Annotated in this window: 70 protein-coding genes and 1 rRNA gene (1 of these 71 cut by a window edge); 38 read left to right on the top strand and 33 right to left on the bottom strand. The window is 61.2% G+C overall.

Annotated elements, in window-relative coordinates:
• The first annotated feature begins 9 nt into the window (after window positions 1–9).
• The 3 genes from rrf (at window position 10) to L6D74_RS24500 (ending at window position 3597) form a co-directional block, all read left to right on the top strand.
• Window positions 10–125: ribosomal RNA gene (rrf, locus tag L6D74_RS24510) — 5S ribosomal RNA — on the top strand.
• Between the two features lie 213 nt (window positions 126–338).
• Window positions 339–1883: a methyltransferase regulatory domain-containing protein gene (locus L6D74_RS24505; protein ID WP_163974769.1), complete on the top strand. Its 1545-nt coding sequence runs from the start codon at window positions 339–341 to the stop codon at window positions 1881–1883.
• Window positions 1884–2064: 181 nt separating this feature from the next.
• Window positions 2065–3597, top strand: a complete 1533-nt coding sequence (locus tag L6D74_RS24500; RefSeq protein WP_236190808.1) for a sensor domain-containing diguanylate cyclase — start codon at window positions 2065–2067, stop codon at window positions 3595–3597.
• Here L6D74_RS24500 and L6D74_RS24495 read toward each other — a convergent pair.
• Both L6D74_RS24495 and L6D74_RS24490 read right to left on the bottom strand, forming a co-directional pair.
• Window positions 3576–4700, bottom strand: coding sequence for an alkene reductase (locus L6D74_RS24495; protein ID WP_236190806.1), 1125 nt, complete (start codon window positions 4698–4700; stop codon window positions 3576–3578). The genes L6D74_RS24500 and L6D74_RS24495 overlap by 22 nt on opposite strands.
• A 117-nt stretch (window positions 4701–4817) precedes the next feature.
• Window positions 4818–5495: a type 1 glutamine amidotransferase domain-containing protein gene (locus tag L6D74_RS24490; RefSeq protein WP_236190805.1), complete on the bottom strand. Its 678-nt coding sequence runs from the start codon at window positions 5493–5495 to the stop codon at window positions 4818–4820.
• Window positions 5496–5703: 208 nt separating this feature from the next.
• Here L6D74_RS24490 and L6D74_RS24485 point away from each other — a divergent pair, with 208 nt between their 5' ends.
• Window positions 5704–6288 (top strand): TetR/AcrR family transcriptional regulator, encoded by a 585-nt coding sequence (locus L6D74_RS24485; protein WP_064595586.1) that lies wholly within the window; start codon window positions 5704–5706, stop codon window positions 6286–6288.
• 144 nt (window positions 6289–6432) lie between these two features.
• Window positions 6433–8559 carry a TonB-dependent siderophore receptor gene (locus tag L6D74_RS24480; protein ID WP_236190803.1) on the top strand — a complete coding sequence of 709 codons (2127 nt, stop codon included), beginning with the start codon at window positions 6433–6435 and terminating at the stop codon, window positions 8557–8559.
• Window positions 8560–8611: 52 nt separating this feature from the next.
• Here L6D74_RS24480 and L6D74_RS24475 read toward each other — a convergent pair whose 3' ends face one another.
• The 4 genes from L6D74_RS24475 to L6D74_RS24460 all read right to left on the bottom strand — a co-directional run bounded on the left by L6D74_RS24475 (window position 8612) and on the right by L6D74_RS24460 (window position 12546).
• The gene (locus tag L6D74_RS24475; protein ID WP_236190801.1) at window positions 8612–9568 is read right to left on the bottom strand and encodes a 2-hydroxyacid dehydrogenase; all 957 of its coding nucleotides are present in this window, start codon (window positions 9566–9568) and stop codon (window positions 8612–8614) included.
• 32 nt (window positions 9569–9600) lie between these two features.
• Window positions 9601–10365 (bottom strand): SDR family oxidoreductase, encoded by a 765-nt coding sequence (locus L6D74_RS24470; protein WP_236190800.1) that lies wholly within the window; start codon window positions 10363–10365, stop codon window positions 9601–9603.
• A 39-nt stretch (window positions 10366–10404) separates the two neighbouring features.
• The gene (locus L6D74_RS24465; protein WP_039771001.1) at window positions 10405–11097 is read right to left on the bottom strand and encodes a fumarylacetoacetate hydrolase family protein; all 693 of its coding nucleotides are present in this window, start codon (window positions 11095–11097) and stop codon (window positions 10405–10407) included.
• Between the two features lie 99 nt (window positions 11098–11196).
• Window positions 11197–12546: an MFS transporter gene (locus L6D74_RS24460; RefSeq protein WP_064595597.1), complete on the bottom strand. Its 1350-nt coding sequence runs from the start codon at window positions 12544–12546 to the stop codon at window positions 11197–11199.
• Window positions 12547–13132: 586 nt separating this feature from the next.
• Between L6D74_RS24460 and L6D74_RS24455 the strand changes: the two genes are divergently transcribed.
• Window positions 13133–14065 carry a helix-turn-helix transcriptional regulator gene (locus tag L6D74_RS24455; protein ID WP_085649175.1) on the top strand — a complete coding sequence of 311 codons (933 nt, stop codon included), beginning with the start codon at window positions 13133–13135 and terminating at the stop codon, window positions 14063–14065.
• Between the two features lie 4 nt (window positions 14066–14069).
• Here the strand turns inward: L6D74_RS24455 and L6D74_RS24450 are convergent, their stop codons facing one another.
• Both L6D74_RS24450 and L6D74_RS24445 read right to left on the bottom strand, forming a co-directional pair.
• A complete protein-coding gene (locus tag L6D74_RS24450; RefSeq protein WP_236190799.1) occupies window positions 14070–15008 on the bottom strand; it encodes an AraC family transcriptional regulator in 939 nt (312 codons plus the stop codon).
• A 21-nt stretch (window positions 15009–15029) separates the two neighbouring features.
• Window positions 15030–15863, bottom strand: coding sequence for an oxidoreductase (locus L6D74_RS24445; RefSeq protein ID WP_236190798.1), 834 nt, complete (start codon window positions 15861–15863; stop codon window positions 15030–15032).
• Window positions 15864–16069: 206 nt separating this feature from the next.
• Here L6D74_RS24445 and L6D74_RS24440 point away from each other — a divergent pair, with 206 nt between their 5' ends.
• Window positions 16070–17038, top strand: coding sequence for an alpha/beta hydrolase (locus tag L6D74_RS24440; protein WP_236190797.1), 969 nt, complete (start codon window positions 16070–16072; stop codon window positions 17036–17038).
• 11 nt (window positions 17039–17049) lie between these two features.
• Here L6D74_RS24440 and L6D74_RS24435 read toward each other — a convergent pair whose 3' ends face one another.
• The gene (locus tag L6D74_RS24435; protein WP_064595608.1) at window positions 17050–17928 is read right to left on the bottom strand and encodes a LysR family transcriptional regulator; all 879 of its coding nucleotides are present in this window, start codon (window positions 17926–17928) and stop codon (window positions 17050–17052) included.
• A gap of 104 nt (window positions 17929–18032) precedes the next feature.
• On the opposite strand from L6D74_RS24435, the gene L6D74_RS24430 reads away from it, so the two are divergent.
• From L6D74_RS24430 to L6D74_RS24415, 4 genes are all read left to right on the top strand, one after another.
• Complete coding sequence (locus L6D74_RS24430) at window positions 18033–18458, top strand: VOC family protein (protein ID WP_011333668.1); 426 nt, start codon at window positions 18033–18035, stop codon at window positions 18456–18458.
• Window positions 18459–18571: 113 nt separating this feature from the next.
• Entirely contained in the window at window positions 18572–19831 is a 1260-nt protein-coding gene (locus L6D74_RS24425) for a cation:dicarboxylate symporter family transporter (RefSeq protein ID WP_236190796.1), read from the top strand.
• Window positions 19832–19940: 109 nt separating this feature from the next.
• On the top strand, window positions 19941–21044 hold the full coding sequence (locus L6D74_RS24420) for an alkene reductase (RefSeq protein WP_085649170.1): 1104 nt from the start codon (window positions 19941–19943) through the stop codon (window positions 21042–21044).
• A 73-nt stretch (window positions 21045–21117) separates the two neighbouring features.
• Window positions 21118–21498 (top strand): nuclear transport factor 2 family protein, encoded by a 381-nt coding sequence (locus L6D74_RS24415; protein WP_039771019.1) that lies wholly within the window; start codon window positions 21118–21120, stop codon window positions 21496–21498.
• A 40-nt stretch (window positions 21499–21538) separates the two neighbouring features.
• Here L6D74_RS24415 and L6D74_RS24410 read toward each other — a convergent pair whose 3' ends face one another.
• Window positions 21539–23398, bottom strand: a complete 1860-nt coding sequence (locus L6D74_RS24410; protein ID WP_085610205.1) for an ABC transporter ATP-binding protein — start codon at window positions 23396–23398, stop codon at window positions 21539–21541.
• 163 nt (window positions 23399–23561) lie between these two features.
• On the opposite strand from L6D74_RS24410, the gene hchA reads away from it, so the two are divergent.
• From hchA to L6D74_RS24395, 3 genes are all read left to right on the top strand, one after another.
• Window positions 23562–24440, top strand: coding sequence for a glyoxalase III HchA (gene hchA / locus L6D74_RS24405; RefSeq protein ID WP_236190795.1), 879 nt, complete (start codon window positions 23562–23564; stop codon window positions 24438–24440).
• The gene (locus L6D74_RS24400; RefSeq protein WP_236190794.1) at window positions 24437–25156 is read left to right on the top strand and encodes a PA1136 family autoinducer-binding transcriptional regulator; all 720 of its coding nucleotides are present in this window, start codon (window positions 24437–24439) and stop codon (window positions 25154–25156) included. Before hchA ends, L6D74_RS24400 begins: the two co-directional genes overlap by 4 nt.
• Window positions 25157–25276: 120 nt before the next feature.
• Window positions 25277–28159: an ATP-binding protein gene (locus L6D74_RS24395; RefSeq protein ID WP_236190793.1), complete on the top strand. Its 2883-nt coding sequence runs from the start codon at window positions 25277–25279 to the stop codon at window positions 28157–28159.
• On the opposite strand, the gene L6D74_RS24390 is transcribed toward L6D74_RS24395, so the two are convergent.
• The 3 genes from L6D74_RS24390 to L6D74_RS24380 all read right to left on the bottom strand — a co-directional run bounded on the left by L6D74_RS24390 (window position 28146) and on the right by L6D74_RS24380 (window position 31171).
• Window positions 28146–28760 (bottom strand): response regulator transcription factor, encoded by a 615-nt coding sequence (locus tag L6D74_RS24390; RefSeq protein WP_236190791.1) that lies wholly within the window; start codon window positions 28758–28760, stop codon window positions 28146–28148. The genes L6D74_RS24395 and L6D74_RS24390 overlap by 14 nt on opposite strands.
• A gap of 78 nt (window positions 28761–28838) precedes the next feature.
• Complete coding sequence (locus L6D74_RS24385; RefSeq protein WP_039771030.1) at window positions 28839–29210, bottom strand: response regulator; 372 nt, start codon at window positions 29208–29210, stop codon at window positions 28839–28841.
• Window positions 29210–31171: a PAS domain-containing sensor histidine kinase gene (locus L6D74_RS24380; protein ID WP_235375911.1), complete on the bottom strand. Its 1962-nt coding sequence runs from the start codon at window positions 31169–31171 to the stop codon at window positions 29210–29212. The genes L6D74_RS24385 and L6D74_RS24380 overlap by 1 nt, the downstream gene beginning before the upstream one ends.
• Window positions 31172–31509: 338 nt before the next feature.
• Between L6D74_RS24380 and L6D74_RS24375 the strand changes: the two genes are divergently transcribed.
• Complete coding sequence (locus L6D74_RS24375; protein WP_064595626.1) at window positions 31510–32475, top strand: quinone oxidoreductase family protein; 966 nt, start codon at window positions 31510–31512, stop codon at window positions 32473–32475.
• On the opposite strand, the gene L6D74_RS24370 is transcribed toward L6D74_RS24375, so the two are convergent.
• The gene (locus L6D74_RS24370; RefSeq protein ID WP_236190789.1) at window positions 32462–33691 is read right to left on the bottom strand and encodes an MFS transporter; all 1230 of its coding nucleotides are present in this window, start codon (window positions 33689–33691) and stop codon (window positions 32462–32464) included. The two genes, L6D74_RS24375 and L6D74_RS24370, sit on opposite strands and share 14 nt — an antisense overlap.
• A 216-nt stretch (window positions 33692–33907) precedes the next feature.
• Here L6D74_RS24370 and L6D74_RS24365 point away from each other — a divergent pair, with 216 nt between their 5' ends.
• The 4 genes from L6D74_RS24365 to L6D74_RS24350 all read left to right on the top strand — a co-directional run bounded on the left by L6D74_RS24365 (window position 33908) and on the right by L6D74_RS24350 (window position 37719).
• Complete coding sequence (locus tag L6D74_RS24365) at window positions 33908–35254, top strand: epoxide hydrolase family protein (RefSeq protein ID WP_236190788.1); 1347 nt, start codon at window positions 33908–33910, stop codon at window positions 35252–35254.
• Window positions 35255–35340: 86 nt separating this feature from the next.
• Window positions 35341–36384, top strand: a complete 1044-nt coding sequence (locus tag L6D74_RS24360; protein WP_236190786.1) for an alpha/beta fold hydrolase — start codon at window positions 35341–35343, stop codon at window positions 36382–36384.
• 24 nt (window positions 36385–36408) lie between these two features.
• The gene (locus L6D74_RS24355) at window positions 36409–36918 is read left to right on the top strand and encodes a cytochrome P460 family protein (RefSeq protein WP_236190785.1); all 510 of its coding nucleotides are present in this window, start codon (window positions 36409–36411) and stop codon (window positions 36916–36918) included.
• Window positions 36919–36942: 24 nt separating this feature from the next.
• Window positions 36943–37719 (top strand): alpha/beta fold hydrolase, encoded by a 777-nt coding sequence (locus L6D74_RS24350; RefSeq protein ID WP_236190784.1) that lies wholly within the window; start codon window positions 36943–36945, stop codon window positions 37717–37719.
• 46 nt (window positions 37720–37765) lie between these two features.
• Here L6D74_RS24350 and L6D74_RS24345 read toward each other — a convergent pair whose 3' ends face one another.
• Window positions 37766–38980, bottom strand: a complete 1215-nt coding sequence (locus L6D74_RS24345) for an MFS transporter (RefSeq protein ID WP_236190783.1) — start codon at window positions 38978–38980, stop codon at window positions 37766–37768.
• Between the two features lie 134 nt (window positions 38981–39114).
• Between L6D74_RS24345 and L6D74_RS24340 the strand changes: the two genes are divergently transcribed.
• From L6D74_RS24340 to L6D74_RS24330, 3 genes are all read left to right on the top strand, one after another.
• The gene (locus L6D74_RS24340) at window positions 39115–39930 is read left to right on the top strand and encodes an AraC family transcriptional regulator (protein ID WP_236190782.1); all 816 of its coding nucleotides are present in this window, start codon (window positions 39115–39117) and stop codon (window positions 39928–39930) included.
• A 135-nt stretch (window positions 39931–40065) separates the two neighbouring features.
• Window positions 40066–40815 carry a creatininase family protein gene (locus tag L6D74_RS24335; RefSeq protein WP_236190781.1) on the top strand — a complete coding sequence of 250 codons (750 nt, stop codon included), beginning with the start codon at window positions 40066–40068 and terminating at the stop codon, window positions 40813–40815.
• Between the two features lie 65 nt (window positions 40816–40880).
• Window positions 40881–42299: an aldehyde dehydrogenase family protein gene (locus L6D74_RS24330; RefSeq protein ID WP_236190780.1), complete on the top strand. Its 1419-nt coding sequence runs from the start codon at window positions 40881–40883 to the stop codon at window positions 42297–42299.
• A gap of 66 nt (window positions 42300–42365) precedes the next feature.
• On the opposite strand, the gene L6D74_RS24325 is transcribed toward L6D74_RS24330, so the two are convergent.
• From L6D74_RS24325 to L6D74_RS24315, 3 genes are all read right to left on the bottom strand, one after another.
• Window positions 42366–43799: a catalase gene (locus tag L6D74_RS24325; RefSeq protein ID WP_236190779.1), complete on the bottom strand. Its 1434-nt coding sequence runs from the start codon at window positions 43797–43799 to the stop codon at window positions 42366–42368.
• Between the two features lie 136 nt (window positions 43800–43935).
• Window positions 43936–44352 carry an organic hydroperoxide resistance protein gene (locus tag L6D74_RS24320; RefSeq protein ID WP_085610216.1) on the bottom strand — a complete coding sequence of 139 codons (417 nt, stop codon included), beginning with the start codon at window positions 44350–44352 and terminating at the stop codon, window positions 43936–43938.
• 40 nt (window positions 44353–44392) lie between these two features.
• Window positions 44393–44797: a hypothetical protein gene (locus L6D74_RS24315; protein WP_064595653.1), complete on the bottom strand. Its 405-nt coding sequence runs from the start codon at window positions 44795–44797 to the stop codon at window positions 44393–44395.
• An 812-nt stretch (window positions 44798–45609) separates the two neighbouring features.
• Here L6D74_RS24315 and L6D74_RS24310 point away from each other — a divergent pair.
• From L6D74_RS24310 to L6D74_RS24285, 6 genes are read left to right on the top strand one after another with little or no spacing between them, the layout of a single operon-like run.
• The gene (locus L6D74_RS24310; RefSeq protein WP_236190778.1) at window positions 45610–54618 is read left to right on the top strand and encodes a non-ribosomal peptide synthetase; all 9009 of its coding nucleotides are present in this window, start codon (window positions 45610–45612) and stop codon (window positions 54616–54618) included.
• The gene (locus L6D74_RS24305; RefSeq protein WP_236190776.1) at window positions 54615–58727 is read left to right on the top strand and encodes a non-ribosomal peptide synthetase; all 4113 of its coding nucleotides are present in this window, start codon (window positions 54615–54617) and stop codon (window positions 58725–58727) included. Before L6D74_RS24310 ends, L6D74_RS24305 begins: the two co-directional genes overlap by 4 nt.
• Complete coding sequence (locus tag L6D74_RS24300; protein WP_236190774.1) at window positions 58724–67810, top strand: hybrid non-ribosomal peptide synthetase/type I polyketide synthase; 9087 nt, start codon at window positions 58724–58726, stop codon at window positions 67808–67810. Before L6D74_RS24305 ends, L6D74_RS24300 begins: the two co-directional genes overlap by 4 nt.
• Entirely contained in the window at window positions 67807–68496 is a 690-nt protein-coding gene (locus L6D74_RS24295; RefSeq protein ID WP_236190772.1) for a hypothetical protein, read from the top strand. The genes L6D74_RS24300 and L6D74_RS24295 overlap by 4 nt, the downstream gene beginning before the upstream one ends.
• Complete coding sequence (locus L6D74_RS24290; RefSeq protein WP_085649153.1) at window positions 68489–68695, top strand: MbtH family protein; 207 nt, start codon at window positions 68489–68491, stop codon at window positions 68693–68695. Before L6D74_RS24295 ends, L6D74_RS24290 begins: the two co-directional genes overlap by 8 nt.
• Before the next feature lie 15 nt (window positions 68696–68710).
• Window positions 68711–69580 carry a TauD/TfdA dioxygenase family protein gene (locus L6D74_RS24285; protein ID WP_039771066.1) on the top strand — a complete coding sequence of 290 codons (870 nt, stop codon included), beginning with the start codon at window positions 68711–68713 and terminating at the stop codon, window positions 69578–69580.
• A 43-nt stretch (window positions 69581–69623) separates the two neighbouring features.
• Here the strand turns inward: L6D74_RS24285 and L6D74_RS24280 are convergent, their stop codons facing one another.
• The 5 genes from L6D74_RS24280 to L6D74_RS24260 all read right to left on the bottom strand — a co-directional run bounded on the left by L6D74_RS24280 (window position 69624) and on the right by L6D74_RS24260 (window position 73241).
• Window positions 69624–70313 (bottom strand): hypothetical protein, encoded by a 690-nt coding sequence (locus tag L6D74_RS24280; protein WP_236190770.1) that lies wholly within the window; start codon window positions 70311–70313, stop codon window positions 69624–69626.
• A complete protein-coding gene (locus L6D74_RS24275) occupies window positions 70282–71322 on the bottom strand; it encodes a GSCFA domain-containing protein (protein WP_236190768.1) in 1041 nt (346 codons plus the stop codon). The genes L6D74_RS24280 and L6D74_RS24275 overlap by 32 nt, the downstream gene beginning before the upstream one ends.
• A 37-nt stretch (window positions 71323–71359) precedes the next feature.
• Complete coding sequence (locus tag L6D74_RS24270; RefSeq protein WP_039771072.1) at window positions 71360–71875, bottom strand: GNAT family N-acetyltransferase; 516 nt, start codon at window positions 71873–71875, stop codon at window positions 71360–71362.
• 166 nt (window positions 71876–72041) lie between these two features.
• On the bottom strand, window positions 72042–72455 hold the full coding sequence (locus L6D74_RS24265) for a cupin domain-containing protein (RefSeq protein WP_236190766.1): 414 nt from the start codon (window positions 72453–72455) through the stop codon (window positions 72042–72044).
• A gap of 30 nt (window positions 72456–72485) precedes the next feature.
• A complete protein-coding gene (locus L6D74_RS24260; protein WP_085649148.1) occupies window positions 72486–73241 on the bottom strand; it encodes an SDR family oxidoreductase in 756 nt (251 codons plus the stop codon).
• Between the two features lie 251 nt (window positions 73242–73492).
• On the opposite strand from L6D74_RS24260, the gene L6D74_RS24255 reads away from it, so the two are divergent.
• A complete protein-coding gene (locus tag L6D74_RS24255; protein WP_236190764.1) occupies window positions 73493–75061 on the top strand; it encodes a winged helix-turn-helix domain-containing tetratricopeptide repeat protein in 1569 nt (522 codons plus the stop codon).
• A 16-nt stretch (window positions 75062–75077) separates the two neighbouring features.
• Here L6D74_RS24255 and L6D74_RS24250 read toward each other — a convergent pair whose 3' ends face one another.
• From L6D74_RS24250 to L6D74_RS24235, 4 genes are all read right to left on the bottom strand, one after another.
• Entirely contained in the window at window positions 75078–75554 is a 477-nt protein-coding gene (locus L6D74_RS24250; RefSeq protein ID WP_236190762.1) for a phage infection protein, read from the bottom strand.
• A gap of 82 nt (window positions 75555–75636) precedes the next feature.
• Entirely contained in the window at window positions 75637–75891 is a 255-nt protein-coding gene (locus L6D74_RS24245) for a hypothetical protein (RefSeq protein WP_039771078.1), read from the bottom strand.
• Window positions 75892–76116: 225 nt separating this feature from the next.
• Entirely contained in the window at window positions 76117–76755 is a 639-nt protein-coding gene (locus L6D74_RS24240; protein WP_074690961.1) for a response regulator transcription factor, read from the bottom strand.
• A 153-nt stretch (window positions 76756–76908) separates the two neighbouring features.
• Window positions 76909–78876, bottom strand: a complete 1968-nt coding sequence (locus tag L6D74_RS24235) for an alkyl/aryl-sulfatase (RefSeq protein WP_236190761.1) — start codon at window positions 78874–78876, stop codon at window positions 76909–76911.
• A gap of 105 nt (window positions 78877–78981) precedes the next feature.
• On the opposite strand from L6D74_RS24235, the gene L6D74_RS24230 reads away from it, so the two are divergent.
• From L6D74_RS24230 to L6D74_RS24205, 6 genes are all read left to right on the top strand, one after another.
• Entirely contained in the window at window positions 78982–79905 is a 924-nt protein-coding gene (locus tag L6D74_RS24230) for a LysR family transcriptional regulator (protein WP_236190760.1), read from the top strand.
• Window positions 79906–80184: 279 nt separating this feature from the next.
• On the top strand, window positions 80185–81345 hold the full coding sequence (gene solA / locus L6D74_RS24225) for an N-methyl-L-tryptophan oxidase (RefSeq protein WP_236190759.1): 1161 nt from the start codon (window positions 80185–80187) through the stop codon (window positions 81343–81345).
• Between the two features lie 86 nt (window positions 81346–81431).
• A complete protein-coding gene (locus L6D74_RS24220; RefSeq protein WP_236190758.1) occupies window positions 81432–82265 on the top strand; it encodes a suppressor of fused domain protein in 834 nt (277 codons plus the stop codon).
• Window positions 82249–82716, top strand: coding sequence for a DUF6228 family protein (locus tag L6D74_RS24215; protein WP_236190757.1), 468 nt, complete (start codon window positions 82249–82251; stop codon window positions 82714–82716). Before L6D74_RS24220 ends, L6D74_RS24215 begins: the two co-directional genes overlap by 17 nt.
• 33 nt (window positions 82717–82749) lie before the next feature.
• The gene (locus L6D74_RS24210; RefSeq protein WP_236190756.1) at window positions 82750–83157 is read left to right on the top strand and encodes a hypothetical protein; all 408 of its coding nucleotides are present in this window, start codon (window positions 82750–82752) and stop codon (window positions 83155–83157) included.
• Between the two features lie 15 nt (window positions 83158–83172).
• Complete coding sequence (locus tag L6D74_RS24205) at window positions 83173–83697, top strand: hypothetical protein (protein ID WP_236190755.1); 525 nt, start codon at window positions 83173–83175, stop codon at window positions 83695–83697.
• A 443-nt stretch (window positions 83698–84140) separates the two neighbouring features.
• Here L6D74_RS24205 and L6D74_RS24200 read toward each other — a convergent pair whose 3' ends face one another.
• From L6D74_RS24200 to L6D74_RS24185, 4 genes are all read right to left on the bottom strand, one after another.
• Window positions 84141–86171 (bottom strand): hypothetical protein, encoded by a 2031-nt coding sequence (locus L6D74_RS24200; protein ID WP_236190753.1) that lies wholly within the window; start codon window positions 86169–86171, stop codon window positions 84141–84143.
• A 127-nt stretch (window positions 86172–86298) separates the two neighbouring features.
• Window positions 86299–86859: a GNAT family acetyltransferase gene (locus L6D74_RS24195; RefSeq protein WP_309295713.1), complete on the bottom strand. Its 561-nt coding sequence runs from the start codon at window positions 86857–86859 to the stop codon at window positions 86299–86301.
• Between the two features lie 160 nt (window positions 86860–87019).
• Window positions 87020–87382 (bottom strand): DUF6124 family protein, encoded by a 363-nt coding sequence (locus L6D74_RS24190; RefSeq protein ID WP_074690741.1) that lies wholly within the window; start codon window positions 87380–87382, stop codon window positions 87020–87022.
• Window positions 87383–87913: 531 nt separating this feature from the next.
• Window positions 87914–88924 carry a zinc-dependent alcohol dehydrogenase family protein gene (locus L6D74_RS24185; RefSeq protein WP_236190750.1) on the bottom strand — a complete coding sequence of 337 codons (1011 nt, stop codon included), beginning with the start codon at window positions 88922–88924 and terminating at the stop codon, window positions 87914–87916.
• Between the two features lie 170 nt (window positions 88925–89094).
• Here L6D74_RS24185 and L6D74_RS24180 point away from each other — a divergent pair, with 170 nt between their 5' ends.
• Window positions 89095–90009 (top strand): LysR family transcriptional regulator, encoded by a 915-nt coding sequence (locus tag L6D74_RS24180; protein ID WP_236190749.1) that lies wholly within the window; start codon window positions 89095–89097, stop codon window positions 90007–90009.
• A gap of 60 nt (window positions 90010–90069) precedes the next feature.
• The gene (locus L6D74_RS24175; RefSeq protein ID WP_236190747.1) at window positions 90070–91284 is read left to right on the top strand and encodes an aldose 1-epimerase family protein; all 1215 of its coding nucleotides are present in this window, start codon (window positions 90070–90072) and stop codon (window positions 91282–91284) included.
• A gap of 13 nt (window positions 91285–91297) precedes the next feature.
• Here the strand turns inward: L6D74_RS24175 and alaE are convergent, their stop codons facing one another.
• Window positions 91298–91759 (bottom strand): L-alanine exporter AlaE, encoded by a 462-nt coding sequence (gene alaE, locus L6D74_RS24170; protein WP_064595710.1) that lies wholly within the window; start codon window positions 91757–91759, stop codon window positions 91298–91300.
• 20 nt (window positions 91760–91779) lie between these two features.
• The gene (locus L6D74_RS24165; RefSeq protein WP_236190745.1) at window positions 91780–92703 is read right to left on the bottom strand and encodes a LysR family transcriptional regulator; all 924 of its coding nucleotides are present in this window, start codon (window positions 92701–92703) and stop codon (window positions 91780–91782) included.
• 178 nt (window positions 92704–92881) lie between these two features.
• Here L6D74_RS24165 and L6D74_RS24160 point away from each other — a divergent pair, with 178 nt between their 5' ends.
• Window positions 92882–93363 carry the 5' portion of a hydrolase gene (locus L6D74_RS24160; RefSeq protein ID WP_236190744.1) on the top strand. Its footprint extends 166 nt past the window's final position, so only the first 482 of its 648 coding nucleotides appear in the window; its start codon is at window positions 92882–92884; its stop codon lies off the right edge, out of view.

The following is a 93363-nucleotide window of genomic DNA, read 5'->3' as shown; positions in this document are numbered from 1 at the left end:
CCCGAATTTCTTGACGACCATAGAGCGTTGGAACCACCTGATCCCATCCCGAACTCAGAAGTGAAACGATGCATCGCCGATGGTAGTGTGGGGTTTCCCCATGTGAGAGTAGGTCATCGTCAAGATTTAATTCCGAAACCCCAATTGCGAAAGCAGTTGGGGTTTTGTTTTGCCCGCAGGAAAAGGCTCGGCCATTTCTCGATTTAGATTCTTGAGGAAGCGATGCTGCAGGCGTTTATCCAGGAGGCGTTTGCCTGATCACTTTCCTCTTGTGATACGCCATGGCTACCCCGTATAAGAGCGACTTTCACTTCCGATATAAGAAAAAGGATGCACGCATGAGCAATGCCTGGAACGAGGGATATTTCACGGACGAAGGCTATACCTACAGTTATAGCCGGGAAATCAATCCGGTTTTCCAGCGTTATTGTCTGCTGTTGCGCGGTTTCGCCACGCTGGAGAGTAGCGACGGCTACCACTGTGAGCTGGGTTTTGGTCAGGGTGTTTCGATCAACATCCATGCGGCGGGTAATCCGGGCTCTTATGTTGGCACCGACTTTCACCCAGGTCAGGCGTCCCATGCCATTGCTCTGGCCAGCGACTGGGGCAGCGATGCGCGACTGTATGACGACAGCTTCGAGCAGTTGCTGGCCCGTCATGATTTGCCTCAGTTCGACAGTATCAGCCTGCATGGCATCTGGACTTGGGTCAGCCGCGATAACCACAAGTTGATCGTCGAATTCGCCCGTCGTCATCTCAAGCCTGGTGGCCTGCTGTACGTCAGCTACAACTGCTTCCCGGGCTGGTCGCCCCAGGCACCCTTGCGCCAACTGTTCAGCCTGCACGACCGTTTCGCCAGCCAGGCCTCTGCACGTCCTGATCAACGTATCGACGCTGCGCTGCAGTTTTCCGAAGCGCTGCTGGCTGCAAATCCTAAATATGCCAACTCGGCGCCAGGGTTGGACGCCAAGCTCCAGAGCATCAAAGGCCAGGATCGCCAGTACGTCGCCCATGAGTACTTCAACCGCGATTGGAACTGCATGTATTTCACCGACGTGGTGGATGCCCTGGCGCCCGCCAAACTCGACTACGCCACGACAGCCGTGCCGCTGGACTCCGTCGATCCGCTCAACCTGACCGCCGAAGGCATGGACTTTCTGGAAGGCATTGAGCACCCGGTCATGCGTGAGCAGGCGCGCGACTATTTTGTGAACCAGAGTTTCCGCCGGGACCTTTATGTGCGCGGCGCCAACAGACTATCTGCTACCGAGCACCGCGAGCGTATGCTCAGCACGCGCTTCGTCCTGTTGCAGGCAGCCGACAGCGTGCCGGCCAACGTCACCGGTCCGGCAGGCGCAGCGACGCTGCAGGCAGAGATTTATGGCCCGGTACTCGCAGCACTGGCGGATGACGCCTATGTGCCGAAGACCTTGCGGCATTTGCTGGATCTTTTGCCCTCGCTGGCCTATGGCGATGTGGAACAGGCTCTCAACGTGTTGATCGGCATGGGGGCCGTGGCGCCGTGTCAAAGCGAAGCAGCCGAAAAACTGGTGCAGGCCCGCTGCAATACCCTCAACCTGCAGCTGTGCAAGCGTTCGTTGTATGGCCACAAGATTCAGACCCTGGCGAGTCCGGTGACCGGAGGTGGGGTGACGGTCAGTCGCTTCCAGCAGTTGTTCCTGATATCGATCAAGCAGGGCAAAAAGCACCCGGCTGAATGGGCGCAGTTGGCATGGGGCATCATCGGCGGCCAGGGCGAAGGTCTCCTCAAGGACGGCAAGGCCCTGACCACCGCGGAAGAAAACCTTGCCGAATTGACCGCGCAGGCTCAAGCGTTTGCCGAGAGTACGCTGGTGATTCTCAAGGCTTTGAAAATCGTCTAGTCGAGACGAGGGACGGCAAGACACCCTCGCGTTGCCTGCCGTCGTCCGGGGCATTTCGGATTCTTGCGCAAAACCAGAGCGACAGCACCGCGGCTGACGTGCTGACAAGGACGCGCGGTCGATGTAATGCCCCGATCAAATAATAGCGGTGACGGAAACCGGACTTTCCATAGGTACTGAAGTGAAGCGTGATACTCACCTTGTAATGCTCTTGCTGTTGGTAATCGGCTGTTCCCTGGCATCGCTGACCATCTGGAAGATACTGGGCTCTCGGGATCAAGCACTGGATGAAGTCAATGTCCACGGGTTGAACCTGACGCAGGCACTTGCGACGTATTCCGAAGGCATTGTCCGGCAGAGCTCGCTGCTTCTGCTCGGACTCGTCGAACGTCTGGAAACCGAAGGCAGTGGCCCAGCGCAAATCGAACGACTCAAGACTTTGATCAACCGGCAGCGACCGCTGATGCCGCAGCTCAGTGGCATCACTATCTACGACAACAAAGGCCACTGGTTGATGTCATCCAACCGGCCGATTCCTGTCGGTGCCAACAGCAGTGATCGTGCCTACTTCATTCATCACCGTGACGATCCATCTCGCGAACCCTTCATCGGCCCGCCCATCCGCAGTCGTTCGAATCAGGAGTGGGTGATTACCATCAGCAGGCGTTTCAATGACGATCGCGGAGAGTTTGCCGGTGTGGTGTCGGTCACCCTGGGGGTGGAAAACTTTCTGCGTCTGTTCGGCCAGCTCGATATAGGGCAGGAGGGCGCCATTGGCTTGTCCTACACCGATGGCACGCTGCTGGTCCGTTACCCTTTCCGTGAACAGGACATGGGGCGCAACTTCTCCAATTCGCCGATCTATGCGAAGTACCTGGTGGACAAATCGGTTGGCACTGCATCCTTCACGTCCAGTCTCGACGGCGTGGAACGGCTCTATGCCTTTCGCAAGAGTGAAACGCTGCCGCTGATCACTACGGTTGCACTCGGTAAGCGCGAAGCCCTGGCGGCGTGGCGATTTGAAGCGCTGTTGTCGATCGGTGTGGTTACCACATTGCTGGGTCTCACCGGTGTTATCGGCTGGTTTTTGATTCTGGATATTCGTCGCCGGACGCAGGTGGAAGGTGAGTTGCGCGATACTCAACAACAGCTGCTCGGCACGAACCGGCAACTTGAGCTGTTGGCAATGAAGGATGCGCTGACAGGCCTGGCCAATCGGCGATGTTTCGATCAGACCCTGGCGATGGAAGCGCGCCGGGCGAAGCGTGACGCAACTTCGTTGGCGTTGCTGATGATTGATCTCGACTATTTCAAACTGTTCAACGACGCCGAAGGGCACATTGCCGGCGATGCCTGTCTGCAGCAGGTGGCCAAGGTGCTTGAGACCTGCGTGCGCAGACCATCGGACCTGGTGGCGCGTTACGGGGGGGAAGAAATGGCGGTGATCATGCCCGATACCGACAGTGACGGCGCAGCGGTCGTGGCGCAAATGATCCTGAAACGCTTGGCGCAAGAGCCTATCGCTCACCGGACCAGTCCATTCGGCCGAGTGAGTGTGAGTATCGGCATCGCGGCCGCCACCGGATCGCAACTGGACACGGTACAAGGCCTGATCGCTGCGGCAGATCAGGCGCTGTATCAAGCCAAAGGGGCGGGCCGCAATCAGCTCGCCAAAAGTGTCGCCAGCGAAAGCTACTCTCCGTACACCGGGTAATCCACATAGCCTTCGGCATGGCCGCCATACACCGTGGCCGGGTTCAGCGAATTCAGCGGCCAGCCATTGGCGATCCGCGCGGGCAGGTCCGGGTTGGCCATGAACGGGCGACCGAAAGCCACGAGGTCCGCCAGTCCGGATTCAAGCAACCGCGCACCGCTTTCGGCGTTGTAGCGGCCCGCGTAGATGATCGCGCCGCTGAAGGTGTCGCGTACTGCTCGACGGAAGGTTTCCGGCATCACTGGCGCGTCGTCCCAGTCGGCTTCGGCGATGGACAGGTAGGCGATGCCGACGTCTTGCAGCACCTTGATCGCTTCGATGTAGGTGGTGTGAGGGTCTTCCTCGACCATATCCAGATAAGTCCGCGCTTCATCGGTGGTGGTGAACAGCGGCGCGAAGCGCACGCCGACCTTTTCCTTGCCGATGCATTCGGCGACGCCACCCACCACTTCGCGCAGAAAGCGCAGACGGTTATGTAGCGAACCGCCGTATTGATCGGTGCGCAGGTTGCTGTGGGCGGAGATGAACTGGTTCACCAGATAACCATTGGCACAATGCAGTTCGATACCGTCGAAACCGGCGTCCATGGCATTGCGCGCCGCCTGGATGTACAGCTGAACCAGTTCCTGGACTTCTTCGGTGGTCAGTGCGCGCGGTGAGGATGGCGGCACCAGAGACCCCATGCCCGGCCCGGTCTCGATGAAAACGCTGACCCGATCGGTGGCGACAGCGGAGGGCGCCACTGGCGCGGCACCATCGGGTTGCAAAGCGCTGTGCGATACGCGTCCCACGTGCCAGAGCTGGGCGAAGATCACCCCCTCTTTGGCGTGAACGGCCTCGGTGACCTTGCGCCACCCGGCGATTTGTTCGGGAGTATGAATGCCTGGAGTCCAGGCGTATCCCTGGCCACGGGGTTCGATCTGGGTGCCTTCAGTCACCAGCAAACCGGCACCGGCACGTTGCTGGTAATACTCGGCCATCAATTCACTGGCGACATTGCCCGGTTGGGTGCTGCGCTGGCGGGTGAGGGGCGGCAGGACTATGCGGTTTTTCAGGATGTGGCGGCCCAGGGTGACGGGGGTGAAGAAACGGCTGTTGTTCATGGATGCATCCTGTCCAAAGGGTTTATTAGACCAGTCGACTATTTAATGGGCGAAAAGAAGAACACCGTGCAACACGCACACGGTGTTCGGATCAAGTTGAAGGAGCGGAGTGACGCCTCAGCCGAGCAGTTTCAACAGTTGTTCGGCGACAGCCGCCGAGCTGGCAGGATTCTGGCCGGTGACCAGTTTTCCATCCGTCACGACATGAACTTGCCAATCCGCAACTTTGGAATAGCGACCGCCAAGACGCTGGAACTCGTCTTCGATCAGGAACGGCACTACGTCCGTCAAACCGACGGCTGCTTCTTCGGAATTGGTGAAACCGGTCACTTCACGCTGCTGGATCAGCGGTTTACCGTCTGCGTCGACGACATGACGCAGCACCCCCGGCGCATGGCAGACGAAGCCATGGGGCTTGTTGCTGCGCGCGAAGGCTTCGATCAGGGCAATCGAATGCTTGTCTTCGGCCAGGTCCCAGAGCGGGCCATGGCCACCTGGATAAAACACCGCATCGAAATCTTCGGCGCGGACGTCGGCCAGGCGGCCGGTGTTCGCCAGTGCCTGCTGCGCGGTGGGGTCCTGGCGGAAACGGTCGGTTTCAGCCGTCTGAGCATCGGGCTCGTCGCTCTTCGGATCCAGCGGTGGCTGACCGCCGGCGGGCGAAACCAGGGTGACGTCGGCGCCGGCGTCCTTGAAGGCGTAGTAGGGGGCGGCGAACTCTTCGAGCCAGAAGCCGGTTTTCTTGCCGGTGTTGCCGAGTTGATCGTGGGAAGTCAAAACCATCAAGATTTTCATAGAGCACCCTGGGTTGGTCTGGCAGCGTTCATGAGCAAGGGATTCGCACAGGATCGACACCGGGAAAAGTTTGTAGGGGCGCAGCATAGTTTCCAATTAGACCAGTCGTCTAGTAATTTTTTCTTCGAAGGTTTTTCATGGACAGGTGTGGCAAACTCGCGTTCCTTTGAGATAAACGACTGGTCTATTGCCTGGTAATTCGTGCCCCATGAAACCGACCTACGACGACACCCGCCAACATTTGCTCGACACCGGCCACCGGATGATGGCCGAGAAAGGCTTCACCAGTGTTGGCCTGAACGAGATCCTGCAGACCGCCGGCGTGCCCAAGGGCTCGTTCTATCACTACTTCAAATCCAAGGAACTGTACGGCCAGGCCTTGCTCGAGGATTACTTCGTCGACTATCTGGCCGACATGGAGCGACGCCTGACGCTGCCCGGCCTGAGCGCCCACGAACGGCTGATGGATTATTGGCAGGGCTGGCAGGATCGCTGCACCCTGGAAGGCCATGGCGACGAATGCCTGGTGGTGAAACTCAGTGCCGAGGTGGCTGACCTTTCCGAAACCATGCGCCTGACCTTGCGTGATGGCGCCGAGCGAGTGGTGGCGCGCATCACCGAGTGCATCGAACAGGGCCAGGTCGAAAAAAGCTTGCCTGAGGGCGATGCTCGGCAACTGGCTGAAACCCTGTATCAGCTGTGGCTGGGGGCCAGTCTGCTGAACAAACTGCAACGCACGGGGCAATCGTTGAGTACGTCTATGGCGACCACGAAGCGCCTTCTGAGCGTGTGAGAAAGCAGTAGACGCAAGCGGTCGAGAGTCAGCTGCATAAGCGAATGGGAATAACTATCAAGTGCGCGACGATTGGTATACCATCCGCCGCGTTTTGCTGGCAGTTATCCCCTTCGTTCTGGCCTATCTGTAAGGTTCTCCCCCATGCGTCGAACTCTGCTGTCCATCTGTGTGTTGCAAACGTTGTCTCCCTTTGCGTGGGCCGAGCCCTCCGGTTCAACAGCGTCAGCGCTGGAGCTGGAGGCAACCGATGTGGTCGGTACCGCGGATTACGAAAGAGCGGACGGCCCGGTACACGGATATCGCGCGACCCGTTCGGCCAGCGCCACCCGAACCGATACCTCGATCCATGAAACCCCGCAGTCGATCAGTGTCGTCACCAAAGACGCGGTCGAAGACATCGGTGCTACCCGGCTGCAGGACGCACTGGATTACGCGGGCGGCGTAGGGCGAGCCAACAATTTCGGCGGCCAGGGACTGACCACGTTCACCGTGCGCGGATTTACCACCGGCGAGTTCTACCGCAATGGTTTCCCGATCAACCGCGGTTATCCGAACATGCCGGATGCCAACACCATCGAGCGTCTTGAGGTCCTGCGCGGGCCGGCGACCATGCTCTACGGCCGTGGTGATCCGGGCGGGACTTTCAATGTCGTTTCCAAACAACCGTTGCCCGAGCGCACGGTCACACTCGGCAGCCAGTTGAATGACCAAGGCATGCGGCGGGGTACGCTGGATGCTTCCGGCCCGCTTGATGAAGAGGGGCGTCTGGCCTATCGCCTGAACGTGGTGGGCGAGGGCGGCGATACCTTCCGCGATCACGTCGAAACCGAACGCTACGGCGTGACCCCGGTACTGACCTGGCAAGCCAGCGATGACACCCGAGTGATCTTCGAGGGCGACTTCATGCGCAACAACCATCCGCTGGACCGGGGCGCGACGCGTTATCCCCGGCAGATCGGCACTGCCTCCCGTGACACCTTCTTCGGTGAACCGGACGCTGGCAAGTTGCACAACGACAACAACATGGCGCAATTGCGCTTCGAGCATGTGCTCAATGAAGACTGGACGCTTGGCGGTGGCTTCCAGTGGCTCGACGGAACCTTGCAGGGCAACGCCGTCGAAGCCAACGGCATTGCCGCCGACGGCCGGACCCTGGGACGAAATTTCAACTACCGCAAACTGGAGTGGACGGACAAGGACACCCAGCTCAACCTGACCGGTCACTTCTCCACGGGCGGCCTGCAGCACACATTGCTGACCGGTATCGAATACGAAGATTACGACTACCAGTCGATCATCCAGCGCTCCAGCGGCGCGGTAAGTGCCTATCCGATCGATATCTTCAATCCGGTGTATGGGCAGCCCCGTCCGGCACTGACGCGCACCCCGACCCACGACAAGGAAAATCTCAAGACCTACGCCGCGTTCGTACAGGACCAGGTGGCCTTGACCGATCGGCTGAAAGTTCTGGCCGGCGCACGTTTCGAGCGCTTTGAGCACGACTATGAAACCTACGTTCCCGGCGGCAAGAACTGGCAGGCCAGTGACAATGCCGTCACGCCCCGCGTCGGCGTGACCTACGACCTGACTGATACCCTCGCGGTCTACGCGGACACTGCGCGTTCCTTCAAGCCCAATACCGGCGCAAGTCGCCAGGGCGGCGGCTTCGAACCGGAGAAAGGCAAGTCCTGGGAGATGGGCGTCAAATGGGAAGCGCTGGATCATCAGTTGAGCGTCGACGCGGCGATCTATCAGATTGAAAAGCGCAATGTCCTGACCACTGACCCGGTGGACTCGACTTTCAGCGTGGCTGCCGGGGAAGTGCGCAGCCGGGGATTTGACCTCAATGTCGCCGGCAACCTGACCCCCGAGTGGCGTGTCATCGGGGGGTACGCCTACGTCGATGCCGAGGTGACCAAGGACAACGTGATCCGCTCCGGCACGCGACTGATGAACATCCCGAAAAACAGCTTCAGCCTGCTCAACGTCTATGAGTTCCAGGACGGTGCCCTCAGTGGTCTGGGTCTGGGAACAGGCCTCAAATATGTCGATGAGCGCGCGGGGCAAACGGCGAACACCGCGTTTTCGATGGGGAGCTACACCGTTGTCGACCTGCTCAGCTACTACAAGGTCAATGACAAGGTGCGCCTCAACCTCGACCTGAAGAACCTGTTTGACCGTGACTACGACGAGGGCGCATTCGGTAACGTCTACGCCTATCCGGGGGCACCGAGAACGGTGCAGGTCGGCATTTCTTACACGTTGTAGTCGGGGGCTGGAATCTGTCATCGGGGGCTGCGGCCCCCGATGACTGTAAGGCTCAGCCGGTCACGCACCCTGGCGGAGTTCTTCCGGCAAAACTGTCCACCAGGCTCGCCACAACCATCTCGCCCATGCGGGTGCGGGTCTGCAGGGTCGCGCTGGCGCGGTGTGGTTGCAGCACCACCTGTTCCTGGACAAACAACGCTTCAGGCACGTTGGGCTCATCGACGAAAACATCCAGCGCCGCACCCGCGATCTCGCCGGCCTTCAGGGCCGCCACCAGATCGGTTTCGTTGACCAGTTTGCCGCGCGCCACGTTGATCAGGTAGCCGCCCTTGCCCAGGGCCTGCAACACGGAGGCATCGATGATGGCCTCGGCCTTGTCGGCGGCCGCCGCGAGAATCAGCGCATCACTGTCGCGGGCCAGTTGCTTGAGTTCGGCGATGAAGGTGTGGCTGACATCGCTCATCGGTTGCAGATCGGTGTAGCTGATCGGACAGCCAAACGCGGCCGCCCGGGTGGCGACCGCTCGGCCGACCCGGCCCATGCCCACGATGCCGATCCGCATGCCGGACACCTGCCGCGCCAAAGGCAGCGGTGCCAATGGGGTCGGGCTTTGCGGCCACTGGCCCGAGCGAACGTAACGGTCACTGGTACACAGCCCACGGCACACGGCGATCAGCAAACCGATGGCCAGGTCGGCCACGTCTTCGGTCAGTGCGCCGATGGTCGCGGTCACGCGGATTCCGCGATCCCGGGCGTAGGCCAGGTCGACCGCATCGGTGCCGACACCGTTGACCGCCACCACTTCCAGTTTGGGCAGTTGCGCCATCAGCGCCTGGCTGATGCCCGTGTGGCCACCCGTGATCACGCCGCGAATGTTGGCGCCGTGTTCCTGCAAATACGCCGCTTTGTCGGCCTGCTCGAAATAACGCCTGATCGTGAACAGTTCGCCGAGACGGGTATTGATTTGCGGAATCAGGATCGGGCTCAGCTGCAAGACTTCTGGCTTCATGTAAACCTCACTTACGCAATAAAAAAGCCGGCTCAACCGCGGCCGGCAAACGGCATGGCGGTGGCCATGACGGTCATGTTCAGGACGTTGGCCGACAGGGGCAGACCGGCGATGTAGCGCACGGCGTCGGCGACATGCTTGACGTCGACCATCGGCTCCACGGCGATGCTGCCGTTGGCCTGGCGCACGCCTTTGGTCATGCGCACCGACATTTCGGTCAAGGCATTGCCGATGTCGATCTGGCTGCAGGCGATATTGAATTCCCGACCATCCAGCGCCAGTGACTTGGTCAGCCCCAGCACCGCGTGTTTGCTGGCGGTGTACGCGCTGCTGAAAGGACGCGGGGTGTGGGCCGAAATCGAACCGTTGTTGATAATGCGGCCACCCTGTGGCTCTTGCCGGCGCATGAGCCCGAACGCGCCACGGGCGCAGAGAAAAACCCCGTTGAGGTTGGTGTCGATCACGTTTCGCCACTGCTCGAACGTCAGCTCATCCAGCGGCACGGCGGGGGCATTGACCCCGGCGTTGTTGAAGACCACGTCCAGGCGTCCGTAGACTTCGGCAATGGTTGCAAACAGCTGATCGACACTGGCGGGGTCGCGTACATCGGTAGGCACCGCCAGCGCTTCGCGGCCTTCGCTGGCCGCCAGATCGACCAACGCCTGCAAGGGTTCGGGCCGGCGCCCGGCCAGCACCAGGGTGTAACCGTCGGCCAGCAGGCCCAGGGCTACGGAACGGCCGATCCCGCTGCCGGCGCCGGTCACCAGGGCAACTTTCAAGGATTGAGTGTCAGACATCTTGTTGTTCTCCTTTTTTCCAATCACTTAAGGACAGACTCAAGGCCGTGGGCCGACGCGCATTTCGAGTTGGCCAATGCCGTCGATCCCGGCGCTGATGACGTCGCCGGGTTGCAAGACATCGACGCCGGCGGGGCTGCCGGTCATGATCAGGTCGCCGGCCTTGAGTGTTACGGATTGCGAGATACGGCTGATGACTTCACTCACCGACCAGATTTGGCTGTCGAGACGATCGCGCTGGCGTTCTTCACCGTTCACGCTCAACCATAATTCCCCTTCGAGCCGCCCGGTCCGGGTGACCGGCACAATGGCGGTCATCGGTGCGGCGCCGTCAAACACCTTGGCACCTTCCCATGGCAAGCCGTCGCGCTTGGCCAGTCGCTGTACGTCACGACGGGTCAGGTCCAGGCCGGCGGCGTAGCCCCAGACATAGGCCAGCGCCTGGCTCTCGGGGATCTGCGCGCCACCTTCGCCGATGGCCACGACCAGCTCGATTTCATGGGCAAACTCTTCGGTCAGTGACGGGAAGATCACTTCGCCGGCAGCGTCCACCACGCTGCTTGCCGGTTTCATGAAGAACACCGGTGGCTGGCGCGGCTGGCCCAGGGTGTCCGGCCACGGGTAGTTGCGGCCGACGCAGAACACGCGTCCGACGGGAAAGCGTTGCTCGCTGCCGACAATCGGCAAGGTCACTGGCAGATCCGGGGTAAAGACGTATTCGGTCATGTTCATCCTGCTGAAAGTCCTGTGTGAGAGTGCAGCGTACGGCGGCAATCGCTGGCGAAGTTGGACGAAAGCCGCCTCCAATTGGAGAAAACAGTTGTTCTGGCTTCAGCGTGTTTTCAACTCGATGCGGTACAGGCGACCGAGCAACAATGAGTAGGAGAGGGTGCCGATCAGCGCCACGGCACCGATGAACCAGAACGCCCAGGCGAACGAGCCGGTGGCGTGGACGATGGCGCCGATCACGATCGGGGTCACAATGCCGCCAATGTTGGCGGCCAGGCTGGTAATCCCGCCGGTGAGTCCGATCAGTTCCTTGGGCGCCACCTCCGACACCGCCGCCCACGAAGACGACGCGATGCCCTGCGCGAAGAAGGCAATGGTCAGCACGGCGATGCAGATGACGTTCGAGTCGGTGAAGTTCACCAGCACGATCGACATACCCAGCATCGACCCGACCACCAGCGGCAATTTCCGGGCGAAAGACATTGAATAACCACGACGGATCAACAAGTCGGAGACGATGCCGGCGAGCAGGATGCCGACCGTTGCGCCCACGAAGGGCATCACGGCAAAGATCCCGGCCTTGATCGTGGTCAGATGGCGTTCTTCAATCAGATAGGTCGGGAACCAGGTGAGGAAGAAGTACAGCGCCGAGGTGCTGGCGAACTTGCCGATGCAAATGGCCCAGACCTGACGGTAGCTGAACAGCTCGGCGATCTGCCGCCAGTTGAAACGAGTGCGTTCCTGGCTGCTCTTGACCAGTCCGCCACCGGCCTCGATGTATTTCAACTCCTCTTTGCTGACCTTCTTGCAGTTCAGCGGATCGCGATACAGATACAGCCACAGCACACCGAAGACGATGCCGAGCGCGCCGGTGCTGTAGAAGACATGGCGCCAGTCAAAGGTTGTGGCCAGCCACAGCAGGGCACCGGTAAACAGTGCCGTTCCCAGGTACTGCCCGCAGACGTAAATGCTGCTGGCAAGGCCCCGTTCCCGCGCCGGGAACCACACGGTCACCGCACGGCTGTTGGCCGGAAATGCCGGCGCTTCCATCGCCCCGACGGCCAGGCGCAGACCGAACAGCGAAGCGAATCCCGTGGCGAAGCCTTGAAACACCGTGACGGTCGACCAACTGATCAGTGAAACCCCGTAGGTGAAGCGCGAACCGAAACGGTCGGCGATAAATCCGGCCGGCACCAGAGCGAGTGCGTAGGTCCAGGCAAAGGCAGAGAAGATCAGCCCCATTTCGATCTTGTCCAGGCCCAGGTCCTTGGCCATGAACGGGGCGGCGATCGAGATGTTCACCCGGTCGATGTAATTGATGATCGTCGCAATCAGCAGCAGCGAGAGCATGAACCAGCGTCGCCGCGTCGGCAGTCGCCGGGATGACACGGCGTCCCTGTCGGCGGCAATCAAGGGGGGCGCGGTGGTTTGAGAGGTGTGCGAATTCGACATGAGTGGACCTCGTTATTGTTAGAAGTGTCGAGTTGTTTGCGGACAGCCGACGCCGTTGCCCGCTGTCCGCAGGCAAGGCAATCGAAGTTGAAACGATTGGCACAAACGGCCAGGGTCAGACGTTCAGGGACGTCTTCCGGCTGGCATCGTCGGTAAAGGATGGGGAGGGGCGGCGGGGAGCAATAGCGGATTCATGACGTGCGCACCTTCTGTTGTTTTTGAAAGAGGTTGGGCGTGGGAAATACAGTGGTCGTACAACCTCTTGAAATCAATCAAGGTGTTAGATCATTTTTTCCGGAGAAGGGCGCGTCGGATAAACCTGTCCAAAAAAGTCCACACAGTGAATTTTCCAGATGCTCTCTGGTTTGTTTTTTATCCGACTGTTTTTAAACGAAAAAAACGCTGACTTTGCGGTCGCTATTTTTGGACAGTGATCATTAGCGGGGGTGGTGTAGAAAAATGACTGACCTAGTTGTCATCGTATGACTGCTTGAAGGGTCGGCGACGAACCTTCAAGATGAGCCACGCCGATTACTCGGCAACGCCAGGAAAACCTGCCCGAGTACCTGTCGAGGATTCTCAAGAAATGACGTCACAATGCCGTGTGCCCACCTACGTCATGCAGCAACGCAGCGAGATGATGGATTTCTACATTCGTGACAAAAAAGGTCGCCGCGCCGAGACAGGCCCGCACCGACACGAATACTTCCAGATCCAGATCAACCTCGGCGGCGACACGGTGCAGCACATTGGCAACGCGGTTCGTCCGTTTCCGCGTAACGCACTGGCATTCATCCTGCCGCACCGTGTGCACGTGATCCCGCATCCGGCGGACAGCAATTTCATGGTGATCAACTTTTCCCAGACCTTTCTGTTGCCGCATTTGCAGTGCGACCCGATGGATCTGGAGGAGGTATCGATTCTCCTGGCGCCCGAACTGTCGCCGTTTCGCTTTCAAGAGCATCTGGATTTCATACTGGGGGATGAGGACTTCAACGAGGTCTGTGGTTTGATCGAACAGATGCGCGGCCTGGACGAGAATCGTCAGTTCGGTACACGCGAAGTGCTCAAGGGATTGCTGCTGCAACTGGTGGGCAAGGTGTGCGTCCTGTATGCCGAACCACTCAAACGCCTGGCAGAAGAGAATGCCGCGCAAGCCAGTCGGCGGGATGCACTGAGCCGGATGTTCGAGTATTTGCGCAAGAACATTGCCGACCCCGATCTCAATCTGATCAAGGTCGCGGCGGCGACCTATCTGTCACCGACCTATCTCACGCACTGGCTGCGCAAGGAAATCGGCAAGACCTTCACCGAGCTGGTGCTGGAACGCAGAATGCACGCGGCACGCAATTACCTGCTCAATGGAACCCGGCCAGTGGGCGAGGTGGCGAGGCTGTGCGGCTTTGCAGATGAAGCTTATTTCTCCCGACGTTTTCGCCAGATCCACGGCCAGCCACCTGGACAGTTCCGCCGTCGGCAACTGGACCCCGACACCCCGCAGTCACCTGTAGAGGCCTGATCGGCTAATGCGACGAAACATAATCCGAGGCCGACGTCGGCGCAGGCAACGCATACGTTGCCTTCATCCACTCAATCTCCGCTTGCGGCGTTCGGCCGAAAAAACGTTTGAACTCGCGGCTGAACTGCGAAGCGCTTTCATAGCCGACGCTGAATGCCGCCGCTGAGGCAGTCATGGCATGGCGCAACATCAAAAGTCGCGCCTGATGCAGGCGCGTCGATTTCAGGTATTGCATGGGCGAGGCGTCCGTCACGCTGCGAAAATGCAGGTGAAAACTGGGCACGCTCATGCTCGCCTCGCGCGCCAGTTGCTCGACGTCCAGACGCTCCTGATAGCTGCTGTGGATCTTGCGGATCGCCCGCGTCACCTTGCCGAAGTGCCCTTGCCGATTGAGTGCGGCGCGCATCGAGCCGCCTTGTTCGCCGGTCAGGATGCGGTAGTAGATTTCCCGCAACAGCGACGGCCCCAATATCTGCGCCTCACCCGCAATACTCATGGCTTCGAGAAAGCGCAGTGTCGATGCGCGCAGGCGGTCGTCCATCGGTGAGGCGAACATGCCCTTGGGTGGCGCATCACTCGGGCCGTGAACCTCATCCACCTGCTGCATCAACTCGCTGGCCACCTGGAAATCGAGCTGCATATAGATCGCGAGCATTGGCTCGTCTTCAGAGGCGTCGGTCTCCATGGTGAAGGGGATCGGAACCGATACCACCAGGTAATGCTGGGCGTCATAGACGTAAACGTCATCGCCCAGATACCCGCGTTTCTGTCCTTGACAGAGAATCACGATGCCGGGGTCGTACAGCACCGGCGTGCGGGTCAGTGGTCGGTTCGAGCGCAGGAAGCGTACGCCCTCCAACGCACCGAGGTTATAGCCCTCGACCGGAGCCAGCGTCTCCATGAGCTGCACCATGCGCGAAGTGCTCGGGTCGGCCTGTTTCATCGGGTTCTCTCTGTGGGCCGTTCAATGGTCGGTGGAGCGGCTCAGCGTTTCCCATTGATTGATCTCGCTGGCGGCACGTTTCAGCTTGTCGCGCACCAGGTTCAATGCATCGCTGCCCAGCAACAGATGCGCTGGCGGAGCAGGGCTGGCGATGATCTGCAACATCGCCAGCGCCGCTTTGCGCGGATCACCGAGTTGCTTGCCGCTTTTGTCTTCGCGGGCCTTGCGCACCGGATCGAAACTGGCGTCATAGTCGGCGATGCTGCGCGGCGTGCGCTGCATCGAACGACCGGCCCAGTCGGTCCGAAATGAACCCGGTGCGACGGCGGTCACGAAGATATTGAACGGCGCCAGTTCCTTGCTCAGGGTATCGGAGATGCCTTCGAGCGCAAACTTGCTGCCGCAGTAGTACGCGATACCCGGCATCGTGATTGTGCCGCCCATCGACGTGATATTGAGAATATGACCCGCCCGCCGCTGGCGAAAGAACGGCACAAACGCCTTGGTCACCGCGACCGCGCCGAACACATTCACGTCGAACTGGCGGCGCATGTCCTCCAGCGGCGACTCTTCGAAAATGCCTTCGTGGCCGTAGCCGGCGTTGTTGACCAGCACATCGACCGGACCGTGGGTCGCTTCGACGGTTGCCACGACGCCTTCGATGCGGTCGAAGTCCGTGACGTCCAGCAGCACGCCGTACGCGTTGCCGCTGGACAGCGCCTGAAAGGCTTGCAGGTCGGCTTCGTTGCGGACGGTGCCGATGACGCGGTGGCCGGCAGCCAGCGCTTCCTTGGCCAGCGCGTGGCCGAAGCCGCTGCTGACGCCGGTGATGAAGAGGGTTTTGGTGGTGGTCATGACGGGCTCCAGTGAATGCGGTTTCAGCTCATGGTATCCATCGAAGAAACACTCACCTATGTCGGTTTGTCTTTGATCATTGCCTATTCCTATCAACGGGGCGAGATGACGGTCGATGAACTTTTTGCGTAGCTCCAGGCATCCAGGCTGGAACAGACCGCAACCGCTGATATCCTGCGCAACAACCGCCGATGAGCCAGGACGAAATGAAGACATCAACCCGTTGGCCCGCAGACGATAACGAGTTGGCGCAATTGCGCGCGTTCAACCGCAAGCTTGCCCGGCTGCCGCGCTTTCGTATCCGCAATCGCATCACGCCACGGGCGATTCAGTTGCTGTTGCGACTAAGCCAATTGGGCGGCGCAAGAAAGTTGCTCAAGCACGGGCTCGAGGCCGAGCGAAAAGTGGTGGGTGTCGACGGCGCATCAGTGCCGGTGCGGATTATTCGGCCAAAGACAAAGGCCAAAGGCGTGGTGCTGGATTTTCATGGTGGCGGCTGGGTCATCGGCAACGCGCAGATGAACGACCCCCTCAATATCGCCATGGTGAAATCCTGCGACGTAGCAGTGATCTCGGTCGACTATCGGCTTGTGGTCTCGACTCCGATCGAGGGCACCATGCAGGACTGCCTCACGGCGGCCCGCTGGCTGCTGAGCGATGACTGCCGCGAGTTTGCGAATCTGCCCGTCATCGTCGTGGGCGAGTCGGCAGGCGGCCACCTCGCCGCCGCGACCCTGCTGCAACTCAAACAGTGGCCGGACCTGCTCGAACGGGTGAGCGGGGCGCTGCTGTATTACGGCGTCTACGACCTTACCGGAACCCCCAGCGTACGCAGCGCCGGGCCCGATACCTTGCTGCTGGACGGGCCGGGGATGGTTGAAGCGCTGCAAATGCTCACTCCGGGATTGAACGAGGAAGAACGCCGGCAGGCGCCGTTGTCTCCGCTGTACGGTGACTTCACCGGTTTTCCGCCAGCATTGATGTTTGCTGCGCAACTGGATCCGCTCAGGGATGACACGCTTGAGTTGGCTGAACGTTGGGGCAGGGCGGCGGAAGTGGAGGTGCACCTCTTGCCGGAAACCGCACATGGGGTGATTCATTTTCCGCTGGGGTTGGCGGGGAGGGTGCTCGGGTATAGTCGTGCGTGGGTTGCGGGGCGGCTTGTTGAGGGGTGAGCCATCGACCCTCACTCAGCCGCCACCTTGAATTGCTCGAGAATAAGTTCAGCCAAAGTCCGTACAGGTTCGGTGAAACTTCGCCGAGGCCTGTGCACCAGTCCGATATCACGATGGAAAGTATGCTGGCCCAGATCGAGCGCCCGCACCCCTGACGGCCATTGCTGATGGGTGGCCGTCTGCGGCACGAGCGCGACCCCTACGCCATTCTCCACCAGCCTGATGATGGCCTCCAGCTCATCCAGCTCAGAGACTTCACGCAAAGTGAAATGCATCTGTCGCAGGAAACGATCGACCTGCCTGCCGCCGAATGAAGAGCGGTCATAGCGAATGAACGGCAGGCTTGAGAGCAGTTCGATCCAGTCTTCTCCCGGTACGTCCTTGGGCACGATCAGACGGTAGGGTTCAAGCGCCAGTGTGGTCCAGCGCAGATCGCTTTGAAGCGAGAAGGGCGGCCGAATGATCGCCGCCATGTCGATTTCGCCAGTATCCACCAGGTTCACCAGCTCCATGGAAAGACCGGGCACGACACGCGTTCGGCATTCCGGGCACTGCTGGTGGAACCTGGCGAGTGCGTCCGGGAGAAACGATCGCTGGACTGAGGCGATTGCGCCTACGTTGACCAGAATGCTGGTGGAAAGACCGACGGTGGTCGATCCCAGGTTGTCGTAAAGACGAAGCAGCTCCTGCGCCTGAAGCAGGACTTGCTGGCCCATCCTGTTGAGGTGGGCCGAGCGTCCTTTTCTGTCGAATATTTCAAAGCCGAGCTCGGCTTCCAGACGTTGAATCTGGGCGCTCACCGCCGCCTGGGTGAGGCCGATCCGGTTGCCGGCAGCCGCGAAAGTGCCTTCCCGGGCGACGGCAATGAGGGTCTTGAGTTCTTTGATCATTCACAAATGTTAGTTGTGTTTCTGAGAAATATATATTGATTTTTTTGCTGCCAGTGTCGCCCTACGATGTGCTCACCAACCACAAAAACCGTATCGGAGTTCTGATGAGCCTTTCGCCATTCCACCTCGCCATCCCCGTTTACAACCTGGCTGCAGCCCGCACTTTTTACGGTGAAGTCTTCGGCCTGGAAGAGGGGCGTTCCAGCAACCAGTGGGTCGACTTCAACTTTTACGGGCACCAACTGGTGATTCACGAGCACCCGAAAACCGCGTCTCAGGAAAGCGTTCACAGCAACCCGGTCGACGGGCACGACGTTCCTGTTCCTCACTTCGGCATCATCCTGGGATGGGAAGAGTGGGAAGCGCTGGCAGAGCGCCTCAAGTCTTTCGGTACCGAATTTGTGATCGAACCTTACATTCGATTCAAAGGACAGGTTGGCGAGCAAGCCACCATGTTCCTGTTCGACCCTTGCGGCAATGCCCTCGAATTCAAGGCCTTCAAGGATATGAGCCAGCTCTTCGCCAAGTAAAAAGCGCAGTGGCACAACGGCGTTGTGCCATTTGATCTCAAGTGAGCTGGAAGCTCATGACTCTAGCAACTGCCGATTGATGCAGTCCTTTCATTCCAACAAGAAGGCTAGACATGAAACGTATTCCCCTGGTGTGGCAAATCGTTGCCGGGCTGTTGCTTGGCGTGCTCGTTGGTTGGTACTTCAATACCCATCCGCAGTATCAGTCGTGGGTCAGTACGGAGATCCTGAAACCGCTTGGCGATATCTTCATCAAGATGATGAAGATGGTGGTCGTGCCTATCGTGTTCTGTTGCATGATCCTGGGTATCGCCGGAGGAGGGGATAACAAGTCGTTCGGCCGGATGGGTATCAAGTCGCTGGGCTATTTCTTTGCGATCACCGGCCTGGCTATCGTGATCGGCCTGTGTTTCGCCAACCTCTTCGAACCCGGTACGGGCACCGATATTTCGGGCATCGCACACGGTGCTGCCGCCATCACGATGGAGCCTTCGAAGGGCGCGCTCGTGATTGTGCAAAACATCGTTCCGGATAACGTTCTGGTGGCGATGTCCGAGGCGAAGTTGCTTTCGGTGCTGTTCTTCGCGGTGTTGTTCGGTGTCGCGCTCAACGCATTGCCCAGGGAGAAAAGTGCACCTGTGGTTGCGCTGGTCCAAGGCATTTCAGATGCGATGTTCAGGATCGTCTCGATCGTCATGGCCTATGCCCCGATAGGGGTGTTCGGCATGATCGGTGCGACCGTCGCTACCTTCGGCTTTGCCTCTTTGCTGCCCTTGCTCAAGTTGATTGGAGTGGTCTATCTGGCGCTGATTGTCTTTGCATTGGTGGTACTCGGAGGAATCAGTTACCTGATCGGCGAGAACATCTTCAAGTTGATCAGGTATTTCCGCGACGAGTTGATTCTTGCTTTCTCCAGTGCTGCCTCCGCAGCGGTCATGCCGCAGTTGATGAGCAAGCTGGAGAACTATGGCGTGCCACGGCGAATTGTCAGTTTTGTGGTGCCAGTGGGGTACGCGTTCAACCTCGATGGCGCGTCGATCTTCCTCGGCGTGGCGACAATTTTCATCGCCCAGCTTTATGGAATCGATCTGTCGCTTTCTCAGGAAATCCTGCTGGTGGTGACCATGGTGCTGACCTCCAAAGGTGCTGCCGGGGTGCCTGGATTCGCCATCGTCATCCTGTCGGCCACATTGGCGTCTGCCGGTCTCCCGCTGGAGGGCGTGGCACTGATCGCCGGTATCTTCAGGATTATCGACAGCGGCACCACCACCCTGAATGTGTTGGGCAATGCGATTGCGCCCCTGGTGATCGCCAAGTGGGAGAGGGTGACTCTTGAGTCTTCGCGTACCCGCCCGGACGTACAAAAGGCCTGACGATCACAAGGAGCACTGACGGCGCTGCACGAGTAAACGCCTGCTGATGTACAGGCGATTTTTTTCATCAAGTTACTAGACGACCGGTCTGATATTGAAGGTATGCAACATGATTGATAACAGTCGCAACACGGATCTTTTTTCTCCCATGCAAATGGGCGCCCTGCAATTGGCCAACCGGATTGTCATGGCGCCCGTGACTCGCAGCCGGATGGCTGAAGACGGTGTTCCGAACGAACTGCACGCTACTTACTACGCACAGCGCGCGAGTGCCGGCTTGATCATTGCCGAAGCTACAAACATTTCGGCGCAGGGGCGCGGCTACGCCATGACGCCGGGGATCTGGTCGGACGCGCAGGTGGCGGGCTGGAGAAAAGTCACGGACGCCGTCCATGCCGCAGGTGGCAGGATTGTCAGCCAGTTGTGGCACGTGGGGCGTTTTTCCAGCGTCGAGTTACAGCCCGACGGTGCTGCTCCCGTTGCCCCCTCGGCGATCAAGGCAGAAGGCAGCACCTACACCGAGAACGGCTTTGTCGAAGTGTCGACGCCCCGGGCGCTGGAGACTTCGGAGATTCCCGGCATCATTGAGCAATACAAGCGCGCCGCTGAAAATGCCAGGCGTGCCGGTTTTGATGGCGTGGAGGTTCATTCGGCGAACAGCTATCTGCTCGACCAGTTTCTGCGTGACTCGACCAATCAGCGCACTGACCGGTACGGCGGCACCATTGAGAACCGCGCCCGACTGACCCTTGAAGTCACTGAAGCGGTGATTTCGATCTGGGGCAGCGACCGCGTCGGCATTCGTCTTTCGCCGGTAACGCCCGATGCCGGAAACACGCCTCCCGACAGCAATGTCATGGCGACTTACGGATATCTGATTCAGCAGCTCAACCGACTCAATCTGGCCTATCTGCATTTCGTCGAAGGCGCCACCGCGACCTCGCGTACGGTTCCTGATGGCGTTGATCTGGATGCATTGAGCGCGCAGTTCGAAGGCCCCTTCATCGGCAATAACAACTACGACCTCGAGATGGCATTGAAGCGCCGGGCGCAGGGCCGGATTGACGCGGTGGCGTTCGGGCGCCTGTTCATTTCCAACCCCGACCTCGTGGAGCGCCTGCGTCGGGGCACCGAACTGACCATCGCGCCACGCGAGAGCTACTACGGCGGCGGCGCCAAGGGCTACACCGACTGGCCAACGGCTGACCATTGATTTGTGCGCCCTGAACCGGATCGGCGCAGGGCGGATTGATTGAAAAAACATTCACAGCAAACAGGAGTTCATCATGAGTCATCCAACTTACGTGCAGGAATACAACGCAATCGTCGAAGTGCTCAGCCAGTACAACGAAGGTGGAGCAAAGGCTGACAGCGCCTTGATGAAGCCCGCGTTCAATGCGCAGGCGACCATGTTCGGGGTTGACGACGGCAAGCTCGTCGGCGGCGCGATCCAGAATCTGTATGACGTCATCGACAGCGCGTTTCGTCCATCCCCCGAAGCCGAAGCCGCCATCGTTCGCATCGACATCGTCGGCACGGCCGCGAGTGCCCGGGTCGATACCGACAACGTGTCGGGGTTCCGTTTCACCGACTTCTTCAACCTGCTGAAGGTAGACGGCAAGTGGACGATCGTCAGCAAGATCTACCACACCCACCCGAGCGCCTGAGCCTTCGTCTTCTGCCCCGGCAGTACCGGGGCAGCACCGTTTACGCCTGATCCATCGCCTCGGTCAGCCCCTGATCCTCACCCAGAAACCCGCCACTCTGATGCTGCCAAAGCCGCGCATAGGTGCCGTTCTTGGCCAGCAGTTCGGTGTGGGTGCCTTGCTCGATGATGCGCCCTTCATCCATGACAATCAGTCGATCCATCGCCGCAATCGTCGACAGTCGATGCGCAATCGCGATCACGGTCTTGCCCTGCATCATTTCATCGAGGCTTTCTTGGATCGCGACTTCGACTTCGGAATCCAGGGCGCTGGTGGCCTCGTCGAGCAACAGGATCGGAGCGTTCTTGAGCATCACCCGGGCAATGGCAATGCGTTGGCGCTGGCCACCGGAAAGCTTGATGCCGCGCTCGCCCACCAGCGTGTCATAGCCGGTGTGGCCCTGACGGTCGCTGAGCTGGTTGATGAAGCCGGCGGCCTGGGCGTTCGACGCAGCACGCTGGATCTGTTCGTCGGTCGCGTCCGGTCGGCCGTAGGCAATGTTGTCGCGAATGGAGCGGTGCAGCAGGGAGGTGTCCTGAGTGACCATGCCGATCGCGCTGCGCAGACTGTCCTGCGTTACTTGCGCGATGTTCTGGCCGTCGATGCGAATCTCGCCGCGATCCACGTCATAGAAGCGCAGCAGCAGGTTGATCAGTGTGGATTTGCCGGCGCCGGAGCGGCCCACCAGACCGATTTTTTCCCCCGGTCGGATGCTCAGGCTCAAGCCGTCGAGCACCTGGCGTTCGCCGTTGTAGTTGAAGCTCACGTTGTCGAATTCCACGGCGCCGCCGGAAGGCACCAATACGCCGGCGTCCGGCGCATCCTGCACCTTGGGGCCACGGGTCAGGGTGCCCATGCCGTCCTGCACCGTGCCGATGTTCTCGAACAGCGACGTCATCTGCCACATGATCCAGTGCGACATACCGTTGATGCGCAACGCCATGGCCGTGATCGCCGCCACGGCGCCGGTGCCGACTTCGCCCTGATGCCACAGCCACAAGGCGTAGCCGCCGGCGCCCATGATCAGCCCGACCACCAGCGCCTGATTGACGATCTCGAACTGGCTGACCAGACGCATCTGGCGGAAACCGGTCTGCTTGAAGTCCTCCATTGCCGCCCGCGCAAAGTGCGCTTCACGTTTGGAGTGGGAGAACAGTTTGACGGTGGTGATGTTGGTGTAGGCGTCCGAAACCCGGCCCGTCATCGACGACCGCGCATGGGCCTGCTCTTGTCCGACCTGGCCCAGGCGCGGTACGAAATACAGCATCGCCAGCCCGAACAGCGCAACCCAGGCAATGAACGGCAGCATGAGTTTCAGGGCGAAACCGCCGGCCAGGGCGATGATCGCAATGAAGTAGACGCCGATACCCGGTGCGATTTCGATGACGGTGAACAGCACTTCGCGCACGGCCAGTGCGGTCTGCATCACCTTGGTCGTGACCCGGCCGGAAAACTCATCGGAAAAGAATGAAAGGCTCTGCCGCAGCATCAGCCGATGAAAATCCCAGCGCAGACGCAACGGCAAATTGATCGCCAAGACCTGATGCTGAACCATGGTGCGCAGCGCCACCAGCCCCACACTGGTCAGCAGCACGAGGCCGATGCCCCACAGCACGCGGCTCTCCTGGCCATTTGCATCACCGCCGGCCTGCCAGGTCGAGAGCAGATCCACGACCTGACCCAGAAAGGAAAACAACCAGGCTTCGTAGATCGACACACCGGCACTGAGCAGCGCCAGCGCGAGGATATAACCGCGAGCGCCGCGGGTGCAGGCCCACAGGAACCGTGCCAGACCGACCGGCGGTGGCGGCGCTTCGTCGGGCGGGAAGGGGTCGAGCCGTTGTTCAAACAGGCGAAGCATTGGGGGTCTCCGAATTCATCAGTTGCGGGATTCTGCCACTTATCGATCACATTGAGGGGCTGCAGGTTCAGTGCATGATCTTTTGAGGGAAAACCCTCATTGTTGTAACGCTGACGCCTTACTAGCATGAACTCCGACGTTGACCCACTCGATGGAGAGCACCATGGCTACCACGCAGACTGACGACAAGCGCCCAACCCCCGATCCTGCCGAGGACAACGCGTTTTTCCCCTCGCCGTATTCCCTCAGCCAGTTCACTTCGCCCAAATCCGATCTCAGTGATGCCGAGTACCCGAACCGTTACAAGGGCGGGCGCTGGAAGGTTCTGATGATCGGTGCGGACGAGCGCTATCTGTTGACCGACAACGGCACCATGTTCTCCACAGGCAATCACCCGGTTGAAACCCTGCTGCCGATGTATCACCTGGACAAGGCCGGTTTCGGCTTCGACGTCGCGACGCTGTCGGGCAATCCGGTCAAATTCGAATTCTGGGCCATGCCCTCCGAAGACGCCGAAGTGAAGGGCTTCTACGAGCAATATCGTGATCAGTTCAAACGTCCGCTCAAGCTGTCCGAGGTGATCGAAGAAGCGCTGGGCGAGGACTCGGATTACATCGGTGTGTTCATTCCCGGCGGCCACGGTGCGCTGATCGGCCTGCCGGAAAGCGAGGACGTGAAAAAGATCCTGCAATGGGCAATCTCCAAGGACAAATTCGTGATTACCCTGTGCCACGGCCCGGCGGCGTTGCTGGCGGCCGGCCTCGGTGAAACAAAAGACTCTTGCATCTTCAACGGTTACCGGATTTGCGCCTTTCCCGATGCCCTGGACGCGACGACCCCCGACATCGGTTACATGCCCGGCCACCTGACCTGGAAGTTCGGCGAGCAGTTGCAGGCGCTCGGTGTGGAAATCACTAACCAGGACATTTCCGGGGCCACGCTTCAGGATCGCAAACTGCTGACCGGTGACAGTCCGCTGGCGGGCAACGCACTGGGCAAACTGGCGGCGGCCGCGCTCCTCAAAGAGGTGACGTCGGGGTGAGCTCCGGACCTGCCGAGGCACTCTTGCGCGCCGCCCTCGACATCGAGGCGGCGCCGACGCTAGTGGCGATCCAGAAGGCCGTTCGCGGTTTCGCCGGGGCCTATGGTTACGATCGGTTCGTCCTGTTCTCCGCCACCTCGGCGTCGGAGGACGTGGTCGAGCGCATTTACTGGGTGGAAGGCGACTGGTTTGGTGAGGGTACTGGCGTCGACGCCGAGACCTACGTTCAGCGCTGCCCAGTAACTCGCCACCTGTTGGACACCCGCGAATCGTTCTTCTGGAGCAAGGTGCAGGAGGAGAGCGGCGAACTTTATCGGCTGGTTCGCGTGCCCAGTGGCCCTGGTGTGCATGGCTTGCAGATTCCGGTCTTCGGCCCGCAGGGGCTTGAAGGCGCCATGAGCCTGGGCGGCGAACAGATCGATGCCTCGGCGCGGGTTCGTCTGGCACTGGGCATGCTCGCCTCGGTGGCGTTTTACTCCGCCCGGCGATTGCTTGAGGCGCCGCTGGACGAGACGGCCGGAAAACTGTCGAACCGTGAGCGCGAAGTGCTGGCGTGGGTCGCCGCCGGTCGGCGGCAGGCCGACATTGCCGCCACGCTCGGCTTGTCCGGCCGTACAGTGGAAAATCACCTGCGTTCGGCCCGTCGGCATCTGGGCGTGGCAACCACCGCCCAGGCCATCAAGATTGCCATTCGCAAAGGGGAAATAAAGGGGTGAGGTTCTCACTCTGCCGGTGCCGTGCTTGAACGACCATGCAAAACTCCTATCATGCAAAGGGCCTGCGCCGGAGGTCTGTAACCGGCGCCGCTCCCTACGTTTTTAGAGAGATCGATCCTCGTGGAGTCTTTTCCGGACGCATTGCACGAATCCCTCACGACCCAATTCATTTTCGGTCCGTTCTGTGTCGTTCCAGGCAAACGGCTGCTGACCCGCAACGGGGTGGCGGTCGAGATCGGCGGGCGGGCACTGGATCTGTTGATCGCCTTACTCGAGCAACCGGGACGGGTGCTGTCCAAGTACGACCTGATCGACAAGGTATGGCCCGACAGCGTGGTGGCCGAAGGCAGCCTGCGCTTTCATATGACCGGCCTGCGGCGGATTCTCGGGGATGGCGAGGAACAGGCGCGTTACATCGCGACCCAGGTGGGCGTGGGTTATGCCTTCGTCGCGCCGCTGGAAAGAAAACAGACCGCTGTGCAACCGGCGCCCATCGCGACCCGAACTGCCGAGGGCGTCTGCAGTCTGCCGCCCCGGGCCAAACTGATCGGCCGCGAGACCGACCTGCAACTGGTCATCGACCATATGCAGCAACCAAGGCTGTTCACCATCGTCGGCCCCGGCGGCGTCGGCAAGACCAGCCTGGCCATCGAAGTGGCGCACCGCATCGCCGCCCAGGGCTATGAGCGCGTCAGTTTCGTCGATTTGGCGCAAGTGGAAGACTGCGCGCTGGTGCCGTCGGCACTGGCCCGATCGCTGGACATCCCGGTGCAGGCGGAAGACCCGATGTTTGTCCTGCTCGCGCATTTGCGCGAGCAGCGGCTGATGCTGGTGATCGACAACTGCGAACACCTGATCGACGCGGTGTCGACGCTCCTGGAGCAGATCAGCGACACCGCGCCGGAGGTCGGGGTTCTGGCCACCAGTCGCGAGCCGCTGCGGGTGCGTGGCGAATACGTGCACTGGCTCAATCCGCTGGAGTTTCCCCGTGAGCCGCAACACCTCTCGGTTGCGGAGTTGCTGGCATTCCCGGCCATCAAGCTGTTTGTCGAACGCGCGTCGTCGAGCAATGCCGCGCTGTTGCTGGAAGCGGGCGGAGGGCAAATGATTGCGGACATTTGCCAGCGGCTGGAGGGCATGGCGCTGCCGATCGAACTGGCGGCGATGCGGGTCGCCAGCCACGGATTGAAGGCCACCCACGCGCTGCTCGGCGAGCGTTTCTCGCTGGGCTGGTCGGGGCGCAGGACTGCCGTGCCACGGCATCAGACCCTGCGCGCCATGCTCGACTGGAGTTATGACCTGCTGTCACCGCAAGAGCGCCTGGCGCTGGAGCGGTTTTCGGTCTTCGTCGGGCCGTTTTCCCAGGAAGCTGCCGCTCAGGTGGTGGCGGAGTCGCAACACGAAAGCGCCGCCGCGGCCGCGATCCTTGATGATCTGGTGTGCAAGGGACTGGTCACGGTCGATCACAGCGACTCGACGGATTCGTATCGCTTGCTGGAGATGACCCGTGCCTACGCCCGGGAGAAATTGACGGCGCGGGGAGAGGCCGAGGTCAATGCGCTGGCGTTCCGGCACGCGGCGTTTTACATGGATTTGCTCGGCCATCTGGGGACTGCGCCCGACGAAATTTTCCGCCACTCGGCGCGCCTGGCCAGCCAGTTGGGCAACGTTCGCGGTGCGCTGGAATGGAGCTTCGGGCCCCACGGCGATCCGGGACTGGCGTTGCCGCTGGCGGCCGCGAGTGCGCCGTTGTTCCTGCATTTTTCCTTGCTGGTCGAGTGCCGCACCTGGTGCTCCCGGGCGGTGGAGCTGCTGGAACTGGGGTACTACGGCACGCCCACCGAAATGGAACTGCAAGCCGCGCTCGGTCTGGTCCTGATGTTCACCCGAGGCAACAGCGAAGCCGCCGAAAAAGCCTTGCTCCGAGCCCAAGACATTGCAGTCGCGTTGAACGACTACGGCTCACAATTGCGGCTGCTGGGCCGCTTGCAGATTTTCTACGAACGCATCGGTGATTTCCCGTCGTCGCTGGCCTGGGCGGAGCAGGCCGCGGTGGTCGGCAATATCCTCAACGAGCCCGCCGCCATCGCGATTGCCGCATCGCTGACCGGCATCTCCCATCATCTGCTCGGCAATCAGCGTCTGGCTCGCCAGGAACTGGAAAGTTCGCTGCGCAACAGTTTGCCGTCCCATCCCAGCAACACGATTTACTACGGCTTCGATCACCGCAATCGCACGGGGCTGGCGCTGGCGCGGTCACTCTGGCTGCAGGGTTATCCCGATCAGGCCCGGCGCTTGGCCGAGCAGATTGAGGCCGAAGCATTCGCGCTGCAGCATCCGGTCACTTACTGCATCGCCATGGTCTGGATCTTGTGCATCTATATTTGGACCGGTGATCTGGCGAAGGCCACCGCGAGCCTCGAGCGGTTCAGCGCCATCGCCGAAACCAACGCACTCGGCCCTTACATTGCCGCCTGCCACGGGTTGCGCGCGGCGATCGCCATCCGCGCCGAGGAACCCGGCGAAGCAGTTGCCATGCTGGAGGAAAGTCTGGCGCGGTTGCGGGGCATGCGTTACGAACTGCTCACGACCTCATTCGAAATTGCACTGGCCGAAGGCCTGATGCTGGTGGGTCAACACCCAAAGGCACTGACCCTGGTCGACGGCACCATCGATCACTGCCGCCGAAGCGGTGATGCCTTTGCGCTGCCGGAGTTGTTGCGAATCAAGGCCGGTATTCTCAAGGTTATCCAGGCCGATGATGAGCAGGCCATGTTGGCGGTTCTTGAGGATTCCATTGCGCTGAGTCGCGAGCAGGGCGCCTGGGCGTGGGAGTTGCGGTCATCGATGGATCTGGCCCGGTTCTGGCTGGAACAGGGTCAACCGGATCAGGCCCGGGCGTTGCTCGGTGCCTGCCGCGAGCGGGCGTCGGAAGGCTTCGACAGCCTTGACCTGCGTCGGCTGGAAAGCTTCTGGCAGAGCCTGCCCGCTACTCCGGCGTAATGAACGCGGCCATTTTCACCAGATCCGCCAGCGAGCGGGCCTTCATCTTGCGCATCACCTTGCCGCGATGGGCCTTGACGGTGATTTCGCTGATGTTGAGGTCGGCGGCAATCAGTTTGTTCAGCCGCCCGCTGACCACAGAAGCCATGATCTCCTGCTCGCGCGGCGTCAGGGTCTTGTAGGCCGCGAGCAGTGCGCGCAGATTCTTTTCCCCCTCAAGCGCCACGCGACTGCTCTGCAGCGCATCGGCCATGGCGCTGAGGATCACCTCGTCGTTGAACGGCTTGGTCAGAAACTCCACCGCACCGGCCTTCAGGGCCCGCACCGTGCGCGGAATATCGCCGTAGCCGGTGATGAAGATGATCGGCATGTTGTGGCGCTCATCGGCCAGCGCGGTCTGCAGATCCAGGCCGTTCAGGTCGGGCAGGTTGATGTCCAGCACCAGACAACTGGGCACCAGCGCCCGGGGCGCGTCGAGAAAATCCTGCGCGGACTCGAACAGCCGTGGCTGCCAACCGGCGAAGCGGATCATCAGCTCCAGCGACTCGCGCACGGAAATGTCGTCATCGACAACGAATACGACGGGCGTGACATCACTCATCGGTAATGCTCCACGGGAAGGGGCGATTGCGTTGTTCGCGTTCAACATGTCGATTCCTTGTTCTGTTCGGCTTCACGCTCAGTCGAGGGGCAGGGCGGCACTCAGGGCCTTGAGCAATTGGGCTTCGCTGAACGGTTTGAACAGGCACTCCACGGCGCCACTGTTCAGCAGCTTCGCCTGTTCGCTGGCATCGCCGTGCGCGGTGATGAAAATCACCGGAATGCGATAGTCACGGCGCAGCAGCTCGCGTTGCAGATCAGGTCCCGACATGCCGGGCATGGCCACGTCGAGAATCAGGCAATGGGTCAGGTCCAGATAGGGCGATGCCAGAAACGCCTGCGCCGAGGCAAACGCCTGGACGGCGAAGCCGAACTCCTTGATCAGGTCAGGCAGTGATTCACGAACCGATTCGTCGTCATCGACCACCGATACGAGCAAATGCGTACCCATCAATCATTCTCCACGGTGCGATCGGCGAGGTCGCGGTTATCGGTTTGCGGCAAGTCCGTCGAATGCGGGATGGCAAAGGTAAACGTCGTACCCGGGCCGTCGTTGGCGCTGGCCCACAGCTTCCCATCGTGGCGCTCGATGATCGAGCGACTGATGGACAGACCGACCCCCATGCCCGAACTTTTGGTGGTGTAGAACGCATTGAAAATGCGTTCGATGTCCTGCGGATCGACGCCGTTGCCGCTGTCCTTCACCGCCAGGTAAACGCTCTCGTCCGAGCCCAGACCGGTGCTGACGATCAGTTGCCGGGGCCGGCCATGGATTGCACTCATGGCCTCGGCGGCATTCATGATCAGGTTGAGGATCACCTGCTGCAGCTGGACCCGGTCGCCCCTGACCAGCGGCAGGGCTTCGGCAAATTGCGGATGCAGCACCACGCCGTTGCGTTGCAGTTCGCCCAATAACATGGCGATGACTTCCCGTGCCGCGTCATTCAGATTGACGTTTTCAAGGGTGATGCTTTTCTTCGAGAACAACGCCCGCAGTCGATTGATCACATCGGCCGCGCGGTTGCCGTCGCGAATGGTGCGGCGCGCGGTTTCCCTGGCACCGTCGACATTCGGAGGGTCGGCGCCGAGCATGCGCAGACAGGTGCTGGCGTTGGTGATGATGCCGGCCAGCGGTTGATTGACCTCGTGGGCAATCGACGCCGTGACCGCGCCAAGGCTGGCGACCCTGGCCAGGTGCGTCAGTTCCGAGCGCGCCTTGCTCAAAACCTCTTCGGCGAGCCGGCGCTGGGTGATGTCCTGCAGGGCGGCGATGTATTCGAAGCCGTCCGGCGCATGGGCGATCGAGTGCGCCACCAGCCGCACGTATTTCACCGTGCCGTCGGGCATCAGCAGTCGATGTTCGTGTTCGAAGTCACGCCCCTTGCGGCGTTGGCGCTTGATCATTTCCCGATGGCTGGAGATGTCGTCCGGATGCACGCGGCGATAGATCGCCTCGAAGCCGGGCGGCGTGTCCGGGTCCAGTTCAAGGATGCGGTAGACCTCGTCCGACCAAGTGATCTCGTCGGTGCTCACCCGCCAGGAAAACGTACCGGTGGCGCTCAGGCGTTGGGCCTTGGCCAAAAAGACTTCCGCCCGTTTGCGGTCTTCGATGTCGGTGTTTTCGCCATACCAGCGCACGATCCGCCCCGTGTCATCACGCTGGGGCACGGCGCGGATCAGGAACCAGCGGTAAACGCCATCGAAGCGCTTCAGTCGGGCCTCGTACTCGCCAGCGCTGCCCGATTGCAGAATCCCTTGCCAATAAACCGCCAGGCCCGGCGCGTCGTCGGGGTGGATGGACGCCGTCCAGCCGTCACCGCAAGCTTGTTCGACGGACATGCCGGTGTAGTCGCACCAGCGCTGATTGACGAAGCCGACGTTGCCTTCCGGCGAGGCGCTCCAGACAAAACCGGGCACGGCGTCGATGATCCCGCGCAGACGTTCTTCCGACGCGCTGACTTCGGCCAGGGCACTGGCGATCAAGGCCTTGTCCCGGCGGCGCTCATCGATATCGACCTGCAGCACGCACCAGCGGGTGATGGTGCCTTCGCTGTCTCTGATCGGCAGGCCGCGCACATGGAACCAGCGATAGACACCGTCGGCGCGGCGAATCCGGTGCTCGTTCTCATAGGGCGTGCCGGTACTGACCGAGTGCATCCAGGCAGCGATGACCGAGGGCAGGTCGTCCGGGTGCACGGTCTCGCTGGCCTGCCAGTTTTTCAGTTCATGCAGCGGGGCGCCGATGTACTCCATGATTTGCCGGTTCACCTGTTCCAGCTCACCGGACGGCGTCATGAAAGCGACCATGGCCGGGATGCTGTCGATGATCGAGTCGATCCCCGGCGCCGGCATGACCGCGTCACCCGCGCGGCCTGGACCGTCCTCGATGACGCGCTCCTGCTCGTTCGTCATACCGATTCTCATTGTGTGCAGTCACCGTTGAACAAAGATGCGCCTTCGGATGGCACTCGCCCATCATACTTTGGTGTCGCCCGTGGCGAATATCGGCCGACATTGCACACTGCGATGGGCATCACAGTGGCGCTTTTGTAAGCCACTGTATCTACGGCCCCTCAAGCCATACAAGCATGCACAGCGCCGGGTTGGCGAAACCGCCGGGATACATCCGCCGCGCAGCCTTGGCCCTGGTTTCAACGTCCTTCGACGTTGAGTGAAAGCAACGTGACGTCCGCGCTCCTGCCACCCGAAAGGCAGCAGGACCGGTCGTCCCGATGACAGGGCAGAACATTATGAAAGCAGTGGTTATCCAGGCCTTTGGCGGGCCCGAAGTGTTGACGGTGCAGGACATTCAACTGGCAGAACCGGGGCCCGGACAAGTCCTGGTCAAGGTCATGGCGGCGGGTATCAATTTCATGGACACCGGTGCCCGACGCGGGCTCGGCGCTGCCTGGGAACTGCCGCTGACGCTGGGTGCAGAAGGCGCCGGCGTCGTCCTGGCCAGCGGCCCGCAGGTGACGGAGTTCGCTGTCGGTGACCGCGTGGCCTGGCATTACGTGCCGGGCAGCTACGCCGAACAGGTGATCGCCCCGGTCAGCCAGTTGGTGCCGCTGCCGGACGATATCGACTTCGCCACCGCCGCCAGCCTGATGATGCAGGGCCTCACCGCCAGCAATCTGGTGGACAAGGTGCATGCGATCCAGCCGGGCGACGTAGCCTTGGTGCATGCGGCGGCCGGGGGCGTGGGGCTGATGCTGACCCAGTTGATCAAGCTGCTGGGCGGCAAGGTCATAGGCCGGGTTTCTCATGCCGACAAGGTCGAGGCGGTGCTCGCGGCGGGGGCGGACTATGTGGTGATCGGGCGGGCGCAAAACATTGCCGCCCAGGTCATGCGCCTGACCGACGGGCAGCGGGTGAATGTGGTGTACGACGGCACGGGCGCGGAGGGGTTTGCCGACTCGCTGGAGCTGCTGGATTATTTCGGCACCCTGGCCTTGTACGGACCGTTCATGAACCCGACCCCGCCGATCGATATCTTCAGCATGCCGCGCAGCATCAAGCTGACGTATCCCTCGGTCATGCACTACGTGCGCAACCGCGAGGTGCTGCTGGAAAAATCCCGGCAACTGTTCGCATGGGTAAGTGCCGGCAAACTGAAAGCCGTGATCGGCAAGCGTTATTCACTGGATGATGCGCAACAGGCCCATCGCGATATCGAGTCGCGCAACACGACGGGCAAGCTGATCATCGTCCCTTGACGCCACGCCAGATCAGCAGGGCCGCCAACACCTGGCTACCGGCGAAAAACGTGAACAGGTGTTGTGCGGTCCATCCGGCATCCAGCAGAAACCCGGCGACCACCGGCGAAATGATCGCCCCCAGACGCCCGGTCGCCAGCACCACGCCGACGCCGGTCGTACGGACCGACGTGCAGAACGCTTGAGGGGCCAGCACATACAGAGCCGCGACTGCACCATTGAGCATCAGCCCCAGCGTGACCGCCACGAGTGTCGCCAGACCGGGGACGCGCGTGGCCGGCAGCATCAGTGGCAGCAGGGCGGCATTGAGCAGCAGAAAGCCCGACAACAAACGTCGGCAGCCGTAACGATTGGCCGCCAGACCCAGAAGCAGGGCGCCGAGCATGCCACCCAGCGCCAACAGCATCCCGATCCGGGCGCCTTGTTGGTCGGTAAAGCCATTGTCGACCAACAGGGCCGGCGTCCAGCTCATCACGAAGTAAAAGCAGAACATCAACAGAAAGAGTGCCAATGCCAGCGATAGAGTCTGTTGCCACTGACCGGGCGAAAACGGCCGGTTAGCGATGTCCGGCGACAGTGGAGGAGCAGGCGCGCGCTGTTCAAGTGCCAGAAATGACGGCGATTCTCGCAGCCAGAAGACACCGACCAATGCCGCCGCCAGCGTGATGCAACCCCCGGCCAGAAAGACATACCGCCAGCCCATCAAATCATTGAGTACATGCGCCAGCACACCGCCCAGACTGGCGCCCATGGCAAAGGCGAGGGATTGCAGTGCGATCGCCAGATTGCGTCGCTGCGGGCTGGCGTGTTCGAACGTCAGCACGTTCGCCCCCACCAGCACCGCCCCCGTGCCGATACCGGTCAGCAGTCGCAAAAGCATCAATACGTGATGATCCGGGCTCCAGAACGACAGCAACATGCTCAGGCCGCTGAGCAGCAGGCCGGCGAGCAATAAAGGTCTGCGCCCGAAGCGGTCGGCCCTGGGCGCGGCCAGCAGCGAACCGAGCGCCATCCCGACCAGGCTTGCGCTCAACAACAGGCCCAGTTGCGCGCCGCTCAACGCCCATTCGGCCGCAACCCGGCTGGCGGTGAAGGCCATGGCCATCACGTCGAGTCCGTCGATCACGTTGAACAGCATGCACAGCCCGATCACCCACCACTGCGAAGTGGTCGATGGCGTGCCGCTCAGGCGTTCGAGCGCTGTTTCCCCACGCATCCGCGATCCTTGTTCCGCTCTGTGATTCAAATGGGTCTTTTCCCCGCCGCATTCTGCCCGTTAACCGCTGCTGAATTCGAGCGCGATTTTGCGCGCCAGGCCTGCGCGTCATACCAAGGTATCGACCGACACCATCGTGTAATCGCCCCGGTGCCAGCGCAGTGGTCTGATCCGATTGGCGATGCCTTTCGAATAATGACTACAAGGAGATCCATCATGGTTGCGGTTTCGTCCGGTCTTACCTGGCGCCATTGCCTGGCGTCATCCATCAGGGGCGGCGTGCTCGGCCTTGCCGTACTCGCGGGCAGCAGCGGCGTCTGGGCCGCGACCCCGGCAGCGGATCCGGCGCAAGCCATTCGCCCGTACACCATTCATGTGGACGAAGCGAAATTGAGCGACCTGCGCAAACGCATCGCCGACACTCGCTGGCCGGACAAGGAAACGGTCGGCGACGTGTCCCAGGGAGTGCAACTGGCGCAGGTCCAGGCGTTGGTGAAGTATTGGGGCGACGGCTATGACTGGCGCAAGGCTGAAGCGAAGCTCAACGCCTTGCCGGAGTTTGTGACCACCATCGACGGCGTCGACATCCAGTTCATCCATGTGCGTTCGCGCAACCCCAATGCGATGCCATTGATCCTCACCCACGGCTGGCCGGGTTCGCAGTTCGAATTCCTCAAGACCATCGGCCCGCTGACCGATCCCGTGGCCTATGGCGGCAAGGTCGAGGACTCGTTCGATGTGGTGATCCCGTCGATTCCCGGCCATGGTTTCTCCGGCAAACCGACCGAGCTCGGCTGGGGCCCTGACCGGGTGGCGAAGGCCTGGGATGTGTTGATGAAACGTCTGGGCTACAGCCATTACGTGTCCCAGGGCGGCGATCACGGCTCGGTGATTTCCGACGCACTGGGTCGTCTGGCGCCGCCCGGTTTGCTGGGCATCCACCTGAACATGCCGGCCACCGTGCCGCCGGAACTGGTCAAGCCGATCAACAGCGGCGACCCGGCCCCGGCCGGACTGACCGCGCCGGAGGTGACGGCCTTCAACTCGCTCAGCCAGTTCTTCGGTCGCAACGCCGCGTATGGCGCGATGATGGTGACCCGACCGCAGACCATCGGTTATCTGCTGGCCGACTCGCCCGCCGGCACGGCCGCGTGGATGTATGAAAAATTCGCCGCGTGGGCCGACAGCGACGGTCAGCCCGAGAAGGTCCTGAGCCGCGATGAAATGCTCGACGACATCAGCCTGTACTGGCTGACCGACAGCGGGGCGTCGTCCTCCCGTTTCTACTGGGAGAACAACAACAATAACTTCAGCGCCGCCGCGCAGAAGACTGCCGACATCAAGGTGCCGGTGGCGATCACCGTGTTCCCCCACGAAATCTACCGCGCGCCGAAAGTCTGGTCGCAGCGCGCCTATCCGTCGCTGGCCTACTTCAGTGAAGTCAGCAAGGGCGGTCACTTCGCGGCATGGGAGCAACCGCAACTGTTCAGCGAAGAACTGCGCGAAGCCTTCCGGCCACTGCGCGCGGCCGCGCAGAAAACCGCTGCGCAGGCAGCCCGCTAACCCTGCAATCCGCAAGCACTTCAACCCTAACCCCTTGACCACAAAGCCCGGAACCGCCGCCCGGCGGTTCACGAGGGAGACTCGGCATGACTGACTTTAAGGCTGTAACCCCATCCCGGCGCGTGCTCGCCGGTTCGATCCTGGCGCTTGCGCTGGGCATCGCTTCGGCATACGCCAGCGCCGCCGAAGTGCCCGCCGGCAAGATCGACGCCATTACTGCCGGCACCCATGTTTCGTTCGGCGCGCTGAAACACGTCAAGGCCGGACTGCTGGACGTTTCCTACGCCGAAGTCGGTCCGGCCGACGGTCCGGTGGTCATCCTGCTGCACGGCTGGCCCTACGATATTCACAGCTACACCGATGTCGCCCCGGCGCTGGCGCAGAAGGGCTATCGGGTGCTGATCCCCTACGCGCGCGGCTATGGCGACACGCGTTTCCTGTCTGCCAAAACCGTGCGCAACGGTCAGCCGGCGGCGCTGGCCAAAGATCTGATCGACTTCATGGACGCCCTGAAGATCAAGCAGGCCGTGCTTGGCGGCTATGACTGGGGCGCGCGTACTGCCGACATCGTCGCCGCGCTCTGGCCCGAGCGGGTGAAAGCGCTGGTGGCGGTGAGCGGTTACCTGATCGGCAGCCAGGAGGCGGGCAAGACGCCGCTGCCGCCGGCGGCGGAGTTGCAGTGGTGGTATCAGTTCTACTTTGCGACCGAGCGTGGCCGTCTGGGCTACGAAAAGAACACCCACGACTTCGCCAAACTGATCTGGCAGCTGGCCTCGCCGAAGTGGACCTTCGACGACGCGACTTACGAGCGCAGCGCCGCCGCGTTGCAGAATCCGGATCACGTCGCGGTGTCGATCTTCAACTACCGCTGGCGCCTGGGGCTGATCAAAGGGGAAGCGCAATACGATTCGCTGGAGAAAAAACTCGCGGCATTCCCCTCGATCAGCGTGCCGACCATCACCTTGGAGGGCGACGCCAATGGTGCGCCGCACCCACCGGCCGAGGCCTACGCCAAACGCTTTACCGGCAAGTACGAGTACCGGCTGATCAGCGGCGGCATCGGCCACAACCTGCCGCAGGAAGCGCCGCAAGCGTTCGCCCAGGCGGTGATCGATGCCGATCATCTCTGATTGCCGGCCGAAGGGGATCCGACCATGAAATTCAACCATTGGGCCGTGTTGCCAGCGGCCATTGCGCTCGCGGCACTGGCGGCCACCGGTGTCGCGTTGGGCGAGGCCGATGACGGCGATGCCTCGCCGATCTACGGCGTGAAGCTGCCGAAAAACTATCGGCAGTGGGCGCTGATTGCCCCGGCCCAGGAAGCCGCGCCGCTGGATGAACTGCGCGCGGTGTTGGGCAATGACCGGGCGATCAAGGCTTATCAGAGCAAGACGCTGCCGTTTCCCGACGGCACGGTGCTGGTGAAGCTGGCGTGGAAACACGTGCAGTCGCCGGAGTTCGAGCCGGCCTCGATTCCGGGAGCGGCCACCACCGTTCAGGTGATGGTCAAAGACTCGCGCAAATACGCCTCGACCGGTGGCTGGGGATTCGGCCGTTTCATTAACGGCAAACCCGCCGACGAAGCCCAGCACCAGACCTGCTTTGCCTGCCATCAGGCGCGGGTGCAGAACCGCGATTTTGTCTTCACTCGATACGCTCCCTGAATCCGTCATACGAGGAACATCCCGATGAAAAAAACACTGATTGCACTGAGCATCGCTGCGGGCCTGTGCCTGGGCGCCAATGCCTTCGCCCAAACCGCCAAACCCACGGTGGTGCTGGTGCACGGCGCGTTTGCCGACGCGTCGAGCTGGAACGGCGTGGCGAAGATTCTCGAGAAGGATGGCTACACGGTGATCGCCGCCGCCAATCCGCTGCGCGGCGTCAAGAGCGATGGCGCAGCGGTATCGGCGTTGCTCAGCAGCATCCAGTCGCCGGTGGTGCTGGTCGGTCACTCCTATGGCGGCAACGTCATCAGTGATGCGGCCAACGATCATGCCAATGTCAAAGCGCTGGTCTACGTCAGCGCCTTTGCCCCCGAGGCCGGTGAAACCGTTGCCGGGCTGGCCGGCAAGTTTCCCGGCAGCACCCTCGGACCAACGCTGGCACCACCCGTTGCGCTGGCCGACGGCGGCAAGGACCTGTACATCCAGCAGAGCAAGTTCCACGACCAGTTCGCCGCCGATGTCCCGGCTGCACAAGCGGCGCTGATGGCCGCGACCCAGCGCCCGGTCACCGAAGCGGCGCTGAACGAGCAGGCCGGAACGCCGGCCTGGAAGCACATTCCGTCGTGGTACATCTACGGCGACCAGGACAAGAACATCCCGCCCCAGGCGATGGCGTTCATGGCCAAGCGTGCAGATGCCAAGGCCGTTGTGGTGGTGAAGGGCGCCTCGCACGTGGTGATGGTGTCGAACCCGGCACCGGTGGCCCGGCTGATTGAAAAAGCCGCGGCGGCCAACTGAAACCCTGCGACGTGCCGAGGCGCGTCGCAGGTCTGTCACCCCCCGCTCAGGCAACGGACACCTGCGGCGAAGTTGCCGGTGCCAGTCTGAGCAGGGGGGTGATGCCGAGCATCAACAGCAGTACCGCGAACAGCAAGGTGTACGCCGGGCCATAGTGTCCGGCGTATTCGCGCAGGGCACCGAACAGCAGCGGCCCGAGCGCGGCGATCAGGTAACCGATGAACAACATGAACACCGTCCACAATCCGGCCTGTTCGCTGGTGCGGGCGTGATCCAGCGGCAAGGTCATGGCCACGGTGAAGCCCATGCCCAGGCCGATGGCCGCGAGTACCACATACAGCATCGGCCAGTACGCCGGCAGGAACGCCATGCCGCCCACCCCGAGCAGGGCCAGCAACGCCGACAACCCGAGCAAACCGCGCCGGTCGTGGGCCTTGCCCGGAATCAGGCCCGCCCCCACGCTGGCCACGGCGAACACTGCAGTAAAAATGCCCAGCAGGACGCCCGGGGAAACACTCGATGTGGCCGCTTCCACCGAGGCGGGCGCCATCCAGGCGAAGAGGGCGTAGACCACGAATTGCCCGGCCCCGAAATTCAACGCGATCAGCCAGGCCTGCGGATTGCCCCAGGGCAGGCGTTTGCTCGGGCTCGATGGCGATTTCACGGTGGGCGCCGGTGTCGCAAAACGGCGTGCCATCCACACCCAACTGGCGATGGCGGTGAGGCACAGCACGCTCCAGAACCCGGCGCTGACCCGCCAGTCCTGCGCCAGCTCGGCAATCGGTGCGCTGAGCACCGCCGCGAGGGTCGCGCCCAGACTCAAGCCGCCGGCATAGATGCCCATGAACAGCGCCGGGCGTTGCGCAAAGTGAGTCTTGATCCACGCGCCGGTCATCGCGCCGGCAACCGCAATGCCGATGCTGGCAAAGAACGTACTGCCGAGCAGGAAGAATGCATTCGGCGAGATCGCCCGCAACAAGGTCGAGGCGCCCAACAACGTCAGGGCGACCACCACACTGCGATCGATCCCGAAGCGCCTGGCCAGGCTCGGAACCACCAGCGCGAACACACCCATGCACACGTCAGGAATCGAGGTCAGCAGCGCGGCCTGGGTGTAGCTCAACTGAAAGTGCTGCTGGATCAGCAACAGAATCGGCCCCACCGAAATGATCGGCGGCCGCAGGGCGATGGACAGGATCAGCAGGCCGATCACCGCCGTGACGCTCTGCTGGTGGCCGGAGAGATTGCGGGTGATTGCCATGGGAAAGGCCTCATTGATGAACAATGAGCGCAAGGCTAACAATGGGCCGGCCATGGCAAATGCCAGGGTTTGTCGCCAAAGTGACAATCGCCGCTTTACGACGATCTAGGTCAGTTTTCAGGAGACTCCAGCCGATGAAGCGAGAGGTGCGCAAGGTCATCGCCCAGCGTGAGTCCGCGCCGCGCAGCGAACGATATCCCGACTATCAGGATGTGCCGCGCGTAATGACCGTATTGGTGCGCGATCAGGCCACCGGCGAATACAACGAACCGCACGTGCATCGGCACGGCCAGTTGCTGTATGCCTCGAACGGCGTGATGCGAGTGGCCACCGAGCGCGGCTTGTGGATCCTGCCGCCGAAGCGGGCGCTGTGGATTCCGCCCGGAATGATCCACGACCAGTTGATGCTCAGCGCGGTCAAGATGCGCTCGATCTACATCGAGCCGCAAGCCTGCGCAGAGCTGGGCCATCACTGCAAAGTGCTGGAGATCCCCGGACTGCTGCGCGAGTTGATTCTGGCCCTGGCCGAGCAGCCGATCGAATATCCGCAGGAAGGCCGTAACGCGCACATCGTGGCGTTGATACTCAGTGAATTGCAGGCGGCGCGGACGTTGCCGATCGAAGTGCCATGGCCGGTCGACCGGCGACTGGTCACGGTGTGCGAGGCGATTCTGCAAGACCCCGGACAAGACCATTCAATCGGCTATTGGGCAGACCGGGTCGGTGCCAGTTCGCGCACGCTGATACGCCTGTTCGTCAATGAAACCGGCCTGAATTTCCGCCACTGGCTGCAGCAGGTGCGGCTGGCGACCGCCATCGACCGGCTCGACAAGGGGCAATCCGTCGGGGTGATTGCCCGGGATCTGGGCTACGCCAGCCAGAGTGCTTTCAGTGCCATGTTCAGACGGGTGATGGGTGAATCGCCCCGTGAATTTCTCGTTCGCGATTAGCGCGTTTTCGCGATTCCGATACCTTCGTATTCTGTCGTCGAAGGGAGGCGGGTGTTATCAATGACACTGCTGTTGCAGGTGCACTGAACACCCAGCCTCGTTCCGCGAGGAACCTTCGAAGAGTGAGAAATCCTGATGCTTTTATACCTATCGACCTGGTCCGAAATCGCCCAATTCCTCGAACGCAGCCGCACCATCGTCATCCCGATCGGTTCCAACGAACAGCACGGGCCGACCGGCCTGCTGGGCACCGACTGGATGTGCCCGGAAATCATCGCCCATGAAGCGCAGAAAAACGCCGATATCCTGATTGCCCCGACCTTCAACATCGGCATGGCGCAACATCACCTCGGCTTCCCCGGCACCATCTCGCTCAGGCCCTCGACGTTCATCGCCGCCATCGCCGACTGGACCCGTTCGCTGGCCGCCCATGGCTTTGAAAAGATCTTTTTCCTCAATGGCCACGGCGGCAACATCGCGTCAATCGAAGCGGCGTTTTCGGAGCTGTACGCCGAAGCGAGTTTTGCCCGACGCAAAGCCGGGTTCGCCCTGAAGCTGTGCAACTGGTGGGACCTGGAAGGGGTCAACGAGCTGGCGCGCGAGCAGTTCCCGACCGGCCACGGCATTCATGCCACGCCTTCGGAAATCGCCGTGACCCAATGGGCCTACCCCGATTCCATCAAGTCGGCCGACTACGCGCCGCAGATCGCTAACTGGGGGCCGATCCGGGAAGCGGCGGATTTCCGTGCCCGTCACCCGGACGGCCGCATGGGCTCGGACCCGGCCCAGGCTTCGCCGGAAAAAGGCCGGCAACTGGTGGAAATGGCCGCTCGTGGTCTGATCCAGGAGGTGCAAGCCTTCAGCCGCGAGTCATTACCCGACTGAACTGTCGTCCTGATCAACGCCCGGATGTTCCGGGCGTTGCTGTTTCAACCCTTGGGAAAATCGCCATGTGGACTATCAAGCACAGCTACATCGATGGTGCGTTCGTGCCCGTTCAGGGCCGCGAAACGATCGAATGCATCAACCCGGCGACGGAGTCCGTCATCGGAACGGTCACCCTGGCCAATCGCGACGATGCCAGGCAAGCCATCGCCGCCGCCCAGCGTGCGCAAGTCACGATGGGCCGCACCTCGAAAGCCGAGCGCATCGACATGCTCAAGCGCCTGCAGGCGGCGGTGCTGGAGAGCACCGAGGAGATACGCGACACCGCCATCGAGGAATACGGCGCACCGTTGGCCCGTGCGCAATGGGTCAGCCAGTACGCCTCGCAATCCTTCGTCAACGCGGCGCAGATTCTCGAAAACTACGAGCTGGTGCGGCCTGTGGGCCGTGCAAGCGTCGTGATGGAACCGGTTGGGGTATCGGCATTGTTCGCGCCCTGGAACAGCACCGCCGGTACGGTGTGCAGCAAACTGGCGGCGGCGATTGCCGGCGGCTGCGCCTCGGTCATCAAGCCGAGCGAACTCAGCCCGTTGCAGACCCAGGTGCTCGCGCTCGCCTTGCATCGTGCGGAACTGCCAAACGGGGTGATCAATATTGTCTCGGGCCGTGGCGGCGAAGTGGGCGACGAGATCAGCACTAGCCCGCACATCGCGAAGATTTCGTTCACCGGTTCCACCGCCACCGGAAAACTCATTGCCCGCGCGGGTATCGAGACCATGAAGCGGGTGAGCCTGTCGCTCACCGGCAAGTCGGCGTCCATCGTGCTCGACGACGCGGATCTCGAAGCGGCCATCCCCATGGCCCTGAATGCCGCCTTCATGAATAACGGTCAGGCCTGTGTCGCCGGCACACGGCTGTTGGTGCCGCGCGCGTTCCTGCCGCAGGTGATCGAGCGGGTAAGAGCCTTGGTCGACGCCATAGTGGTCGGTAATCCCCATGATCCGGCGACGGCCATCGGCCCGTTGGTCAACCAGGCGCAGTTTGATCGCGTGCAGGGTTTTATCCGGCGCGGGCTGGAGCAGGGCGCGCGATTGATCGTCGGCGGGGAGGGCCGGCCTGCCGGGCTGAGCCAGGGCTATTTCGTCAAGCCCACGGTGTTTGCCGACGTCAGCAATGACATGGACATTGCCCGGGAAGAGATCTTCGGCCCGGTGCTGTCGATCATCGCCTATGACGATGAAGAACACGCCATCCGCATCGCCAATGCCAGTGTCTACGGATTGCAGGCGTATGTGTTCACCCGCGAGGCGGAACGGGGCCGACGCATCGCTGCGCGCCTGGAGGCCGGTTCGGTGTTGATCAACCGGATCGCACCGGAGTTGCTCGCGCCGTTTGGCGGGGTCAAGCAGTCGGGGATCGGCAGGGAATTCGGGGTGTCGGGACTGGAAGCGTTTCTTGAAGCGAAAAGCATCGTAGAGGACTGACAACGGCAGCAGGGCAAACAGGATCAATCCTGCTTGTCCTGCTTGCCTTGCTTACGCCATTGCGGATCAGCCCAGCGCTTCGATGGCCTGCGCAACGCCTGCACCGTACGCCGGATCGGCGCGGGTGCAGTTATCGATGTGGCGTTGCCGGGTCTGGGCGCTGGCGCCATGGATCGAGCGCGCGGTGTTCTCGAACAAGACCTGTTGCTGGGCGGGGGACATGGCCCGGAACAGCGCGCCTGGTTGCGAGAAGTAGTCGTCGTCCTCGCGGTGGTTCCAGTGCCCGGCGCTGCCTTTGAGGGCCAGCGGCGGTTCGCTGAAATCCGGTTGCTCGGCCCACTCGCCATAGCTGTTGGGCTCGTAGCCGATTGTGCTGCCCGCATTCGCATCGGTGCGCATCTGGCCGTCACGGTGATAGCTGTTGACCGGGCAGCGCGGCGCGTTCACCGGAATCTGATGATGGTTGACGCCGACGCGATAGCGCTGGGCATCGCCATAGGAGAACAGCCGGGCCTGGAGCATTTTGTCCGGTGAGAAGCTGATGCCGGGCACCACGTTGGCCGGGTTGAAGGCCGCCTGTTCGACGTCGGCGAAGTAGTTGTCCGGGTTGCGGTTGAGTTCGAGCACGCCGACTTCGATCAGCGGGTAATCCGCGTGAGGCCAGACTTTGGTCAGGTCGAACGGATTGATCGGGTAGGTCTCGGCGTCCAGCTCCGGCATCACTTGTACGTAGAGCTTCCATTGTGGGAAGTGGCCTTCTTCGATGGCGTTGTACAGGTCGCGCTGGGCGCTTTCGCGGTCATCGCCGATCAGTGTTGCGGCTTGTTGATCGGTCAGGTTCTCGATGCCTTGTTGGGTTTTCCAGGTGAACTTCACCCAGAAACGTTCGTTCGCCGGGCTGATGAAACTGAAGGTGTGGCTGCCGAAACCGTGCATGTGGCGGTAGGTGCGCGGCAGGCCACGATCGCTCATGACAATCGTGACCTGATGCAGCGCTTCCGGCAGTAACGTCCAGAAATCCCAGTTGTTGCGGGCGCTGCGCATATTGGTGCGCGGGTCGCGTTTGACCGCATGGTTGAGGTCGGGGAATTTCAACGGATCGCGCAGAAAGAACACCGGCGTGTTGTTGCCCACCAGATCCCAGTTGCCTTGCTCGGTGTAGAACTTGATGGCGAATCCACGGATATCGCGCTCGGCATCCGCCGCGCCACGCTCACCGGCCACGGTCGAGAAGCGGACGAACACATCGGTGGTCTTGCCCATGCTGGAAAATAGTCTGGCCTTGGTGAAGCGGCTGATGTCGTGGGTGACGGTGAAGGTGCCAAACGCACCGGAACCCTTGGCGTGCATGCGCCGCTCGGGGATGACTTCCCGATCGAAGTGCGCCAGTTTTTCCAGCAACCATACGTCCTGCAACAGCATCGGGCCTCTGGGGCCGGCGGTCTGTACGTTGTTGTTATCAACCACGGGCGCGCCCGCGGCAGTCGTCAGCTTGTTCATGCGCAACTCCTGGCTTTTGTCGGTTTCCCGCCATCACATCAAAAGCCCCGGGCGCGATCTATTGCACCATGGTGTCGCCGGATAGTACGAAGGTGTGGTTGGAAGACGGTGCGTTCTGGTGTCGGCGGGGGACAGATCAGGCGAGGGTGATGCTGACCTTGATGTTGTTGCGCGTGGCCTTGGAGTAGGGGCAGTTCTGGTGTGCCGCGTCGATCAGTTGTTGCGCCACTTGCGGTTCGATCTCCGGCAGTGACACCGCCAGTTTCGCTTGCAGGAAGAACCCGTGCTCGCCGTGGACCAGGTCGATTTGAGCATCCACCCCGGCCATGGCCGGAAAAACGATCTTGCGCGCATTGCAGGCGTGGCGCAGTGAGCCGAGGAAACAGGCTGACCAGCACACGGCGAACAATTGCTCGGGGTTGGTTCCGGAGCCGGGCGCACCCGGTGGCGACAGCTTGAGATCCAGTCGGCCATCGTCACTGCGTCCTGTGCCCTCGCGGCCGCCTGTGGTGCAGGTATGCGCGGAGTAGAGGGTTTTTTCGATATCGATCATGGGCATTCCCTGAAAAGCATTTCACAGCGTGGAGGGCGGCTCATGTGGCCCGTGTGGGTTCATGACATTCCCGTGCAGATGCACCCGCCAGCGCGTCGGCCGTGGCCACGGCATCAGCGCCGCGATGGCCAAGATTGTCGAGCAGGGTCGAGCGGGCGATTTCGATCAGCCAGGCGCGAAACGGAAAGCTCGGGTCATGGGCGGCCTGTTCCTGATAGAGCGCCCTGAAGGCTTGCTGAACGAGGCTGCCGGTGTCTTCGCGACGGATCCGCCCAGCCTGCACCTGACCTTCGTAGAAGGCGATAAGCAACGGTGTCACCGTCGCGAACAGCTGTTGCGCCTCACCCCGGCCATGCCGGACGGCGCCCGCGACCAAGGCATACAATTCGTCGTTGCCGAGCCGGTCTGACTCGCACAGGCAAGTGTGGCGATAACCTTCAGCCATGGTCGAATCCCTCGCAAAACCATCGTTCGACTGAGCGCGGCTGCCGAAAAGATTTGCAGGTGGCCCGGCGTTCAGCGGTGAGATTCAAGCCTGCCTTCACAGCCGAATGACTGCCAGTTATGCGTTGTTAGCGCTTGTTAGCGCCCGGCTATCGAGGTAGGTCGCGTGGTGACTTTTTCGCTGGCCACTCAAGACGCTGCAGCGGTTTTCGATGCCCGTGGCCTGCAGGAAACGGCGGTACGGTGTACGAGCATTTTTGACATCCCTGTCCCTTTGCCATCGTCACAACCATGTGGGAAACGTCCGATATTTATTTAGCAAATTTCCTACATTTTGTTTGCCTCCCTAACAAAAAACGTGGTTATTATCCGCCGGCGCTTCGGGTCACAAACCCGGCGCCAGAAGATTGCCGTGTGTCTACAGACCCGGCAGTCGCAGCCGATCGGGACCACCCTGGCGCTGTCATCCCCGCGCAGGTTGTTCCTCGTCGTTGACCCTCAAATGGAAGTCGAGGTTTCAATTGGTCACGCGGTTTGCAATCGTCGATGCAATGAACGGGGCGACGTCTGTCGCCAATGATCCGGCCCACTTTTCAGTTGCCTGCGCCGACCGCGCGGCGGCGTTTTTCTCCAGCCTGTCTCCCCCCGAATTTCTCCGTGTGCCCGCGTTCAACGCGAGTCTGCACGCGCGCGCCGCGCCATCCTCCTGAATTCGAATGACCGTGCCGGCATCTGATGCCGGGGCCTGACTGGCGGGGCATTTCTGTCCCGGCCTGATCACAAAAATAAAGTAGTCATGGACGGTAGCCTCCGATGCTCGATAACACTTCCTTGCGTGGGACGAATCCCGCGCAGCCCGACGTTTGCTCCTTGAAACCGTTCGATGCAGACCTGTGCGTGCACGGCCTGTTTGAGGCGCAGGTGCTGCGCAACCCCGAGGCCATCGCCGCACGCTGGCAGCAGGAGGCGCTCAGTTATCGTGAACTGAACACCCGCGCCAATCGGTTGGCCCATCAGCTGCGCAAACTCGGGGTCGGGCCGGACGTGCGGGTCGGGCTGTGTCTGGAGCGTTCGCTGGAAATGCTGGTCGGCGTACTCGCGGTGCTCAAGGCCGGCGGCGCCTATGTGCCGCTGGACCCGGCATACCCGCAGGCTCGGCTGGCGCACATGCTGGCCGACAGCGCACCGCCGGTGGTGCTGACCCACGGCCAGGCGCGCGATGTTTTGCGGGCGGCGCTCGAACAGTCGGCGACCACCCCGACGCTGCTGGATCTGGCCGACGCCCGGGATTGGGCTGCGCTGTCGGCTGACAACCCCGATCCTCAGGCGATCGGCCTGACACCCCGTCACCTGGCTTACGTGATCTACACCTCCGGCTCCACCGGCACCCCGAAAGGCGTGATGGTCGAGCATCGCGGGCTGGTCGCCGTGAGCGCTGACTGGGCGCAACTCTATGAGTTGGGCGAGCCGATCAACCACCTGCAAATGGCCGGTTTTTCCTTCGACGTGTTCAGCGCCGACCTGATCCGTGCACTGGGTTTTGGCGGCACGCTGGTGCTCTGCCCACGGGACACTCTGATGGACCCGCCGGCCCTGTATCGCCTGATGCGTGACGCGCGTATCGGCTTTGCCGACTTCGTCCCGGCGCTGCTCAATCCACTGTTGGCGTGGGTCGAAGAGACCGGCCACGACTTGTCGTTCTTGCGCACCGTGGTCTGCGGGTCCGACATCTGGACCGCCCACAGCGCGCGGCAATTGCGCAGGCTGTGCGGTGATCGCGTGCAGATCGTCCAGGCCTACGGCGTGACTGAAGCGAGCATCGACAGCACCTGTTTTGAATTCACCGAAAACAGCCCGATCGACGCGGTGCTGCCCATCGGCCGGGCACTGCCCAATACCCGGATTTACCTGCTCGACGCTGACGGCGCACCGGTTGCCGAGGGTGTCGCGGGCGAGTTGTACATCGGTGGCGTCGGCGTGGCGCGCGGTTATCTGAATCTGCCAAAACTGACCGCCGAGCGTTTCATCGACAGCCCGTTCGTGGCGGGCGAGCGTCTGTATCGCACCGGCGATCTGGCGCGTTACCGGGCCGACGGCCAACTGGAATTCCTCGGCCGTAACGATTCCCAGGCCAAGTTGCGCGGCCTGCGTCTGGAGCTGGGGGAAATCGAAACCCGGTTGGCGGACATTCCGGGCGTGCGCGAAAGCGTGGTGTTGCTGCGCCAGGACAGTCCCGGTGAACCGCGATTGGTCGCTTACTACTGCGAAAAACCAGACTCAACGCTGAGCCCGCGCTCACTGCGCGAACAACTGCAAATCAGCCTGCCGGACTACATGGTGCCGACCGCTTTTGTGCGTCTCGATGCACTGCCGCTGACCGCCAACGGCAAGGTCGATCGCCCAAATCTGCCGGCGCCGGACGTCGAGGCGTTCGATCAGCAGGAGTACCAGGCACCACAAGGCCCGCTGGAAACAGCGCTCGCCGCAATCTGGGCCGACGTGCTCGGCGTCGAGCGGGTGGGGCGTCAGGATCAGTTCTTCGCCCTCGGCGGTCACTCGCTGCTGGTGATGCGCGTGCTGGCGCAGGTTCGTCATGCGCTGGGGCTGGAAGTGGCGCCCTCGGCGCTGTTTGCCGCACCGGTTCTGGCGGCGTTCGCCGAACGGCTGCAAGCCAGTCAGGCGGCGGCTCGCCCGGCCATCACGGCCCTTGAACGCTCGGGCGCGCAAACGTTGTCGTCTGCTCAGCAGCGCCTGTGGTTTTTGGCACAAATGGAGGGTGGCAACGCCGCCTATCACATGCCGTTGAACCTGCGTTTGCGCGGTTCGCTGGACGTGCCGGCACTGGAACGCAGCTTCAATCAACTGGTGGCGCGCCATGCGGCGTTACGCACGACGTTCATCGCCGTTGAAGGGGAAGGGCGGCAGTTGGTTGCGCCGCCTGCGCACAGTGTCCGGCTGACGGTGACTGACGTGCAGGGGCACGATGCGCAAGAACGCCTGAGCCGCTTGATCGACGAAGAAGGCGCCAGACCCTTCGACCTGACCCGGGGCCCGCTGATGCGGGTCAGCCTGCTGCGGCTGGCGGCGGATGACCATGTCTTGCTGCTGACCCAGCATCACATCATCTCCGACGGCTGGTCGATGGGTGTGCTCACCCGCGAGCTCGGTCAGCTGTACGCAGCGGCGTTGCAGGATCGCGACGATCCGCTGCCGCCCTTGCCGGTGCAGTACGTGGATTACGCGGTGTGGCAAAAGCAATGGCTGTCCGGCGACGTGCTTGAGCAGCAAAGCCGTTACTGGCGCGAAACTCTTAGCGGCGCGCCGGTGCTGCTGGAGTTGCCGACCGATCACAAGCGCCCGCCCGTGCAGGATTACCTCGGTGGTTTTGTCCCGCTGGTCTTCGACGCCGCCCTGACCGCACGCCTGAAAGCCTTGGGCATGCAGCAAGGCACCACGTTGTTCATGAATTTGCTGGCCGGTTTTTCGCTGTTGCTGTCGCGTCTTTCCGGGCAAAGCGACGTGGTGATCGGCGTGCCATCGGCCAACCGCCCGCAGCAGGAACTGGAAGGGCTGATCGGTTTCTTCGTCAACACCCTCGCGCTGCGCATGACCCAATCGGGTACGCCGTCGGTGGCGCAATGGCTGCAACAGGCGCGGCGAGTGGCGCTGGAGGCTCAGGAACATCAGGACCTGCCGTTCGAGCAAGTGGTGGAATTGCTCAACCCGCCGCGCAGTCTGGCCCACAGTCCTTTGTTCCAGGTGCTGTTTGCCTGGGAGCAGGATCAGGATTCCGACCTGCTGCTGTCCGGGCTCGACGTTACGCCGGTCGAGAGCAGCCACCACGTGGCCAAGTTCGATCTGCAACTGGCGCTCAGTGAGCGCGACGGGCAGATCGTCGGTGGCCTGGAATATGCCTCGGGGCTGTTCGAACGCGGCACCGTCGAGCAGTTCGGCGAGTACCTGCGTCGGGTGCTGACGCAGATGGTCGAGGACAGCCAGCAGTCGCTGGCCGCGATCAAGCTGCTGAGCGCCGAGCAACACCAGCAGATCGTTCATGACTGGAACCGCACCGCGCGGGATACCGCGTCGTTGCCCGGTTGTGTGGCGCGCTTTGAAACCCTCGCCCGGCAAAATCCGGACGCCGTTGCGCTGCTCGCCGATCGTGAGCAAATGAGTTACGGCGAACTGAATCGCGCGGCCAACTGCCTAGCGCATTACCTGATCGAACAAGGTGTCGGCCCAGAGCATCGCGTCGGCCTGTGCCTGGAACGCTCGCCACAAATGGTCATCGGCCTGCTGGCGATCCTCAAAGCCGGCGCGGCGTACGTGCCGTTTGACCCGGCTTACCCGAGCGAGCGTCTGGCGTTCATGTTCAGCGATGCGGCACCGACCTTGCTGCTGACGCAATCGAGCCTGATGACCGGGCTGCCGGCCAACGAGGCGAAAATCTGCTGCCTGGACACTGACGCAGCGCAATGGGCACAACACCCGACGAATGATCCGCAGGTCACGGTGAGCCCGGACCACCTCGGCTACGTGCTCTACACCTCCGGCTCCACCGGACGCCCGAAAGGCGTGGCCCACAACCGTCGCGCGTTGGACAACCTGATCGCCTGGCAACTCGATCAGGGCATCGCACCGCAGCGCGTCCTGCAATTCGCCTCGCTGAACTTCGACGTCTCCTTCCAGGAAATCTGCAGCACGCTCTGCCAGGGCGGCAGCCTGCTGCTGATGACCGAAGACAGCCGCAAGGACCTGGCCGCGCTGCGCCCGACCCTGGTGGCCGAAGGCGTGCAGCGGGCGTTCCTGCCGTTCGCCGTGTTGCAGCAACTCGCCGGCCTGACCGAGGCCGATGCACCGATGCCGGTCGGTGGTTGCGAAATCATCACCGCCGGTGAAGCCCTGCAAATCAATGACGAGCTGCGTGGTTTTGTCCGTGGGCTAGGTGGCGCGCAACTGCACAATCAGTACGGGCCGACCGAAACCCATGTGGTCAGCCAATTCAGCCTCGATTGCAACGAGGCCGAATCCTGGCCGGACGCGCCGCCCATCGGCCGTCCCATCGCCAATGCGCGGCTGTACGTGTTGGACGAATATCTGAATCCGGTGCCGGTCGGCGTGGCGGGTGAGTTGTACATCGCCGGCGCCTGCCTGGCCCGGGGCTATCTAAACCGCCCTGACCTGACCGCCGAACGCTTCCTGCCGGACCCGTTCAGCGCCGAGCCGGGCGCGCGGATGTACCGCAGCGGCGACCTCGCGACATTCCTGGCCGACGGCAACGTGCAATACCTGGGACGCATCGACCAACAGGTGAAATTGCGCGGCTTCCGCATCGAACTCGGCGAGATCGACAGCCTGTTGCATCAACAACCCGGTGTGCAGGAAGCCGCCGTGTTGCTGCGTGAGGACGTGGCTGGCGACAAACGTCTTGTGGCTTACGTGGTCGGCACTGCGACCAGTGAATTCCTGCGAGCCGAATTGCAACGCCAGTTGCCCGAACACATGATCCCGAGTGCCTGGGTTCGCCTGTCGCAATTGCCGCTGACCCGCAACGGCAAGCTCGACCGCCAGGCGCTGCCGGCACCGGAACGCAGCGCCGGGGCGACCTACGAGGCGCCGCGCAATGACATTGAACGTCAGATGGCCGAGATCTGGGCCGAAGTGCTCAAGTGCGAACGGGTTGGTATTCACGACAACTTCTTCGACCTCGGCGGCCACTCGCTGCTGGCGACGCGGATGATCTATGCGATCAACCAGCGCATGGGCGCGCAACTGTCCCTGAGCAGTCTGTTCCAGACTCCGGTGTTGCTGGATCTGGCGACGCAGGTGTCGCGTGAAGAGCAAAGCGTTGAACCGGCGTTCATTCAGATCGAACCGGATCGCGCTAATCGACATGAACCATTCCCCCTGACCGATATCCAGCAAGCCTACTGGTTCGGTCGCGAGGCCACGGTCAGCCTCGGTGGCGTCAGTGCCCACGGTTACGAAGAACTGCGCATTCCCGACTTCGACGCCGAGCGTTTCGAGCGTGCACTGAACCGCATGATCCAGCGCCACGACATGCTGCGTGTGGTGTTCCTCAGCGACGGCACCCAGCAAGTGCTGGCGCAGGTGCCGACCTATCGCATGCCCCGCAGCGACCTGCGCGGGTTGCCCGCCGATGTGGCGCAGCGCACGCTGGAAGCGACCCGCGAACGTCAGTCCCATCAGGTGCTAGACGCCAGTCGCTGGCCGCTGTTCGAGTTCAGCCTGTCGCTACTCGATGACGGCATCACCCATTTGCACATCAGCCTCGACGCGCTGATCGTCGACGCCGCGAGCACGCAGATTCTCGCCCGCGAACTGATGGCGTTCTACGTCGATCCGAACCTGGAACTGGCGGAACCGGGCCTGACCTTCCGCGACTATGTGCTGGCCGAACAGCAGTTGCGCAACGGTCGCCGCTACGAACAGGCGCTGGGCTACTGGCGCGAACGTGTGACCACTCTTGCCCCGGCACCGGACCTGCCGCTGGTGCGCCAACCCGAAAGCATCGCCAACCCGCACTTCACCCGCCGCGACCGCGACATGTCGGCGGCGCAGTGGACGCAGCTCAAATCCGTCGCCAAACAGTTTGCCGTGACGCCGTCAGTGATGCTGCTGACCGCGTTCAGCGAAGTGCTGGCGCTGTGGAGCCGCACGTCGCGTTTCACCCTGAGCCTGCCGCTGTTCAACCGCATGCCGCTGCACAGCGATGTCGACGAAATCATTGGCGACTTCACCTCGCTGGTGCTGCTGGAGGTCGGTATCGACGGTTCGCAGAGTTTCACCGACAAGGCCCGCGCGGTGCAGGCGCAACTGTGGCGCGACATCGACCATTCGGTGGTCAGCGGTGTGCGGGTACTGCGCGAATTGTCCCAGGCCCGGGGCGTGCAGCAGACGGCGATGCCGATCGTGTTCAACAGCACGCTGTCGGAAGCGGCGCCGGAATTGGCCGAATTCAACCTCGCCGACGCATTGAATGCCAAGCACATGCACAGCATCACCCAGACCCCGCAGGTATGGCTCGACCACACCTTGCTGGAGCTGGAAGGGCGCCTGCTGTTCAACTGGGACAGCATCGACGAACTGTTCCCGCAAGGCATGATCGAGCAGATGTTCGTCGCCTATAACACCCTGCTCGACAGCCTCTGCGAACCGGCAGCCTGGGGTGCAAACACGCCGCAACTGCTGCCGCAGGCACGGTTGCCAGCACCGGTCGACGTTCAGCAAACCCTGCCGCTGATGCACGAACTGTTCGAGCGTCAGGCCCTCGCCACACCGGATGCCCTGGCGGTGATCGGTACGCGGCAGCTGACGTACGCCCAATTGCGCAACGAGGCCCGACAACTCGGCGCCCGACTGCAAGCGCAGGGTGTGCTGCCGAACCGCTTGGTCGCGGTGGTGATGGAGCGCGGCTGGGAGCAAGTGGTCGCAACGCTGGCGATTCTGTATGCCGGCGGCGCTTACCTGCCTATCGAGCCGACGCAACCGGCGGAACGGCTGCGGCATATTCTGGAACGGGCCGAGGCGAGCCTGGCCCTGACCCAGCCGGTGCTGCTCGACAAGATCGAATGGCCGGCGCAGGTGACGGCCATTGCCGTGACCGATGAAGTATCAAACGATGTACTGCCGCTGCAACCCGTGCAGCTAAACGAAAGCGACCTCGCTTACGTGATCTACACCTCGGGCTCCACCGGCCAGCCGAAAGGCGTGGTGATCGACCATCGCGGTGCGGTCAACACTTTGCTCGACATCAATCGGCGCTTTGCCGTCGGCCCGACTGACCGGGTATTGGCGATCTCGTCGCTGAGCTTCGACCTGTCGGTCTACGACTTCTTCGGCACGTTGGCGGTGGGTGCGGCGGTGGTCATCCTCGAACCGCAACTGTCACTCGATCCGGCGCACTGGCTCGAATTGATCAAGCGTCATCAGGTCAGCCTGTGGAACTCGGTGCCGGCGCTGCTCGGCATGCTGGTCGAGTACGTAGAGGGCGAGGGCGGCACGTTGCCCGCCAGCCTGCGGGTGGCGATGCTGTCCGGTGACTGGATCCCGTTGACTCTGCCCGAGCGGGCCTGGGCCTTGCAGCCGGGTTTGCAACTGATCAGCCTGGGCGGTGCCACCGAAGCGTCGATCTGGTCGATCTGTTACCCGGTACAGCACGTCGACCCGACCTGGCGCAGCATTCCCTACGGCAAGGCCCTCGATCATCAGCGCTTCTATGTGCTGGACGAAGCGCTGCAAGTGCGCCCGACCTGGGTCGCGGGGCAGCTGTACATCGGCGGCATCGGACTGGCCAAAGGTTACTGGCGCGATGAAAAACTCAGCGCCGGCAGTTTCTTCGATCATCCACTGACCGGCGAGCGGCTGTATCGCACGGGCGACCTGGGACGCTTGCTGCCGGACGGCAACATCGAATTCCTCGGTCGCGAAGACAATCAGGTCAAGGTCCAGGGTTATCGCATCGAGCTGGGTGAGATCGAGGCCGCGCTCAATCGCCATCCCGGCGTGCAGAGCGCGGTGGTGCGGATTCTGGGCAGCACGCTGGGCGAGAAGCGCCTGGCGGGTTATGTGCTCAAGGCCGATCCGGCGTTGCAGGCCAGCGATTTCAGCGCGTACCTGAGCGACAAACTGCCGGCCTACATGATTCCGCCGTCGTTCACGTTCGTTGAAGCGTGGCCGTTGTCGTCCAACGGCAAGGTCGACAAGAAACGCCTGCCGGAACCGGAGCAGATCGAGGAACAAGGGCCGGCGCTCGAAGTCGAGGGCCCGCAGGAGCAACGGCTGGTGGAAATCGTGCAGGACGTGCTCAAGCGCGATTCCATTGCCGCCAACGCCAATCTGCTGAACCTCGGCGCAACGTCGATCGATATCGTCAGGATCAGCAACGCGTTGTCCGGCGCCTTGCAGTTCCGCCCGCACGTGGCGCAATTGCTGGCCCAACCGACGCTGCTGCATCTGCTTGGCATGTACCGCCAGAACCGGGCGCGGCAGGATCTGCTCGGCAACGTGCAGCAGGCCCCGGAGCCCGTGCAGGACATCATCGAAGATCCCCAGCAGCGGGCGCAGTTCAAGGCCGAACAGCGTGGACGCCGCGACTTCGCTCAGACCCTGCCGGCGCTGGCGCTGGACTTGCCGCAAGACCTGGCCTTCGCCCGACGTTTGAGCGATTACCGCTCGGTGCGTCAATACGATCGGCAACCGATCGCCACCCAGGCCTTCGCGCACGTACTGGCAGCGCTGGCCCAGGGGCAACTCGACGGCGAAGTGAAATACCAGTTCCCGTCGGCGGGCGGGCTGTACCCGATTCAGGCCTACCTCTACATCAAAGCGGATCGCGTGCTCGGCGTGCCCGGCGGCGCGTATTACTACGATCCCCGCCAGCATCGTCTGCTGGCGCTCCAGAGCGGATTGCTCGACCCGGACACCTACGACTATTTCGTCAACCGTCCGGTGTATGAGAACGCCGCGTTCTCGCTGTTTTTCATCGCCGACATGGCGGCGATTCGTCCGTTGTACGGCGAGCGCAGCCGCGACTTCTGCCACATCGAAAGCGGCGCCATGGCCCAGTTGCTGAGCATGACCGCCGTCGAGCACGGCCTGGGCCTTTGCGGCATCGGCTCTGTCGAGGAACAACAACTGACGACGCTGTTCGACCTCGGGCCGAGCCATGAATTGATCTACTCGATGATCGGCGGCCTGCGCACGGCCGATGAACAACACCGCGCGCCAGTCGAGGTGTTTGCCAGCGAGCCTGCTACCGCCAGCTTGGACGATGAAGACATGGAGGAGTTCGAAGTATGAATGCCGATCAATTGCTGGCGTTGTTCGCTCGCCATGGCGTGGTGCTCGAGGTGGACGGTGACAGGCTGCGCTGCAAGGCGCCGCGCGGGTTTCTCACGGAAGAACTGACCCTGGCGCTCAAACGTCACAAACAGGAACTGATCGCCTTGCTCGGCGGGCACGATGACGCGGCGATTCCCCGGCGTATCGACGACCAAACGGACTGGCCGCTGTCATTCTCGCAACGGCAACTGTGGTTTCTCGATCAACTGGAACCCGGCAACCCGTTCTACAACGTGCCCACGGCGGTGACGCTCAAGGGCCGGCTGGAGGTCGCGCAACTGGAGCGGGCGATGAACCAACTGGTGGCCCGCCACGAAATCCTGCGCACGACGTTTCGCAGCGTCGACGGCGAACCGCGTCAGGTGGTGCACCCGTCGATGCCGCTGTCGTTGTCGGTGACGGATCTGCGCCAATTGCCTGCCGACGAGCGCGAGCAGCAAGTGCGATTCGCCGTCGAGCAGGATGCCCGGGCGCCGTTCGATCTGGCCAGCGGGCCGCTGCTGCGGGCGTCGTTGCTGCGCGTGGCCGACGATGAATACCTGTGGCTTTACAGCGTGCATCACATCATCGCCGACGGCTGGTCGATGGGCGTGATCCTGCACGAAGTCGCCACGCTGTACGGCGATTATCTGCGTGGCGAAACCCCGACGCTTGCGCCGTTGCCGGTGCAATACGCTGACTACGCCTGTTGGCAGCAACAGCGCGTCGGCGGTGCGGCGCTGGACGCTCAGCTCGATTACTGGCGGCGCACCCTGGACGACGCGCCGCTGTTGTCGACGTTGCCCGCCGACCGGCCACGACCGCTGGTGCAGCGTTATGTCGGGGCCACGTTCAGTTCCTCGGTCGATCGCGGCACCTTGCGTGAACTCACGGCGCTGGCCCGGCAGACTCAGGGCACGCTGTTCAACGTGCTGCTGGGCGCATTGGCGGTGCTGCTGTGGCGCCACAGCGGTCAGCAGGATCTGTGCATCGGCACGCCGTTCGCCAACCGCAATCGCCCGGAAGTCGAGCCGCTGATCGGCCATTTCGTCAACACCCTGGTGCTGCGTCAGCGCCTGAATCCACAGCAGACCTTCGCCGAGCTGCTGCGCGACGTGCGTGGGCAAATGCTCGACGTCCACGCTCATCAGGATGTGCCGTTCGACCGCGTGGTCGAGGCTGTCAACCCGCCGCGCGATCCCGGTCATTCGCCGTTGTTCCAGGTGATGCTGGTGCTGCAGAACACCCCGGGCAACGCAGTGCAGATGCCTGGCCTGGAACTGGCGCCGTACGGCACCAGCAGTGCCACGGCCAAGTTCGATCTGGCGTTCGAATGGGTCGAGCGGAATGGGCGGCTGGACTTGCTGGTGGAATACAACACCGACCTCTACGACATCGCAACCATCGAGCGCCTGAGCGGGCACTACCGTCACTTGCTCGAACAGATCGCCGCCGACGCCAAGCAACCGATCAATGCCTTGCCATTGATGAACGAGGCTGAGCGTCAGCAGGTGCTGGTCGATTTCAACCGCGCCGCGCCGCTGACGCAAACGGCGCCCTGCGTGCATCAACTCGTTGAAGCGCAGGCCGCGAGCAACCCTCAGGCCTGCGCAGTATTGTTTGAGGGCGAATCCCTGAGCTACGCCGAACTCAATGCCCGGGCCAACCGACTGGCGCGGCACTTGCGCACCTTGGGCGTTGGCCCGGACGTGCGCGTGGCGGTGTGCATCGAGCGCTCGCTGGAGTTGCCGGTTGCGTTGATGGCGGTGCTCAAGGCCGGCGGCGCTTACGTGCCGCTGGATCCGGATTATCCGCTGGGGCGCCTGAGTCATATGCTCGGCGACAGCACGCCGGCGGTGCTGCTGACCCTCGGCTCGGCGCACGGGATTTTGCGCCAAGCCGTGCAAGGCTCGACCTGGGAAGCGCCGATCCTCGACCTCGAACAAGATGCCGCGAGCTGGGCGTCGTTGCCGGCGGACAATCTTGATCCGCGCCATGTCGGCGTCACCCCGGACCATCTCGCCTACGTGATCTACACCTCCGGCACCACCGGGTTGCCCAAGGGCGCGATGGTCGCCCACCGTGGCTTGAGCAATCTGCTGCTGTGGTGTTTGCAGGTCTGCGGCGAAGCAGGGGCGATGCTGCACAAGATCCCGTTCGGTTTCGATGCTTCGGCCTGGGAGACCTTCTGGCCGTTGGCAACCGGCGGGCGATTGGTTATTGCGCGACCCGGCGGGCATTACGAACCGGCGTATCTGGCCCGCGAGGTGCGCGAGCAGCAGGTCACGGCGCTGGTGTTCGTGCCGGCGATGTTGCAGTTGTTTCTGGAGGTCGAGGAGGTCAGCCAGTGTGCGTCGCTGACTGACGTGTTCAGCGGCGGCGGTGAACTGCCGCCGGCCCTGGCCCGGCGCTTTCAGGAGCGACTGCCCCATGCGCGGCTGCACAACGTCTACGGCCCGACCGAAACCACGGTGATCAACAGCATCTGGACCCTGGAGCCCGGCGCCGAGGTGCCGACCCGGCAACTGCCGATCGGTCGGCCGATTGCCAACAACCGTTTTTACGTGCTCGATGACCGCGACCACCCGGTGCCGGTGGGCGTGACCGGGCATCTGCACATTGGCGGCGTGGGCGTGGCCCGGGGTTATCTGGGGCTGGCGCAGCTCAGCGCAGAGCGCTTTATCGACAATCCCTTTGTCACAGGCGATCGGCTCTATCGCAGCGGCGATCTGGCGCGTTATCGCCCGGACGGTCAGCTGGAGTTTCTGGGTCGCAACGACTTCCAGGTCAAGTTGCGCGGCGTGCGCCTGGAACTGGGCGAGATCGAGGCCCGGCTCGAAGCGTTTCCCGGCATTCGCAGCGCCGTGGTGCTGATGGTCGGCGAAGCAGCGCAGGATCAGCGGCTGGTGGCCTGTTGCGTGGTGGCCGAGACCGTGGACGAAGCCGCAGTGCACGCCCATCTGGCGACGACCCTGCCCAGAGCGGTGATCCCCGGCAGCTATCTGTGGCTCGACGCCTTGCCGCTGACCGCCAATGGCAAAGTCGACCGTGCCGCGCTGACAGCATTGGCGGATGAAGAGATGACCAAGCGCCAAGTCAACTTGAGCAGCCCGCGCGATCACATCGAACTGGCGCTGTACCAGATCTGGAAAAGCCTGTTGCTGGCGCCGCAGATCGGCATTCGTGACAACTTCTTCAACGTCGGCGGCACCTCGATCGCCGCGATCAAGATGGCCCATGAAATCAGCCAGCAGTTCGCGGTCGAAGTGCCGGTGCGCGTGGTGCTCAGCTACCCGACCATCGAGGCGCTGGGCGGCTGGCTGCGAGTCGGGGCCAACCCGGCGCTGGCCCAGAGCAACCTGATCGAGTTCCGTCGCGGCAGCGGCCAGCACAACGTGGTGTGCATTCACCCGGCGGGCGGTACGGCGTTCTGTTACCTGTCGCTGGCCAAGGTGCTGCCGGATGAGACCGGGGTCTACGGCGTGCAATCGCCGGGGCTGAATCCGGGGGAGAGCACCGAGCCGACGGTCGAAGCGATGGCCGAGGCTTACTTGCGCCAGATCGAACCGCTGACGCAGCAACCGCTGATCCTCACCGGGCTGTCGTTCGGCGGCCTGGTGGCCTATGAAATGGCGCGGCGGTTGACGGCGGCGGGGCATCGTCAGGTGACGGTGGTGCTGCTCGACACCCAGGGCAGCGACGATCCGGGTTTCCGCGAGCAGATCGGCACCGTGGACATGGCCGAGTTCCGCGACAAACTGGTGCGTTTCAATGGCATGTACCCCGGCATCGAGGACGCGCAGGTCGAGCGCTACTTCAACATCTACAACCACAACCGCCTGGCCATGGCCGCCTATGAGTGCGCGCCGCGCGCCGGTCGAGTGGTGCTGATCCAGGCGCGGGAAGATTTCAGCCGCCATCAGTTGCATGAACTGCGGGGCTTCTGGCGTCGCCGCGCGGGCAGCGGCTATCTGGCGAAACTGGTCAGCGGCGGGCACTGGGACATGCTCGAAAGCGCGGAAATCCACCGGGTCTCGCAAATCATCCGTCGGGAGCTGCAACGCTTCGACGCGCAGGAGGCGAAATGATGAGTGCGTCCAATGACAGGCCATTGCTCGCGCGTTTTGCCGAGCAAGTGGCGGGTAATCCGCAAGCCTCGGCGGTGATCGATCAATCGGTCACGCTGACTTACGCCGAACTGGCCAGCGCCAGCGAGCGCATCGCCCGAGGGTTGCTGGCGCGCGGCGTCGAGCCCGGCCAGTCGCTGGCGTTGTGCATGCCGCGTTCATGGCAATGGCTGGCGGCGATTATCGGTGCGTTGAAGGTCGGTGCGGTGGTGGTGCCGCTGGATCGGGCGAGCCCGCGCAAACGTCGGGAGTTGATGCTGGCGGATGCGGCGTGTGTCGGCCTGATTACCCTGGATGAAGAGCCGCTGTGGTCGCCGTCACTGTGGCAAACCAGTGTCGAGGCCTTGCTCGATCAGCCGGACGCTCCGCGGCAAGCGCTGGCCGAAGACTTTGCCGAGGTGATGTTCCTGTTCTACACCTCGGGCACCACCGGCACGCCAAAAGCGGTTGAGGTCGGCGAACGCGGCCTGCTGCGGCTGGCGCATACCGACGGCTATATCGAGATTCGCCCGACGGACCGGTTTGCCTGCCTGTCCAACCCGGCGTTCGATGCGTGCAGTTTCGAACTGTGGGCGCCGCTGCTCAACGGCGGTTGCTGCGTGATGATCGCCGACGAGGGCGTGCTGGATGCGCGTCGACTGGCCGAGGTGCTGGAGCGCACCCAGGTCGACAATCTGTTCATGACCGTGTCGCTGTTCAACACGTTGATTGCCGAGTGGCCGTCGTGCTTTTCCAGCATGCGTCAGGTACTGATCGGCGGTGAGCAGATCAGCGCTGCCGCCGTGCGCGGCTGGTATCGGGCCAATCCTGAGAGCCGCTGCCGGATCTTCAACGTCTACGGCCCCACCGAATGCACCACGTTTGCCCTGTGCTGGCCGATCAGCCGCGATTTTGCCGGTGACTCGGCGCCCATTGGCCGACCGTTGCCGGATACCGGCGTGCAGGTGCTGGATGAGCAGCAACGCCCGGTGCCGGCGGGCGAGGTCGGCGAGCTGTATTTGAGTGGCAGCGGTGTCGCCCGTGGCTACCGCAACCGGCGCGAAGAAACCGCTCGCCAGTTCGTCCGTTTGCCCGACCTCGACGGTGGCGCTCAGGTGCATTACCGCACCGGCGATCTGGTGCGGCGCAATGCCGAAGGCTTGATCGAGTACCTGGGGCGGGTCGACCGGCAGGTGAAGATTCGCGGCTTCCGGATCGAACCGGGGGAGGTGGAGCAACGGATCCTGGAGCATCCAGGCGTGGCGCAGGTGTACGTCTGCACCCGGCGGCAGGCGGCAGAAGACCATCAGTTGCTGGCGTTCATCGTGCCTCGCGGGGATCTGGACTATCAGGAATTCGAAAACCATCTGCGGGCACAACTGGCGCCGTATATGCGGCCGCATCAGCTGTTCCTGCTGGAGCGCCTGCCGCTGACGGCCAATGGCAAGATCGATCGTGATGGCTTGCTGGCCCAAGGGTTGAGTCCGTGGCATCCAGTCCTGGCGGCTACGGATAACGAAAACGCTTCACCGGCCCTGGACTGGTTGCTGAGTCAGGCCCGCTCGCTGCTCGGCCAACCGGCTCTGAGCGCGCAGGACGACTGGCTGGGCAGTGGCGGCGATTCGCTCAAGGCGCTGCGCCTGCGTTCGGCGATCCGTGTCCACTGGCAGCGCGAGATCGCCATCGATACGTTGCTCAACGAGCCTTTCTCGTCATTGGCCGCACAACTGAACGGTGAAACGAACGGCGAGTCGATTTACCCACCCGCGCCTCCGATCAGCAGCGCCAAACGCCTGCCGGCCACCGCCGAACAGCGCCGCCTATGGCTGTTGCAGCAACGCTCGCCGACCTCGACCGCCTACAGCGTGCCGCTGATTCTGCATCTGGCGGCAGGTGTCGAAGTTGCGGCACTGGCCGAGGCTTTGGGGCGTCTGGTGCAGCGTCATCCGGGGTTGCGCACGGCATTCGTGGCGGGTGCCGATGGACTGGATCAGGTAATCGCCGAGCAGGGTTCGACCTGTCGCACCTTCGCGGTCGGGCATTTCACCGAGAACAACTGGCAGGCCTTCGTCGAGCTGGTGTTCGCCGCGCCGTTCGACCTGACCACCTCGAATCTGTTTCAAGCCTGGCTGCTGCCGTTCGCCGATGGCAGCTGCCGGCTGTTGCTGAACCTGCATCACATCATCGTCGATGGCTGGTCGGTGAACCTGTTGTTCGATGACCTGACGCAGCTTTACGCTGATGCCCTGCAAGGCCGCGATAGCTTGCAACCGTCCGCCCGATTGACGACGCTGGAGTTTGGTCAGTGGCAGCGCCAGTGGGGCGTCGATCCGCATTATCGCGACCAGCGCCGCGCCCTCGCCGAATTGCATCGCCGTCAGGAAGAACCGTCGCCTGCATTGATGCCAATGCGCGAATTCAGCCCCCACGCCCGGTTGCACCGCGAACCCTTGGGCACCCTGCGCAGTGCGGCTCTTGAGCGCTTTTGCACCCAACAACGGCTGACCCGTTTCGAAGTGCTGTTCAGTGTCTTCGCCTGGAGCCTGTACGCCCTGACCGGGTGCGAGCGGCCACGGATCGCCAGCCCGGTGGCCAACCGGCCACTGGCGGAGTTCGAAGACACCGTCGGCATGTTTGCCAACACCGTGCTGATCCCGACCGCCGTTGAACACGCATCCACGCTGGGCGAGCAGTTGCGCAAACAGACCGCCACCGTGCGCGAGGTGCTGGCGTTGCAGGACGTGGCGCTGGCGGATCTGGTGGAAGACCTGCGGCTGTCGTCGAGCCCCTCGTTGTTCGACTTCATGTTCGTGCTGGAAAACACTGACTACGCCGCACTGGCCGACTCAAACCTGCGCGCCACGCTGGCATTCAACGAGCAGTTACATGCCAAGTGCCCGTTGACGTTGTTGATGGTGGGCAGCGGTTCGCAGCTGGAATGCTGGTGGGAATATCAGTGCAGCTATTTCGATGCCGAACAGATGCGGGCGTTGAACGCGCTGTTCCGCCGGGGTCTGGATCTGTTGCTGGAAAACCCGGCGGCCAACTTCAACGATTTGCTCGGCCCGTATCGACGCAGCCTGCCACCCGCCAGCGAAGGTCCGCAGATTGCGCTGCCGTTCAACACACTGGCGGACGGGTTCGAGCATCAAGTGCTTTGCACGCCGGAGGCGGTCGCGCTGGTTCAAGGCCAGCAGCGCCTCAACTACAGCGAGCTGAATGCGCTGGCCGATGCTCTGGCGGCAAACCTGATCGAGCGCCATCCGTTGCCGGCCGGGAACGCGCCGTTGCATGTCGTGCTGTTCCTCGATGCCTCGGTGGAGCACATTGTCGCCTTGCTGGCCCTGGCCAAACTCAACCTGACCGCCGTGCCGCTGGACCCTGCTTACCCGGTGGCGATCCAGCGTCAGGTGCTGCAGCAGGCGCAGCCGCTTTGTGTGCTGTTCAGCGACGCGACCAAGGCTGCACTGGATGACCTGAACGCCGGACGATTCGCCACCCATCGGGTCGATCTGCGCGCCGATGCCGGAACGTTCGAGCGTCCACGCCACGCTGGCGAACGGCCGTTGTACACGCTGTTCACTTCCGGATCGACGGGCACGCCCAAAGGGGTGCAAGTGTCGGAACGCACCCTGTGCAACCTGCTGCAATGGCAGCGCACCGAAGGGCAGTTGCCGGCGAAAGCGGTGACCCTGCAGTTCTCGATGCTGTCGTTCGATGTGTCGTTTCAGGAGATTTTCAGCACCCTGTGCGGCGGCGGTTGTTATCACCTGATCACGCCGCGCTGGCGTCAGGATGCCGAGGCGTTGCTGGATTACATGGTCGAGGCGCGGATCGAGCGCCTGTTCCTGCCTTACGTGGCCTTGCAGCATCTGACGCAAACCGCGGTGGCCCGGGGCATTTACCCGTCGGCGTTGCGCGAGGTGATCACGGCCGGCGAGCAATTGCTCTGCACCGATGCGCTGCGCAACTGGTTCGACGGCATGCCGCAGGCCTCGCTGTTCAACCACTATGGCCCGACCGAAACCCACGTGGTCAGCGCCTTGCGCCTGCCGCCCGTGGCGCGGAACTGGCCGTTGCGCGCGCCGATCGGCCATGCCGTCGGCAATGCGCGGTTGCTGCTGGTGGATGAACACGACCGCCCGGTGCCCAACGGCTGTCGCGGCTATCTGCTGGTGGCCGGGCCGATGGTTGCCCGCTGTTATCTGGCCGATCCTGCCCTGAACGCCGCACGGTTTGTCGAGCTGGCAGACGGCTGTTTGTACTACCGCACCGGCGATCTGGCGTGGTCCGATGCCCGGGGCTGCCTGCATTACTTGGGACGTGACGATCAGCAGATCAAACTCAGCGGCCATCGCCTGGAACTGGGGCAGATCGAGGCGGCGCTGATGCAGGTGCCGGAAGTGGTCAACGCGGTGGTCGCGGTGCAGGCCGATCCGCCACGGCTGATTGCCTGGCTGCAACTCGATGGCGAACCTGCGACATCCGGCAAGCTGGATCGTCAGGTCGCGCAGCTGCTGCCGGCCCATGTGCGAATCGATGAATACCGGCGGATCGACCTATGGCCACGCACCCCCAGCGGCAAGATCGACCGCAAGGCCTTGCCGAATCTGGGCGAGGCTTTGGAGCGGCGCAGTGCGCCACAACCGAGTGTTCAATTGAGCGCACTGGAACGGCAACTGAGTGAGTTGTTCCAGGCCGTGATCGGCCGGGATATCGAACCGGAGCAGACCTTCTTCGAGGCCGGCGCCACCAGCCTCGGCCTCATGCGTTTGCATGGCCGTTACGCCGAAGAACTGCCGCACAAGGTGACAATGGCCGATCTGTTCGAACACGTCACGGTGCGGCGTCTGGCGGCGCATCTGTCGACCGCGCCAGTGGCAGCGGTGCAGCAGGTACGGCAAACCGATGCTGGTCATCAGCCGATGGCGATCATCGGCATGGCGGTCAATGTGGCCGGGGCACAGAACCTGTCCGAGTTCTGGGCCATGGTGCAAGGCAATGAGCTGGGCATCGAACACTTTGCTGCCGAAGAAGGCCTGGTCGGTGCCCGCAGCCAACTGGCGGGCATGCTCGATTTCGATCCCGAGTACTTCGGCATCAGCCGTCAGGAAGCACGCCTGATGGACCCGCAACAGCGGCATCTGCTGATGGCCTGCGTACAGGCCCTGCAACACGCGGCCATCGTCCCTTCGGCGGACGGTCCGCGCATCGGTCTGATCGCCAGTTGCGGCGAAACCACGTACTTCCAGCAAATGCTGCGCGAAACCGCCGACGACGATTTGCCGGACGGCTTCCAGCTGGCGCTGCACCACGACAAGGATTTTCTGGCGACCAAAGCCGCGTATCACCTGGACCTCAACGGCCCGGCCCTGAGCGTGCAGGCCGCTTGCGGCAGTTCGCTGATCGCCGTGCACTTGGCCAGTTCGATGCTGCGCCAGGGCGACAGCGACGTGATGCTCGCGGCCGGGGTGCTGATCGACCCGACCCTGACCGAGGGCTATCGGCACCGCTCGCAGCACATCTTTTCCGCCGACGGTCTGTGCCGTCCATTCAGCGATGACGCCAGCGGCACCCTTGGCGCCAGTGGTTACGGCGTGGTGGTGCTCAAACCGCTGGCCAGGGCGCGGGCCGATGGCGACCGGATCTATGCGTTGGTCGAAGGCTCGGCGCTGAACAACGATGGCCGGGCCAAGATGAGTTACACCGCGCCGTCGGTGGCGGGGCAGAGCGCGGTCATCCGCGATGCCTTGAACCGGGCCGGATTGACCGGTGCCGACATCGGCTACATCGAGGCCCACGGCACCGGCACCTTGCTGGGCGATCCGATCGAAGTCGCGGCGTTGACCAAGGCTTTCGGCGATGCGCCGGCCGGCCAATGCGCGCTGGCTTCGGTAAAAAGCCAGATCGGTCATCTGGGCGCGGCGGCGGGGGTAGTCGGGCTGATTCGCGCCAGCCTCGCGGTGTTCCATGGCGTGCTGCCGCCGAACCTTGGTTTTGGCCGGATCAACCCGCAGATCGATCTGGAACATTCGCCGTTCTATGTGCCGACCACGTCCCGGCCATGGCCGCAAGGGCGGCGGCGACTGGCCGGTGTCAGCAGTTTCGGGATCGGCGGGACCAATGCGCATGTCATCGTCGGCGCTGCGCCCACGGCGCAGGAAACGGTCGAGGAAACATTGCCGCTGCTGATGATCTCGGCCCATAGCCGGGCGGAGTTGCTGCGCGATATCGCGGCTATTCGCGAATACCTGCACGCGAACCCGGAACAGCAGACTGCATTGCTGCGGCACTTGCAGTCAGGTCGCCGGCAGTTGCGCTGGCGCTTCGCAATGGTTTGTGGGACGGGGGAGGCCATTCCATTGCAGCCGACAGAGATCAAGGAAGTCACGCTCTCAAGTGCGCAGGTGATCGCCCGTGATCAATCGCCGCAGGAGCTGCTGGACGCCTGGTACGAAGGCGCGAATATCCAGTGGCCGCAGCGCTCGGCACCGCCGCCCTGGGATTTGCCGCCGTCGTCGTTCGATCTTCAGCCGTATCGTTTCCAGACTCCCGTGGCTAACCAACCTGCTGCGCCAGCCCTTGAGCGGCAACCGCTGGCGGACTGGTTCCACCAGCGACAGTGGGTGCGCACCCGGCGATTGAGCGCGACAGCGACGGCGGAATCCCGTGAGGTGCTGATTCTGTGCAGCCATGAAACGCCGGAATCGACGTTGCTGGCGAGCCTGAACACGGTGTACCGACGCGTCATTCACGTGCGCACCGGCAATGGCTTCAAGCGCCTGAGCGCGGACCGTTTCGAACTTGATCCGCTGGACATCGAAGCCCTGAACCGCTTGCTCGCCGAGGTCGCAGAACCTGAACTCGGCGAACTCGACTGGCTGCATGCCTTGCCGCTGGCGGTGTCGGGCGCGGTCAACGAGCAATCGCTGGATCTGGCGCAGTGGGCTTGCCTGGACACGGTCAGTGCGCTGATGCAGGCCTGGGGGCAAACCCCGCGCACGACACGGCTGCGGTTGTGGTTGATGTCATGGCAGGCATGCCCGGTGGACGGCGAGGTGCGACGGCCCGAACTGGCAGCGCTGGCCGGCATTACCGAAGTGGTGCCGCAGGAATACCCGGTGCGTTGCCACTGGCTGGACTGGCCGTCGTCACCACTTGAAACGCACGCCGGCGAGTTGGCAGCGCTGCTTGGCGACCCGTCTTCACTGCCTCGGCGAATGGCGGTGCGCGATGGTTACCTGTGGCAGCCACGCTTGATGCCTCAGCCATTGACCGGCCCAGCAACGACATCAGGGCTTCTGCCGGAAGACGGTACGTTCCTGGTGCTGGGCGGCAGCGGCGGCATCGGCCGGACCTTGTGCGAACACCTGCTGCAGGCGCCTGCACGCCGGATGGTGCTGCTCTCGCGTCAGGGGCAACTGCCGGCGTCACTGGCGGCTTACGCTTCGCGGATCGACTGCATCAAAGCGGACATCGCAGACCTGCCGCGCTGGCCGCAGGTCCTCGATCAATTGGCCGTTCGTTACGGTCGTCTGAGCGGGGTGATTCATGCGGCAGGCGTCGGTGCAGGCAGTCTGATTCGCCACCGTGATCCTCGGCAAATGGCCGAGACCATGGCCGCCAAGACTCGCGGCATGCTGGCGGTCGAGGCGTTGATCGAGCACCTGACACCGGGTTTTGTCCTGTACTGCTCGTCGATGTCGGCACTGTTCGGCGGCGCGGGGCATCTGGATTACGCGGCGGCCAGCGGGGTACTCGACGGCTTCACCCACTATCGCCCGAACCCCGCCGACACTTGCTTGCGACTGGGGATCAACTGGGACATCTGGCGCGACATCGGCATGGCCACCACCAGCAACGGTGGAGACGCCGCGCATCTGGAGCATCTGACGGTCGGTCTGTCGGCGGAAGAGGGCTGTCGGGTGTTCGATCTGGCGATGGCGACGCAGTTGCCGCAGCTGCTGATCTCCACCACCGGCATCGACACGGCGCGGCGGTTTTATCCGGTTCGCCATGGTGCCGTGGCCGCAGCGGTCGAGGCGCCGAAGGGTGCGGATCTGTCGGCGCGCTTGCGTGAGTGCCTGTGCAAGTGGCTCGGTGTGGCCGAGCTGGAAGATGACGATTCGCTGTACGACCTGGGCGCGGACTCGCTGACGCTGCTCGACCTGATCGACGAACTGCAAGCGGCGACAGGCGAGGTGTTCCAACTGTCGCAATTCAGCCACAAGGTCAGCCTGAGCGAGGTGCTGGGGCTGGTCTCGACCGCCACGGTTGAAGAGGCGCCGCAGGATTGGCGCGACGCGGTGCGGATCGATCAGTGGCATGCCGGTGCCGGCCGCGACTGGCTGTACCTGATCCACCCGGTGGGCGGCGATGTTCAGGCCTATCGGGAACTGGTCTCGGCGCTGCCGGCGGAACTGGGCGTGTGCGTGATCGCCGACCCGGCGCTGCGTGTACCGCAGTTGCCGAACATCAGCGTGGAAGAACGTGGGCTCTGGTATCTGGAGGCGATCAAAACCCACCTTCCGCACGGCTGCACTTGGCGTCTGGCCGGCTGGTCATTCGGTGCATGGGTGGCGCAGGCGCTGTGTCATCAGGCCCAGGTCGACGGCTTCAGACAGCCGTTGTTGTACCTGATCGACCCGCCCGCGCCGGATGCCGGTGCGCAGCTGGCCGGCATTGATGAGCAGACCATCGAGCAGGTGTTCCAACGCGAGTTCGCCCAGCGCTGGCCGGAGGTCGAAGGGCAGGGCATGGCCGAAGAACGTCAGGCGTATCTGCAACGGCTGACCGTGTGCTGCCGCAATAACATGGCCAGCATGATCGACTTCCAGCCGCCAGCATTGGCGACCACAGCGGTGCGGTTGTTCATCGCCGGGCACGCCAATCCTTACGGGCTGGGCAATGCCTGGAATCCGGATGACCTGCAACGCAACTGGCAGGCCTTGCTGCCGCAGTTGCGCAGCTGGCAAACCCTGGACACCGATCACTACGGCATCGTGGCGGGCCGCTGGGCGCGGTTGCTGGCCGAGGTGATCGGTACGGATGAGCCGGCGCCATGAATGAACCGATCTCGATGCCGCGATGGCTGCTGAATTTAGTGCAAGTGCTGTGCGAAACCGGACAGGCCGACGACCTGCGCAAGCGGATAGACAATGGCGAGGGGCCCGTGCCGTTGCGGCTGTTTCATCTCTGGCAGGCCGACGTGGTCCTGCCGATGCTCGGCGAAGCCTTGCCGGAACATCAGCAGGCGCTGCTCGCGTTGCAAAGCCTGCATCAGCGAGCGGCGCTCGGCGTGATCGGGCGTCAGGGCGAATGGCGGGCCACGCTCAAACCGGTGTTGCTGGCACTGTATCGCAAGGCCTACGCCTATGACGCGGCGTACGCCAAGGCCCACGCCAGTGCGCTGACCTACGGCCTCGCACCGGCCAACAGCGCCATGATTGCCGAGCACTTCGGCGATGCCGAGGCGTTCGCCGAGTACTACGCGCAACTCAATACCGAGGCTGCCGCCACCGCGTTTGCCCAGGCTCATGCCAGCGCCAACGCCGAAGTGTCGGCCCGGGCCTTCGCGGACGAAGACGCAGACACCTGCGCTCAGGTCTGCGGGGCGTCCGTGCGGGTTTACGTCGGGGCCTGCGCTTCGAGCGACGAACAGCGGCAGGCCGCACTCAACCATCTCGCCGCCGGGCTCGACCGGAGTCTGGCCACGCTGCAATCCCGTTCAACAGGAGAACGACATGAATGACGCACAACTGCAATTCGATGTGGTGATCAACGCTCAGGGCCAGTATTCCCTGTGGCCGGCGGGCAAGCCGATGGCCAGCGGCTGGAGCGAGGCGGGGATGCGCGGCGAACGCCAAATCTGTCTGGATTACATCAACGAGCACTGGATCGACATGCGCCCGCGTTCGCTGCGCGAGCAGTCATCGGTGTCGTTCCAATAACAAAGGTGAGAGAACATGGACCAGTTGGCACTCAAGGCAATCGAGCGCATCGCCGCCGAACGGCGTGCGCCGTATCAGCACATCACGGTCGAGCGGATCACGCCGATCATTGGAGCCGAGATCGGCGGCGTCGATCTTTCGCAGCCGCTGAGCGACGAGCAGCTCGCGGAAATCCGCCGGGCCTTTCTGGAGAATCACGTGGTGGTGTTCCGCGATCAGCACCTGACGGTGGACGAACACAAGGCGTTTGGCCGGCTGTTCGGTGAGCTGCGGGCGCTGCCGGTGGAGGACATCGACGGCGATGACCCGGAGCTGGTGGTGATCCGCGCCAATGCGCAATCGCGCTACGTGGCCGGCGAAACCTGGCACACCGACGGCACCGCCGATCTGGCGCCTTCCATGGGCTCGATGCTGTACGTCAAGGAAACCCCGGCCATCGGCACCGGCGGCGACACGCTGTTCGCCAACATGCACCTGGCGCTGGAAATGCTGTCGCCGACGATGCAGCAGTTTCTCGGCGAATTGACCGCGATCCATGACGGTGCGATTCCGTGGAAGGGCTATGAGGCGCCGGCCAACCTGCCGAAAACCGAGCACCCGGTGGTGGTTCGCCACCCGGAAACCGGGCGTAAAACACTGTTCGTCAATTCCGGGTTCACCTCGCACATCGTCCAGTTGTCCGGCGGTGAAAGTCAGGTGCTGTTGAACATGCTGTTCGATCTGGTGGCCCGTGAGCCGGTCCTCAGCTGCCGCGTGCGTTGGGCGCCGAACAGTCTGGTGTTCTGGGACAACCGCTGCACCCAGCACCATGCGGTCTGGGATTATTTCCCGCACTCGCGGTATGGCGAGCGGGTGACGATTCTGGGGACGCAGCCCAAGGCTTGAGTCTAAAAAAACGGTGGGAGCGGGGGCCGTTCCCACCGCTCATTTACAGACCTTGTTTGAGCAGCTGCTCGACGATCAACTCGCCAAACGCCAGATTCCCGTGCAACGGGTCATCCACTTCGCAGTACGCCGGAAGCTGAAAACCCTGATCATCGTTCGCCGCCGCGCGCACGTCGATCAGCTCGATGCCGAGCCCTTGCAGGCGCTCGATCAGCAGCGCCTGCGCTGCCATGAACACCCGCGGATCGGACAACTCTGGCACCCGTTGCGGCGGCAGCACGGCGAACACCTTGAGCTTCATCGCCCGTGCTTGCTCATAGAACGCCAGCGCAGGCCGGGACAAGGTGTCGACGATGGATTCGAACAGGGGACCTGCGAGAAAACCTTCGTCGAATTCTCCGTCCGGTGTCTGGTAGCACGTCCAGTTCGGCGCGGTGGCGAGGTAGTGCAGGCTCAGGCCAATGGTACTCACCAGCGGCACGCCGACCTTCGCCAGTTGCGGCACCTCGAACGGCTCAAGTGCCTGGCGATACAGGCGCTCCATCTCGGCCTCCCGAAACAGCACGTCATGGCGGGTCAGGCTGAAAAAGTCGACCGCGAAATCCCGGCCGGTGCCCAGCGGGCCGCCGCTGAACGGCAACTCGCGGGCCTGCGCGGCTTTGCCGATGACCCCGGCATGGGAGTCGCCCAGCAGCAGAAACCTAGGCGTAGTAATCGAGCACGGCGTCTTCACAGACAAGCTCCTCGCTGGACACGCAGGTGGAGGGAATGCTGGCCGGCGTTTGCAGCGGTTGAACGGCGTCGAGCCCGGCGAAAAACTGCTGCATGACGAACGCCACGCCTTCGGGCGTGACCTCGCGCTGGTTGGGCTGGTAGAACGCGCCCTTGAACGGTGTGCCGGTGATGATTTCGTAAGAGGGGAAATAGTCGACGTCGTGCAGGTCTTCACACAGCTGCCCGGCGACGGCGCGCAGGACCGATTTGGAATAGGTGGTGGCGCTCAGCACATGCTCGCCCGTGGCGGTCGCCGTCAGGGGCACCGGTGACACGGTGAGCAGCAGGCGCAGTTGCGGGTTGATCGAACGCATCAACTCCAGCGCCCGGACCATGTCGCCATAGGTGTCCATGAAGCCGAAATTGCAGAAACGGTGACGCAGCGGATCGAAAGTGCCACGCACGGTGCCGGGACACACGGGATACACCAGACCGGTCTGGCGGTTTTGCCAGGCTTCGGTCAGGCCGAGGGTGAACACGAACACTTTGGCCCGGCGCAGGGCGCTGCGGATGGCGTCGAGGGTGGCTTCGCGCGAGGCGAACAGCGCGTCCTCGCTGGCAAAGCCGTCGGGTTCCACGGCGGGGCGGAACGGGTCGAAGAATCGCCCGTCATGGGCCCAGGTTTCGTCGGGTGGCAGGCTCACGCCCAGCGCCCATTCCAGCCATTGGCACAGCATCGCCGGGGTGTACAGATTGCCGGTGCGGAACGAGAACACCCCATAGTTGTGGGCCTTCCAGTCAGCTTCGGGCAATTCGGCCGGGGCCGGTTCCGCTTCCAGCCAGTTCATGCCGCGTTCGTTCAGCGCCCGGCCGATGTGCTGGGCGAAACACGAGCCGGCGGTGACGATGGCGTCCTTGTTGCCGATCTCGAACTGCGGCGTCCACAGTTGATCGATGTTCAGCGCGGGCTTGTCAGCCACGGCGGTGCGCCAGAAAGCGCGGGGTGGCAGGCATTGATAAGGATTCACGACGAGGGCCTCCTTGGCGGTCGCTGATAAAACGGGGTCAACTGATTTGATAGCGGTAGATCAGGTCGTCAAACCACCGATCTCCAATCTGATAGGCCTGCGGCACGCGGCGCTCGAATACAAAACCGCATTTCTCCAACACCTTGCAGGAGGCGATATTACCGTCGGTCACGGTCGACTCCAATGAGTCCAGGCCGATGGCGGCGGCATAGTCGATGATCGCCTGCCGCGACTCGGTGCCAAAGCCTTTGCCCTGATGCTCGGGTAACAGCAGGCAACCCACCTCGGCATGCCCCGGCGACAGGATGCGAAAACCGGTCACGCCCAGTTCCTGCCCGCTGGCCCTGTCGGTCACCACCAGACACAACCAGTGATCCGACTGCGGCCCCCAGGCCGGAAGCCGATGCTCGAAGCCTTTGCGTACCTGTTCTTCGGCAATTTCACCGAACACGTACTGCATGGTTTGCGGCTCGGAATGCAGCCTGAGGAACAGCGGCCAGTCGGATTCGACCATCGTGCGCAGGTCGAGGCGTTGCGTGGCGAGTTCGAGCATCCGCTGCTCCTTGCAAGGGCGGAAAGGGAAGACGGTTTTTTACTGGGTGTGGGGCGAAAGATCAATGCTTTGATCGGGCATGGTTTGCAACGCCGACCTTGAACGCGCCCCTTAGCGGTGCTCTCCGGCAGCCGCGCTGCCGGAGGTGGATCGGCGAATGGATCGACTACGGCTTGACCGGTTTGACCAGGTCGGTCTCGCTGCTGTCGAGCACGAACACTGCCAGCAGACGTGACGGTTCGGTGGTGCTGGCATTGGCGCTCACCGCGTGGAAGTCGCCCGGTTGTTCGACGAAGTTTTCCCCAGCCTTGTAGACCTTCTCCGGCCCGTCGCCGACCTTACTGCGTACGGCGCCCTCAAGCACCGTGGCGTAGATGAACGCGGACTTCGGATGAAAGTGCGCCGGCGAAGAACCACCGGGTGCGTATTCCACCAGCACGCCCTTCATGGATTTACCCGGAACGTTCGGCAGGGCGCGGTCGAACACCACGGTGACCTTGCCTGCCTGCGGCTCGACGGCCGAGACGGATGAGATTGAAAGGGCCGCAAACGTGGCGGCCAGCAGGATTCGGCTGAACATGGCGAGACTCCTTCTAAGCGGATGGGGGGGTTAGCGCTGGATCGATTGCGCCAGCCAGTCTTCAAAGCGCGTCGAGCCCAGGCGCGGGTTGCTGCTACCGGGGGTGAGCGACTGGTCGTCGAGCACGTCGCCGAAGTAGCGGGCGTGGACGTCCGGGATCACTTTGCGGGTGTCGTGGGTGGCGCGGAAAAAACGCCGGACCAACTCGTCGAGCGGCATGGCTTCGGGGCCGGCAATTTCCTGTGTGCCGTTGATCGGCGCTGCCAGTGCCACATCCGTCAGCGCAGCAGCGACGTCGTCAGAAGCCATGGGCTGGATCAGCGCCGGCGACAGGCGCACTTCCTCGCCGACGGTGGCGGACTGGGCAATGCCGCCGACAAATTCGAAGAACTGCGTGGCCCGTAACAGGCTGTACGGAATGCCGGACGCCTTGATCAGATTCTCCTGCGCGACCTTGGCGCGGAAGTAACCGTTGGCGGGCAGGCGCTCACTGCCGACAATCGACAGCGCCACGTGATGGCGAACTCCGGCGGCGGCTTCGGCGGCAAGCAGGTTGCGGGTGGAGGTCTCGAAGAAGTCGAGTACGGCCTGGTCTTCCCACGACGGCGCGTTGGACACGTCGACCACCACCTGGGCACCGTCCATTGCTTCGGCCAGGCCTTCGCGGGTGATGCTGTTGACGCCGGTGTTGGGGGAGGCGGCGCGGGCATCGTGGCCGCGTTCGCGCAGATTGTTCACAAGTTTCGATCCGATGAGGCCGGTGCCTCCGATAACGACTATCTTCATGACATCTCTCCACTTGCCGACCGCAACCGTTGCTGTCGATGTGGGTTGAGCATGCTTGCGGCGCTCGGGCAAATCCTTGTGGTGACCTTGGATTTGCCTTGGTTTTTTGTCCAGACAGGCCAATCCGTCGGCAGATGCGTAGACCAATGCCCAGACCGGTGCGACGGCCCAGGGTCTGCCGTATCATTGGGCGCACGACAATCGCCCGCTCGGACACGGAGTCGGGGGCGCCAGACCAGAGAACAGCCACCGTGCAATTTGTGTTTGAAGACTACCTGCTCGACCAGCAGCGCCGGGAACTGACCTGGCGCGGGGAGGTTGTGACTGTCGGGCCGCAGGTCTTCGACTTGTTGCTGCTACTGGTCGGCAACCGCGAACGGGTGGTGAGCAAGGACGAATTGTTGAGCGCCGTGTGGAGTGGCCGGATCGTTTCCGAGTCGACCATCACCAGCCACATCAACGCCGTGCGCAAGGCCATCGGCGACACCGGTGAGCAGCAGCGCCTGGTGCGTACGGTGCCGCGCAAGGGCTATCGCTTCGTCGGCGAAATCACCTTGAGCGACAGCCCCGTCAATGCGCCCGAAGCGCCTGCGATACCCGAATTGGCCACGACACTTGTCCTGCCGGAAAAGCCGTCGATCACCGTCCTGCCGTTCCAGAATCTCAGCGGCGACCCCGCGCAGGACTACTTCGCCGACGGCATCGTCGAAGACATCATCACCGCGCTGTCGCGCCTGCGTTGGCTGTTCGTCATCGCCCGCAACTCCAGTTTCACCTACAAGGGCAGGGCGGTCGACGCGCGGGGCGTCGGGCTGGAACTGGGCGTGCGTTACGTGCTGGAAGGCAGCGTGCGCAAGTGCGGCAACAAGATCCGCATCACCGGCCAGTTGATTGATGCGTGCAGCGGCACGCATCTGTGGGCCGAGCGCTTCGAAGGCCTGCTCGACGATATTTTCGAACTCCAGGATCAAGTGGCCGAGAGCGTTGTGGGCGCCATTGCGCCGCAGCTTGAACGAGCGGAAATCGAGCGGGCCAAGCGCAAGCCCACCGACAGCCTCGATGCCTACGATTACTACCTGCGCGGGACGGCCAAGTTGCACATCGGCACCCGTGAGGCGATCGAGCAATCGCTGGCGCTGTTCTACCGGGCAATCGAACTGGATCCGGAATTTGCCTCGGCATACGGCATGGCCGCGTGGTGCCACTTCTGGCGCAAGCTCAACGGCTGGATGACCGACCGGCCTCGGGAAATCGCCGAAGGTGCGCGGCTGGCGCGCATGGGCGTGGAGCTGGGGCGTGACGACGCGGTGGCGCTGACCCGTTGCGGTCATGCCCTGGCCCATCTGACCGGGGATGTCGACTGCGGCATCGCCCTGCTTGATCGAGCTCGATTGCTCAACCCCAATCTGGCGCCGGCCTGGTATCTGGGTGGCATCCTGCGCGCCTTGGGTGGCGAAACCGAAGCCGCCATTGCCAACCTTGAACATGCCGTGCGACTGAGCCCGCTGGATCCGGAAATGTTCCGCATGCAGGTCGGGATGGCGCTGGCGCACTTCTTCGCCGGTCGCTTCGAATGTTCGGTTTCCTGGGCCGAGAAAGCGCAGGGAAATCTGCCCAGTCTGCTGGTAGCGGCGGCCCTGATCGCCGCCAGCCACGCGCTCAATGGACGAGCCGACAAAGCCGGGCAGGCCATGGAACGGGTGCGCCGGCTGGACCCGACATTGCGGGTGTCCAGCCTGAGCGCGTGGTTGCCCATTCAACGACCTGAAGACGTTGCCCGGTTTGCCGAAGGTTTGCGGTTGGCGGGGTTGCCGGAGTAAGGGCTCAGCCGGCCAATCAATCCATCGAAAAATGCATTTGCATGTTCATCGCGGCATCGTACTGATTGCTGGCTACCCGGCGTTCGATCAGGCGATCTGAGCCGCCTTCGGCCACGCGGCGTTCGATCAGGCGATCAGAGCCGCCTTCGGCCACGCGGCGTTCGAGCAGGCGATCTGAGCCGCCTTCGGCAACACGGCGTTCGATCAGGCGATCGGATCCGCCTTCGGCAACGCGACGCTCCATCAAACGATCGGATCCGCCTTCGGCTACACGACGCTCCATCAGCCGATCCGAACCCCCTTCGGCAATCTGGGTCGGCGCCTTTCTGGCCCGGTGCTGTTGCACTGATGAAGTTTCTGAATCCGGAGCACTGGTTTCCTGCCTGTTCGCCACCGGCATATCGGGCAGGCAACTTGCGCCGAATGCATGAGTGGCAACTATCCAGGTGGCTGAAACAATGGCGACGGGTAATACCAATCCAATAGTTTTCATCATGATCATCCTGAGTCGTAGTGGGATTTCGTTAATGAACTTCCGGTTGCAACCAGACAGGTCTGAACTCAATCGAATACTTCTAGTGGGAAACTCCATGTTCCTGTGCTGCCAGGCGAATACGGTTGTACGCAATCAAGCGCATGACGTAGCCCAGCTTGATCGCGGTCGGCCCGAGGATCGTCATCCCGTGCGCGCCGACCAGCGTGGGCAAGTTCAAGTGAGCGTCAAACACATAAGCCAGGAAAATCCCCACCATCAACATGCCCAGGCCACCGACCAGCAACACGTGGGACAACTTCAGCACGCGGTACGAGTCTTCAAAAAAGTCATACATGTTGATCAGTCATCCCTGAGTCAATGAGTGGATCGACAAGTGTCGGCGCGCGAGGAAACCACGAAGTCAATAACTTTGCCGGCCGTCGCATTTGATGGAGGGATTTTACTGTTGGCGGTAGGGATCAACCATGTTGCATAAGTTTAGTTTTATCCTGCCAGCGTATGGAGAAGTCATACCAACGTATATAAACAACTCTATGCGCGCCGCATAAGGGCGATACATCTAATGGTTAATGCCCAGACTTTCGGCCATTCGAACCAGATCGGCAAACGACTGCGCGCGCATCTTGCGCATGGCCTGGCTGCGGTGAATCTTCACGGTGATCTCGCTCAGGCCGATGGCACTGGCGATCTGCTTGTTTATCAGACCCGAGACGGCCAGCGCCATCACCGCTTGCTCTCTGACCGTGAGTGTCCCATGGCGTGTGCGCAATTCATTTTGGCGGCGTTCGCACTCGCGGCGTGACCTGTCCCGCGTATGCGCGGCGACCACGGCGTCGATCATTGCCTGCTCGCGAAACGGTTTTTCCAGGAAATCGACGGCACCGGCTTTCATGGCGCGAACGGTCATGGCGATGTCGCCGTACCCGGTCATGAAAATGATTGGCAAATGGATGTTGGCGTCGGCGAGCGCCTGCTGAAAGACCAGCCCGCTGGTGCCTTGCAATCGCACATCCAGCACCAGGCAACTGGGCAGGTCAGGTCGCTGGTATTGCATGAAGTCGGCGACCGATCCGAACAGCTCGACGCGCAGGCCGATGGAGCGCAGCAGGCTGCCAAGCGCCTCACGTAGAGGAGCGTCATCATCAATGATGAAAACGATGGATTCGGGGTTTCGCTCGGGTGCAAGTTCTACGTCCATACGCTGGATGGCTTCGCGGCGATCGGGTTGCGCAGGATGCTGAACAATCCAATGGAAAGCTTTGACCGAGCCTCCGGTTTTCATTGGATTTTGCTTGGGTAAGCGTCCAGAGGCCATCGACCGGGAGTTTGATCAATCGATGGCCTCGGTGGGTCAGTTTCCTGCCCGGGCGACTATCGCAAAGTTCCCCGGCGCCTTTTCCAGCAGCCCCAGAAACCTCACGAGATCGACCTTGCTGCCATCCACCTTCAGATCATCGGAAGTGAGCGTTTCCTTCAGCCCGGCGGTGCCGCCCAGCAGCTGGACAAACAGGTCCTTGGTGACGGTCAGCGTTGCGTTGGCGTTCGCCGCCGTCGGGCCTTTTCGGTAGTGCAGCACGGCGTTCTCGATCCACAGCACGAACGATTCGTCGGTATCGGTCAGCACCAGATTGAAGGTCCAGTTCTTGCCATCCGCCGCCGGCCCGTCGAGGCTCGCGGCCATGGCTTCGAGGAAACGTTCGGTGGGCGTCTGCTTCATCAGCTCGATCAGGTCGGAGCGTTTGACACCCTTGGCCGGCGGGCCGTTGCGCAGCTCCATGGCAGCGGTCAGGTAGCTGTTGCGCCAGGTTGCGGATTCCGCCTGATAGCCCATCTGTTCGTACGCGCGGGCCAGCAGTTCCTTGGCGGCCGTGTCGTCGGGTTTGGCCAGCACGGCCTGATCCAGCAGCTCGGCGACCCAGCGGTATTCGCCCTTGTCATAGGCCACGCGCGCGGCCTCGAGCACCTTGGCATTGCCTCCCATCAATTCGACGTAGCGCTTTGCCGATTCCTTTGGCACCAGCGGATTCAAGTGGGCGGGGTTGCCATCGTAGGCGCCCAGGTACAGCTGGTAGATCGCCTTGACGTTGTGGCGCAGGTCGCCGTAATAGCCACGGGTGCCGAAGTACGAGGCCAGCGAATCCGGCAGCTGGATCTTGTCGGCGATCTCGTTGGGGGTGTAACCGGCATTCATCAGGCGCACGGTCTGGTCGTGCAGGTATTTGTAGACGTCGCGGTGTTTGGTGATGAATTCGCGGATCCGCTGGTTGCCCCAGATCGGCCAGTTGTGCTGACCGAAATAGACCTCGGTGTCGCCCAGCTCGTCGAGGGCGATTTGCATGTAGTCGGACCAGCGCAGCGCATCGCGGACCTTGGCGCCACGGATCGGCAGCAGGTTGTGCATGGTCTGCGTCAGCAGCTCCGCACCGCCGTATGCCTTGAGCGCGGGGATCGAAAAGGTCAGCTCGGCCGGGGCTTCCGCGCCGGGCATGTTGTGGAATACGAAGCTGACGCCGTCGAGCACCAGCGGCTGGATCGGCTGGTCGATGATCTGCGTCGGCGGCAGGATGCCCATGCTGCCGTAGGCGACGTTCTTGCCCAGCCCGGTGTCGACGATGCCGGTGGCGCCCGGCGTCAGGTTCTTGCCGAACTGATACATCGAACGCCGCGCCATCGCCGGGCCGGCCAGGATGTTTTCGCTGGTGGCTTCCTCCATGAACCCGGCGGGCGCGACGATGGGAATGTTGCGCTGGGCCACTTCGCTGCTCGAGGTGATGCCCAGTACACCGCCGAAATGGTCGGCATGGTCGTGGGTGAAAATGATCGCGGTGACGGGCTTGTTGCCCAGATGCTCGCGGGCAAAGGCCAGCGCCGCTGCGGCGGATTCCCGGGAGGTCAGCGGGTCGACCACGATCCAGCCGGTCTGCCCGTCGATCAGTGTCATGTTGGCGATGTCGAAACCGCGCAACTGGTAAATCCCGTCGCGAACCTTGAACAGACCGATCTGCGCGTTGAGCATCGCGTGCCGCCACAGGCTCGGGTTGACAGTGGCCGGCGCCTGGCCTTCGACGAAACGGTACGCGTCGAAATCGATCAGGACATTGCCGTCAGCGCCGAGGATCTTGCCGGTGGGGCGGGCGATGAAACCGCGCTGGGCATCTTCCATGTCGCGGTTGTCGCTGAGGTCCAGGCCTTTGATCGACGCCTGGATCAGCGCTGCCGTGGCGGGCGTGGCGTCGCCGGCTGCGATGCTGGGCTTGTTGTCGCAGCCGGCGAGGGACACCAGCGTCAGGGCGAGGATCGTGTAGAGGGTCGGTTTCATTGTTGTTGTTCTCCGAGGGTCGAATGCGCTCCAGCCTAGGGGCAAGGCAGCGATGTATCCAATGCATTGTTTACATCCGGATAATGCGTCGCTAGCATCGCTGGAATGGACCTCAAACGACTGTCACACCTTCTCGCGCTGGCCGATGAACGCCATTTCGGCCGCGCGGCCGAGCGCGTGCACCTCAGCCAGCCGGCCCTGAGCCGCAGCATTCAGGCGCTGGAGAGCGAAACCGGGCAGCGCCTGTTCGATCGCGACACCGGCGACGTCCGCCCGACGCCGGCGGGGGAGTTTCTGATCGAGCGGGCGCGGCGGCTGCTGTTCGATGCCCGGTCGCTGGAGCGGGACATGGCGCTCTACAGCGATCGCCAACTGGGTAGCCTCGCTTTTGGCGTCGGGCCGTTCCCGGCGGCGATGTTGATGCATCAAGTGGTGCCGCGACTGCGCCTGGATCACCCGGCGGTCACCCTGCGCGTGGAAGTGAACAACTGGCAGATTCTCGAAGCGCGGCTGCGCGCTGAAGCGATCGAATTCTTTGTTGCCGACATCCGCAACTTCACGGCGGAATCCGATCTGCTGATCCGTTCGCTGGGCCAGGTCTCGGCAGGCTTTTTCGTACGACCGGAGCACCCGCTGGCCGGACGCCAGGTGTCGATGGGCGAACTGGAAGGCTACGGCATCGCCACAACGCGCCTGCCGGAAGTGGTGAAACTCGAGACCGCCCGAACCCTCGGCATCTCCACCCGCCAGGCATTGCCCATCGTGCTGGAGTGTGATGACGTGGCGTTGCTCAAGACCGTGGCCGGCTCAACCGACACCATCCTCGGCGTCATCCATGGCGCCGTGGCTGAAGATATTCGGGTGGGGCGTTTGATCGAGCTTCATGTTGTCGACAGGCCGGGATTTCATTCTGAAATTGGGGTGGTGAGCTTGCAGGGCAGAAGCCTGTCGCCGACGGCTTTGTGTGTGATTGAGGCCGTCGTTGCCGAGATGCAATCCGTTCACATCGAACAATCCCCACGTCTTTAAAGACGCGTCCCACAGCCACGATTTTCCTGCTTCGTTAACGTCGTGCAGCCCTTTGCGAGGGCTGTCGATGCATGAACGAAAGGACAATCAGTGGCTGGTCAAAAGGACATTCCCCGGGTTCCCAACCTCAAATTTCGCTTGATTACAGTTAGTACCGACAGACAGCCTGACTGAACTAGCCCGGCTCCCGCATTTTTGCCTGGGCGCGGCGTTCAACGGATTGTTTTCCATCGCCTGATCCGCTTCACTGTGGCTCTTTTGTCTGAGCGGAAATCAATCATGGAACGATGCGAAGCACTGGTCATCGGCCTCGGCGCCATGGGCGCGGCCACGGTGTATCAACTGGCGAAGGCCGGGGTCAACGTGGTCGGCATCGACCGCCACCATCCGCCGCATGCGTTCGGCTCCAGCCATGGCGACACCCGCATTACCCGGCTGTCGGTGGGCGAGGGCGCGCAATACGTGCCCATCGTGCGCAACTCCCATCGCATCTGGCGCGAACTGGAAGCGCTGTCGGGCGAGTCGCTGTTCGAACAGACCGGCCTGCTGGTGCTGACCTCCAGCCCCGACTTCGATCCCGCCGACGAAACCGACTTCACCCTGCGCACCATCGCCCTGGCACAGGCCTACGGCATCGAACACGAAGTCCTCGACGCTGCCCAGATCCGCCAGCGCTTTCCGCAGTTTGCCCAGGTGCGCGACGACGCCATTGGCTACTTTGAACCCGAAGGTGGTTTCGTAAGGCCCGAACGCTGCATCGACGTGCAACTCAGACTGGCCGAACAACACGGCGCCACCCTGTACAAGGGCGAGACCGTGACCCACATCAGCTCGGACGAACAGGGCGTCACCGTCACCACCGACCAGCGCACCGTGCGAGCGAACAAACTGGTGGTCACCGCCGGCAACTGGGCGGGCGGCTTGCTCGGCGCGCCGTTCGACAGACTGCTCAGCGTGTATCGGCAAAAACTGTTCTGGTTCGAAACCGAGCCTGACGCAGGACTGGTCGGCCACTCACCCACGTTCATCTTCACTCACGGCCCGGACGACGACTTCTACGGCTTTCCCGCATTGCCGGGGGAGGGCAGTTTGAAGGTGGCGACGGCGCAGTATCACAGCGCATCCACGCCCGAGACTCTGGATCGCACAGTCTCGGCCGAGGAAGAACGCGAGATGCACGAGCAGCAGGTGAAGGGGCGCATTGCCGGGCTGACGGATCGGGTGGTGAAGTCAGCGGTTTGCGCCTACACCGTTACGCCGGATCGGCATTTCATCATTGATGAGCATCCACGGTTGCAACACACGTTGGTGGTTTCGGCGTGCTCCGGGCACGGGTTCAAACACTCGGCGGCGCTGGGGGAGGCGTTTGCGCAGTGGTGTTTGCGGGGGGAGAGTGAGCTGGATCTTTCGTTGTTTTCGGTGGGGCGGTTTGAGGCATAGTGCCAACATTCAAAAACAGATCCATTTCACGAAAACACATTCGCCCCTTTCATGGAGAGCGAACCGAAACCCCGCAAGGAACGCACATGAATTTATTCAAGAAGCTTCTCGTTTCATTGAAACGTTCTAAAACCGAAGACGTCGAGCCAACACCACAACCCCTTGAAGTCCATGAGCCGGATATCTACGACAGCATGACCGAGGCTGAAGCGGCAAATCTGGCTGCCCGAGAGGCCAGCGCAGCGTGCCTGGATCGTCATTGGGCATCAGTCGGCACAATCGAGCGCGATGTCCTTGCCTACATGATCAGTCCGAGCTTTTCGGGTGGTCCTTACTGGCCCTCGACCCGTCAGGCCTACCGGGTGGTTCGCCGTGACGACACAATCATCATCGCCACGGAAGGTCTGTCAGACCCATTCGATGACGCGGAAGAAATGGGTAATGGTTTCGAGATGGAGTTGTTCGTAGAAACCGCCGATATACCCGAACACGCCCGTGGCCCGGTGGGTGATGTCGATCCTTTCCAGCGCAGTTGGGCATTCGAGCTGGTGGAGCACGTTGCCAAAACGGTTGCGGACGCTGGAGGCTACACTCGCGGACTCGACAAATACGGTGCGATGTCCATTGAAATTCCCGGGTTCAGCCTCTCGAACCACATGTGTGATCAATTCCCCAAACACTTCGTGACCGAAGATGACTCGACCGGCGTTCTGCTGGGCGCCCCGGAACCGGATTTCCCTACCCGACTGGATGACATGCCGTTATCCCCTGTGAGAATGGTCCCGGTGGTACTGATCACCGCGGCGGAGCTCGAGTACATACGTGCTGGCGGGCGAGCAGCGCGCGATGACCTGGTGGTCCGATTGAAGGCTGCGGGTGTCGGGCATGTGAGCAGTTTGCAACGTGAAAGCGTTGTTTGACGCCGCAGTGTTCTCAGTCAGTAGTAACGAGCATTTCATTCAGGATGACGGTGCAGCAATGCAAGCAGAATTAAAGCAACAAGATGGGCTGACCCTGACCATCATGCCGTGCCCAAGTGGCCGGGCTGACTGTATCCGGGTTCGACTCACGGGTACTGACCTGCATGCAGAAATCACGTCGGAAAGTATCTCTTCTTCGGATAACCGGCATCGATTGGACGCGTTCTTCACCTCTATAGCGCCGAGTGAAGACGATTCGCAAGACTGGCGTTCCGAAACCGAAGATCTGGCTTTCTCTGCCAGCCTGGATCCGTCCTTCCCGGGATTCGTTTTTCTGCGTGTCTACTTGGGCTCTACTTCAGATGACGACTGCGATTGGCAGATAAATGGTTCGTTGCTGGTCACGCCTGCCCAAATCGAGATGTTCGCCAAAGACTTGTCCGCCTTTTAATGACGAGGGCAACCTCAAAGGTTTGAGCCGCAAATGAGCAAATTGGGTTGCAGATGTGGGCACGTGATTGTCGATCAGACTGACAGCTTGCCCTACAAGGCGAGTCTGCTTCGCGACGAAGTAGAAGATGCATTCTGGGAAGAGGTAAACCACGAACTCAAGCCTCTGATGAGTGCTGCCGAGTCGGGAGACAAGGCTGTGATCGACGAGGCTTTCGGTGAGTTTGCACCTTGGGTCAACGCGACCGACGAGTTGGTAAGCCGATTATCGAACCTCCACATCCACCGGACGTTAGATGTTTATGAATGCACGAATTGTGGGCGTCTTTGGATGCAAAAGGGTGCGGGTAATCAGTTCGTTTCATATGTTCCGGAAGAGGGTGGATATCAGGCGATCTTGTCGGCGACGTCAGGCGATTCCGAGAGCCTGGGTTGCGAATAAATAGGGAACTGCCCAGTGTCTAACCGCTATGCCGCCTCCCGAAAGAGGATGGCGAATGACTTGAGAAATGCGCAGCTGCTGCAGGGGCAGCGACTTGCTGAGTTATTGCATGACCAATATTACTTCAACGAGGAAAAGTGCCTGTCTGACGTAGGGCCGTTGCTCTGGCGGTGTGACGAACATCAGAAAGTTGCGATGTACCTGCTGAGCGATGGGGAAAGTGTTGGAGCTGATGAGTCCTATCTGGAACTTCCCACACCCTTCGCACTTGATGCTGCCAGCGTTTGCTCGTGGCGTAGGGAAAATCTGCTTCGCAACAGGTCGGCTCTATTTCTCGAAGGAAAAATCATCACAGCGGTTCAAGGCGTTGTCGACGAAGAGGAGGGCGGAGAGGTTTGGCTTGTCGGCTTTCAAGTTGCCTTCGAGACTGGCGACTACCTGATCTACCTGAATCAAGGTGACGATGCAGTCGTTCTGATTAACGAATGGCCCAAGAGGTTGGAGGGTTTCGAAACTTGCTTGGTGACCTCGCTGGAGTGAGTATTTTTGTTCAATAGCAGCCTGGGCGAGAATAGATGCGTCCCCATTTTTTTACTCCATTTTTTCTGTCAAAAATTTTTATGAAATACCTTTGTCTGGCTTTTTTGCAATACTTTGTTTAAGGTTATTCATTAGTGTTATTTAGTTTACGCATACATTGGTGGAGTTTGAGGTTTTCGCTTGGGGATACCCGTTTTCACCTTTGAATGTGTTTCCCAAAACTAAGCATGCTTCCCCATTTTGAACACACTGTTCAACTTTACTGTCAGCGTTTGGACCAGTCTGAACAATACAGCATATCTGGCTGTCGCTACATTTGTTAGTTGCTCCGCCTCCTATTAATGCCCGGATCCATTCGCAACCCGTCAGGCTAAAGGATGAAACTAAAATTAGCAGCCAGCCAATGGATCTTAATTGCTTGTTCATTTAAATGTGTCTCCTTGCTAAATTATTGGTGGTGGTCTCATAAAGCTCTGTTTTAGTGACTTTGTCCAAGAGTCGGCAATAGTTCTTTTCTCTACTGGAATAATAGACCTGATGTACCAAACTGCTCGCAAGCTTCTAGCATTTGGAACTGAACAGTCTACAGTTTTATACCTTTCTTCTGGCTCGCTACTGTTTTGGTCTGTACATACAAATAGTCCAAGGCGTGACGCATTAGAGGCGGCCGCTCCGGCCTTTTCAATATTCGTCGGTTCACTTAAGAAATCCATATAGGATTTTTCAAATGCAATCAGAAGGTCTTGATCAAGCATGAATTGCGCTTTAGATCTCAAAGATAATAATGGTATTCCGGAAGGGCGAACAGCCCCTTTCATTGTTGAAATCCATTTTTTGTAGAAGATTTTTTCATCGGGCAAACTATCTATAGTTGTTTCATTCAACGCTGAAGGCACAGAGGCTTCGGTTGACTCTCCGTAAGCTTGAGCTCTTTGGTGGGTAGTGCTTAGGGCAGTAAGTAGCGACAAGCGTAAATTGGTGTTTGAAGATAAGTAAGAGCCAGTGGGGTTGGCCAATGTTTCATTCCAGGAATTGATAATTTTTTCTGCTGCCATCTTTCGCTGGATTGTTAGTTTTTGAAGTGCCTCACCACTCGCCGAGCGCATCATGAAGTTTAGATTGAGCATTTCAATGTAGCCAGGAATTACAACTGAGTAAGTTTCGGAAATTTTTTTTCCGAAATTTAACTGCTCTGAAAGTGCCTCGTTTTTTTGAGTGCTGGAAGAATCTGATTTTTTTTGGTTGTAAAGTTTGCTTATCTCGCGTAGCTCCTCGATTTTTATCAATGGGTAGTTGGTTTCATAAATGTCCGGGGTTATTGGGCTGTCACTTGCTCGAATGTCTTTGATACGTTCAAAATCAATGTCTCCAATAGGATTTACTAGATATGCATCCAAATAATGTCCTGCAAGCGGCAACAGTGGCACTCGGTCATTGATAGGTTTGCTAAGCTCGCGCTGGATGATGTGAGCGCAAATGTTGGCGGCTTGGAAATGGGCAATATCATCTTGCCGTACCTGCCAAACAATCATTGCGAGCGCGATTTCCAAAGAAGAGTCGTTGACGAACTTCTGCGGTTTATCCTCTATTGTCTCATGGGTTTTATTAGATAAAAGCAGTGAAGCTACTTTGAGCTGAGTTGAACTCAAACCTTCGGTAGTTCTGTATGAGGCCGGATTGAAGAATACGTCACGAAGCACAGTTGAAACATCACGCATGCGTAAGTATTCCTGGTTTTTTGGATCGATAATTGCGAGCTTTCCTGCAATATATGCAGAGCGCTGAAAAGAAAGATTCTTAAATTCAGCACTGTAATCGGTCAGTAGACTCTTTTCTATTTCTGGGATCCTGTATTTTAACTGGGGAATAAAAAAAGGTGCCGCAATTATTATCGTAAGTGCAACTCCTGAAACAAAAAAACGCCATCTGGCTTGATATAGTCGCGATTTCATTGGGCCATTCTTTGTTGCAATGTATTTTGCCAACCAGATTATAAACGCTGCGACGGATACTAAGTATACTACTCCTCTAAAAAGAGAATTGAGCTGATCGTTTTGTTTGGATCCTACAATGTCAAGTGATTCAATTGATCGAGAAAGTCCTTCTATTCCCAGGTTTACATTGTTGCGAAGAACTGAATCAAGTTGAGAAACGCTATCTTGGGCGATTTCCGAAATTATCTGAATTTTATCTTCTAGAGTTTTACCTAAAGCGACTCGCTCAATCCCAGCTTTTTCTGATGCATAGTCTATTATGTTTTTTCCTTTTTGCTCGAAGGCATCAAGTGTCGGGCCAAAAGCAAACTCATTCACCCCTTTCATTATATCGCCTAGAGGAGCGACTCCCATCGGGCCGCGCCCACAGGCAACAAGACAATTGTTTTTTCCCAATAGTGAATTTCCAATAAGTGCGAAGACTTGGTCGGCACTAAAAATAAACAGTGCGGCAGCGAAGTAGATCGAAGCTCTCCTCATGTGATTCGGCCTCGGTAGTGTAGGGGGGTGTGAAGACTACATTAAGTGTTTAGTTTGCCAATTAGTACTGTGTTAGATTTTTTTGATATGGTTTTTATTTCTTTTATTTATATGCTTGGTGAGGGGTTCAAATATATTTTGCATGTATGAGTTTTGGTGAGAGTTTTTCGCGAGAGAACGCATGAGGGTAGGCATTTCTTTGCCTCTGCGCGTCAATCTTGACTGGGCGCTTACCTAAAAAGGGCTTCTCTTCAGGCACCACTATATTCGACTCGATCATCTTCCCCATGCTGATGCGGGGTTCGGTCGAATAGCCGAGAGATTCATAAAAGGCTTTGACACTTTCATTTGAGCTGACGATTTGCAGATTGATTTTCATGCACCCTCGCGCCGTCAAAGCCTCCTCTGCATGACGGACCAGATTCATCCCTATGCCTTTTCTGCGGTGCGACGGGTGCACCGCCACCGAATACAACCATCCACGATGACCGTCGTATCCCGCGAGAACGGTGCCAACAACTTCATTTTCTGACAGGGCAACAAAGAAAAGGCCATCCGCTGCGGCCAGTTTTTTGTCGATAGCGAGGCTGGGAGTGTTATGCGCGGTTTCGTAGCCGAAAACGGTTTGCCAGAGTTGCACGACGCAACGGCGATGGTGTTCATTTGAGTAGTCGGCAATAGCGTCCATGTTGTAGCCCTCACATTGAAGGGGCTGACGCTAGCGCCTTGGCGTAGGTAATGTCCACTGTCTCTTTTTTGCCAATAGCTGCCATTTACCATGGCGGCTACAGGCAACGCTCATTCCCTCTGTCGATGCGTACTATCCGGACGCTATAGAGGGCAGGGGTTTAGCTCTTCACCTCAACATGATCCAACGCCTGATTCACCGCCAACTCACTCAACATCACCAACTGCGCAATCCCGATCGCAGTCTTGCGGTGGGCAGGCTCCAGAGTCGCTGCAAAGTTATTGAGCATTTCGCTGGCGGATCCCAATGATTCGCTGGCGTTGGCCAACAGGGATTCAGTGTTGTAGGCCGGGTTGGCCATGTACATGGGGTCGTGCTTGTGATGGCTGCCCATGATCCGTTGCTGAGGTGTGAGGTAGTGATCGAGCGCGCGTTCTGCCGCTTCGTTGAGGGTTCGGGAATCGGGAAATTTGTAGGGAGAAACCGGATCGGTTTCCGGTGGGTTCGGTGTTGGCTTGAACATAGATGTAACTCCAGGGTGAGAAAGTGGAGCCATCAGCCTCGCTACCAAACGAGGGTGGTGGCCATACGGAGGTTGGTAGACCGGTCACCTGGATACCCGGCGCGTCCGAAGACGCCCTACGCATGGCCACCATAAAACAGAGGACGAAAGAGTCCCTGCAATCTGGTGTTGCGATGCGACAGGTAATCCGGGCTACCAAACCCGATCACTGTTTTTCAGTGACCCGGAAACGATAAAACCCGCACCCCAGACGCACAAGCCGGCGGATTCTGGCGTAGTCGTAGGCAATGACGCAAGACGCTGTAGCCGTGGGGAAGTAATGCCGGGCGTTTCTAAACACAAATCAAAAAAGGCTTTAAACACGACGGCTTTCCGCCCGGTTTACTCGCTTCTGGAAACCAGCCGTAATCTGTTGTGTGAAGCATCGGTTGCGCTGCAGACGTCTGATCGCGGCTCGCGATGTCGAAATCCGACACACCTCAGAGCGCTGACGCAGGCAAAAAAAGGCGCCGGATTGGCGCCTTAAGGTTATCAAGCGATCTTGATCACAACCTTCCCAAATGCTCCCCTTGCGAGATGCTCATAAGCCTCACGTGCTCTCTCGAACGGATACACCTGATCGATCACGGGGCGGATCTTGTGCTGGTTGAGGAATGTGTTCATTCGATCGAATGATGAGCGCGGCGCTACGGCGATTCCGCGAATGGTCGTCTGGCGGAAGATGAGTGGCATCAGATTGAGTTCTACGGTTTGCCCCGTTAAAAATCCGATCTGCGCAATGCGCCCCGATGCCTTGGTTGCGGCGACCGATTGATTGATGCCACTGCCGCCGGCTACGTCGAGCAGTAAATCCACGCCTTTGCCTTCGGTCAGCTTCAGCACTTCGTCCGCCCATTTAGGGGTCGTTCTGTAGTTGATGCCTGCCACGGCCCCCAGCCCCTTGACGGTTTGCAGATTCTTATCGCTACTCGACGTTGCGATGACCTTCGCGCCAAGCGCAGTTGCGATCTGCACGGCAAATATCGACACACCTCCCGTGCCTTGAACCAATACGGTTTGGCCCGGTTGGATCTGTCCAAAGTCCACCAGCGAATACCAGGCTGTGAGCGCAGCAATCGGAAGTGTGGCCGCCTCTTCGTCGCTCATGTTGTCCGGGGCACCGACGGCGCTGTCTTCATGGATGATCATGTATTCGGCCAAGCCGCCGGGGAGCGGTGAACCGAAGCAGTAATCGGGTTCGTTCGGGCCTGGCTCGCCATCCAGCCAGCGTGAGTAAAGATGTGAGTTGACCCGATCACCGACTTTGAAACGCGTGACGTTGTCACCGATCGCTACCACCGTGCCGGCGGCATCGCTCACCGGGATCAGTGGTTTGGGCACCATGTGCGGTTCATAAATGCCGTCGACGATTGCCTTGTCGCGAAAGTTGAGCGAGACAGCACCGACTTTCACCAACAATTCGCCAGCCTTGGGCTGCGGAGTCGCGACCTCTCCCAATTGCAGGTTGTCGAGTCCGAAATCTTTCAATAACCACGCTTTCATTGCGAATCTCCAAATACACGTCAATGGCCTCAAACCAGACAGGTTCTGCCTTGGGTGCATTTTTCGCTTTTGACGATGCGCAATAAATGCGTGGCAAAAGACATGATTGTTCTATCCTTGAGCAACAATCATGTTCGACTCGCGGTCAAGCGGGTTCATAGGGTAGCGACATGGAACTGCTTCAATCGATGCGACTGTTTGCCAGGCTTGCGGAACTCGGCAGTTTTACCAAAGCCGCCGAATCGCTGGACATCGGGCGGCCCCAGGTCACCCGATATATCCAGGAGCTGGAAACGTCATTGGGCGTGCGCCTGTTTCAGCGCACCACGAGAAAGGTGGCCCTTACCGCCGAGGGCGAGAGGTTCTATGAGCGGGTACAGGAGATTTTGGCGGATATTTCTGCTGCGACCTCAATGTTTGACCGATCCGGAGCAACGCTCACGGGCCGACTTCGTGTCGATATCCCGACCGCTTTCGCGCAGTTGGAATTCATCAAAAGCCTTAAAGAATTCACCGCCTCTTACCCAGGTATCAACATGGTTCTGGGCGTGACTGACCGGGCTGTCGACCTGATCGGAGAGGGCGTCGACTGTGCATTGCGTATTGGCGATCTACCGGATTCGACCTTGATCGCTCGCCCTATCGCGATGGCGACCATGGTGACCTGTGCCGCGCCCGAGTATCTGCACCAGTACGGGGAACCCGAGAAACTCGACGATCTGGCCTCCCATCGAGGCGTCAACTTCTTGTCCGGTCAGAACAACAGGACATTGCCTTGGCATTTCTCGGTGAAAGGTCAGAATCGAACGTTTGTGAGTAACGCGGGCATCACCGTTACCGAGTCGAATGCTTATGTCCAGTGCGGCGTGTCGGGTTTCGGAATAATCCAGGCGCCTGGGATTACCGTGGCCGAGCATTTGGCCAGTCGCGATTTGGTGGAAATTCTAAAGTCCTATCGGCCAGCCCCTCGCCCTGTTTCGTTGCTCTATCCAAGTCGGACGCATTTGGCACCCCAGGTTCAGGTTTTTATCGAGTGGCTGCAAAAGCGTTTTCCGCAGCTTCATTCTGACTGGCTGGAAACATAGCTTGATGAAACGTTTCAGCAGGTTTATAAAAACCGCACAACTCCAAGAAAGGCCACTCCCATGACCCCGCTCAAACTCGTTGTTGCCCTCAGCGCACTGTCCGCTGCTTCCCACGCCATTGCCTGGGATTACGTTCTGCTCGACACCGACAAAGCCGCTCAGAACTGGCAGATCACCAGCCAGCAACTCGGCGTGAAAACCGACAAACCCTTCAGCGTCAGCCTGCGCACCTTGCATGGTGGTCGGCAGGAGGGCGTCAGTATTGTCGACATCGATAACGGCACGATGAAACTCTCGGTGGTGCCGACGCGAGGAATGAACATCTTGCAGGCCTCGGTCGGCGATGTGCGCATGGGTTGGGATTCGCCGGTCAAGGAGGTGGTCAATCCGTCCTTCATCGAACTCAATGGCCGCGGTGGACTGGGCTGGCTGGAGGGTTTCAATGAGTTGGTGACCCGCTGCGGATACGAATGGGTCGGCCACCCCGGCGTCGACAACGGCGAACTGCTGACCCTGCACGGTCGGGCCGCCAACATTCCGGCGAACAAAGTCACCTTGCACATCGATGAAACGCCACCATACGCCATCACCCTGCGTGGTGAGCTGAAAGAGCAGGCGTTCAAGAAAGTCGACTTCTCCGTCGCCACCGAACTGGTCACCGAGCCCGGCAGCGTCGTGTTCGCCCTTAACGACACCCTGACCAACAACGGTGACTATCCGAAGGAATACCAGGCGCTGTACCACAGCAACTTCAGCACCCCGTTCCTGGAGCAGGGCGCTCGTTTCGCCGCGCCGGTGAAACAGGTGTCGCCGTTCAACGACAAGGCCAAGGGCGATTTGGCTGAATGGCAAACCTACCGCGCACCGACCAAGGACTACGACGAAACGGTTTACAACGTCGTGCCGTATGCCGATGCCAAGGGCGATACGTTGACCGTGTTGCATAACAAGGCCGGCAGCCTGGGCGTTTCGGTTGGCTTCAATACGCAGACGTTGCCGGTGTTTTCCCTGTGGAAGAACACCGATACCCAAGGCCAGGGTTATGTCACCGGGCTGGAGCCGGGGACGAGTTTTTCCTACAACCGCCGTTATCAGCGTCCACTGAACCTGGTACCGACAATCGGGCCGAAGGAACACAAACAGTTCCGCATCAGCTACAGCTTGTTGGCGGATAAGGCGGCCGTGGACAAGGCCTTGAAGCAGGTGAGCGACATTCAGGGCGGGCGGGAGACCGAGGTGCGGCAGACACCGTTGGTTGATCTGACCAAGGGCTGAAGTCGGAGGTCGCTCAACTGTTCAGCGACATCGGCTTGTCGCCACCCGGAGGCAAGCCGAATACCTTGCGCACCCTGTTGAGAAATGCGCCGTAGGGTCGCCCCAGCGCCAGCATCATCAATGCCGCACCGAGCGTTCCGCGAATCAACTCACCTCCCGATGCCCCACTGGAGGCAATGATCGCTGCATAGAGGGGCACCTGGAAACTGACGAGGGCGAAGCTGTCCCACAGCAACCTGGAAACCCGACGCGGACTGGCTCGCTTCATCACCCAGTCCCGCCACAGGCCGTAAGGCCTTGCGACTGGCACCATCAATACGGCGCCCACAAGGCGCGCATGAAGAACCTGATCCCACGTCATGCCGGCAATGAATCGTTCATTGATGATGCCGGTGGTTGTGAAGAACAGGATCAGCGCCGTTGTGTCTGCGAGAAACGCAGTTCGACGCATTGACTGTTGCGGGCGTTGCAGCAAATCACATCTCCTGTGTGGGTTCAGGTAGGCGTCAGCGCATCCTCCTGATGTGACAGAGGCTGCACCGCCAGGTGCGGAGATTCGCCGAAGAACTCGATCAGCAGCTCGGTGAGCACGCGTATTTTCCGGGCAGGATGCGGACCCGGCGGGCGGAGAATGTAGGCGCCGGCCTGGGGTGGGGGATGGTTTGTCATGATCTGCATCAGTGCGCCCGATGCCAAGTGCTCGTGGGTGAGGCAGTCGGGCAGGTAGGCGACGCCGAGGCCTGCGATGGCAGCGGCGACGAGGGCGGTGCCGTTGTCGGCCTTGAAGCGTCCTTGCGGACGAACCGTGACGGTTTTGTCGCCGTCCATGAATTGCCAGGCTTCGGTGCCCTGCATGAGCGCCTCATGGTTGACCAAATCGTCCGGTTTCTCAGGGGCGCCGTGCGCCTTGATGTAGTCCGAGCTCGCGACGAGCTTGGTAAAGACCGGGCCAATACGCCTTGCGATCAGATTGGAGTCCTTCAGATAACCCACTCGAATGGCGCAATCGTAGCCCTCGGTGATGAGGTCAACGAAGCGATCACTGTAGCAAGTCTGCATATGCAACTGAGGGTGACGGCGCGCCATTTCCGCCAGCACCGGCGCGAAGTGAGTCGGGCCGAACGACAGCGGAACGGCCACGCGCAGTCGGCCGCGGAGCGCGCCGGCGGGCAGGATGGTTTCCTTGGCGACGTTGATCTCGGTGCAGACCCTGGCGGCGTAGTCCCGGAATATCGCACCAGCCTCAGTGAGTGCCGAACCGCGCGTTGAGCGTGCCAGCAGTTGCACACCCAGTTCGGTTTCAAGGCGGGCCAGGCGGCGACTGACGATCGACTTCGATACGCCAAGACGCAGTGCAGCCTGCGAAATGCCCTCGGCGTCAGCCACTTCCACGAAGGTCTGTAGTTCTTCGATATCCATGCTTGCGTTCCCCGTTGTGCGACACAGCACATCGCGTGATGCTACTACTGCCTCGAACATGGGAACAGCACAATGGATTTTCCAGGCACCTCAGGCTTTTCGCCTTTCCTGGAATTGATTTTCCGCACGGGCTTCGGCCCTTTCACCAACGTGCGTCACCCATAAAAAGGATTTGCCCATGGCAAGCGAAACGCTCCGCAACGCCCAGACCGATCAGTTGCTGACCCCGGAAAACTCGGCGTTGATCATCATCGATTATCAGCCTGTTCAGGTTTCCTCGATCCGCTCGATGCCGCGTGACGAGCTCGTCTTCAACATCACCAGCGTCGCCAGGGCGGCGGTCAACTACGACCTTCCGATCATCCACTCGACTGTCAATGTCGCGACCGGCCGCAACAAGCCGCCGATTCAGGAGCTGCAACAGGTGCTCGGTCACCTGCCGACCTATGACCGCACCTCGATCAACAGTTGGGAGGACACGGAATTCAAACAGGCGGTCAAGGCGCTTGGCCGCAAGAAACTCATCATGACTGCACTCTGGACCGAAGCCTGTCTGACTTTCCCGGTGCTCGACGCCATTCAGGAAGGTTATGAGGTGTATGTGCCGGTCGATGCGGTTGGCGGCACATCGCTCGCCGCACACGAGGCGGCGTTGCGCAG

It is taken from the genome of Pseudomonas pharyngis, assembly GCF_021602345.1.
GTDB classification, from domain to species: Bacteria; Pseudomonadota; Gammaproteobacteria; order Pseudomonadales; family Pseudomonadaceae; genus Aquipseudomonas; species Aquipseudomonas pharyngis.
Note: the sequence above shows the minus strand (reverse complement) of the source record. Positions and strands in the feature narration are given on the sequence as shown.

Coding starts and splice junctions, on each gene's coding strand:
- L6D74_RS24505 (WP_163974769.1), top strand. CDS start 339: ATGAGCAATGCCTGGAACGAGGGATATTTCACGGACGAAGGCTATACC.
- L6D74_RS24495 (WP_236190806.1), bottom strand. CDS start 4,700: ATGAACAACAGCCGTTTCTTCACCCCCGTCACCCTGGGCCGCCACATC.
- L6D74_RS24490 (WP_236190805.1), bottom strand. CDS start 5,495: ATGAAAATCTTGATGGTTTTGACTTCCCACGATCAACTCGGCAACACC.
- L6D74_RS24485 (WP_064595586.1), top strand. CDS start 5,704: ATGAAACCGACCTACGACGACACCCGCCAACATTTGCTCGACACCGGC.
- L6D74_RS24480 (WP_236190803.1), top strand. CDS start 6,433: ATGCGTCGAACTCTGCTGTCCATCTGTGTGTTGCAAACGTTGTCTCCC.
- L6D74_RS24475 (WP_236190801.1), bottom strand. CDS start 9,568: ATGAAGCCAGAAGTCTTGCAGCTGAGCCCGATCCTGATTCCGCAAATC.
- L6D74_RS24470 (WP_236190800.1), bottom strand. CDS start 10,365: ATGTCTGACACTCAATCCTTGAAAGTTGCCCTGGTGACCGGCGCCGGC.
- L6D74_RS24465 (WP_039771001.1), bottom strand. CDS start 11,097: ATGAACATGACCGAATACGTCTTTACCCCGGATCTGCCAGTGACCTTG.
- L6D74_RS24460 (WP_064595597.1), bottom strand. CDS start 12,546: ATGTCGAATTCGCACACCTCTCAAACCACCGCGCCCCCCTTGATTGCC.
- L6D74_RS24455 (WP_085649175.1), top strand. CDS start 13,133: ATGACGTCACAATGCCGTGTGCCCACCTACGTCATGCAGCAACGCAGC.
- L6D74_RS24450 (WP_236190799.1), bottom strand. CDS start 15,008: ATGAAACAGGCCGACCCGAGCACTTCGCGCATGGTGCAGCTCATGGAG.
- L6D74_RS24445 (WP_236190798.1), bottom strand. CDS start 15,863: ATGACCACCACCAAAACCCTCTTCATCACCGGCGTCAGCAGCGGCTTC.
- L6D74_RS24440 (WP_236190797.1), top strand. CDS start 16,070: ATGAAGACATCAACCCGTTGGCCCGCAGACGATAACGAGTTGGCGCAA.
- L6D74_RS24435 (WP_064595608.1), bottom strand. CDS start 17,928: ATGATCAAAGAACTCAAGACCCTCATTGCCGTCGCCCGGGAAGGCACT.
- L6D74_RS24430 (WP_011333668.1), top strand. CDS start 18,033: ATGAGCCTTTCGCCATTCCACCTCGCCATCCCCGTTTACAACCTGGCT.
- L6D74_RS24425 (WP_236190796.1), top strand. CDS start 18,572: ATGAAACGTATTCCCCTGGTGTGGCAAATCGTTGCCGGGCTGTTGCTT.
- L6D74_RS24420 (WP_085649170.1), top strand. CDS start 19,941: ATGATTGATAACAGTCGCAACACGGATCTTTTTTCTCCCATGCAAATG.
- L6D74_RS24415 (WP_039771019.1), top strand. CDS start 21,118: ATGAGTCATCCAACTTACGTGCAGGAATACAACGCAATCGTCGAAGTG.
- L6D74_RS24410 (WP_085610205.1), bottom strand. CDS start 23,398: ATGCTTCGCCTGTTTGAACAACGGCTCGACCCCTTCCCGCCCGACGAA.
- hchA (WP_236190795.1), top strand. CDS start 23,562: ATGGCTACCACGCAGACTGACGACAAGCGCCCAACCCCCGATCCTGCC.
- L6D74_RS24390 (WP_236190791.1), bottom strand. CDS start 28,760: ATGAGTGATGTCACGCCCGTCGTATTCGTTGTCGATGACGACATTTCC.
- L6D74_RS24385 (WP_039771030.1), bottom strand. CDS start 29,210: ATGGGTACGCATTTGCTCGTATCGGTGGTCGATGACGACGAATCGGTT.
- L6D74_RS24380 (WP_235375911.1), bottom strand. CDS start 31,171: ATGACGAACGAGCAGGAGCGCGTCATCGAGGACGGTCCAGGCCGCGCG.
- L6D74_RS24375 (WP_064595626.1), top strand. CDS start 31,510: ATGAAAGCAGTGGTTATCCAGGCCTTTGGCGGGCCCGAAGTGTTGACG.
- L6D74_RS24370 (WP_236190789.1), bottom strand. CDS start 33,691: ATGCGTGGGGAAACAGCGCTCGAACGCCTGAGCGGCACGCCATCGACC.
- L6D74_RS24365 (WP_236190788.1), top strand. CDS start 33,908: ATGGTTGCGGTTTCGTCCGGTCTTACCTGGCGCCATTGCCTGGCGTCA.
- L6D74_RS24360 (WP_236190786.1), top strand. CDS start 35,341: ATGACTGACTTTAAGGCTGTAACCCCATCCCGGCGCGTGCTCGCCGGT.
- L6D74_RS24355 (WP_236190785.1), top strand. CDS start 36,409: ATGAAATTCAACCATTGGGCCGTGTTGCCAGCGGCCATTGCGCTCGCG.
- L6D74_RS24350 (WP_236190784.1), top strand. CDS start 36,943: ATGAAAAAAACACTGATTGCACTGAGCATCGCTGCGGGCCTGTGCCTG.
- L6D74_RS24345 (WP_236190783.1), bottom strand. CDS start 38,980: ATGGCAATCACCCGCAATCTCTCCGGCCACCAGCAGAGCGTCACGGCG.
- L6D74_RS24340 (WP_236190782.1), top strand. CDS start 39,115: ATGAAGCGAGAGGTGCGCAAGGTCATCGCCCAGCGTGAGTCCGCGCCG.
- L6D74_RS24335 (WP_236190781.1), top strand. CDS start 40,066: ATGCTTTTATACCTATCGACCTGGTCCGAAATCGCCCAATTCCTCGAA.
- L6D74_RS24330 (WP_236190780.1), top strand. CDS start 40,881: ATGTGGACTATCAAGCACAGCTACATCGATGGTGCGTTCGTGCCCGTT.
- L6D74_RS24325 (WP_236190779.1), bottom strand. CDS start 43,799: ATGAACAAGCTGACGACTGCCGCGGGCGCGCCCGTGGTTGATAACAAC.
- L6D74_RS24320 (WP_085610216.1), bottom strand. CDS start 44,352: ATGATCGATATCGAAAAAACCCTCTACTCCGCGCATACCTGCACCACA.
- L6D74_RS24315 (WP_064595653.1), bottom strand. CDS start 44,797: ATGGCTGAAGGTTATCGCCACACTTGCCTGTGCGAGTCAGACCGGCTC.
- L6D74_RS24310 (WP_236190778.1), top strand. CDS start 45,610: ATGCTCGATAACACTTCCTTGCGTGGGACGAATCCCGCGCAGCCCGAC.
- L6D74_RS24305 (WP_236190776.1), top strand. CDS start 54,615: ATGAATGCCGATCAATTGCTGGCGTTGTTCGCTCGCCATGGCGTGGTG.
- L6D74_RS24300 (WP_236190774.1), top strand. CDS start 58,724: ATGATGAGTGCGTCCAATGACAGGCCATTGCTCGCGCGTTTTGCCGAG.
- L6D74_RS24295 (WP_236190772.1), top strand. CDS start 67,807: ATGAATGAACCGATCTCGATGCCGCGATGGCTGCTGAATTTAGTGCAA.
- L6D74_RS24290 (WP_085649153.1), top strand. CDS start 68,489: ATGAATGACGCACAACTGCAATTCGATGTGGTGATCAACGCTCAGGGC.
- L6D74_RS24285 (WP_039771066.1), top strand. CDS start 68,711: ATGGACCAGTTGGCACTCAAGGCAATCGAGCGCATCGCCGCCGAACGG.
- L6D74_RS24270 (WP_039771072.1), bottom strand. CDS start 71,875: ATGCTCGAACTCGCCACGCAACGCCTCGACCTGCGCACGATGGTCGAA.
- L6D74_RS24265 (WP_236190766.1), bottom strand. CDS start 72,455: ATGTTCAGCCGAATCCTGCTGGCCGCCACGTTTGCGGCCCTTTCAATC.
- L6D74_RS24260 (WP_085649148.1), bottom strand. CDS start 73,241: ATGAAGATAGTCGTTATCGGAGGCACCGGCCTCATCGGATCGAAACTT.
- L6D74_RS24250 (WP_236190762.1), bottom strand. CDS start 75,554: ATGAAAACTATTGGATTGGTATTACCCGTCGCCATTGTTTCAGCCACC.
- L6D74_RS24245 (WP_039771078.1), bottom strand. CDS start 75,891: ATGTATGACTTTTTTGAAGACTCGTACCGCGTGCTGAAGTTGTCCCAC.
- L6D74_RS24240 (WP_074690961.1), bottom strand. CDS start 76,755: ATGGACGTAGAACTTGCACCCGAGCGAAACCCCGAATCCATCGTTTTC.
- L6D74_RS24235 (WP_236190761.1), bottom strand. CDS start 78,876: ATGAAACCGACCCTCTACACGATCCTCGCCCTGACGCTGGTGTCCCTC.
- L6D74_RS24230 (WP_236190760.1), top strand. CDS start 78,982: ATGGACCTCAAACGACTGTCACACCTTCTCGCGCTGGCCGATGAACGC.
- solA (WP_236190759.1), top strand. CDS start 80,185: ATGGAACGATGCGAAGCACTGGTCATCGGCCTCGGCGCCATGGGCGCG.
- L6D74_RS24220 (WP_236190758.1), top strand. CDS start 81,432: ATGAATTTATTCAAGAAGCTTCTCGTTTCATTGAAACGTTCTAAAACC.
- L6D74_RS24210 (WP_236190756.1), top strand. CDS start 82,750: ATGAGCAAATTGGGTTGCAGATGTGGGCACGTGATTGTCGATCAGACT.
- L6D74_RS24200 (WP_236190753.1), bottom strand. CDS start 86,171: ATGAGGAGAGCTTCGATCTACTTCGCTGCCGCACTGTTTATTTTTAGT.
- L6D74_RS24195 (WP_309295713.1), bottom strand. CDS start 86,859: ATGGACGCTATTGCCGACTACTCAAATGAACACCATCGCCGTTGCGTC.
- L6D74_RS24190 (WP_074690741.1), bottom strand. CDS start 87,382: ATGTTCAAGCCAACACCGAACCCACCGGAAACCGATCCGGTTTCTCCC.
- L6D74_RS24185 (WP_236190750.1), bottom strand. CDS start 88,924: ATGAAAGCGTGGTTATTGAAAGATTTCGGACTCGACAACCTGCAATTG.
- L6D74_RS24180 (WP_236190749.1), top strand. CDS start 89,095: ATGGAACTGCTTCAATCGATGCGACTGTTTGCCAGGCTTGCGGAACTC.
- L6D74_RS24175 (WP_236190747.1), top strand. CDS start 90,070: ATGACCCCGCTCAAACTCGTTGTTGCCCTCAGCGCACTGTCCGCTGCT.
- L6D74_RS24165 (WP_236190745.1), bottom strand. CDS start 92,703: ATGGATATCGAAGAACTACAGACCTTCGTGGAAGTGGCTGACGCCGAG.